Origin of the sequence: Pantoea vagans (assembly GCF_004792415.1) — a bacterium.
GTDB lineage: Bacteria > Pseudomonadota > Gammaproteobacteria > Enterobacterales > Enterobacteriaceae > Pantoea > Pantoea vagans.
Genome location: NZ_CP038853.1, coordinates 1549931 through 1664391 on the forward strand (window position 1 = coordinate 1549931; position 114461 = coordinate 1664391).

A 114461-nucleotide genomic window follows, 5' to 3' on the forward strand; every position below is an offset into this window, starting at 1 on the left:
CCGGGCCAGCTGCGCGCGTTTCGCGGTAACAAGGTCGCCTATATCGCCCAGAGCGCCGCGGCGTCATTTAATCCGGGCATGAAGATCCTCGACCAGGTGATTGAGCCGGTGGTTATTCACGGCACGATGACCCGCAAAGACGCGAAAGCCAAAGCGATCGGCCTGTTCCGTGAGCTGGCGCTGCCCAATCCTGAGACCATTGGCGACCGGTTCCCGCACCAGGTGTCGGGCGGTCAGTTACAGCGCCTGATGACGGCGATGGCGCTGATTGGCGATCCCGACGTCGTGATCCTGGATGAGCCCACGACCGCGCTGGATGTCACCACGCAGGTGGAAGTGCTGAAGGCGTTTCGCCGCGTGGTGGTGCAGCGCGGCGTCACCGCGATCTACGTCAGTCACGATCTGGCCGTGGTGGCACAGATGGCTGACCGGATTCTGGTGCTGCTGCGCGGTAAAATGGCGGAGTATGGCAGTACCGCGCACCTGATTGGCGCGCCGCAGGCGGAATACACGCGACTGCTGATGGAAGCGGCACGGCAGAAAGAGCGGCCCAGCAACTGGTGTCCGGCTGCCGCCGATATTCAGCCGCTACTGGAAGTGCGCGATCTTAACGCCGGTTACGGCCCGCGCAACAGCGACGGCCAGCCGAAAATACGCATTCTGGAGGAGATTAACCTTAAGCTGTGGAAAGGGCAGGCGACTGGCATCATCGGCGAGTCAGGCTCGGGCAAAACGACGCTGGCTCATGCGATTGCCGGTCTCAACGCGCCAAGCCACGGGCATATCCTGTTTAACGGCCACTATATTGCCGGCGATATGCAGAAACGTCCTGACAACGAGCTGCGGCGCATTCAGTATGTATTCCAGATGGCAGATACCGCGCTGAATCCGGCCCACAGCGTTGAGCGTATCCTGTCGCGGCCGCTGACGCTGTTTCATGGCCTGAGTGGTGCAGCCCGGCAGCAGCGACTTTATCAGCTGCTGGATCTGGTGCAGCTGCCGCGCAGCGTGCTGTGGCGGCGTCCCTGGGCGCTCTCCGGCGGTCAGAAGCAGCGCGTCAATCTGGCGCGTGCGCTGGCAGCGGAGCCGGATCTGATTTTGTGCGATGAAGTGACCTCGGCGCTGGATACCGTGGTCGCCGCCGCCGTCCTCGACTTAATCAGCGAACTGCGTCGCGAACTGGGGCTCTCGGTGATCTTCATCAGCCACGACATGCATGCGGTGCGCGCGGTGTGCGACGAAATTGTGGTGATGAAAAGCGGTCGCATCGTCACCCAGCTGGCACGCAATGACTACGACAAGCCGACCAGCGAGCTGTATTTCGAGCGGCTGAAACGCGCGGTGCCGGAGCTGCGTCAGGGCTGGCTGGATGAACATGAAGAGATTTTAAAAGCGGAGTGAGTGGCCGCTGAGCCTTACGGGCAACTGAATTTATCCGTCTGCGCAGTAGTGATGTGCAAGGCAGGCGGCGTGGGTCAGCGTACAGCGGCGATGTCGCCGTGCGCCAGACCCGATACTGACAACAGAGGTCATCTTGTTATGCCTGCACCGATTCGTTATGTACAGGACAGTGCTGACTTTCCCGATTCCGCCGATGTGGTGGTGATTGGCGCCGGTATCGCCGGTGCCGCCGCCACCTGGGAGCTGGCGAAGCAGGGAGTGAAGGTGGTGCTGATTGAAAAAGGGCTGGTCGGCGCTGAGCAGTCGAGCCGCAACTGGGGCTGGTGCCGCCAGCAAAATCGCGATGAGCGTGAGTTGCCGCTGATTATCTATGCGCTGCAACGCTGGGGTGAGCTAAATGAAGAAACCGGTGAAGAGCTGGGTTTCCGCCGCAGCGGGCTGGTTTACGCCACCCAGGAGGAGTCGGATATCGCAGCCTGGGATAAGTGGAACCAGATGGCGAAAGGCTATGGCATGCGCAGTTCGATTCTCACCGCAGAGCAGGCTAAAGCGATGACGCCCGGTAGCACCACAAACTGGCTGGGCGGTCTCTCGTCGCCGACCGATGGTCATGCTGAGCCGCGCCTGGCCGCACCGGGGCTGGTGGCGGGCGCGCAGAAAAAGGGTGCACTGCTGTTTCAGCAGTGCGCAGTCCGCGGGCTGGATATCGCCGCCGGACGGGTCAGCGGCGTCTGGACCGAGCGCGGTCTGATCAAAACCAGCCGGGTTATCTGTGCCGCCGGGGCCTGGACCTCCATGTTCTGCCGTCGTCACGGCATCGACCTGCCGCTGGGCAACGTGATTGGCACTGCCTTCCGCACGCAGCCTATTGAGCAGGCGATCGCTATGCCGCTCTACACGCCGGGCTTCGCCTGTCGCCCACAAATGGATGGCAGCTATACCGTCTCAGTCTCAGGCCGAGGACGTCTTGAGCCGGGCGCACAGGGGCTGCGCTATGCCCGTCAGTTCTATCCGACCTTTAAAAGCCGCCGCAAGAATCTGACCCTGAATCTCGGCCTGTCACCGTTCTTCAACGGCCCTGAGGCAATGGGCGGCTGGTCATTCGACCGCGAGTCGCCGTTTGAGCGGATGCGCATTCTCGATCCGGCTGCCGATGCAAAAATCGTAGAAGAGGGGCTGGCGGCAATGCGGCGTGAATATCCGGCGCTGGCGAATCTCCGGCTGGCGCAGTCATGGGGCGGCATGATTGACAGTACCCCGGACGCGATTCCGGTGATCTCCACCGTGGCGAAACTGCCGGGACTGGTGCTCTCGGCAGGTTACAGCGCCCACGGCTTCGGTATCGGACCGGGTGCAGGACGACTGGCGGCTGACCTGGCGACCGACGCCACACCCATCGTTGATCCTCAGCCGTACCGCTACAGCCGTCTGGTTGACGGCAGCGGACTTGACACGCCAGGCATGATGTAAGGAGAACGCGAATGAGCCTGACCATACGCGCAATGACGCCAGATGATATTGAAACCTGTTTCACCTTAACGCAGCTGCTGAAATGGCCCCATCGCCGTGAAGACTGGCAGCTGGCGCTGCAGCTGGGCGAGGGCACGGTAATAGAAGAGCAGGGCAAACTGATTGGCAGCGCAGTACTCTGGCGCTGGGGTGACCATGCCGCCACGGTGGGACTGGTGATTATCGATAACCAGCAGCAGGGACGCGGCCTCGGCAAGCAGCTGATGCTGGCGCAGCTGGAAAAAGTGCCCGACGTTAACGTGCGTCTGCATGCCACCGAAATGGGCAAAGGGCTGTATGAGAAGCTTGGGTTTGTCAGTTGTGGTGAGATCCGCCAGCACCAGACGCGTGCCGTGACCACGCTGCCAGAGGTGGTGATACCCGCGGGGCTGAAACTGCGCCCGGCGACAGCAGCCGATCATGACACGCTGGTGACGCTGGATCAGCAGGCGCACGGCATGCATCGCCCGGCGCTGATTGAGCATCTGCTGCGCGACTGCCAGACAGTGCTGTTGCAGGATGCGCAGCAGCGGATTCAGGGCTTTGCCAGCCTGCGCCGCTTTGGTCACGGCTGGGCGATAGGCCCGGTGATCGCAGCAGACTTTTCGATGGCTCAGGCACTGGTCGCCTCGCTAATGCAGTCGCTGCAGGGTGAATTTCTGCGCATCGACACCGACGCCGCGCTGCCGATGGCCGCCTGGCTTGACAGTCTTGGCATTCCGCAGGTCGATGCGCCCACCACCATGGTGCGCGGCACGCCCTGGACGCCGCAGGGTATGCAGGCATTTGGACTGATGACGCAGGCGATGGCCTGATGCATATCGTCTATAAATCGGAGCCGGAACGTGGGCGGATCTGGCAGCGCTGGCTGGCGGAACATGCGCCTGATATTCAGCTGCATCTCTGGCCGGAGACCGGTGATCAGGAGCAGGTTGAGGCGCTGGTCGCCTGGCAGCCACCCGAAGACATTCCGGCACTGTTTCCCCGGCTGAAACTGCTGTTCTCGGTGGGGGCGGGTGCCGACCAGTTTGATTTCAGCGCGCTGCCGCCTGACCTGCCGGTGATAAGAATGATCGAGCCGGGCCTGACGCAGGGCATGGTGGAATATGTCACCTTCGCGGTGCTCGGTCTGCATCGCGACATGCCGCGCTATTTCCATCAGCAGCGCCAGCAGCAGTGGCAGCCTCATGCAGCCATACCTGCCGGGCAGCGTCGGGTCGGCGTGATGGGGCTGGGCGAACTGGGGCAGGCTGCGTTAGCGCAGCTGGTGGCGCTGGGCTTTGACTGCGCAGGCTGGAGCCGCACACCGCGCGAGTGCCCCGGCGTGCGCTGCTGGTACGGCAACGATCAACTCGCTGACTTCCTGGCGCACAGCGAGATTCTGGTCTGCCTGCTGCCGCTGACCGACACCACTCAGGGTTTACTGAATCAGTCGCTGTTCAGCCAGCTACCGCACGGCGCGGCGCTGGTACAGGCCGGGCGCGGCCCGCAGCTGAATGATGATGATCTGCTGAAGGCACTGGAGAGCGGTCAGCTGCGTGCCGCCGTCGTTGACGTCACCGATCCGGAGCCGTTACCGCCGGGCCATCCCTTCTGGCACCATCCCGCCATCTGGCTGACGCCGCACATTGCCAGCCAGACGCAGAATGAGAGCGCCATTGCGGCGCTGCTGGAGAACCTGCGGCGCTACCAGCGTGGCGAGCCGCTGCACGGTGAGATTGACCGTTCGCGAGGATATTAAAATGGAACATTTAGTGGCACTGCGCCGCGACCTGCATACGCACCCGGAACTGGGTTTTCAGGAGCAGCGCACCAGCGACATCGTGGCGAACTTCCTGCACCAGCTGGGCATTGAGGTGCATCGCGGCATCGGTAAAACCGGCGTGGTCGGGATACTGAAGAAGGGCAGCAGTGAACGCATGATTGGCCTGCGCGCCGACATGGATGCGCTGCCGATGCAGGACCAGAGCGGCACGGAATGGCAAAGTCAGGCAGAGCAGGTGAGTCATGCCTGTGGCCACGATGGTCATACCGTGATGCTGCTGGGTGCCGCTGAAAAACTGGCGCGGGACGTCAGCTTTGACGGCAGCGTCTGCTTTATCTTCCAGCCAGCCGAAGAAGGACTGGCGGGTGCAAAAGCGATGATCGACGACGGTCTGTTCAGCCGCTTTCCCTGTGAGGCGGTCTACGCCATTCACAACTGGCCGGAACTGCCGCTCGGTCAGGTAGAGACCCGCCCTGGCCCGATTATGGCGGCGGCCGACCGCTTTGATATCCGGGTGCTGGGCGGTGGCGGTCACGCCGCGCAGCCTCACCTGACGCGTGACACTTTGCTGGCGACCAGTGAACTGGTGGTGCAGCTCAATACGCTGGTTTCACGCGCTTTGGATCCGTGCGAAACCGCGCTGCTTACCGTCACACGGATGCAGGGCGGCTTTTCACACAACATGATCCCGGCCGAGGCGAGTATCACCGGCACGGTGCGTACCTTCAGCCCGGCGGCCCAGGATACGATTGAAGCACGGCTGCGCCAGATGGCGGAGCACGTCACGGCGGCTCATGGGTTGCACGCAGAGGTGAGCTATCAGCGTTACTACCCGGCGACGGTGAACAGCGCGACGGAAGCGCAGTTTTGCCTGGAAGCGCTGACGCAGGCAGATATCCCGGCTGACACCGCGGCCAGACCCGCGCTCACCTCGGAAGATTTCGCATTTATGCTACAGGCGCGTCCCGGTGCCTATCTGTGGCTGGGATCGGCACCCTGTAAGCCATTGCACCATGCCGCATATGACTTCAACGATGCGCTGATCCCGCATGGCGTTAACGTTTTTGTCGCGCTGGTACGCCAGGCGCTGGCAGAGAAATTTCCCTGCTGAATGCAGCGGGATTTTGACAGGAAATGCCGCTGCCTGGGGAATTACGGCAGCGTGAGAAACCAGCGGGTTGCGATACTTGAGCCAACCGAACGTTACGTGGATGAGGGTTTAAAATGCAGAATGTCATGGCAGAGCAGCAAGCATACTCCGATAACAGCCTGTTACTGGATGCACGCGAGCAGAACGTGCCGCGCGGTGTAGTGACCGCCCATCCGCTGGTGATTGAACGCGCCAGAGGCAGTGAAGTGTGGGACGTTGAGGGCAATCGCTATCTCGACTTTGTTGGCGGCATCGGCGTGCTGAATGTCGGCCACAATCACCCGGCGGTAGTCAATGCGGTAACCCGCCAGCTTGGTCTGGTGTCACACGCCTGTTTTCAGGTGGTGGCCTATCCGGGCTACATCGAGCTGGCGCAGCGGCTGAACAAACTGGTGGGCGGCGATGAGGCGTACAAAAGTGTCTTCTTCACCAGCGGTGCCGAAGCGGTGGAAAATGCGGTGAAGATTGCCCGCTCATACACCCAGCGCCCCGGCATTATCGCGTTTGATGGCGCGTTTCATGGCCGCACCCTGCTGGGCGTTACCCTGACCGGCATGTCCGCGCCATACAAACAGAACTTTGGCCCGTTCCCCGGCGACATCTACCGTCTGCCCTTCCCGAATCCACTGCACGGGGTGACGGAAGCGGACTGCCTGAAGGCGCTGGACCAGCTGTTCGCGGTGCAAATCCTGCCGGAGCGTGTGGCGGCGATTATCATTGAACCGGTTCAGGGCGACGGCGGCTTCCTGCCAGCCGGACCAGCCTTTATGCAGGCGCTGCGTCGCATTACCAGCCAGCACGGCATTCTGCTGATTTGTGATGAAGTGCAGTCCGGCTTCGGACGCACCGGCACGATGTTCGCTTTCCAGCAACTGGGTATCAAACCGGATTTAATCACCCTGGCGAAAAGTCTGGGCGGCGGTCTGCCGATTTCCGGCGTGGTGGGACGGGCGGCGATCATGGATGCGCCCACGCCTGGCGGGTTAGGCGGCACCTACGGCGGCAATGCGCTGGGCTGTGCGGCAGCGCTGGCGGTGCTGGATCTGTTTGAACAGGAGAACCTGCTGCAGCGTTCCTGTCAGCTCGGCGAACAGCTCAATGCCCGTCTGCGACAGCTGGCGGATAAATATGCCTGCATCGGTGACGTGCGCGGCGTGGGCTTTATGCAGGCGGTGGAAATTCTCGATTTCGAAACCGGACGTCCCGATGCGGCGCTGACTCAGAAGATCCTCGACAGCGCCTGTCAGGAAGGCCTGCTGCTGATCAAGTGCGGCCTGCATCGCAACACCATCCGTTTCCTGGCACCGCTGGTCACCACCGACTCACAGCTGGAAGAGGCGCTGCATATTTTCGATATTGCGCTGGCCCGTGCCACTGGCCGGCTGGGTTAAACCGCATTCCTCATTGATTTTGTTAGAGTAATTTGAAAATCTCCCGCTGGTATAACCACTGCGAAGCGCTGGCGCGTTTACGGTAAAGCATGTTATATCTTCGGGAGGTTCTGAACATTTGATTGAGCGCCTGGCCCAACAGGCTCTGACAATGAGGGGGGTGCTATGAACGGCTTAATGAAACTCGACCGCATCGACATCAACATCCTGGTGCAACTCCAGAAAGATGGCCGTATCAGCAACGTTAACCTCGCCGACGCCGTAGGCCTCTCGCCCAGCCCCTGTCTGCAACGGGTCAAACGTCTGGAACAGGCCGGTTTTATCACCGGTTATGAAGCGCACATTAATCTCACCCGCATCACCGATTCAGTGACCGTCTTTACCGAAGTCACCCTGTCGGGCCATCGCCGCGAAGACTTTATGAAATTTGAAAGTGCGATGCGCGACGTCGATGAACTGATGGAGTGCCATCTGATCACCGGCGGCTATGACTATCTGCTGCGCTTTATTACCCGCAGCATTGAACATTACCAGGAAGTGATTGAGAAGATGCTCGACGCGCAGATCGGCATCGATAAGTACTTCAGCTATATCGTCATCAAATCCCCCATCATGAAAAGCAGCGTGCCGTTACGATCGCTCATCGGCAAACATAACTCAGTCGAATTCGGCGTATAACGGGCGGTCGCCCCTCGCCACCTCCCCGGTGGAGAGGGCGGCCACACGCATTATCTCTGTCTGCTGTTCACCACACCCGCCTTTGCTCACAGACCGGCTTCCTGTTCCTTTAACCTTTGCGATTTTTCCCTCAGCATAAAATTTTTTCCCTGCCCAAAATTCAGTCGCTCTGTCCGGTTTTGTCGCGTGCTACGGCCTCAATCGTTGAGCGAACCCTTTTACACTGAATTCAACCGATACAAGGAGTTGTCATGGACTCATTACAGATTGCTGACCAGCAGTGGCAGCGCGATGCGTTCACTGTCTCTACCGATCGCCAGCGGCTCGATCTGGCCTGGATCCACATCCAGCTGGCGGAGAAATCCTACTGGGCTAAAGGCCAGCCGGAAGCGAAAACCCGGCGGGCGATTGCCGGTTCGCTGCCGTTTGGCCTCTATCACCAGCAGGAACAGATTGGCTTTGCCCGACTGATCACCGACTACACCCGCTTTGGCTGGCTGTGCGACGTGATGATTGATGAAAGCTGGCGTGGTCACGGGCTGGGCAGCTGGCTGGCGACCTGCGTCCGGGAACACCCGGAGCTGCAAACGGTGCATCGCTGGATGCTCTCGACCCAGGATGCGCATGAGGTCTACCAGCGGCTCGGCTGGCGTGTGGTGCAACATCCCGAGACGCTGATGGAATTTCCCCCTTCCTGACACTGGAGTTAACCCGATATGCGATACCGCGTTGGCGTGGATATTGGTGGTTCCTTTACCGATTTCGCCGTGCTCGATCAGCAAACGAACCAGATCCACACCCTGAAGGTCCTGTCGCGACCGGACAAGCCTGGCAGCGAAATCTTAACCGGACTGGCGCAGTTTCAGCAGCAGGGCATTGACCCCGCTGAAATTGGCTACTTCACTCACGGCACCACGGTAGGCATCAACGCGGTGATCCAGCGGCGCGGTGTGCGGCTGGCGCTGTTTGCCACCGAGGGCTTCTGCGATGTGCTGGAGCTGGCCCGGCTGAAAATCCCGCATATCCATGACCTTTTCTCACGGCGTGCAGCACCGCTGATTACCCGCGACAGGGTATTTGCCATCCGCGAACGCAGCGACGCGCAGGGCAACATACTGCAACCCGTGGATCGCCAGAGCGTGCTCGACGCTATCGAACAGGCACGCGCCGCCGGCTGTCAGGGCATCGTGGTCTCGCTGCTGCACAGCTATCGCAACCGGCACAATGAAGCGGCGGTAAAAGCGATTATCGATGAGGTGGCGCCTGAACTGCTGACCTCTTGTTCCGCCGACATCTGGCCGATCATCCGCGAATATGAACGCACCATTACCGCCACCATCAACGCCTACGTGCAGCCGATGGTGATCCACTACCTGGAATCCTTTGAGCAGGCGCTGAAACGGCTTGGCGTGAAGCCGCCGCCGCGCATTACCAAATCCAACGGCGGGGTAATGGGCGTTGACCAGGCGAAGCGCGAATGCGTGCAGATGGTGCTCTCCGGCACCGCCTCCGGCGTGATTGGTGCCAGCTATCTCGCCAGCGCCTGCGGTTTTGACAAAATTCTCAGCCTGGATATCGGCGGCACCAGTGCCGACGTGGCGGTGATCATCGACGGCAAGGTGGCGCAGGGCAATGGCGAAATCATCGGGGATTTCCCAATCTTTATTCCTTCCGTCGCTGTGACCTCGGTGGGTCAGGGCGGCGGCTCGCTGGCGTGGATTGATGGGCAGGACGTATTGCAGATGGGGCCGGACAGCGCCGGTTCGCTGCCGGGTCCGGTCTGCTTCCAGCGCGGCGGCACGCAGCCGACCGCCACCGATGCCTTTGCCGCCTGCGGCATGATGGGCCACGGCGCACTGGGTTATGATGCGGTGACGGTTGATGTCGCCGCCGCCTGTGCCGCCTGGCAGCCGCTGGCGGATGCGCTCGCTATTTCGGTCGAAGAAACCGCCGAAACCGCAATCCAGCTGGCCATCTCCAGCATGTACAGCGATACCAGCGGCCTGCTGTCGCGCTTTGGTCTCGATCCCCGTGAATTCTGGTTCCTGGCCTTTGGCGGCGCGGGGCCGATGATGGGCTGTTTTCTCGCCCGCGAACTGAACATGAAAGGGGTGATCGTGCCGCCGACGCCGGGCGTGCTCTCCGCGCTGGGCGGGCTGGTAGCGGACATCCGCAACGACTTTATCCGCACGCTCTACGGCGATCTGACGCCTGGGCTGGCCGACACCTTAGCCAGTGAAGCCGAAGCCTTGCAGCAGCGCGCCTGCGGCTGGCTGGCGCAGGAGCACGGCAGCGACATGCCATACAGCCTGCAGTTCAGCGCGGATATGCGCTATCGCGGTCAGTCATTTGAGATCGACGTGCCGCTGGAGGCGAGCTGGCTGACGCAGGCGGACTTCGCTGCGCTGCATGACGCCTTTGATCGTCAGCATCAGCAGCTGTTTGGTCACTGTGACCCGCAGGCGCCGGTGCAGCTGATTAATCTGCGGCTGGTCATCACCTCGCCGACGCCGAAACCGGTGATCAATACACTTCCCCCCGCCACAGCACCCGTACCGGTGCTGAAACAGACCCGAGCCTGGATCGACGGCGGCTGGCATCAGGTGGACTTAGTGCTGCGTTCGGTGCTGCGCGCCGGACATCAGCTCAGTGGCCCGGTCATCATCGCCCAGGACGATTGCACCACCTGCGTGCCGCCCGGCATGGGCGTCACGGTCGATTCATTCGGTAACCTGCTGATCACGGCGAACGAGGCATAACATGGCGATTGATGGACGTAACTTACAGATTCTGGCGAACTACTGCGCCGCCGCTGCCGATGCGATGGCCTTTACGCTGATGCGCACCGCGCACTCCACCTTCGTCAAAGAGACGGAAGATTTCTCCTGTCAGATTGTCAGCCGCAGCGGCCTGGCGTTTGCCTCGCCGCGCAGCTTTGGCGCGCCCTGGTACAGCGGCATCGACTATGCGCCGGTGCTGGCGCTGATAGAGGAATACGCCGAGGGCGATATCTGCATCACCAACGACGCCTACGCCGGCAACGTGGCGACTCATTCGCCCGATATCCACATCTGGAAGCCGGTGTTCCATCAGGGCGAAATCGTCTGCTTCGTGGTGGGTCACATTCATAACACTGACGTCGGCGGCGCCGTGCCTGCCTCGCTGTCGCGCTCACTGACCGATATCGTGCAGGAGGGGATCCGCATCCCGCCGCTGAAGATCATGCAACAGGGGCAGCTCAATGAAGAGGTCGCCAGTATTATGCGACTCAACGTACGGGTGCCAGACCAGAACTGGGGAGATTTCAAGGCGCAGCTGGCGTCGGTGAACGTGGGCGAGCGCAAAATCCACGACATCATTGCCCGCTTTGGCATCGATGATTTCCTGCAGGGCATTGAGGGCATTCTCGATTATGCCGAAGCGCAGGCGCGCACGATTATCAGTACCATTCCCGACGGTGAATACTTTTATGCCGACTACGCCGATGAAGATGGCGAGGGCGGTTATCCCTGCCGCATCGCCATTACGCTGCGGGTGCAGGGTGATCGGCTGGAGCTGGACTACACTGGCAGCGACCCGCAGCTGGCGTCGTCGCTGAACATGCCGACCGGCGGGCGCGAGCGGCATCCGCTGGCGCTGGTGGGCGTTACCTATGTGCTCTCCACCCTTGATCGTTCACTGCTGCTCAACGCCGGTACGCTGCGGCCGACCCGGGCAATTCTGCCGCCAGGCACGGTGATGAACTGTGAAGCGCCCGCAGCGGTGGGGATGCGCTCGCTGACCTGTGCGCTGTCGCAGATTGCGACGATTGGCGTCTTCTCGCTGGCGATGCCGGACCGTCTGCCCGCGAATTCACCGGGCGGCAACTCGATCATGAACATCCGTACCCAGACGCACAACCGCAGTGTGGTCGCCTCACTGGGTCCGGTGGGCGGCGGCGCGGGCGGCACGCCGCGTCATGACGGACCCGACGGTTCCGGCGGCCTGTCTGCTTTCCTGAAAAATACCCCGATTGAGATCAACGAAGCGGAAGTGCCGATTCGTTTTCATCGCTACGGACTGGCGCAGGACAGTGCCGGAGCCGGACGCTATCGCGGCGGCTTAGCCACCGAAATGGCATTCGAGATTTTCTCGCCCAACACCACCATTACCGCGCGCAACCGTAACCGGTCGGTGTTTGCCTCGGCGGGTGTGGTGGGCGGGCAGAGCGGCGCGCTGTCGACCTTCCGTACCCGGCGCAACGGTGAAGTCATTAATCACGGTAACACCGATGTGATCCACTGCCAGCCAGGTGATGTGGTCGACGTGCGCGGCCCCGGCGCAGGCGGATACGGCCTGCCATCGCAGCGCGATAGTGAGGCAGTCATGCAGGATGTGCGCTGTGGCTATCTCAGCGTGGCGGCGGCCAGGGCGCAGTATGGCGTGGTGGTGGTTGATAATCGCGTGGATCGGGAAGCCACAGAGCGCCTGCGCGCTGACATGCCACAGCACCCATTGCACCATTTTGAGCACGGCGAAGCACGCCAGCGCTTCGAAACGCTCTGGACGCCACAGCGTTATCAGGCACTGACCACATTCCTGGCCAGCGCGCCGGTCAGCTGGCGTCATTTCCTGAAAACCCAGGTATTCCGGGCGGTGGAGGAGACAGGCGAAACGGCGGATATGAATCAAATATTCAGTGATTTGCGTCAGCGATACCCGGCAATGGCGAACAGTTAACGGCGATGGCTCATCGTCTACTACGCTTTAAGTCTGTAAGGACAACGAGGGGAAACGCGACGATGAGCATGAAAACCAGTGATTTTTTTGTCCAGCGCCTGAAAGAGTGGGGCGTCACACGCATTTACGGCTACCCGGGCGACGGGATTAACGGCGTGCTGGGAGCGATTCAGCGCGCGAACGCTAAAGGCGACGGCATCGAATTTATTCAGGTGCGCCATGAAGAGATGGCGGCCTTTATGGCGGCCGGACACGCGAAATTTACCGGCGAGCTGGGCGTCTGCCTGTCAACTGGCGGACCGGGTGCAACCCACCTGCTGACCGGACTCTATGACGCCAAAATGGACCATGCCCCGGTGCTGGCGATTGCCGGACAGGCAGAAGCGACCGCGCGCGGTGCCAGCTACCAGCAGGAGATGAATCTGGATCGCATCTTCTCGGACGTCGCCAACTTCGTTCAGGAAGCCTCGACCACGACCCAGGTGCGCCATCTGCTGGATCGTGGCGTGCGCATCGCCAAAGCGCAAAACGGCGTGGCGGTGATCATCATCCCTAAAGATATTCAGGATGAAGAGTGGCAGCCGCCACAGCATCTGCACGGCTTTACCCATTCCGGCAGCGGCTATCAGCGTCCTAAAGTCATTCCTTACGAAGCGGACCTGCAACGCGCCGCCGACGTGCTTAACGCCGGTAAAAAAGTGGCGATTCTGATTGGCGCAGGCGCACGCGACGCCGCCGTTGAGGTGGTGCAGGTCGCCAATGTGCTGGGTGCAGGCGTGGCAAAAGCGCTGCTTGGCAAAGATGTGCTGCCGGACGATGCGCCTTTTGTTACCGGCTCGATTGGCCTGCTCGGCACCAAACCTTCATCTGATTTAATGCAGAACTGCGACACCCTGCTGATGATCGGCAGTGGCTTCCCGTGGACGGAGTTCCTGCCGGAAGAGGGCAAGGCGCGTGCCGTGCAGATTGACATCGATCCGGCCATGCTTGGCCTGCGCTATCCCAGCGAAGTCAATCTGCATGGCGATGCGGCTGAAACGCTGCGCGCGCTGCTGCCGCTGCTGACCCACAAAGAGGATCGCAGCTGGCAGGAGGATATCGCGGTTCAGGTGCGTGACTGGTGGACGCTGATGGAAGAGCGCGCCATGGCACCTGCTAATCCGGTCAATCCGCAGCGGGTGGTGTGGGAGATGTCACCCCAGTTGCCGGACAACGCGATTGTCACGTCAGATTCCGGCTCCTGTGCCAACTGGTTTGCCCGCGACTATCGCGTGAAGCAGGGTCAGCGTGCCTCGCTCTCCGGCGGCCTGGCCTGTATGGGCGCGGCGGTGCCTTACGCGATTGCAGCAAAATTTGCCCACCCGGAAAAACCGGTGGTGGCGCTGGTGGGTGATGGCGCGATGCAGATGAACAACATGGCTGAGCTGATCACCATCCAGAAATACTGGCAGCAGTGGGCCGATCCGCGCCTGATCGTCTGCGTGTTCAACAACCAGGATCTTAATCAGGTCACCTGGGAGCAGCGCGTGATGGAGGGCAATCCACGCTTTGACGCCTCGCAGCAGCTGCCGGACGTGAAGTATGCCGAGTTTGCGCAGTCGCTGGGAATGATCGGAATTTTTGTCGATAATCCTGACGATCTGGCGGGGGCCTGGCAGCGTGCGCTCAGCGCCGATCGCCCGGTATTGCTGGAGGTGAAAACCGATCCGGAGGTCGCACCGTTACCGCCGCACATCACCTTTAAGCAGGCAAAAGCCTTTATGGCGTCGATGGTGAAGGGTGATCGCGGAGCGGCGCAGATCATCAGCGACACCGCCAGTCAGCTGTTTCATAAAAAGCATTAAGGGCTAAGTGAGGCGGTCGCGCCTCGCTAACCTTGATCCCCGGATGCACTCGCGTCCGGGTCTTAAACCACATCATCAAACTTATCGGGAGTCTTAACATGACTGCTCATTCCAGCCCTGTCTGGTTAATCTCGGGATGTTCGACCGGTTTTGGTCGTGAACTGGCGCAGCAGACCATCGCGCGTGGTTTTAAGGTCGTGGTGACGGCGCGTGATACGTCGTCGATTGCCGATCTGGTTGAAGGACACGACAACGCACTGGCGGTGGCGCTGGATGTGACCCGTCAGGCGAGCATCGACCAGGCCGTCAGCGCGGCACTGGACGCGTTCGGCACCATTGATGTGCTGGTAAACAACGCCGGTTACGGCTATCAGAGTTCGGTGGAAGAGGGTGTGGAAAGTGAAATCCGCGCCCAGTTTGATGCCAACGTTTTTGGCCTGTTCGCCCTGACGCGCGCCGTGCTGCCTGCGATGCGCAAGGCGCGCAGCGGTCATGTCATCAACATTACCTCTGTGGCAGGCCTGATTGGCTTTGCCAGCTCAGGCTACTACTCTGCCAGCAAACATGCGGTGGAAGGCTGGTCCGATTCGCTGGCGCTGGAAGCGGGGCCGCTGGGCATTCACGTCACCTGCGTCGAGCCCGGTCCGTTCCGCACCGACTGGGCCGGACGCTCACTGCACCAGACGCCGAGTAAATTGCCGGAATATGCAGAGACCGCGGCTGCGCGAATGAAAGCCACCGCCGAATACAGCGGTACTCAGAAAGGCGATCCGGCACGGGCCGCCGCGGCGATGATCGCCATCACCGAACATGACAACCCGCCACGCCATCTGGTGATGGGGGCCTGGGGCCATGACGCCGTGACCAGCAAGCTTAAAGAGCGCCTTGCTGAGATCGAAGCGTGGAAACAGACGTCAGTGGAGACGGATTTTCCGGAGTAGAAGTGAGTGCTCTGGGGGTGGCGGGAAGCCATTAAAATACGAAAGGCCCGTTTATCGGGCCTTTAAGCGCTAGTCGAGTGCCTTAGCTTCCTGCGTTTCACGCGCATTCAGCTCTTTCAGCTCTTTCAGCTTACGGCGCAACAGGGGAGATGAGGAACGTTTTCTCGCCTGAGCTAACTGGGCTTTAATGGCGGGCAGATCGGGCCGGGCCAGCCACTCAGCAATCAAAAGTGCCCTAAACTCTTTATATCGGGTTTCAACCGGAGCCAAAGGGGTTGTTTCATCGTGTGTATCATAAAACGACATAGCAAGCTCTCCCTGTAGTCACTACTTTATAAGCCTGGAAACAGTCCGGGATTAAAGGTTGCGGCGCTTTCTTTGGCAACCCTGTTCGGCGATTGTAGCGTAGTTCATTTTTTAACCCAAGCATGGCGTCATAAATCTCTTCAAGGGGAGTCGGACGATTGCGTTCAGCGATCTCTCCCGACGCAGGCTGGAAAATAAAACCGCCGATAGAGAAGCTTTCATGGTGTGCCATTAACGCAAGTACTACGCTTTTTAAAACGACTGCACTACCTAATCCGGGAATGCTGATGTGGCGAAAATCGCCCAGGCAATCCAGACCATCGAACACGTCAAAACAGACCTCAGCCAGGCCATTAACCGGAAAGGAGATACCTGTTGGCATCCGATATCCGATGCGGATAAAGGTCTTTTCATCTATCCGGTCGCCAACGATGACAGTGTAAGTTTCGCTACCGACAACAAAAACGTAGCTGTGATAAATCTGGCGATCATAAATGAATCTTTTTCGTCTGATTTCGTAGTTTTCGAGATAAATATCTTCTTCAATGTGCACTTCTCATCCCTGCCGTAGCATATGAATCCCTGAAACTCGATTTTTCAGTTGCTGTTGAGATCCGTCAAATATCCATATTAAAAGTGTGGCTATGCATTCCAGCATTTCATCTGCTCTTGCTGATTAACAACATCGTTTTGTAAGCCCTGTCGCAAACTAGCTGACAGGCCCACTTTGGACGAGCGAATCCTGCAAGCTCAAAGAGTGTCTGGCGGAGATAGAAGTGAGGAAACAGACGTCAGTGGAGACGGATTTTCAGCGTAACCGACAGGGCATGGATACCTTGCATGCGGTCAGAACGAAACGTGGATCAAGCAGCGGTAAGTGTTGAATTGCAGGATGCGTATGGCTGAGACGTTCATTAGAATTCCGGGCTTTACATTTCAGAGCTTCACGCTAAAACCCGGAAAGCAGAATCAGCGCCATCTCATTCGCCAGTGCGCTGAGTTCACGTTCCACATCTGCTGACTCTGAAGCGGACTGAGCATCAAGCGTAATGTCCAAATCTTCAGCACAGATACGATCGCCAAAAAGCATTAATGCCTTATCGCCATGCTGCTTCGAAGACCACTGAATTCCCTGTGCCTCTGGGTTAGAGTGATGTATCTGCTCAGCCCATTGTCGGGTTTCCGGGTAGTGATCGGCAGTTGAACCCAGTAGCTCACCTTGCGTAATGCCATGTTTTTTCATAAAGCGTGGATTGAGATCCACCAGCTTTATCTCTTCTTTAGGGGTGAGCTGACTGTGTGCCAGCTTATTCAGCACCGTCAGGTCTACGGGCGTATTCTCACAGGGCACAGGAAGATCGTGTAATACCGTCTCCATCAGGGCAACAGCCAGCGTTTTACCGCCATAAAGCGTCGGTATGATGCGACCCGCACGATCAGCAATTGGGCTGAAACGTCCAACGCCTTTTCCTGGATTAAACTCCGCAGCGCCATACTGCGACCAGTGAATGCGGTCAATCGTTTTACCTTTCGGCCAGGAGACCAGAGAGACCGATAAATCATCATCTTTGCCGGGTGTTTTGATCTTTTTAGCCATGAACCGGACCGTCCTTTGCCCGCTGTGCCGCCTCCAGTACTTTTGCCGGTTCCGACGTTATCAGATTCTTAGGTTTTTCATTACCGAGCCAGCTATTTGGCGTGCCAAACCAGACGGCCAGGGTCCATGGCGTTTTTGATTCTCCAAACAGCGCGATGATCTTTTTCATCAGCGGCAACGGTTGACCGCCAACGTCCAGCCCATAGGCCGGATAAAGATCCCTGCCTTCGGAGGAAAGTGCAAAAATCTTACCGGCTCGCTTCCACCGGTTAGGTAATCCGCTGGGATTTTTCACACTGGTACTGCTACCAGCGCGGCGTGAAACTTCCTGCGCAGGCAACCACTCGCTGTCGTCCAGAATATGCTTCCTGAGTTGTTCCAGCTTTGTAGTGTTACTCACTGTGACCGGCGGCCTGGTCTGTTCTGCTGTCGCCATCTCGCCAGCGCTGAAAGGTGACTTACCGTGACTGGCGAGCTGACTGATGCCCGATACCGCCCGGAACGCGGCATCCAGTGCGATTTTAAAGGCGGCTTCATCCACAGCGTCGGGACGCTTCACCACATAGTATTGCGCTGGCTCATCATGGCAGTGCGGGACTGACACTGTAATCTCTGCTTGTCCATCCTGGGAGCGGGAAGAGGAAATACTGCCTGCCGGCACGGGTATGACGTCGAAGCCAGTGGTTTTATCAGATCTGATCATGATTTTGCTCCTGCTGGCAAAATGCAAATATCGAATATCAACAATATATCGTATATAGCGAAAGCCCTCCACGTAAACTGATCAAAAACCATCCAGCGACTGACTGAGCTTTGGCATGACAAGCGCTGAGGAACTGCTCGCCCCCTTATCGCGCAGCCCTGCGCCATCTTCGTGCTGAAAAAATAAACAGCCTCCTGCCCGCGACATCATAAGAATTCGATCTTGTATTCCAGGCCGTATTCCATCTGGCATCCCTGTCTCAGACCGCTGGCATCACGGCTATCTGGCACGCTTCATGCACTCGCTGACAGGTACAATTCTGGCGAGGTTACTCATGTTTGATTCCTTATTAGACGAAGATGCCACCACGATGGCCGCACTGATTCGCAGCGGGGAAGTCTCGGCCTGCGAGCTGACCGGGGCAGCACTCGCGCGGATGGAGCGGCGGGAACCGGTGATACAGGCCTTTTGTACCCCGACACCGGAACTGGCGCTGGCACAGGCCAGAGAAGTGGATGCCCGACGGGCGCGTGGAGAAACGCTGGGCGCTTTAGCAGGCGTGCCGCTGGCAGTGAAAGATTTAATCTGCACCGCAAACGTCAGAACCACCTCCGGTTCGGCGGCGTATAAAGATTTCGTACCGGAAGATGACGACATCACGGTGGAGCGATTGCTGGCCGCCGACGCCATTCTGCTGGGCAAAACCACCGCGCCGGAGTTTGGCTATAGCGGTGTCGGACACAATCCGCTGTTCCCCTCGCCGCGCAATCTCTGGGATCTGGCGATGACGCCCGGCGGTTCCAGCGCCGGATCGGGTGCGGCGGTGGCGGCGCGGCTCTGTCCGATTGCACTGGGCAGCGACGGCGGCGGCTCGGTACGCATTCCGGCGGCGCACTGCGGCATTTTTGGCTTTAAGGCGTCAATGGGCCGGGTGCCGTTGTGGCCCGGCTGTCGTGATGAACGCTATCCCGGCGTGTCGAGCTGGGAGTCGCTGGAACACATCGGGCCGATGACGCGAAGCGTGCGTGATGCCGCCCTGATGATGTCGCTGATGGCGGGACCGGATATGCGTGACCGCCACTCGATCCCCTGTAGCGACGTTGACTGGCTGGGTGCACCAGAACAGCTGCCAGGCAAACTGCGCATCGCCTTCAGCGCAGATTTTGGCTATGTGGCGGTTGACCCGGAGGTGCGGGCGGTGGTCAGCGCAGCGGTGCAGCGCTTTGCCGCTGAAATCGGTGCGGAGCTGGAACTGGCCGATCCCGGCTTCCCGGACCCGGCTGCCGCCTTTGGCGCGCTGGTGGCGATGGAGAGCGATCTCACCGGCATGCGCCAGATGATGGCGGAGCAAGGCAGCGCGATGTCGCCACATCTGGTCGCCATGCTGCAGCGCGACTGGCGGGCGGAAAACTTCACCGATGCCATCGCCACCCGCAAAGCGGTCAGTAACAGCCTGTGGCGCTTTATGCAGCGCTTTGATTTGCTGATCACGCCGACGCTGGCAGTGCCGCCATTTCCGCTGGGGATGCAGGGACCGGAGATCATCGATGGCCGTATGGTCCGCAACGATCACTGGCTCTCGTTCTGTTACCCGTTCAACTTCACCGGACAGCCCGCCGCGTCCGTGCCCGCCGGTTTCACCGCCAGCGGCCTGCCCGTCGGGATGCAGATTGTCGGACGTCATCTTGATGATGCGTTAGTGCTGGCTGCCAGTGCCGCTTTCGAGCGCATACAGCCGTGGAATCACCTTCAACCCGGAATCGCCCAATGAAAACATCTGATACACCTGCGCTGGAGCAGGAGTTTGAACATGAGCCGGTGCCGCTGTCGCATCGCCATTCCACCCGCTCCGTCTCGGCGGTCTGGTTTGGATTCCCGATGATACTCACCAACGCGCTGTTTGGCGGCATCATCACCTGGCATCTGGGCTTCTGGCCCGCGCTGATTGCTATTCTGCTGGGCAACCTGGTGCTGTTCGCCTATGTCGGCGCGCTGAGCTGGTTCGCCGGTAACACCGGGATGAACTTTGCTTTACAGGCCAGACGCACCTTTGGCAGCAAAGGCTACATTCTGGTCTCCGGTTTTCTCTCGACGGTGGTGATCGGCTGGTATGCCTTCCAGACCGGCCTCACCGGCACGGTCATTAACCAGACCTTTGGCTGGAATGCGCTGGCGGTGACGGCTTTTGCCATGATCCTCTATACCGGCATTACGTTCCTGGGCGTGCGGGCACTGTCGGTACTCGGGATGATTGCCGCGCCGCTGTTTGTGGTGCTGGGGATAGTGGCGCTGTGGCTGATTGGCAAACAGCACGACTTCTCCATCGTGACGCAGTGGAAGGGCAGCGCCAGCGCCGCCGGAGCGATGAGTATGGGCACTGCCGTAACGATGGTGGTGGCTGGTTTTGCCGACTCCGGCACCATGACCGCTGACTTTACCCGCTGGTCGAAGAACGGCCGCTCGGCGGTGATCGCCGCGTTCTCCGCTTTCCCGGTCGCCAATGTGATCTCCTATCTGTTCGGCGTGGTGATTGTGGCAGTGGGTGCGGCGGTTGATCCGCTGACCAACGGCGGGAACTTCCTGCCGATGCTGATGGGACACAGCGCCTTCCTGTCGGTGGTGGCCTGTCTGTTTGTCTTTATCAATCTGGGGTCGGTCTGCACCCACTGTCTCTACAACGGCGCGGTGGGTTTCAGTCATCTGTTCAGCAGCAAAATGCGGCTCTGGACGCTGATCCTCGGTGCGATTGGCGGCGTGCTGGCGCTGGCGGGGGTCTGGTCTTACTTCCTGGAGTGGCTCAGCCTGCTGGGGATTGTGGTGCCACCGTTTGGTGCGGTAATGATTGTGGATTTGATTTTCATGGCGCGCATCAGCGAGCAGCGTCCGGCCCAGCGTTTCCGTGGCACCGCGTTTGCCGCCTGGGCGATTGGCAGCCTGTGTGCGGTCATCGCCCATGTGGCTTTCCCACAGTTCGGCGAAGCGGTGATTGGTCTGGTGACCGCCGCCATCAGCTACAGCGTGATCACTAAAATGCGTATGCCGCGCCCGGTAATGGAGAACAGCAATGCCCGATTACAGCGTTAATTCGACCCCCTACGCCTGGCCGTTTGACGGCAGCTTTACCCCGGCTGACACGGCGCTGATCGTGATTGATATGCAGACTGATTTCTGTGGCGTTGGCGGCTATGTCGACAGCATGGGCTATGACGTGAGCCTGACCCGCGCGCCCATCGCCCCGCTGCAACAGGTGCTGGCGGCGATGCGCGCCCGGCAGTTTCCGATTATTCATACCCGCGAAGGGCACCGGCCCGACCTCAGCGATCTGCCCGCTAACAAACGCTGGCGCTCGCGACGCATGAATGCCGGGATAGGCGATGTCGGACCATGCGGCCGTATTCTGGTGCGCGGTGAACCGGGCTGGGAGATTATCCCGGAGCTGGCACCGTTGCCGGAGGAAGTGGTGATTGATAAACCGGGGAAGGGATCGTTTTATGCCACCGATCTGGAGCTGATTCTGCGCAGTCGCGGTATCCGTAACCTGATCCTCACCGGCATTACCACCGACGTCTGCGTCCACACCACGCTGCGCGAAGCCAACGATCGCGGCTTTGAATGCCTGGTGCTCTCCGATTGTTGTGCTGCAACTGAGCGGCATCATCATGAGGCGGCGCTGAGCATGATCCATATGCAGGGCGGCATCTTTGGCGCGGTCGCTACGTCGGCCGCGCTGCTGGATAGCCTGGGCGTGTAGCGTTTTGCATCTCACATCAATAGGTGCTGCCCTGATTCTCAGGGCGATTCCGCATAGCCTGAGCGCCGTTATCCGCTCAGGCTATGCGCAGCACTATTCCCGCTGCGTCTCCTCTGGCGCAGGTAATCTCATCAGTGCCGCAAGCTGATCGGCGGGCACTGCCTGACTGAACAGATAGCCCTGTAACTGATTACAGCCTGCATCGGCCAGTGCAGACATCTGCCCGGCGGTCTCCACGCCCTCCGCCGTCACCATCAGGCCCATGGCGTGACCCAGTTTCACCACGGATTCGACTATCGCCACGGAATTTTCCGCCACGCCCAGCGACTGGGTGAATGAGCGGTCGATTTTGATTTTGTCCACCGGGAAGGTGCTGAGGTAGTTGAGGCTGGAGTAGCCGGTACCGAAGTCATCCAGCGCGATGCGGAAACCCGCCTCACGCAGCGACACAATAATCTCACGTGCTTCGCGCTCATCCTCGATTAACACGCCTTCGGTGATCTCCAGTTCCAGCCGCTTCGGGTCACCGCCGTGCTGGCTGACAATCGTCATCACACGGTCAACAAAGCCGGTAGAGCGGAACTGCACGGGCGAGACATTGACCGCTACCAGCAAATCGGGAAAGCGCTGCTGAGTGGCACAGGCTTCAGACAGCACCCATTCGCCCAGCGGGATAATCAGACCGGTCTCTTCGGCAATCGCGATAAATTCACCGGGTGCGATCAGGCCGCGTGTCGGGTGATGCCAGCGCAGCAGCGCCTCGATGCCGACCATCTGCTGACCGCCAACGTCCATCAGGGGCTGATACCACACCTCCAGTCCCTGACGGGTTTGCAGTGCCGTACGCAGATCGGCGGCAATGGTCTGCCGCGTCTGTACTGACTCATCCATTGCCCGTTCAAACTGACGAAACCGGCCACGTCCGCCGCTTTTGGCTTCATACAGCGCGATATCGGCTTTGCGCATCAGCTCCAGCCGATCGATGCCGTCTTTAGGTGCCAGCGCCAGTCCGATACTGGCCCCGCTCCAGACATCGCTGCCGAACAGGGTAAACGGCTGAGCCAGCTCGTCAATCATGCGCTGCGCCAGGCTGTTCACCTGACCGATGTTATCGACCTCCGGCATCACCACGATAAATTCATCGCCGCCGATGCGTCCCACGGTATCGCTGGCACGCACGATACGATTCAGGCGCTGTGCTACGGCGATAATCAGCTCATCGCCAGCATGATGACCATGGGTATCGTTGACGGCTTTAAAGCGGTCGAGGTCGATCAGCAGCAGCGCCACCCGCTGATCGTTGCGTGTCGCCAGGGCCAGCGCCTGGGTCAGCCGGTCTTCCACCAGCGCCCGGTTCGGCAGCCCGGTCAGCACATCATGAAACGCCAGATGCTGCGCCTGCGCTTCTGATGCGCCGAGCCTGAGCATCGATTGCGAGAGATTAACTGATGAGTTCCAGAGTCGCCGCACCATATAAAGACAAAGCAGCGATATTGCCAGCACCGCCAGCCCGGTAGACGGCCCGATGGTACGCAGCATCTGCGCGCCCGGACGGGAGGGGATCCAGTTGAGATAGCCGACCGGCTCGCCCGCCTGGGCGATCAGCAGATAGCGCGCGCTGGTGCCGGACTGAGACGAACCGTCGGAGAAGTGCAGTCCCTCCAGCTGATTGCGCTCCGCCAGGCTCGCCAGATAACCGTCATCGAGAAATTTCAGGCTCACCAGCCGGAATTGCGGCAGGCTGTCGCTATCCCGCTGGATGTTACCCACGGCAAGCGCCGCAGCACGCTGGGTAATACGGGCATAATCGGCGTTATCCTGGCGCCTGGGATCCTGGATCAGCGTGTTTTGCAGCACATCACCAATCAGCGGGTCACTCTCTGCTGCGGAGACCGTGTGGCCCTCACGCCAGACTCTGACGATCTGGTTTTGCGCATCCAGCACCATAATCAGCTGATGGCCGAACATCTCATAGAGCCACTGCCCGATGTTCTCATCCAGCCACCTGTCGCTGTTGCCCTCTGCCAGATGCTCCTCAAAGGGACGCCAGCGTGACAGGCTATGCAACTGGCGAAGATGCTCGTTCAGACTTTGCGAAAAAGAGGCCTCAATCATCCGCTGCTGCTGATGCCGGGCTTCAGTATTGGTCAGTGATGTGCCAATAAACAGTGCTGCACCCGCACCGGCAAATGTCAGCACCAGGATAGCCACCAGCGGCACCAGCACTTCGCGCAGGAAACTGCGGCGAAAATCAGAGGAAAGTTTAAGGGTGTTAATCATATTGTTGTTTTTCTCTGCAGCAGGGGAACAGCTTAAAAATTAGCAGATAGCAAAAGATCGTCCATGAAAAGCGTGATGGATAGTGAGCATGCAAGCGTTTTTCTGTTAACGGGTGGCCGGGGAAGGCTGACAGTGAGGGTAAGAAAGTCAGCGCGTTTTATCAGTTATTTTAATGAGGATGGCAGTCGTGCCGGGAGCATTCAGGTCAGGATGGTACACCCTGACCTGATGCGGTAAGGCTAAGTGCCTCAGCAATCCCATCACCGCGCATTTCCTGCCAACTTTGCTGCTATGGTTCATACTCATGAGCGCTGATTGTGTTACAGACGGATAACCGTGCAGACAACGGTTACTGAGTGGGTCACTTATCTGACAGCTTTAGCCTGTCAGCTAACAAAAAGGGAAAATAATGCCATTGTTATTCGGTGAGTTATCTGGTTTCCCGTCATGGGTGCCTGTTGTATTACTCGTCTCGCTTTCATTTGTACTGGGTTTTCTGGCTCGCCTTATCCTCCTCGCGTTTATCCGCTACTGGCAGGGCCGTGACAGAAAGCTGTTCAAATCCCTGGAAAAGCACCTTAGCGGTTCGATGTTCTTTTTCGTGCCGTTATTAATGATCAATGTCGGGATTAACTACATCGATTTTCATCCTGAATCACTCGATCTCATCACCAATATCATCAACGTCTTTATTATTATGTCATTCTGCTCAGTCTTAATCCGGCTGACCAACGTAGCGCAGGATATGCTTTATATCCGCTATGACATTAATATTTCCAATAACCTGCGTGCGCGTAAAATCCGTACGCAGATTATCTATGTCAAGAAAGTCGTCATTGTCATCCTGGTGCTGTTCTGCGTTTCGCTGATTCTGCTGAGTTTCCCCGGCGTGCGTAAATTCGGCACCACGATTCTGGCCGGCGCGGGTGTCGCCGGTATCATTATCGGTTTTGCTTTACAGAAGTCGCTGGTTAACCTGTTCGCCGGTATTCAGATTGCCTTTACCCAGCCGATTAAGATTGATGATGCGGTGGTGGTGGAAAAGGAGTGGGGCTGGATTGAAGAGATCAACCTGACCTACGTGGTGGTGCGCATCTGGGATCTGCGTCGTCTGGTGCTGCCGATTACCTACTTCACCGAGAATCCGTTTCAGAACTGGACGCGCAACAACGCCCAGATTTTAGGCTCGGTGTTTCTCTATGTGGATTACTCGATGCCGCTGGAGCCGCTGCGTAAGCATTTCGACAAAATCCTGAGTGAAACCAAGCTCTGGGACCAGGAAACCTCGGTGCTTCAGGTGACCGATACCACCGAAAAAACCATGACCATCAGGATGCTGATGACCGCCCAGAACTCGCCGATCGCCTTTGATTTACGCTGTTATGTGCGTGAGAAGATGATCGAGTTTATTCAGCAGAATTACCCGGAAAGCCTGCCACAGGTGAGGGCGTCGCTGACGGAGAGCGGGTCGGAGAAGGTTGGGAGAGCGGGGCTGGAGTAAAAGATCTTTAGTGAAACAGAAACGGCAGTTTACGTGAGCCTGTACGTTAACTCATGGCTGTCGTTTCTCTCTCGAAGTCAGAAAGTAATCCTGCGCGTTTGTGACTTTACCGGGCCGTGCAGACGTTAACGAGCCGTATAGAGGCAACAAATGCCCAAGGATTATATTGTAAAATTAGCTGGCAAAACATTCCGCACACCGATCAGGATTACCTTCTTCAAAACATTATTCTTTCTGTTAAAGAGAGCGGGTTCCGGGCTTCCTCTTTTAAAGGCGCTAGGGTATAAAACTCGCTAAATTATTATTTTTTATTTTCTTTTGATTATCCACAGACAGTCAGCATTTGATTTTTATTTGTGCCTTTTAAATGAATTGAACATCTCACCACGCCATTTTCATAGCGCCTGCCTTGAAATTTACCACTCAAAAATAAAAATTTTGCTCTTTTGTCAATTTATGCAAAGGCGGGGGTTGCTAAATCTCATGATGTATGTTGACTGCTAAATCAGTGGGTTAGGCGCTAATGGGTTTTTCATATGTTAAAAATCTGGTAGGAAAGCGAAACGCTGAGAAACATAACTTTACATTGCTTTTTTTATCTGACTCTTAGAAAGCTAATAAAAGACGTGGTTTTAAACAAAATATCTTAAATCAGGAAGTGTGCGTTTATTGCAATGAGCAGATGACGAATATCGTCATATACTTTCAGCATATTCATTGAATGAATATAAACCTGCTTTATTAACGATAATTTATCGCTGCATTGCTGGCGCGAGACCGGCGTCTTAGCACAGGAGAGAGTAAAATGGATCAAACCGCATTCATGATCGGGTTTTCGGTCATGGCCATCGCATCGCTGATTATCTACGCGACGGGCGACAAAAAATATCCTTTTGGTCACCATACACTGGTGCATGCATCCGTCCCGTTTATTGCGGCCACGGCCTATCTGGCCATGGCGTTTGGGTTTGGCAACCTCACGCTGGATAGTGGCACGGTAGTGTATCTGGCACGTTATGCAGACTGGTCTGTCACCACGCCTCTCTTACTGGCCGGGCTGGTCATGCTGGCTTTCCATGAACAGGGTAAGCCGGGCGAAATGGGCGGTTTTCTGACTGCCATCATTGTGCTGGATGTGATGATGATCGTCACCGGTCTGGTCTCTTCGCTGGCGGAAAATACTGTCGCTAAATGGGTCTGGTATCTCTGGTCATGCGCGGCATTTCTGGGCGTTGTTTATCTGCTTTGGGGACCGCTGCGTGCTATAGCCGCTACGCGGGATAGTGCGCTGGCAGGTGCATATAGCAAAAACGTGGCTTTGCTGACCATCGTATGGTTTATCTATCCGATCGTTTTTCTGGTCGGTCCGGAAGGGCTCAGAATCATTACTGATGCGTCATCGGTCTGGGCATTCCTGATTCTGGATATTATCGCAAAAGTTTTCTATGCCATCTACGCCGCGGCTAACATGAAGAAAGCCCTTTCTCATGCCGTGCCTGTTGGTGCAGTCAGGAGATGACAGGTCAGGTTCGGCTCGGCTGGGCAGGACTCTGGGGGGCAGCGCTGGCTGCCTCTTTCAGCCCTCTTGCCGGGCAGGTACTGTTTGCGATCGTCGCCATTGGCCTTATCGGCATGGCGCACGGTGCCAGCGATCTTGACGTGGTCCGACGCGAACGTCAGTTCCCGTTCCTTGCCGCCTATGGGCTGGTCATTGTGATTTGTCTGTTCTGGTGGCACGGTGCGCCGGCACTGGCGCTGCCAGGTTTTTTACTGGCCTCTGCCATACACTTTGCGCTGGAGGATGCCCCTCATGGATGCAGCATTGAACGTCTGGCGCGGGGGATAAGCATGATAGCGACGCCTGCTGCTCTGCATCTGCAGGCGTTCAGTACCATTCTGCACGAGGCGGGGCTGGGATTTCCGATGCCATACTCTTTTGCTGTAGGCATTGCCTTCACAGGGGGACTTTGTGCAGCAGGCCTTATTTTTGAGGGCCTGCTTCGCCGGGACAGGCGTATTCTGGCCGGTACACTGGCATTGTTAATTCTTCCCCCTTTCGTCGGGTTTTCAATGGGCTTTCTGATTCTGCATGCGCTGCCGCAAACCCGGCAGCGTCGCGATCAACTGGGGTGCAGCAGCTATGTTCGCTATCTGCAGGCGACATGGCCGGTTTTAGCGGCGGCTATTCTGTTAGGGGCGGGAACCGTTGTGATGATGCATCCCACAGATAAAGCGGGAATTCAGTCACTCTTTGCTGCTTTGGCGGCACTGGCAATCCCGCATATGCTCATTACGCCCTGGTTTGAAACACGGCAAGAAGCGTAAAGCCACTGTGCTGCACCCTGAAAGTGTCCCGGACAAACAGGGCAGAGGGTTTCAGGCCTGAGCGCTATTCTTATGACGCCTCTTTGTCCTTAACTGGCTTCTATCCCGACTACCACATTCACCCCACCTTCACCCCCGCGTCACCATTCTGTCATCTGCGTCCCTCAGGCTAACCCCATCCCGCAGCGTCTTATCACTGCGTTCCCACTCTGTAACCCGTGAGGATTTCATCGTGATGGAGTTATCCAGACATCCGACCACTGTCTATCAGGCTGTTGCCGCACAACTGGAGCAGGCGCTGAAAGAGCGCTACCGCTGCGGCGACTATCTTCCTTCCGAACAACAGCTGGCCGATCACTATGAGGTGAACCGCCACACGCTGCGCCGGGCCGTCGATGAGCTGGTGCATAAAGGTCTGCTGCAGCGCCGTCATGGCGTTGGCATTCTGGTGCTGATGCGCCCGTATGACTATCCGCTGCATGCCCAGGCACGCTTCAGCCAGAACCTGATGGAGCAGGGCAGTCACCCGACCAGCGAACGGCTGCTGGCGGTGCTGCGTCCGGCCAGCAACGACGTCGCCAGTGCGCTGGGCGTAAAAGAGGGTGACAACGTTATTCATCTGCGCACCCTGCGCCGCGCCAACGGCGTGCCGCTCTGCCTGATCAATCACTTCCTCGCCGACCTCAGCTGGTGGCCACAGCTGCAGCAATTTAACAGCGGGTCGCTGCACGACTTCTTAGTGGAGCACACTGGCAAGCAGCTGGTGCGCACCCAGACGCGTATCAGCACCCGCCGGGCGCAGGCCAAAGAGTGCCGTCAGCTGGATATCGCGCTGCATGCGCCACTGCTCTGCGTACGGACCCTGAACAAAACCAGTGATGGCGCACTGGCGGAATACTCCGTCAGTCTGACGCGCGGCGACATGATCGAACTGACTCTGGAGCACTAATGGAACAGCAAACGGATCGTCAGCGCTGGCTGTCGGTGCTGGCGCACAGCAGCGCCGCCCTGCTTGAACACCATTGGCAGGCGCTTAACCTCCAGCCGGAATTCACCCTGATTCGTCCGGCAGAGATCGGGCTGACGCGATTACAGGCGCGGATGGGGGCCACCGGCAAACGCTTTGTGATGGGCGATGCCACGGTGACGCGTGCGGTGGTGCAGCTGGGCGACGGCACCCTGGGCTACAGCTATCTGCTGGGGCGTGACAAAGCCCATGCCGAACGCTGCGCCCTGCTGGATGCATTGCTGCAGCAGCCGGAAACCCGGCCCCTGCTGGAAGAGAAGATTATTACCCCGCTGGCGGCGTGGCGCGATGAGCAGCGACAGCTGCGCGCCCGTGAAATCGCCAGCAGCAAAGTGGATTTTTTTACGCTGGTTCGCGGAGATAACTGATGACATTACTGGCAAGTTTTAACCATCCGGTCGCGGATGCACAGCGCGCGTTTCGCCGCATTCTGAAAGCGATGAGCGAGCCGGGCGTGATGGTCTCGCTGCCGCTGCAACAGGGCTGGGGCGCACTGTCACCGGCGGCCACAGCGCTGCTGCTGACGCTGGTCGATCAGGAAAGCCCGGTCTGGCTGGACGCGCAAATCGACAACGAACAGCTGCGCAACAATCTGCGCTTCCATACCGGTGCGCCCATTACCACGCAGCAGGATGCTCCGTTCGCCCTGAGCCATGCGGCGGCGCAGCCGGATCCCACGCAGTTCGCGGCGGGTGACAACATGTCGCCAGAAAAAAGCACCACGCTGATCATCGAAGTGCCGTCGCTGAATGGCGGATTAACGCTGCGTCTCTCCGGTCCCGGCCTGCGGGAAACCCGCGCCATTGCGCCACAGCTGCCGGAAAGCGTACTGCAATATCTGCGCACCCGTCCGCATCCCTTCCCGCAGGGCGTGGATCTGATCTTCACCTGTGGCGAAGCGATCATGGCCGTGCCGCGCACCACCGTTGTGGAGGTGTGCTGATGTATGTCGCGGTGAAAGGGGGCGAGAAAGCGATATCAAATGCCCACCAGCTGCAGGCCGATCTGCGACGCGGCGACAGAGCAGTCGCCGAACTCGGCTGCGACCAGGTGGCGCAGCAGCTGGGACTGGCGGTGGATCGGGTGATGACCGAAGGCGGAATATACGATCCGGAACTGGCGGCGCTGGCGATTAAACAGGCCAGCGGCGATCTGGTCGAGGCGATCTTTCTGCTGCGCGCCTATCGCACCACATTGCCACGGCTGGCGGAGAGCACGCCGCTGGCGACCGATGGCATGCGCATCGAACGCCGCATCTCGGCGGTGTACAAAGATCTGCCGGGCGGCCAGGTGCTGGGTCCAACCTATGACTACAGCCACCGTCTGCTCGACTTCACTCTGCTGGCTAACGGCGAAACGCCCGCTGCGCCGCGTGACGATCGATCGGTGCCTGACCAGTGCCCACACATGTTCAGCATGATGAGCGAGGAAGGGCTGGCCGCGGGAGAAGTAGATGACGGCAGCGAGCCGGTTGATATCACCCGTGAACCAGTGAGCTTTCCCGCCTCACGCGCCGCGCGGCTGCAACAGCTGGTACGCGGCGACGAAGGTTTTCTGCTGGCGCTGGGCTATTCAACCCAGCGCGGCTATGGCCGTACCCATCCGTTTGCTGGCGAGATCCGCACCGGCACTCTCAGCGTCAGCATCTGCCCCGAAGAGCTGGGTTTTGAGCTGGAGATCGGGGAACTACTGCTGACCGAATGTGAAATGGTCAACGGCGTCGCCCATAGTGACGACGCCGCGCCGCAGTTTACCCGTGGCTACGGGCTGGTGTTTGGCCGCGCCGAACGCAAAGCGATGGCGATGGCGCTGGTGGACCGGGCGCTGCAAAGCCGCGAGCAGAATGAGCGCGTGACCAGCCCGGCGCAGGACGAAGAGTTTGTGCTGTCACATGCCGACAACGTCGAAGCCGCGGGCTTTGTCTCGCACCTCAAGCTGCCGCACTACGTCGATTTCCAGGCCGAGCTTGAGTTGCTGAAACAGCTGCAGCACGATTATCAGGAGCGCAACCATGGCTGAACTCACCGGCTATAACAACGGCTATCTCGATGAGCAGACTAAACGCACCATCCGTCGCGCCATCCTTAAAGCGGTGGCGATCCCCGGCTATCAGGTGCCGTTCGCCGGACGCGAGATGCCGATGCCTTACGGCTGGGGCACCGGCGGCATTCAGATCACCGCCAGCGTGATTGGCGATCAGGATGTGCTTAAGGTGATCGATCAGGGCGCAGATGACACCACCAATGCGGTGTCGATCCGCCAGTTCTTTAAGCGGGTCAGCGGTGCGGCGACCACCGAGCGCACCGCCGATGCCACGCTGATCCAGACCCGGCACCGCATCCCGGAAACGCCGCTGGAAGAGGATCAGATCCTGATTTTCCAGGTACCGATCCCGGAGCCGCTGCGCTTTATCGAACCACGCGAAACCGAGACCCGCACCATGCATGCGCTGGAGGAGTACGGCATCATGCAGGTGAAGCTGTATGAAGATATCGCCCGCTACGGGCATATCGCTACCACCTACGCCTATCCGGTCCGGGTCAACGATCGCTACGTGATGGATCCGTCGCCCATCCCCAAATTCGACAACCCGAAGATGCACATGATGCCCGCACTGCAGCTGTTTGGTGCCGGGCGTGAAAAGCGCATCTACGCCTTGCCGCCATACACCCGCGTGGAGAGTCTCGACTTCGACGACCACCCGTTCACCGTGCAGCAGTGGGAAGAACCCTGCGCGCTGTGCGGCTCGCGCCACAGCTATCTCGATGAGGTGGTGATGGACGATCAGGGAACGCGGATGTTTGTCTGTTCCGACACCGACTTTTGCCATCAGCAGCAGGAACAGCAACATGCACAGTGAACAGCCGCTGCTTGCGGTGAACCAGCTCACCCATCTTTATGCGCCGGGCAAAGGGTTTGAGCAGGTCAGTTTTGATCTCTACCCCGGCGAGGTGCTGGGGATTGTCGGCGAGTCCGGCTCCGGTAAAACCACGCTGCTGCAGAGCCTGTCGGCGCGTCTGACGCCGCAGCAGGGCAGCATTCTCTATCAGAACCGCGACCTCTATCAGATGAGTGAAAGCGACCGCCGCCGCCTGCTGCGCACCGAGTGGGGCGTGGTGCATCAGCATCCGATGGACGGCCTGCGTTCGCAGGTCAGCGCGGGCGGCAACATCGGCGAACGGCTGATGGCAACCGGACAGCGCCACTATGGCGACATCCGCGCTGAGGCGAGCCGCTGGCTGCAGGCGGTAGAGATAGACGCCGGGCGCATCGACGATCTGCCGACCACCTTTTCCGGCGGGATGCAGCAGCGTCTGCAGATTGCCCGCAACCTGGTGACGCAGCCGCGGCTGATGTTTATGGATGAGCCGACCGGCGGGCTGGATGTGTCGGTGCAGGCGCGACTGCTGGATCTGCTGCGGACGCTGGTGCGCGAGCTGAATCTGGCGGTGGTGATTGTCACCCACGATCTCGGCGTGGCGCGACTGCTGGCGCATCGCCTGCTGGTGATGAAACAGGGGCGGGTGGTGGAGAGCGGTCTGACCGACCGCGTGCTGGACGATCCTCATCATCCTTACACTCAACTGCTGGTCTCTTCGGTGCTTAATTAAATGACGAATCACACTCCGCGCCTGCGGGTAGAGAATCTGTGTAAAACCTTTGTGCTGCACAACCAGAACGGCGCGGCGCTGCCAGTGCTGCACAACGCCAGTCTGACGGTAGGCGAGGGCGAATGCGTGGTGCTGCACGGTCACTCCGGCAGCGGCAAATCCACGCTGCTGCGTGCGCTTTATGGCAACTATCAGCCCGACAGCGGCCACATCCGGGTTGCCCATCAGGGCGAGTGGATCGATATGGCGCAGGCATCAGCGCGCCAGATTATCGCCCTGCGTCGCGACACGCTGGGCTGGGTGAGCCAGTTTCTGCGGGTGATCCCGCGCGTGCCGACGCTGGAAATTGTGATGCAGCCGCTGCTGGAGCGCGGCGTGGATCGCGAAATCTGTGAAGCGCGGGCCGCTGAGCTACTGACCCGGCTGAATGTGCCGCCGCGTCTCTGGTCGCTGGCCCCGTCCACCTTTTCCGGCGGTGAGCAGCAGCGGGTGAATATCGCACGCGGCTTTATCGCCGACTATCCGGTGCTGCTGCTGGATGAACCCACCGCCTCGCTCGACAGCGTCAACAGCGCGGCGGTCGTGGACTTAATTGAACAGGCGCGCGCCCGGGGTGCCGCCATCGTCGGTATTTTTCACGATCGGGCGGTGCGCGAGCGGGTAGCCGACCGGCTGCACCTGATGCATCCGATCGACACAGGAGTGCAGGCATGATTATCAATAACGTCAGACTGGTGCTGGAAAACGAGGTGGTGACCGGATCACTGGAGTTTCGCGACGAGCGCATCACCAGCTTCAGCGAAACCACCAGCCAGCAGCCCGGTGCGCTGGACGGCGAAGGGGCCTGGCTGCTGCCGGGGCTGGTGGAACTGCACACCGATAACCTCGACAAGTTTTTCACCCCACGCCCGAAAGTGGACTGGCCCGCGCACTCGGCGATGAGCAGCCACGATGCACTGATGGTCTCAAGTGGGATTACCACCGTGCTGGACGCGATTGGCGTGGGTGATGTGCGCGACGGCGGGCACCGGCTGGATAACCTCAGCAAGATGATCGACGCCATCCGCGACAGCAACCGCAAAGGGCTGAACCGCGCCGAGCACCTGCTGCATCTGCGCTGTGAACTGCCGCATCCCACCACCGCGCCGCTGTTTGAAGCGCTGATGGGCACGCCGGAACTGGCGCTGGTGTCGCTGATGGACCATTCGCCGGGCCAGCGTCAGTACGCCTCGCTGATCAAATATCGCGAATATTATCAGGGCAAATATCAGCTCAACGACGCCGAGATGGATCAGTTCGAGCATGACCAGCTCACCCTGGCGGCGGAGTGGTCGCAGCCCAATCGTCAGGCGATTGCCGGGCTGTGCCGGGAGCATGGCATCGCCATTGCCAGCCACGATGACGCCACGGCGGCGCACGTGGAGGAGTCTCACGCGGCAGGTAGCCGCATTGCGGAGTTTCCGACCACGCTGGAGGCGGCGCGTGCCTCGCGCTATCGCAACATGCAGGTACTGATGGGCGCGCCCAACATCGTGCGCGGCGGTTCGCACTCCGGCAACGTCGCCGCCTGGGAGCTGGCGTCACACGGCCTGCTGAATATTCTGTCGTCCGACTATTACCCGGCCAGCCTGCTGGATGCGGCGTTCCGGCTGGCGGCTGATGAGCGCAACAGCCTCGGCATGGCGCAGGCCATCGCGCTGGTGACCTGTAACCCGGCCCGCGCGTTAGGTCTATTCGATCGCGGCGTCATCGCCGAAGGCTGCCGCGCCGACCTGGTGCTGGCGCACACCGCCCACGGCTACCCGCACGTGCGGCACGTCTGGAGCAAAGGCCGGCAGGTGTACTGATGGCGCGGCTGATCTGGCTCACCGGTCCCTCCGGCTCCGGTAAGGATAGCCTGCTGGATGCGCTGCGGGAGGCACCGCCGCCCCGGCTGCTGATCGCCCATCGCTACATCACCCGTGCCGCCGATGCGGGCGGTGAAAACCATGTGGCGCTGACTGAGACGGAGTTTGACCGGCGCGCAGCACTCGGTCTGTTTGCGGTGAGCTGGGAGGCGCACGGCTTCCGCTACGGTATTGGCTGCGAGACGGAACAGTGGCTGCTGCGCGGGCAGAATGTGGTGGTGAACGGGTCGCGGCTGCATCTGGCCCAGGCGCAGGCGCGGTTTGGATCGCAGCTGCTGCCGGTCTGTCTGCAGGTGACGCCTGACGTGCTGGCGGCGCGACTGCGCCAGCGCGGGCGCGAAGATGAGGCGGAGATCGCCCGGCGGCTGGCGCGCGCTGCCCAGCCACAACCCGATGGCTGCCTGATTCTTAACAACGACGGTGCGCTGGCGGAAACCGTCTGCCAGCTGCGCCAGATACTGGAGGCGCATCAATGATACCTGGCACCAGTGGAATCCGTCCGGCAGCGACATCCATAACCGGAGGCGCATCAATGAAACTTACTTTTCTCGGCACCGGCGGGGTGACGGCCGCGCCACTGCCGGGCTGCGACTGTCCTGCCTGCCAGCGGGCGCAGCGCAATAGCGCCCATGCGCGTGCGCCCTGCAGCGCGCTGATTGAGTTTGGCCACGAGCGCATCCTGCTGGATGCCGGTCTGCCGCTGCTGGCGTCGCGCTTTCCGCCCGGCACGCTGACGCGCATTCTGCTGACCCATTACCACATGGATCATGTGCAGGGCCTGTTTGCGCTGCGCTGGGGAAAGGGCGCACCGATTCCGGTCTGGGGGCCGCCCGATCCGCGCGGCTGTGACGACCTCTACAAACATCCCGGTCTGCTCGATTTCCGTCCCGCCTTAACGCCGTTTGTGGCGCACGCCTTTGGTGAACTGCAGGTCACGCCGCTGCCGCTGCAGCACTCGAAGCTGACGCACGGCTATCTGTTCGACTGGCACGACACCCGGCTCGCCTGGCTGTGCGACACCTGCGGACTGCCGCCCGACACCGCCGACTTCCTGCGCGGCCAGCCGCTGGATCAGCTGGTGATTGACTGCAACGACCCGCCGCGTGCAGAGGCGGGCAACCACAATGATGTGACCCGGGCGCTGGCGATTGCGGCGCTGCTTCAGCCGCGTCAGACCTGGCTGACCCACCTCAGTCATGAGATGGATAACTGGTTAGCGGAAAATCCGTTGCCGGAGGGTGTGCAGCCTGCCCGTGATGGCCAGACGCTGCTGTGCGGTGCGCACTGGCCTGTCACGGTTTGATCATCTCGCTGTCATCCCGCGTTCATCGCGTCACGCCTTAATAACCGGCAGACGCAATCAGCGATGACGGAGAACAGCATGGCACAGGCACTTCTGAAAACGGTGGTCAATAACGATGCACCACCGGCCAGCCTCAGCGGACAAAAAGTCTTGTCGGTGCAGAAACTGAGCAAAGCCTATGGCGACACCCAGGTGCTGGAACAGGTCAGTTTCGACCTGCACGCCGGTGAGCTGGTGGCGGTGATTGGCCGCTCGGGCGCGGGTAAATCAACCCTGCTGCATATGCTCAACGGCACGATTAACGCCACGTCCGGTGCGATTATCAGCCTGCATGAAGGCGAAGCCGATCGTAACGTGGTCACGCTCAGCAGCCGCCAGATGCGCGAATGGCGCAGCCAGTGCGGCATGATCTTTCAGGACTTCTGTCTGGTGCCGCGCCTCGACGTGCTCACCAACGTGCTGCTGGGCCGTCTGAGCCAGACCGGGACGCTGAAGTCCTTCTTTAAAATCTTCTCTGACGAGGACCGGGCGCACGCCATCGAACTGCTGCAGTGGATGAACATGCTGCCGCAGGCGCTGCAGCGGGCGGAAAACCTCTCAGGCGGGCAGATGCAGCGCGTGGCGATCTGCCGCGCCCTGATGCAGAACCCGAAAATCCTGCTGGCCGATGAGCCGGTGGCGTCACTCGACCCTAAAAATACCAAACGCATCATGGATGTGCTGCGTCAGGTCAGCGAGCAGGGCATCAGCGTGATGGTCAACCTGCACTCGATTGAGCTGGTGAAAAGCTACTGCACCCGGGTGATTGGCATTCAGCGCGGCGTGGTGCTGTTTGATGGTCATCCTTCCCGACTCACCGACAGCCTGCTGCACCAGCTGTACGGCGATGAACTTAACCAAATCCATTAACGTCCACAGCAAGAGAATAATTCCGAATGAAACTGACTTCTTTAGCACTTCTGACCCCTGTCATGGCGTTTGGTGTCAGCGCAGCGGATGCGCCGAAACAGCTTAATCTGGGGATTCTGGGTGGGCAGAACGCCACCCAGCAGATCGGCGACAATCAGTGTGTGAAGACCTTCTTTGATAAAGAGCTGGGTGTGGATACCCAGATGCGCAACGCCTCAGATTATTCGGGCGTGATCCAGGGCCTGCTGGGCGGCAAGATCGATATGGTACTGAGCATGTCTCCGGCCTCGTTTGCCTCGGTCTACATTCAGGACCCGAAAGCGGTGGATGTGGTCGGCATCGTAGTCGATGACAAAGATCAGTCACGCGGCTACCACTCTGTCGTCATTGTTAAAGCCGACAGCCCGTATAAAAAGCTGGAAGACCTGAAAGGCAAATCATTCGGGATGGCCGATCCTGACTCGACGTCCGGCTTCCTGATGCCCAACCAGGCGTTTAAGAAGATGTTCGGCGGCTCGGTGGATGACAAATATAACAACACCTTCTCCAGCGTCACCTTCTCCGGCGGCCATGAGCAGGACATTCTGGGCGTGCTGAACAACCAGTTTGATGGCGCCGTTACCTGGACCTCGCTGGTCGGTGACTACAACAGCGGCTACACCTCTGGCGCATTTGGCCGCCTGATCCGCATGGATCACCCGGACCTGATGAAGCAGATTCGCATCATCTGGCAGTCGCCGCTGATCCCCAACGGCCCGCTGCTGGTCAGCAACAAGCTGCCCGCTGACTTCAAAGCGAAAGTGGTGTCGGCAATTAAAAAGCTGGATAAGGAAGATCACGCCTGCTTCGTGAAAGCGGTGGGCGGCCAGCAGCATATCGGTGAGGCGACCGTTGCTGACTATAAAAGCATTATCGATATGAAGCGTGACCTGATGAAAGGCAGCCGCGGCTAAGCCGACGACGCCCTGACTTTCCCCGCCCAGGCGGGGAAGGCGGGACGCGGCAAACCTGCCTGCGTCCCGCTGCTTTAGCGCCGGAGATCCTCCTTTGACCGACTTCGAACACTACTACCAACGTATCCGCCGCCAGCAGAAACGTGACACGCTGCTCTGGTCACTGCTGCTGGTGGCACTCTATCTGGCGGCGGGCAGGGTGGCAGAATTTAATCTGCTCACCGTCTGGCAGTCACTGCCGCACTTCTTCGACTATCTGCACGAAATCCTGCCGGTGCTGCATCTGCCGCTGCTGTTTGCCGACGGTAAGACCGAAGGCTCGCTGGCTTACTGGGGCTACCGTCTGCCGATTCAGCTGCCGCTGATCTGGGAAACGCTGCAGCTGGCGCTGGCTTCGACGCTGGTGGCCGTCGCCCTGGCAGCGGTACTGGCCTTTTTTGCCGCCGATAATACCCAGTCGCCGGTCAGCGTGCGGATGACGATTCGCGCCTTTGTTGCCTTTCTGCGCACCATGCCGGAACTGGCGTGGGCGGTGATGTTTGTCATGGCGTTTGGCATCGGCGCGATCCCCGGCTTTCTGGCGCTGGCCCTGCACACCGTGGGCAGCCTGACCAAGCTGTTTTACGAGGCGATTGAGTCGGCATCGGATAAGCCGGTGCGTGGCCTGGCCGCCTGCGGTGCCAGTAAGCTGCAGCGGATGCGCTTCGCCTTCTGGCCGCAGGTGAAACCGATCTTTCTCTCCTACAGCTTTATGCGGCTGGAGATTAACTTCCGCTCCTCAACCATCCTCGGGCTGGTCGGCGCGGGCGGCATCGGCCAGGAGCTGATGACCAACATCAAACTGGACCGCTACGATCAGGTCAGTATCACGCTGCTGCTGATCCTGATTGTGGTGTCACTGCTGGACACGCTATCCGGCCAGCTTCGTCGCCGTGTCACAGGAGATCGGACATGATAAGTCACGTACCGGATGTCGCACTGCTGAAGCAGCAGCATCGTGAACTGTTCGCCGCGCAGTCGCGCTATCTGCGCCGCATCGGGCTGATGGCGCTGGCCGTGCTGCTCTATTACCTCTTTTTCTTCTCGGTATTTGGCCTGGAGTGGTCGCGCCTGCTGATGGGCTGCCAGCAGCTGGGGCGCTATTTCCTGCGGATGTTTGTCTGGCACGACTTCCTGAACTGGCCGTTTGGCTACTATTTGTCTCAGGTCGGCATCACCTTAGGGATTGTGTTTGCCGGGACGCTGACGGCCTCGCTGCTGGCGTTGCCGCTGTCGTTTCTGGCGGCGCGCAATGTGATGCACGATCGCGCCGCGAAGCCGCTGGCGTTCCTTGTGCGGCGTCTGTTCGATGTGCTGCGCGGTATTGATATGGCGATCTGGGGACTGATATTCGTGCGTGCGGTGGGGATGGGGCCGCTGGCCGGCGTGCTGGCGATTATCCTGCAGGATGTGGGACTGCTCGGTAAGCTTTATGCCGAAGGGCACGAAGCGGTGGAGCGCTCACCCAGTCGCGGGCTGGGCGCGGTCGGCGCCAACAGCCTGCAGAAACACCGGTTCGGCATCTTCACCCAGTCATTCCCGCAGTTCCTGGCGCTGAGCCTTTACCAGATTGAGTCCAATACCCGCTCGGCGGCGGTGCTGGGCTTTGTCGGCGCGGGCGGCGTTGGCCTGGTCTACGCCGAGAACATGCGGCTGTGGAACTGGGATGTGGTGATGTTTCTGACGCTTATCCTGGTGGTGGTGGTTATGGTGATGGATTTGATCTCCAGCCGCCTGCGTAAGCGCTACATCAGTGGCAAGCCGGTGCCGCTGTGGCAGCCTGCTGCGCACGATTAAGTCGTTCACTGCGCTGCCAGGCGCGTTGTAGCGCCTGCACCAGCTGAGCCTGCTGCCAGGGTTTTGCCAGCCGTTCGCACAGCGGCAGCGTCACCGGCTGGTGGCGCAGATCCTGACCGCTGATCAGCAGCGTCGCCAGCTGCGGCCAGTTCTGCTGCGCCTGGCGGATCACCTCCGCGCCGTTAATTTCGCCGGGCAGCATCAGGTCGCTGATCAGCAGGTCGATATCGGGCGTCTGGCGCAGCAGCGCCAGCGCCGCTTCACCGTCACCACACTCCAGCGTCAGATACCCCAACTGGTGCAGATGCTCGCACAGCGTCTGGCGCACCGCCGGTTCATCATCCAGCACCAGTATCAGGCGGTTGTTCGCTGCCTCTGCCTCGGCGGGCTTTGGCGGTGGCGGGGCGATGACAGCAGCGGCTTCCGCTGCGCGCGGCAACAGCAGCCGCACTGTGGTGCCCTGGCCCGGCGCAGCGTCCAGTTCAATCTGCCCACCTGACTGCCGCACAAAGCCGTAAACCATCGACAGCCCCAGCCCGCTGCCGCTGCCGGTGGCTTTGGTGGTGAAGAAGGGCTCGAATACCTGCTCGCGAACGTCGGCGGACATGCCGCAGCCATGATCGATAACCTCAATTGTGACCCGGTCACGTTTTTCATTCCCTTGCGGCTGGCGCTGATTCCGGATGCGCAGCCGGATTTCGCCGCTTTGCTGATGCATCGCATCGCGCGCGTTGACCACCAGATTCATCAGCGCATTCTCCAGCTGGCTGGCATCAATCCAGGCCAGCCAGCCGGGACGCTGCGCATCAATGATCAGCTGCTGTCCCGGCAGCAGCGAGTGCTGCAGCAGCCCCTGCAGGTTATCCACCAGCGTGACCACCGACACCGCGCGCGGATAGAGCGCCTGCTTGCGTGAAAACGCCAGCAGGCGCTGCGTCAGCTGGGCGGCGCGATCGGCGGCCTGCCGCGCCCGTTCTATCCGGGTCGCCAGCGGGCCGGGCATCAGCTGGCCTTCGGTCAGCGCCAGACTGCCGATAATCACCGCCAGCAGATTGTTGAAGTCGTGCGCCAGGCCGCCGGTCAACTGGCCAACCGCCTTCATCTTTTGGCTGTGCTGTAGCGCCTCCTCCAGCGTTTTACGTGAGGTCCGGTCCAGCACGGTATTGACCATGCCGCGCCGCGGAATCGGACTGAAGCGCAGCTCCAGCGTACGGCCATCGGCCAGCCGGATCTCCTGCTGTTCACCGGGATCGTGCAGATCGACCGCCAGCGGGGCCAGCAGTTGCTGATAGTGGACGCCGCGATGCAGCTCACGCGGCGCGATTCCAAGCAGCTCCGCATACTGGGCGTTCCACACCACCAGCTGGCCGTTGTTATCGAACAGGGCAAAACCGTCGCGCATCGCCAGGAACGTGGACTCCAGCTGGTTGCTCTTCTCTTTCAGCAGTCGCGAAGTGTGGGCCAGCGAGGCGGTATTGCGGGCAAAGACGTTAAACGCCCGCGCCAGCTCGCCCAGCTCATCGCGCCGTTGCAGCCCCGGCACGCTGACGTTCTGCTCGCCCTGCGCCAGCCGCGTCATGGCCCCGGCAATCGCCGTCAGGCTCGACCCGAGGTTGCGATAGATATAGATCCCGGCATAGCCGGTGATCGCCAGCGCCAGCAGCACAAACAGGGCGATAAAGCCGATGATGGAGTCGAGTTCGTGGTGGGTGGCCTGGGTGCGCGCCTCGCTCTGCAACGCGACCTGCTGCACCGACGCATTGATATCGTCGTTCAGCATCGCCACCAGCGCTTTTATCCGGTAGGTGGCGTAGGCGATCGCCAGGTCACTCTGCTCCAGTGCCTCCGCCAGCGGCAGCAGGCGCTGCTGAGTCACCAGCAGCCGCTGTACCTGCTCGCCGGTGACACCCGTCAGCGGCACCGTGCGCCACTGCGTCATGATCTGCTGAAGCTGCTCAATCACGGCGATGGGCGAGGGCGTACGGATGGCGATAGTGATCAGCCGTTCGGTCTGCTCGCGCAGTGCGGCATCCGGCCGCGTCCGCTGTTCCCGCTGCACCCGCTGGTCGATATGACTGAGCAGGATCTGCGTCTGCCACAGATCGCTCAGCATGTTGTTGCGCTGCAGATGCCGCTGATGGCTGTTCAGCAGCAGGCTGTTAATCGTCTGTTCCAGCATCAGGCTGCGGGCGCGGATCCGGGCGATGCGCTCCGGCTGACGGGCCGCCAGCGGCGCACTTGCCAGCAGGCTCAGCGACTGCTGTAACGCCTGCTGATTCTGCTGCAGCCGCTGTGATTCGCTCTGATACTCCAGCGCCCCGACCACCTGCGACAGCCGCACGGCCGCCGTCGCGACGTTGGCGGTGTCGCGTGCCAGCGCCAGGCTGCCATTCATATCTGCCAGCGTCTGCGCCTGCGCCTGCTCCTGAATCGCCCCGGCATGACGAAAGCCGATGATCGCCACCACGCTCACCATCAGCGTGACCAGCACCACCAGCAGATTGAACATCAACAGGCGGCCACGCGCCCCGGCCTGCCACGGATAACTGCGCTGCATCTCACGACCTCTTCTTCACGGCAACCGTGGGCCGAGTATAGGAGCGTGACGCCGGGCGTTTATGACAAATATGAATGGCCGCTGACATTTTCCGTTTATCTGGCGTTGCTTAACTGGTGGCTATCCACAGTCCGCAGGAGCAGGGCGATGACAGCCACACCGATACTGGAAATGCGGGGCATTACCCGACGCTTCGGCAATTTTTATGCCCTGAAGGGCGTCGATCTCACGGTTTATCCCGGTGAGGTTCATGCGCTGATGGGAGAGAACGGCGCGGGTAAAAGCACACTGATGAAGATTCTGGCCGGTGCCTATACCGCCAGCAGCGGGGAAATTCTCATTGAAGGCAAGCCCTATACGATTAAGGGGCCGAAAGAGGCGCTGGCTGCCGGAATTACCCTGATTTATCAGGAGATCAACCTGGCACCCAACCTGACGGTGGCGGAGAACATTTTTCTGGGCAGTGAAATCGCCCCCGGCGGGCTGGTGAAGCGGCGGCAGATGGCCGAAGAGGCGCAGCGGGTAATTGACCGGCTCGGCGCGCAGTTCAGCGCCTGGGATCTTGTCAGTCGTCTGAGCATCGCCGAGCAGCAGCAGGTCGAGATCGCCCGCGCACTGCAGCGCAACAGCCGCATCCTGGTGATGGATGAGCCGACCGCCGCGCTCTCTAACCGCGAAACCGAACAGCTGTTTGCGCTGATTAAACGGCTGCGCAGCGAAGGCATGGCGATCATCTACATCAGTCACCGCATGGCGGAGGTCTATGAGCTGTCCGATCGCGTCAGCGTGCTGCGGGACGGGGAGTATGTCGGCAGCCTGACGCGTGACCAGCTCAACGCCAGCGAACTGGTGCGGATGATGGTCGGGCGGCCGCTCAGCGATCTGTTTAACAAAGACCGGGCTATCCCGCTGGGCGATATCAGGCTGGCGGTGAATCATCTGACCGACGGCGGCAAAGTACATCCCAGCAGTCTGGCCGTGCGGGCCGGGGAAATTGTCGGGCTGGCCGGGCTGGTGGGTGCGGGGCGCAGCGAACTGGCGCAGCTGATCTTCGGCGTGCACAAGCCGAAAGAGGGCGAGATCTGGATCGATGGCGAGAAGGTCACCATTCATTCCCCGCGTGATGCGATTGCGCGCGGCATCGGTTTCCTCACCGAGAACCGCAAAGAGCAGGGGCTGTTTCTGGAGATGGCGGCGCAGGAGAACATCGTGATGGCGACGCTGGAGCGCGACGCCAGTTACGGGATGCTCAACCGCCGCAAAGGACAGTCCATCGCTACGGAGGCGATCGCCTCCCTCAATATTCGTGTACCGCACGCTCAGGTCCGGGCGGGCGGCCTGTCAGGTGGCAACCAGCAGAAGCTGCTGATCTCGCGCTGGGTGGCGATTGGCCCGCGCATTCTGATCCTTGATGAGCCGACGCGCGGTGTTGATGTCGGCGCGAAAAGCGAGATCTACCGCATGATGCAGGAGATGGCGCGGCAGGGCGTGGCGATTTTAATGATCTCCAGCGAACTGCCGGAAGTGGTCGGCATGAGCGACCGCGTTTACGTGATGCACGAAGGCACCATCGTCGGTGAACTGGAGGGCAGCCACATCAGTCAGGAAAATATTATGACGCTGGCAACCGGTGCGCACAGCACGTCAGCAGGCGAAATCTAAGGAGACCACCATGTCACAACTGGCCCGCACTAACGCGCCGACGCTGAAACGCGCCCTGATGGGCGATCTGCTGCAAACGGTAGGTATCCTGCCGATTCTGATCCTGATCGTGGCGGTGTTTGGTTTCGTTACGCCGAACTTCTTTACCGAAGCGAACCTGCTCAATATCACCCGCCAGGCGTCGATCAATATCGTGCTGGCGGCGGGCATGACCTTTGTCATTCTGACCGGCGGTATCGACCTGTCGGTAGGGTCAATGCTGGGCACCACGGCGGTAGTGGCGCTGGTGGCGTCGCTGGATCCGATGCTTGCCTCCCTGACCATTCCGATGGCGCTGGGCGCGGGGCTGGTGATGGGGCTGTTCAACGGCATCTTGGTCGCCTGGGCCGGATTGCCGCCCTTTATCGTCACGCTCGGCACCTACACCGCGCTGCGCGGAGCGGCTTATCTGCTGGCGAACGGCACCACGGTGATTAACTCCGATATTAACTTTGAGTGGATTGGTAACGGCTATCTCGGACCGGTGCCGTGGCTGATTGTGATTGCCTTTGCGGTGATCGCCATCTGCTGGTTCATCCTGCGTCGCACTACGCTGGGCGTTCATATTTACGCGGTCGGCGGCAACATCCAGGCGGCACGTCTTACCGGCATCAAGGTTGGCGTCGTGCTGCTGTTTGTCTACGGCATGAGCGGCCTGCTGTCGGGACTGGGCGGCTTAATGAGCGCCTCGCGGCTTTACAGCGCCAACGGCAATCTTGGCGTCGGCTATGAGCTGGATGCGATTGCGGCGGTGATCCTCGGCGGCACCAGCTTTGTCGGCGGCATCGGCACCATCACCGGCACCCTGATTGGCGCACTGATTATCGCCACGCTGAACAACGGTATGACGCTGATGGGCGTCTCCTATTTCTGGCAGCTGGTGATCAAGGGCGCGGTAATCATCATCGCGGTCCTGATCGACAAATACCGCACCCGTCATCATGTGAGCTGAGGCTTAAAAGGGCGGATGCGCCGTGTCGCCGCCGCCACCCAAAAAACGCCATTAAGCGGTTGGCACCTTGAAAACAGCAGGAGAAGGTCTATGCGTTTTAATCCGATTGTAACCGGGCTGCTGGCGGCAACGCTGTTCAGCACCGGCCTGGCTCAGGCAAAAGAACTTAAATCTATCGGCGTCACGGTCGGCGACCTGGCTAACCCCTTCTTCGTGCAGATCACTAAAGGCGCAGAGATGAAGGCGCGTCAGCTGGCGGGCGATAAGGTCAACGTCACGCTGGTCTCCAGCGGCTACGACCTCGGTCAGCAGGTCGGCCAGATTGATAACTTTATTGCGGCCAAAGTCGACATGATTATCCTCAACGCCGCCGACTCCAAAGGCATCGCCCCGGCGGTGAAGCGAGCGCGTGACGCCGGTATCGTGGTGGTGGCGGTCGACGTGGCCGCCGATGGTGCCAATGCGACCATCACCTCCGATAACACCGAGGCGGGCGCGATGGCCTGTAAATATATTTCTGACCGCCTGAAGAACAAAGGCAACGTGGTTATCATCAACGGACCGCCGGTTTCAGCCGTACAGAACCGTGTTGAAGGCTGCATGAACGAGCTGAAAACCCATCCGGACATCAAGCTGCTCTCGTACAACCAGAACGCCAAAGGCAGTCGTGAAGGCGGACTGGAAGTGATGACCGGTCTGCTCTCGGCTAACCCGAAAATTGACGCCGTGTTTGCCATCAACGACCCGACTGCGATTGGCGCGGACTTAGCCGCGAAACAGGCGCAGCGCAGCGAATTCTTCATCGTGGGCGTCGATGGATCGCCGGACGGGGAAGAGGCGCTGAAGCGCAAAAACTCACTGTTTGTCGCCACGCCCGCCCAGGACCCGCAGGTGATGGCGGCAAAAGCGGTCGAGATTGGCTATGACATCCTGCAGGGCAAACCCGCGCCGGATAAACCGGTGCTGATCCCGGTGAAACTGATCGACCGCAATAATATCGGCAGCTATCAGGGCTGGACGGTGAAATAGGCTTTAATGCGGCACCTCCGGGTGCCGCTTCAGACTGAATCTGCCAGCTATGCATAAATTTATCGCGCAGGGAACACGGGCAGAGGAGGAAAGCGTCCCGCGGCATGGACAAAAACGCCGGGAGCGTTTTTGAACAACGCACCGCGTTGGCCCGGCAACGGGCGCACCTCAGGGATGAGGTGCGTAATCGTGCGGGACGAGCGGCCAGGGATTGGCTCAAGCGACTTTCCGATCTGACCGTGTTCCCTTCGCAGGCTCCGTCTTACCGCTAACCTGGCCACACTTTGTCAGCACTTCAGGAGGCCACCATGCAACGTTCAGAGGTTAATGACTACCTGCAGCATACGCGCGAGTTTTTCCGCCAGCAGGATGTGCATCTGCCGCGGTGGGCAGATTACAGCGTCAGCCAGTGGCGTGCGCAGGATCGAGAGGTAGTACAGGAGATTCTGGCGCTGCGGCTGGGCTGGGATCTCACCAGCTTTGGCGCGGCAGATTTTATGCAGACCGGCCTGACGCTGTTTACCCTGCGCAACGGATCGCCAGGCGGACAGCCTTGGCATAAACCCTACGCCGAGAAGATCATGCACGTGCGCGAAGGGCAGCTGACGCCGATGCACTATCATCCGCGCAAGATGGAGGACATCATCAATCGCGGCGGCGGCAACCTGATTGTCGAACTGCATAACCGCGACGGCGACGGGCTGGCAGATTCGCCGGTGGTGGTGTCGCTGGATGGCCTGCGCCAGATCCATGCCGCCGGAACACAGCTGCGACTCTCTCCGGGTGAAAGCGTGACGCTGGAGGCGGGCGTCTGGCACAGTTTCTGGGGCGAAAACGGCTTCGGCGACGTGCTGGTGGGTGAGGTGTCGATGCCCAACGATGACGAAAACGACAATGTATTTCTGACGCCGCTGGCCCGTTTCAACCCGCTGAATGAAGATGAAGCGCCGCGCTGGCTGCTGTGTAATGACTATGCGAACGGCTTTCTGTGAGCTGCCCTCCACTGAGCGCAGAACGGCAGGGCGCATCAGGTTCGCTTACCTGTCATGTTTCAGTGCCGGTCAGCCTGAGTTTTCTGATGCTGCGGGCGGGCGGCTCACCGAACAGGCGCGCATATTCCCGCGTAAACTGCGTCAGACTTTCATAGCCCACATCTGCTGCGACGGCGGCGACATTGCCGGGCCGCAGCACCAGCGCTTTGCGCGCCTCATAGAGCCGCAGATGTTTTTGATACTGCAGCGGCGAAAGTCCGGTGCTGGCCCGGAAGCCACGATGAAAGGCCGACAGACTCATGCCCGCCATTGCTGCCAGATCCTCAATGCGAAACGCGGTGGCATAGTGGGCGCGCAGCCAGACCAGCGCCTTTCTGATCTTCGCAAAATGCCCGTTTAACTCTGCTGCCTGACGCAGCAAGCCGCCCTGCGGACCCAGCAACAGCCGGTAAAGCATCTCGCGCTCCACCAGCGGTGCCATCACCGCGATCTCCTCCGGTTTTACCAGCAGGCGCACCATCCGCAGCCAGGCATCCGCCAGTGCATCATCCACCCTGTAAACCGAAATGCCTTTCTTCGTGGCAGGAAAATCGGTAACGGGCATCTGATGCAGCAGATCGCTGATGGCGGCGAAGTCGAGCGTCAGACGCACGGCGAGATAGGGCGAGGCTTCGCTAGCTTCAGTGATGTCGCCAGTGGCGGGCAGATCGAACGACGCGGTAAACATCTCACCTGCGGAATAGCGGATGGATTGTGCGCCCACCTGCAGCCTTTTTTCTCCCTGCAGAATCAGGCTGACGAACGGCAGATAGATTTCTGGCGGCAGAGCCATCGGCTGGCTGACGCGATAAAGGTCCACGCGCGGAATCGTCGTCGCAGTGAGGTCATCTGCCGCGCACGCCAGCACTTCATCTCTTAATACTTCAAGGACTTTCATATTGCGTGACTCCGGCGGATTCAGCGCCTGACAGGAGAAAAGCAGGAATGGGCAAATTTTAGGCAGGATTGCAGCCGCCGCGCAACCAGCTGAGGATTATTCTCGCTCTCTGGTCTTTGAGCAGGATGGTATGAAATGAAAATTGAAGAAGCCGTGATCATGATTACCGGCGCATCGTCGGGGATCGGTCAGGCCACGGCGCGTGCGGCGCTGCAGGCGGGTGCGCGGGTTATTTTACTGGCACGACGCAAAGACCGACTGGATGCTCTCGCGGAGGGATCAGGCAAAGCGCTGGCAGTAGCCTGCGATGTGACTCAGCCTGACCAGATTGCAAACGCCGTCAGACAGGGGCTGGCACGCTTTGGCCAGATTGATGTGCTCATCAACAATGCCGGGCAGGGGCTGTACGCGGCGGTTGAGGAAATAGAGACGGCGAAATTCAGGGCGCTGCTTGAGCTGAACCTGATTGCCCCGCTAATGATGATGCAGGCGGTGATCCCACCGATGCGGCGGCAGGGCGCAGGGCGCATTATCAACGTCAGCTCCGGGGCGACGCTGGCAACGTATCCAGGGGCAGCGGCCTACACCAGCTCCAAAGCGGGGCTGAATATGCTCTCCGGCGTGGCGCGGCTGGAACTGGCTGATGCCGGGATTACGGTTTCCACGGTGTATCCGTTTATGACCGCCTCGGAATTTTATCAATCGGTGAAGTCGGGACAGGATGTGGCGATTGCGCAGGCTGAGCAGAGCGCCGCATTCGCGCACGCGCCTGAGCGCGTGGCGGAAAAGATTCTGGCAATGGTCGAAAGCGGAGAGGCGCAGGGGGATCTGGTGCCTCGTGCCTGGGGCGGAACGTGTGACGACTGAGGTGAGCACGCCTGTTACTGGCAGGCCGCTCAGAATGACTCAGGCGATCTGGCTGGCGCGCGGTGCGATTTCCGGTTTCATCACGTCAGCGGAAAAGACGTAGCCCAGCCCGCGAATAGTGCGGATCAGGTCAGGCTGATGCGGGTTGGTTTCAATTTTGCGGCGCAGTCGCATAATCAGCACGTCGATGGTGCGGTCAAACACATCGAGACTTTCACTGTGGGTCAGCTCAAGCAGCTGATCGCGGGTCAGCACCTTACGGGCGTGACGCACCAGCGCGCGCAGCAGGCTGTATTCTCCCTGAGTCAGCGGCACCAGTTCGCGCTGCGGATTAAACAGCTGGCAGCGGCCATCGTCCAGTTGCCAGCCGCCAAACCGCCAGCCCGCCTGTTCTGAATCGGCCTGTGCAATACGCCCGCTGCGGCGCAAAGCGGCACGGGCGCGGGCCACCACCACGCGGGGATTAAAAGGCTTGGCGATGTAGTCGTCTGCGCCCATCTCCAGACCCACCACCATCTCCGCTTCGGACCCCATACCGGTCAGCATAATCACCAGCACCTCGGGTCGCTGACGCTGGAGCTGCTGCAACACCAGCAGCCCGTTGGTATCGGGCAGCATCATATCCAGCATCACCAGCGAAATCTCCGGGTGCTCGCTGAGCATAGATAGCGCCTCGCGTCCCTGATGACAGCGGTAGACCGTTAACAGATGTTCACTTAACGCATCCTGCAGGACGTCGCAGACAGCAGGATCATCATCCACCACCAAAATCGCTGGCTTCATGGCGCGGCCTCAATGTTACGAAAGAGTTAATTCTGGAGTCTACACAGGCCAGAGAAGGTTGCTGAGGCAGCGTGCTGAAACGTGACCAGCTTCGCCTGTGAGAGTACGGAAGCGTGCGCTGGCGCAGAGTTTTTGGCGGTTGCTGATTTGCCGCAGGAAAACGATTGCGCGGGATCGGTGCATTGCACCATAATCGCGCCTCGTTTTGGTTCGGAATCTTCTTAGGCGTGTCCGGCTCTGCCAGGTAATCGATTGCGTCGGCAGATGGCATGGCAATTGCTTTGGGCAGTGGGTAAGTCAGGGATTTCAGGCGGTTCTGGCATGCAAGTATGCAGCTGCCAGCATCCATGTCCCGGAAACAGAATAATCAGCATACAAACCCCTTTGGCAAGAGAGACGGCTGTCTCCTGTATCGAGAGATGATGATGTTAGAAAAACTATTCAAACTCAAAGCGCATAACACCACGGTTCGTACCGAGATTATCGCCGGGATCACTACCTTCCTGGCGATGGCCTATATTCTGTTTGTGAACCCGAGCATTCTGGGCGCAACCGGCATGGATAAAGGCGCGGTGTTTGTCGCGACCTGTCTGGCGGCGGCGATTGGCTGCGTGCTGATGGGGCTGATCGCTAACTACCCGATCGCGCTGGCACCCGGCATGGGACTGAACGCCTTCTTCACCTATACCGTGGTGCTGCACATGGGCTACACGTGGCAGGTTGCGCTGGGCGCGGTGTTTCTCTCGGCGGTAATTTTCTTCGCGATGTCGCTGTTTAAAATCCGCGAGTGGATTATTGCCAGTATCCCGCTGCCGCTGCGCGCCGGGATTGGTGCAGGTATCGGGCTGTTCCTGGCGATTATTGCGCTGGAAGGGGCGGGCATTGTGGTCGATAACCCGGCGACGCTGGTGGGCATTGGCGATCTGACCAAACCGGGACCGCTGCTGGCGATGCTTGGCTTTGTGGTGATCGTGGTACTGGAAGCGCGTCGCGTGACCGGTGCGGTGCTGATCGGCATCCTGCTGGTGACCTTTATCTCGATGGGCATCGGTCTGTCGCCGTTTGCCGGTGTCTTCTCTGCGCCGCCATCCATTGCACCGACCTTCCTGCAGCTGGATATCGCCGGGGCATTTAACGTCGGCCTGATCAGCGTGATCTTTGCCTTCCTGTTTGTCGATGTGTTTGATAACACCGGCACGCTGCTGGGCGTGACTAAACGTGCCGGTCTGGCGGATGAGCAGGGCAATGTGCCGAAGATGGGTCGTGCGCTGATTGCCGACAGTGCGGCTGCGCTGTTTGGTTCGCTGTTGGGTACCTCGACAACCACCAGTTATGTGGAATCGGCGGCAGGCGTGAGTGCCGGTGGCCGTACCGGACTGACCGCGATCGTGGTGGGTGTGCTGTTCCTGCTGGCACTGTTCTTCTCGCCGCTGGCCTCCAGCGTGCCGGTTTACGCCACTGCGCCTGCGCTGCTGTTTGTGGCGGTATTGATGGCATCGGGACTGGCGGATATCGACTGGAAAGATATCACCACGGCCGCGCCGGTTACCGTGACTGCGCTGACCATGCCGCTGACCTATTCTATTGCTAACGGCATCGCGTTTGGTTTCATTACCTGGACGCTGGTGAAGCTGCTGAGCGGTCGCGCGAAAGAGGTGAATGCGGCGCTGGTGATTCTGTCGATTCTGTTTGTGATTAAGCTTGGGTGGTTAAGTGCCTGATTGGTGCCTGACGGCGGGGTGAGTTTCGCCTCGCGGCGGGCAGGGATCGCTTTGCAGCATGCTTGCTCTGGGTGGGTTACGCGTTGCAGCGGGCGGGCTCTGAGCGGGTTACGCCCGCCAGGCGAGGGGGAGTTTCAGGTTGCCTGTGCAGGCGGACGCGTCAAGGGGCGGACGCCCGCCCCTTAACAATCCCGGCGTCCGGCAGCCTGCGCGCCCCGCTTTGCGGGGTGCCCTCGTCACGCCCTGCGGCCAGCGGACCGTCCGGACGCGCCATCCCTGGCGCGAACCGTCCTTTCGCCGACGTCCTGTCGGCTCATCCTGGCCTCCGGTTATTCCTCAGCGCTACGGATGCCTCTGGTGAAAACCTGCCGGTAGGTGCGTTTCGCTTTGCAGCGGGCTTGCTCTGAGAAGGTTTCGCCCGCCAGGCGATGGGGAGTTTCAGGTTGCCCGTGCAGGCGGACGCGTCAAGGGGCGGACGCCCGCCCCTTAACAATCCCGGCGTCCGGCTACCTGCGCGCCCCGCCGTGCGGGGTGCCCTCGTCACGCCCTGCGGCCGACGGACCGTCCGGACGCGCCATCCCTGGCGCGAACCGTCCTTTCACCGACGTCCTGTCGGCTCATCCTGGCCTCCGGTTGTTCCTCAGCGCTTCGGATGCCTCTACCAAACCTCCGTCTGTAATCCCTCCTTTGTTTTTCGGATGGTGTGTTGTCTGCTGGACTTAAAGCCAAAGCCAAAGCCAAAGCCAAAGCCAAAGCCAAAGCCAAAGCCAAAGCCAAAGCCAAAGCCAAAGCCAATCACGGAATCTTACCGCTACAATCTCAGTGCCCGAAGAAGACGTGATTACCGAGGATAGGGTGTAAGGCCTTTCTGACCGTTGAGCCTGAAGCCAGAGGCAATCCTGAAAACCACAGCGATAAAGTATCCAACACAATAAGAAGAGATAACAGCGAGGGGGCAGGGAGGCCATCTGAACCGCTGAGCGGATGAGGGATTTCAGGACGAGCGACAGGGATGTCGCGAAGAGGCGGGTTCGCGCCAGGGATGGCGCGTCCCGGCGGTCCGTGAGAAATCCTGAAGAAGCGAAGGGACCGCGAAGCGGCGGTGAAGCAGGCCGGAGCCGGGGGGCAAGGGGCGCGGCGACTGGCGCCCCTTGTCGGTCGCCTGCAGAGGCGTGTCTGAAACTGCCCAACTGCTCAGGCGAACGAAACCCCTCTCAGCGCCTGTTCGCGCAGCGGACAAACCCTAGCCTCAGCGCCACAGCAGCCCGTTCGCGCAGCGAACAAACCCAGCCTCTGCGCCTCAGGTAATCATCACATATCCTTTGTTCAGGAAAAAAGGCGGGATGTAGTTATCCCACCCCTCCTGCATACAATGCTGCTTCAACGCAGCGTTGCTGGTTGCACCAGATTTGTCGTAACAGCGTATAAGCCGGTTGCGAAGGGCCGGAGCACTGATGCCAAGAATTCCTGGCATAAGGTTCTGCTTTACCCCACAAAGCAATAGCAGAATCACTTCCCATTCTTTGTCGGTGAAGATATTCGCGGGCCGTGTAAAGACAAAGGATCTTCTGTCACGTGGCCGGAGGAACGTTGAAAAGTAAACATTGGTTATCTCAAGGTAGGTACAGATAATACCATCGGTTCCGTCACTGAGCGTCCACGGGCGTTTCTCCACCATAAAAGATCTCAGCCTGTTTTCTCTTCCGTATTCAAAAGTCTTAAGCACAATACTCATTTCTTTTGTATTCAGGATTTTTTTATCATCATGCAGAATATGATGGTAATAATCACTCATGTCTGGCGTCAGGTCGGTGTCAAATGTCCCCAAAATAGTGTCAGGCGTGACGTTGAAATAGCTGCATGCAAGCTTATTTGCATAAACATACCGTGAGGCACTGTTTTTTATAGCCCAGCCAAACAGCGAGTTATCAAAGTAATATTCAACAGGATTCAGCTTTCTGAGCATCAGTTCATCCTCTTATTATAATATGGCCTTTTTTCAGGAAGAACGGTGGAATATAGTGGTCTAACTTATTTTCACGGCAATAGCCGGTCAGTGCGGAAAGCGAATTCAGACCGATCTTTCTGTAACAACTTCTGAGTCTGCCATTAACTGCGTCAGCTGAAATCGCCAGGATGCTGCTTATTTCTTTTATGTTCATGCCACAGACCAGCAGATAAACGACTTCCCACTCTTTTTCTGTGAAGACGGATGAGGGCGCTTCAAAAGTCGCATGCTGAATTATTTTGCCGTCCAGCAAGGCACCCGGTGTGATGATTCTCACATGCCTGACGCTGACAACTGTTCCTATACAGTTATGCGCGTCGTCATACAGTGGCTCCTGAACGCTGTATGCGGGCTGCATGATTTTCTCTTTGCCCTGTATATGCGTAGTAATCGCTCTTACCGCCTGGCCAGTTCTTTCTATGTCTCTTTCCTGCTGGCTGAACAGGTCAGCAAATTCTGCGACCGGAACAGGCATATCTCTGATATGACGACCTTCATAGTCAAATCCTGTTGAAAGCGTCTGCCAGCTTTTGAACGTATTATTGACATAAACAAAGCGGGACTGATTGTCCTTCACTCCCCAGCCGACAATAGGATCGTTTTCAAACATCCTGATAAGTCTGGCAGGTAATGTAATTTCCTTCATGAGTGTGTCCTTACATTTTCATTACTCTACATTAAATTGACCTTGCAACTTAATAACCCTACAAAGAAATAACACTTTATATAAAACGCCGTACTTTAATTGTACCTTTATGCAAGCAGGAATGGGTGTGAAAGTAATATCACAAGCCAACGCGCAGGGAAAGTTGTCTGTATAATAAAAAAGAAGTATGCCCATAGCCGAAAGGTTATGGGCTTTTTGTTTTAAGCGGAAGATTAATTACGGGGTTTAATTGGGGTTAATGACAGGATTTAATGGTCCGCATAAATTTCGATTTGGAGCGGGCTGATGCTGGGAGGGGTTTCGTTCATCTGGCGAGCTGGGCATGCTTTACAGCGGACTGGCTTTGAGAAGGTTACGCCCGCCAGTCGATGGGGAGTTTCAGGTTGGCTGTGCAGGCGGACGCGTCAAGTTGCGTACGCCCGCTCCTTAACAATCCCGGCGGGTAGCGGCCCGCCAGGCCTTTAGTTCGCTGCGCGAAAGGGCGCTGAGAGAGTTTCGTTCGTCTGACGAGGTGAGCATGCTTTGCAGCGGACTGGCTCTGAGAAGGTTACGCCCGCCAGGCGGTCGGGAGTTTCAGGGTGCCGGTGCAGGCGGACGCGTTAAGGGGCGTACGCCCGCCCCTTAACAATCCCGGCGTCCGGCAGCCTGCGCGCCCCACTTCGCGGGGTGCCTTCGTCACGCCCTGCGGCCGACGGACCGTCCGGACGCGCCATCCCTGGCGCGAACCGTCCTTTCGCCGACGTCCTGTCGGCTCATCCTGGCCTCCGGGTGTTCCTCAGCGCTTCGGATGCCTCTCCCAAACCCCCCGGCTGTGAAATTTTTATGTTTTTTTAGTGCAGCGTTGTCTGCTGCCTAAAGACCCTTCCGGAAACGTAAAGCGATAACGTGCCTAACAAAAAAAGAAGAGATAACAGCGAGGGGATTGGGGAGGCCATCTGAACCGCTGAGCGGATGAGGGATTTCAGGACGAGCGACAGGGATGTCGCGAAGAGGCGGGTTCGCGCCAGGGATGGCGCGTCCCGGCGGTCCGTGAGAAATCCTGAAGAAGCGAAGGGACCGCGAAGCGGCGGTGAAGCAGGCCGGAGCCCGGGGTCAAGGGGCGCGGCGACTGGCGCCCCTTGTCGGTCGCCTGCAGAGGCGTGTCTGAAACTGCCCAACTGATCAGGCGAACGAAACCCCTCTCAGCGCCCGTTCGCGCAGCGAACACCCCCAGCTTTAGCGCATGCATTCGCCAGGCGAACGAAACCCCTCTCAGAGCCCATTCGCGCAGCGAACAATCCCAGCATCAGCTCTGCTGCCAGCCCGTTCGCGCAGCGGACAAACTCTAGCCTCAGCACCACAGCAGCCCGTTCGCGCAGCGGACAAACTTCCCCGAGCCAGCGGCGATACACCTACCGGAAAGGTGGCTCATTAAACGTCCGCAACTTGCGTGAATGTAACTTGTCACCCTCGGCGCGCAGCAGCTCAACCGCATGGATACCAATCTGCAGATGCTCTGAAATCGCCCCTTCATAGAAGCGGTTTGCCTGACCCGGCAGTTTGATCTCGCCGTGCAGCGGCTTGTCGGAGACGCACAGCAGCGTGCCGTATGGCACCCGGAAACGATAACCCTGCGCGGCAATGGTAGCGCTCTCCATATCGACCGCTACCGCGCGGCTCAGGTTAAAGCGCAGGGCTGACGCGGAGTAGCGCAGCTCCCAGTTGCGATCGTCGGTGGTCACCACGGTGCCGGTACGCAGGCGCTGCTTCACCTCTTCGCCGGGCATGCCGCTTATCGATTTGGTGGCGTCGTACAGCGCGCGCTGCACTTCGGCAATGCTTGGTACCGGGATGTCTGGCGGCAGCACGCTGTCGAGTACGTGATCGTCACGCAGATAGGCGTGGGCCAGCACATAGTCGCCGATCCGCTGGCTCTCGCGCAGACCACCGCAGTGACCAATCATCAGCCAGGCGTGGGGACGCATCACCGCCAGATGGTCGCAGATGGTTTTGGCATTTGACGGCCCGACGCCGATATTAATCAGCGTGATGCCGCGACGATTAGGTGAGGTGAGATGCCAGGCTGGCATCTGGTGTTTTTTCCATGCCAGATCCGAGAGCATCGACTCGCTGTCGGCGGTGTCGGCCGTCAGTACCACGTCACCCGCACAGGCCAGGCTGTCGTAAGGGGTGTTGGGATCGCGCACCTGCTCAATCGCCCAGCGCACGAACTCATCCACATAACGGGTGTAGTTGGTGAACAGCACAAACGGCTGGAAATGCTCTACGCTGGTGCCGGTGTAGTGACGCAGACGGGCCAGCGAAAAGTCGGTGCGCAGCGCGTCGAAGTGTGACAGCGGGAATTTGGCGTCGGCGTGGAACAGACCGTCGGTGGTCTCATCGCCAATCTGTGACAGCTCGGTAGTCGGGAAGTGGCGCGCGATACCGGCGCTCATGGTGCGATCCAGCGACAGATCGGAACCGTCGATCACGTAAGGATAGGGGATCTCCTGGCTGGACGGCACCACGTCGATCTCCAGCTGATACTCCTTTTCCAGCATCTGAAGCTGTTCTGAAATATAGTGGCGCAGTAACGCCGGACGGGTAACGGTGGTGCTGTAACTGCCGGTATGGGTAAAGCGGCCCCAGGCACGCGTGCGGTTCTGCTGCGGACCTTCACCGTGCCAGGTGATGCGCAGCTCCGGGTAAACAAAGAGTCCCTTTTCCCGTTCCGCGGCATCAGGCAGCGTTCCGTTTTCGGTAAACACTTTAATTGCCGCACGCAGCGCATCAACGGCACCATCGTAAAGGCGTTCGAGTTCATCCAGCGCCTGCTGGCTGGTCAGGTTTTTCCGTTGTGTCGGCATGGTTTCTCCTTCCATTTTTTTCCGCAATTTGCCCCAAGCTTAGCGGGTTTGTTGCAGAGATTGGTGAAGAATCTGTGATCGCCTTTTTTTTGCGCTAGCGACGCGCGTAATCTGACCAGTGCGGCGCTGAGCCGGAACGCACATCACGAAAATCCGTTAAGAAAATCTTTATGATTGAAACAGGCGATGTCGCTATGCCTGTTGCGCTGCAAACGATAAAAGAGCGGCAGCGCAGCCAGTGGCACCGTAATGACAGGCGATCGTAACGTCCCGGAAATAATCAGGTTTGCTACAGCGGTCAGTCTGGTGGGGCAGAATCTGCCGAATCTGAACTAAAAAGTTTGTAACCATGATTAATTTGTCCCGGAAAGACTTTGCATATTTCTCTGCCCACTATCATCATTAGATCTCGTCAGTCTCTTCTGATTTGGTAATCCTTTGCAAAATCCCGGCGTAGCAGTGATGCAGGCGATTAAGCGCACGGCGTGGTACCCGAAACGCCGTTCTTATCGCACGCTCTACTGGCGTGAAATATCGCCATTAGCAGTGCCTATCTTCTTCGAGAACGCCTGTGTGCTGTTGATGGGCGTACTGAGCACCTTCCTGGTCAGCTGGCTGGGCAAAGAGGCGATGGCGGGCGTTGGCCTGGCCGACAGCTTCAACATGGTGATCATCTCGTTCTTTGCGGCTATCGATCTCGGTACCACGGTGGTGGTGGCATTCAGTCTGGCAAAACGCAACGGCAAGCGCGCCCGCGCCGCCACGCGTCAGTCACTGGCGATGATGACAATACTCGCCTTTGTGCTGGTGATCGCCATTGAGTTCTGGGGGCATCTCATCGTCGATGCCATTGCCGGTGCCGCCGACCCCAAAGTTAAAGCGCTGGCGCTGAGCTATCTGCAGACTTCTGCCTGGAGCTACCCGGCGGCGGCCATCACGCTGATCGGTAGTGGTGCGCTGCGTGGTGCGGGTAATACCAAAATCCCGATGCTGATTAACGGCGGCATGAACATCCTCAACATCATCATCAGTAGCGTGCTGATCTATGGCTGCTTCTCGTGGGATGGTTTAGGGTTTATCGGTGCCGGACTCGGGCTGACCATCACCCGTTATATCGGGGCGATCGCGGTGATTTACGTGCTGATGATCGGCTTTAATGCCTCGCTGAAAATCACGCTGTCGAGCTATTTCCGGCGCTGGAACAGCAGCATTCTGATGGAAGTTTTAGGTATAGGCGTGCCTGCCAGTATCGAGTCGGTGCTGTTCAACGGCGGTAAATTGCTGACGCAGGTGTTTGTGGCAGGCATGGGCACCAGTGAGATTGCGGGTAACTTCATCGCGTTCTCGGTCGCCTCGCTGATCAACCTGCCGGGCAATGCGCTGGGTTCAGCCTCAACCATCATTACCGGCACCCGTCTGGGCAAAAATCAGGTCTTCCAGGCGGAGCGTCAGGTGCGGCATGTTTTCTGGCTGGCAACGGCGTGCCTGAGCGCGATAGCGCTGCTGACGGTGCCGCTGGCCGGGTTGCTGGCGCGGTTCTATACCAGCGACCCGGAAGTCATCAACGTAACGAAACATCTGCTCTGGCTGAATGCGCTGTTTATGCCGCTATGGGCCGCATCATGGGTGCTGCCGGCGGGCCTTAAAGGCGCACGCGATGCGCGCTACACCATGTATGTGTCGATGTTCAGCATGTGGTGCGCGCGCGTGGTGGTCGGTTATCTGCTTGGCATCCAGCTTGGCATGGGCGTCACCGGCGTCTGGCTGGGCATGTTCCTTGACTGGACGGTGCGTGGCATCTTCTTCTGGTGGCGACTTAACAGCGGCAAGTGGCTTAACCGCTACTATAAAATGATCGCGAAAACCGGGTAGCAGCATGCATATGCCTTCTCCTTTCGCCGGGGGAAGGCGTCACCTCTCAGACCTCACCTTTAAAAATAACATCTCCGTCACATCTCCAGGCTTTCAGGTATAATTTCAGTCAGTTGCACAAAGCCAGTCTCATCAGACAGGGTTAGCGTAATTCCTGCTGCGCATTGACGCAGACACTACTTATCAAGGTGACCCTATGATCCGTCTGAAAACGGCGCTGGCACTTCTGCCGCTGCTGTGTAGCACCCCGCTGTGGGCGACAACCTTTGTTTATGTGTCGAATGCCGAATCCGGCACGGTATCCCGCTATCAGCTCAGCGAGGCGAATGGCAGCCTGCAATGGCGGGGCGATACGCCCGCCGGGAAAAAGATTATGCCGCTCGCGGCCAGCCCGGATGGTAAACATCTCTATGGTGCGCTGCGCTCGCCGCCTTACGCAATCATCAGCTGGCGCGTCACCCGTCCACACGGTGATCTGCAGAAACTGGCGGTGACGCCGGTTACGGCCAGCTTTCCCTGGATCACCACCGATAAGCGCGGGCGCTACCTGCTGGCCGCCTCCTATGACAGCGATATCGTCACCAGTAACCGGATTGATGACAAAGGCATTGTGACGACCCAGGTTACGGGCGAAGTGAAAACCGGGCCGCATGCCCATTCGGTGATCACCGACGTCAGTAATCATTCGCTCTACGTTGGCAACCTTGGCGCGGATCGGGTGCTGCAATATGCCTTCGCCAGTGACGGGGCCATCACGCCGCTGGGTACGGGATTTGTGCAGGGCGAGAAGAACAGCGGCGCGCGGCATTCGGTGATTTCGCCGGATAATCGCTTTCTCTATAACCTTGCAGAGATGAGCGGCACCATTACGCAGTTCCGGCGTGCGGCCGATGGCACGCTGACGCCATTGAAAACCTGGCCCAACGCGGTGGCGAAGAAATATAACCTGCAGCATGGCGAGCAGCGTCCGGCGGGCTACAGCGATCCGACGCCGCGCATCTGGGCGGCAGACATTAAAATCACGCCGGATGGGCAATTTATCTATGTGACCGAGCGCACCTCCAGCACCGTCAGCGGTTACCGGGTGGATAAACAGTCGGGTGAGTTAACACTCGTCGGCAGCTGGCCGGTTGAGAAACAGCCGCGCAGTATCGCGATGGATGCACAGGGCAAATGGCTGATCGTCAGCGGAGAGAAGAGTGCGGTGATTGGCAGCTACGCCATCGATCCCGCCAGCGGCGAACTGAAACGCGTCGCTGAAGCGCCAGCTGGTAAAGGTGCGAACTGGGTGACGCTGATAACGCAGTAAATGTTTTGAGCAGCCAGTGTCTGGCGGCGACTGATGATGGGCCAGGCTAGGCGCATTATGCCATTTTCGGCATAAGCAGCGCAGAAATTTTTGGTTCTGATCGGGCGCATAAGCGGGTTTACTCAGGGCATCAACTGATGCGGAGATCCCGAGATGAAACAGAAACTGATAGCCTGGTTTGAACAGCTGCTGAGCGGCCCTGTGGCGAGTGAGCGTGTACATGATATTAATGTCGAACTGCTGCTGCCACTGAGCCAGCTGTATGGACTGGAATATTATCCGGCAGTGCATCGCTACCATGAAAAATAATGGTTGTTGTGTTTTATCCGGTTAAAGGCCCGCTACTTTGCGGGCCTTTTTGCGTTTGGGGCAGAGTGTCATTTGAACCCTCATGTCTGATCACGAAGATATCGCCATCACTGCTTTTAAACCTGTTAATACCTACGTACTGCTATAAGAAACAACAATCCCGCGCGTATAAATATTTATGCATGCAGAACAATACTTTCATTCCCTTAACAATCAAAAAGAGCGGCATCCTGCGAAAGTTGCAAGACAGCTGTGAATTTGATCTAAGGATTAATTATTTACCGAGAATTTCACTTTTTCTGAAATTACATCTTTTTTTCAAGTCAATAAGGAACTTCTGATTGTTAAGGTGGTAGTCTGCACGCCTGTCCTTACACAAAACTTACAATAAGTGCCGTTAATACTTCGATGAAAATGCCTCATACAGGGAAGTGGCTGGTTTTCGGAGCCAGTTTGTTTATCAGCAATCTCATGGCTGCGCCGGTTACGCCCGGTGATCTTGACCTTATTCAGAATCAGCAGCAGCAGCGTCTGCAACAGGATCAGCAGCAGCGCGACGCGTTAACGCAGGCGCATCAGGTTGAGTTGCAACAATCAGTGCCGGTTCCTGCTCATGGTCCCTGCTTCGATATCGGCCAGATTACCCTGCAACAGGCGACGTTAATTACGCCAGATAAGCAGGCGAAACTCGTCGCGCCTTATATCAATCAGTGTCTGAGTCTGGCGCGCATTAATCAGCTGGTACGCGTGATATCAGAATGGTACGTCCAGCGCGGCTATATCACCAGCCGGGCCTTCCTGACAGAACAGAATCTCTCTCATGGGATTTTAACGATTACGGTGCTGGAAGGCAGGCTGGAAGAAATTCGGTTGCAGGGTGCCCGTTCACGTCAGTTGAAAATGGCATTCCCGACCGGTGCCGGTCGCATTTTAAATTTACGCGACATTGAACAGGGTATGGAGCAGATAAACCGGCTGCGTACCACGCCGGTTCAGATTGAAATCATCCCGTCAGCTAAGCCCGGTTATTCCATTGTCAATCTGACCAGCACACCTGAATTCCCGCTGACGCTGGGGCTGAATATGGACAACAGCGGCCAGCGAACGACAGGCACGGGTCAGCTTTCCGCCTCGCTGGTGGGTAATGACCTGCTGGGTATTGCCGATCGCTGGTTTGTCAGCGGTGGTCGCAGCAGTGCGTTCAGCGACTGGCGTGACGCGCAAAATTTCCAGGCGGGCGTCAGCGTGCCTTATGGCTATGGGCTGCTGGATTACAGCTATAGCTGGAGCAATTATCACAGCCGCTTTAACGCCAATAATTTCGACTGGTATAGCTTCGGCGATAACATCTCTAACCGCCTGAGCGGCTCATGGGTGCTGTTCCGCAACGGGCAAATCAAAACCGGCGTTCAGCTCGGGCTAAACCATTATGTCAGCCATAACTGGCTGAACCAGACGCTGTTGCAAAGCAGCAGCCGCAAACTGACCAGTCTGCAGATCGGCTTTAACCATACACAAAAAGTCGCGGGCGGGGTGGCCACGCTTAACCCGATGCTGAGTCGCGGGATGCCCTGGTTTGATGCCGAAAGCGACAGCGGTAAAAATGACGATCTCCCCAAAGCTCAATTCCGCAAATGGAGTGTCAGCAGCAGCTATCAGCGTCCGGTGACGCAGAAAATGTGGTGGCTGAGCAGTCTGTATGCCCAGTGGTCACCCGATCGGCTTTATGGCAGCGAACGTTTGACGATTGGTGGTGAGAACTCGGTTCGCGGCTACAAAGAGCAATATCTTTCCGGCGATGTTGGCGGCTACCTGCGCAACGAACTCAACTACACGCTGTTTACCCTGCCGGCCATTGGCGAGGTCAGTACCACGCTGGCGCTGGATGGTGGATGGCTTCAGAGCGACAAACAGGATCGCTACGCCGCTGGCACCTTGTGGGGCAGTTCGCTCGGACTGGGTTCCCGAAACGCGCACGTCTCCACTCAGCTGTCGCTGGGCATTCCTGTCAGCTATCCGGATTACCTTGCGCCTGATCGCCTCAGTGTGTACGCGCGTATTGGACTCGTTTTTTAAATAAAGGCCCCGATTATGGATGATCAATTAACGCTTTCACTGCCGCGTCGTCTGCTGAGCTATCTCATCTGCTCACTGATCGCTTTTCAGCCCCTGCTGCCTGCCTTTTCAGCCGCGATTACGCCTGCTACACCGGGTACCCAGGTCGATGCTGCCGGTAATGGCGTGCCGGTTATCAACATCGCGACGCCAAATGCGTCAGGTCTGTCGCACAACCAGTATCAGAATTACAACGTCGGCCAGGAAGGGCTGATCCTGAATAACGCGACCGACCGGTTAACGCAGACGCAACTCGGTGGACTCATCCAGAACAACCCGAATCTGAAAGCGGGGCAGGAAGCCCGGGCAATCATCAACGAAGTGGTCGGGGCCAATCGTTCGCAGCTTCAGGGCTACACCGAAGTGGCGGGTAAAGCGGCCAACGTTATGGTCGCCAACCCCTACGGCATCACCTGCAACGGCTGCGGCTTTATTAATACGCCAAACGTGACGCTCACCACCGGTAAGCCGCAGCTGGATGCACAGGGCAATCTGCAATCGCTGGAAGTGACCAAAGGTGCCATCAGCATTGAAGGTAAAGGGCTGGATGGCAGCCAGGCTGATGCGGTCTCGATTATCGCGCGCGCAACAGAAATCAACGCGGGCATTCATGCCAGAGATCTCAATGTCACGCTGGGCGCAAACCGGGTTGGCGCAGATGGCAGCGTGACACCCATTGCGGGCGAGGGTGCTGCGCCCTCCGTCGCCGTCGATACCGGTGCGCTGGGCGGCATGTATGCCAACCGTATCCATCTGGTCTCCAGCGAAAACGGCGTCGGCGTCAATCTCGGCAATCTGAATGCCCGGCAGGGCGATATGGTGCTGGATGCGCAGGGTCGCTTAAGCATCAACAATAGCCTGACCAGCGGCACGCTGACGGCAAAAGGCAGCAGTATCGCCCTGCAGGGAGAACATAAAGCGGGTGGCAATGTCGCGCTGACTGCGCAGCAGGATATTGCTTTAACGGGCGCAAAACTGGGTAGCGACGCGGCGCTCGACCTGAACAGTCAGGGGCAGATAACGCTTAAAGGCAGCAGCCTGACGGCAGGCCAGACTGCCCGTCTTAGCAGCAATTCCCTGGATATTGATAACAGCAGCAGCGGCAGTGCGGCAGACGCGATGCAGCTCTCTGCCACCGCGCAGCTACAGAATAGCGGTCAGATGACAGCGGGAAAGAAACTTGATCTTCAGGCCGCGCAGATCGTCAACAGTGGCAGCCTGATCAGTCAGGGTGACCTGCAGGTTCGCACCAGCTCGCTGCAGCAGCAGGGTATGTTACTGGCTCAGGGTAATAACAGTGTCGTTGCCGGACAGCTCAGCAATGACGGTGAGATCAGTGGCAGCAGCCTGAACATTCAAAGTGGGGCAATCAATAACGGGGGCAAGCTGTTAAGCCGCGGCGATGCGCTGATCACTGCAGACAGCATGCAGCAGCGCGGCACCCTTTCAGCCAGCAAAACTAACCAGCTTAACGTTACCGGCACGCTGAACAACAGCGGTGAAGTGAGCGGGGGCAGTCTGAATATTTACAGTGGATCGCTGCTTAACAGCGGGAATCTGCTGGGCAGTCAGCAGACAGATATTACCTCTGGCATCCTGCAGCAGGATGGAACGCTCTCATCCCAGGGCAAACTGCAGCTGAAAGTTGCCGATCGGTTAAGTAATAGCGGTGAACTGAGCGGAAACAGCCTGGATATAACCAGCGGCACGCTCGACAACAGCGGAAAAATGATCAGCAGCGGCGATGCCCTGCTCACCGCTAATCGTCTGAATCAGGACGGCACGCTCTCCGCGCAGGGGAATGCAGCGTTTAATATCGCTGACACCTTCAGCAACAGCGGCAATATGGTCAGTCAGCGTCTGCAAATTGATGCCCCGACACTGATTAACAGCGGCGAGATGGTGAGTCATGGCGATGCTGTGATGAACGCCGATACGCTGCAGCAAAACGGCTCGCTCACGGCCCGGGGTGACGCGCAGCTGACCGCCCGTGGCTGGCTGGAAAATCAGGGCGCCATCAGCAGTCAGAACGCTCTCATCCTGAACAGCGCGCAGCTGCGCAATACAGGTTCATTAACTGCACCTAATCTGACTCTCAACGCCGGGCAAATCACTAATAGCGGCCTGCTGCAGGGCACTCAGCTGCTCTCCTTCCATACCGGTCAGATGGATAACCTGGCTGCGGGTACGATCAGCTCTGACAACGACTTTGCCCTTGCGCTGCCACAGCTCAATAACAGCGGATTGATCACCAGCGGCAAAACACTGACTGTCACAGGCGACCAGCTGAACAACAGCGGAGAGATCAACGCTGCCAGCCTGAGCACCACACTCAAAAACTTACATAATCAGCAGGGCGGTAAATTGCTGGCAGATGAGCAGCTCCGGTTGCAGGGCGATGCGCTGATCAATCAGGGAACGATGGCTGCCGGCACGCTGAACAGTGATGTTAGTCAGATCACTAATAGCGGGACGGTCCAGGGCGACAAGGCATTGTCGTTGCAGGGCAGCGCGTTAACCAACAACGGCACGCTGCTGAGCGCAGGCCAGCTGAATGTGCAACAGCAGACGCTGGATAACAGCGGACTGATGCAGGGTAAACAGCTGACAGTGAAGGCTGACCGCTGGCAGAACAGCGGCAATGCCCTGAGTGAGACTGACGCCGATCTGCAGAGCGATACCTTGGTCAATAGTGGCAAAATTCTGGGGCAGCAAGGCATCGCACTGAAATCTGACCACACCGATAACAGCGGCTGGCTGATTGCACAGGCGCTGACGCTGCGCGGCGATATGATCAACAGCGGCCTGATCCAGGGAAATCAGCAGATTACGCTGCAGGGCAACCAGCTGGACAATCAGCAGGGCGGCCAGTTGCTCAGTGACGGCACGCTGGACGGTGACTTTGTTGCTTTAAATAACCATGGTGCAATGCAGGCCGGGGAGATGACATTTAACGCGGGGACGTTGCAGAACGACGGTACCGTTCTTAGCGAAAAAGCATTCACCGCTGTGATTAACGGTGCGCTGACCAACAGCGGCAGTCTGCTCAGCCAGCAGCAGATGAATCTGCAGGCAGCGGAGATTGATAATCAGGGCACACTGGCGGCGGATAACTTCAGCCTGCATGCGCCAGTGCTCAGCAATGCCGGTCTGCTTCAGGGCAACAGCACCTTAACGCTGGATAATCAGCAGCTGCATAACCTCAATGGCGGGCAGTTGATCGCCGGAGGACCGCTGACGCTGACCTTAGATCAGCTGGATAACGACGGGCTGCTGCAGGTTAACGGTAAGCTTGCGGTCAACGGCAACCGTCTCAACAACAGCGGACGTTTGTCGAGTGACAACCTCACTCTTCAGATTGGCGATACGCTGACGAACAGCGGGACGGGTCAGATCGTAACCGGTCAGCAGGCCGATCTGCACGCACATACACTCAGTAACAGCGGTCAGATTGCGGCACAGCAGGTCAGCGCCAGCGGCAATACGCTGGAAAACGGCGGGCTGCTGCAGGGCAACGCGCTGCTGGATCTCGGATTTGCTCAGACCCTCAATCACAACAATGGGCAACTGCTGAGCGGCGATCGGCTGATCGTCAGCGGTGGCAGCGCGACCAATGATGGCAGCTGGCAGGGTCAGCAACTCGACGTCACGCTGGATTCGCTTACCAATCGCGACAGCATCAATGGCATCAGCGGCTTGCGCGCTGACATCACCAGCGATCTGATCAACAGTGGCTCGCTGGTCAGTCTGGGAGAAAGCGACCTGAATGCCAGCACGCTGAGCAACAGCGGCAAAGTGATGGCGAACCGGCTGGGGCTTCAGACCACCAGCCTGAACAACGACGGTCTGTTACAGGGCAATACGGCGCTGACTGCTCAGGCCGATAACATCACGCAATCTGCTGGTGGCAAAACGCTGAGCGGCGGAACACTGACGCTCAATGCAGGCCAGATCAACACTCAGGGGCTGCTGCAGGGCGAGCAGGCAACGGTTATTGCGGATAACTGGCTGCATCAGGGATCGCTGCTGGGCAGCAAAGATCTGAACGTCAGCATCAGCAATGAGCTGCATAACACCGGCTCTCTGCTGAGCCAGGACAAAGCCCAGGTTGCGGCTGGCACGCTGAACAATAGTGGCTCACTGCTCAGTGAAGGGGCGATGACGCTGAACGGTGCCGCGCTGAATAACAGCGGTTCGGTGCAGGGTAAAACCCTGACTATCACACCCGCCAGCGTGATGAATCAGGGCAGCCTGATTGGGTTGCAGGCATTAACGTTTGCGGCAATGCCACAGGTGAGCGGGCGAATGCTGCTCAGGGCGCTGGCCGCACCAGCACGTCAGCTGATCAATAATCAGGGCGGATCGCTGCTGACGCAGGGCACGCTGAACATCAACGGCGATGAAGTTGTGAATAACGGCAGCTGGCAGGGTCAGCAGATCCTGCTGAATGCACGGCAACTGACCAATAATGGCGCGATCCAGAGTGCTGATGCGCTGCAACTGATTCTGGCGGACCGCCTTGATGCGGGCGCGGGAAGCAAGATTTCGGCCAATGGTACGGCGGCGCTACAGGCACTGACGCTGACCAATCAGGGCGAATGGATTGCCAGAAACCTGACGCTGCGCGGTGACACGTTAAACAATAATGGCGCCGTGACCGGTGTCGAGGCGCTGACGGTGGGCCTTAACGGTGCTCTGACTCAGCAGCAGGATAAAACGCTGCTCAGCGCAGGCAGGCTGACGCTTCAGTCATCGTCGCTCAGTAATGCCGGACGCGTGCAGGGCGGCGACCTGCAGATCACCAGTGGTGCGGTGGATAACAATGGGCGCTTACAGGGCGACAACAGCCTGCTGATCAATGCCGGTGGGCGCATCACTAACGGCGGTAACGGTGCCGTGATCACCCAAAACGCCCTGACGCTGACCACGCCGGAACTGTTCAACTATGGCCTGATTCAGGGCAGTGGCAACGGTGTCGCGACGATAACCGGTTTAACGCAAAATGATGGCCGGTGGCTCTCAGGCGGCGCGCAGACACTCAATACATCGCAGTTGAATAACAACGGCTGGTTACAGGCGTCGCAGCTGATTCTCAATGCGACCAATGCCAGCAACAACGGCACACTGCTGGCCGACGGTCAGGGCACGCTGACCGGCAATGGCTTCAGCAATCAGGGCACAGCCCAGGGCGGCAACCTTGAGATTAATTATCAGCAGGTAAATAACAACGGTACGCTGCTGGGTAACAACCGGCTAAGTGTGATGGCCGCTCAGGTCGGTCAGCAAGGTAGTGGTCGTCTGTTTAGCGGCGGCGACCTGCTGGTTCACAGCAACGGCTTTGACCAGAACGGTCAGGTGGTGGCACTGGGCAACGCCACGCTGGACATCGCAAATGGCTTTACCGGCCGCGATGTACTGGCGGCGGGCGGGCGACTCACCGTCAGCAGTAATGGCGCGATAGATAACCAGGGCACGATGCAGGGCGGGGCGCTGACGCTGAGTGCAGGCGGCGATCTCACCAATAATGGTCAGCTCACTACCGGTTCGGGTGATAGTGCCTTAAGCGGCAACCGCATCGCCATGAACGGAAATGGCAGCCTGCAGGGTGGCGGTAACATCAGCCTGAATAGCCGCAGTGACATCACTGTTGATGGTTTTACGGGTACGTTGGGCAATCTGATGCTCAGTGCACCGGGCAGTATCGTTAACACCGCGCTGCTCTATGCGGGCAGCAATCTCTCGCTGTTTGCTAACAGTATTCGTAACCAGCGTGCCGATATGCTGGCAGGCGGCAGTATATGGCTTCAGGGCGATGCCGCAGGGAATGCCAACGGCGAGGTGATCAATAACTCCGGCACCATCGAAACGCAGAACGGCGATATCACGATTAATACGGGGCATTTACTGAATACGCGGGATGGGTTGCATGTAACTCAGACAAGCACGTCCTCACCAACCCGTGCAGGTGTTGGTGATGCAACGATGAAGATCACCATCTGGCAGTTAGCCGTGGGGGACTATGGTTACTACAACGTCACGACCACCACGCCAAGTACAGGTGGCGGTGGCAACCACTCTGGTTGTGGTTGTTCAGGCGGATCGACTGTTTCCAAAGATTATTATGCCCCTACTAAAGAGGCAGCTACCCAAAAGTTTGCACTTTCAAGTACTACGGTAGATGTTGTCAGTAATGGCGGTGCAGCGCGAATTGCGTCAGGTAGCAACCTCAATATCAACGCAGGGACACTGGATAACCAGGCCAGCAACTTACTCGCTAATGGTAATGTCTCGCTTTCTGGCGGCCAGCTTAATAATCAGAGCTGGCAGTCAGGAACTCAAAATGACAATGTTGTTTACGAATATAAAGGAGCGATAGCAACCGGAAAAATTGGTGCTGAAAGAACCAGGAATGGCACAAAAGGGAGTGAATTTACTTACACGCTGACCGGCCATGAAACTACCTTTACACTTGGCCAACTCTACCGCGCCGTTATTCAGGCCGGCGGCAACGTTTCTGCTAACTTCAGCGGCGATATCAGCAATACCAATACCACCGCGAATGCCGGCTGGAGTGGTAATACACTTTCTGCTCCAGCCCTGCGCGGGTTGACTGCCATAGGCACCGCTGTCGCGCAATCTCAACAGCCGCTGGCAACTGCCGATAAAGCCGCAATCAATACGCCGCAATGGCGCGATCAGCTCCAGAATGCGCTGCAGCAGGTCAATGGTGCAGGTGCGCTGGAGAGCACATCATCGGGCAGCGCAACGCTGACGCAATATGCTGCTGCAGGTAAAAACACTGCAGCACTGGGTAAAGCCATTAATCTGACGAATGCTCCTCAGGGTCCTGCATCGCTGCATAACTATAAGGCCGCTGAGGTCGATATCAGCGCCTATCCATTACCTTCAGGTGAGAACGGCTACTTTGTCGCGTCGAACAACAATAGCCGCTATCTGATTACCGTTAACCCCAAACTTAACGGCCTTGGCCAGTTGGATCAGAGCCTGTTCGGCGAGCTGAACGCAAAACTCAGCAAACAGCCTGCTACCACGCCATTACAGGAAACACGTCCTCAGTATACCGATGAGAAAGCTTTCCTCGGCTCCTCATACATGCTTGATCGTCTGAACCTGAAGCCAGATTATGATTATCGTTTTCTCGGCGATGCGGCATTTGATACCCGCTACGTCAGCAATGCGGTACTGAATCAGACCGGCAACCGCTACATCAATGGCCTGGGATCCGATCTCGCCCAGATGCGCTATCTGATGGACAACGCGGCGGCGGCGCAGCAGTCGCTGGGACTTGAGTTTGGTGTTTCACTCTCTGCTGATCAACTCGCCTCGTTAGACAAGAGCATGATCTGGTGGGAAGCCACCACGATCAACGGTGAAACCGTGATGGTGCCGAAGCTCTATCTGTCGACTAAAGATGTGGAAATGCGCGATGGCAGCGTGATTGCGGGGAACAACGTGACGCTGAAAGGCGGGAACGTCACCAACTCCGGCAGTAGCGTGATGGCCAAAAACGATCTGACCATCGACAGCCAGAATACGCTCAGTAACCTCAACGCTGGTCTGCTCCATGCGGGCGGCGATCTGCAACTTAGCGCGTTGAACGATATCAACAACGTCAGCGCGACTATCAGCGGTAAAAAGGTGGCGCTGGAGAGTCTTAATGGTGATATCAACAACCTGACCACGTCACAGCTCTGGCATCTGGATGCAGGCAACGGCAAAGGCGTACAAAAATCCTTTACCGAAACCCTGAGCGGACCAACGGCGAGCATCACGTCACTGGATTCGCTGAGCCTTAAGGCGGGCAACGATATTGCTGTCACCGGCGCGAACCTTAAAGCAGGTAGCGATCTGCTGCTGAACGCATGGAATGATATTGCCATTACCGGCAATCAGAATGTCACTGGCAGCGAGCAGTCCGGTTCCGGAAATCGCTGGCAAAAAGTTGATGCGACCAGCACTAAGACCGTTAATACGGTCGGCAGCCAGATCGCTGCAGGCGGCAACATGACGATGCAGGCGGGCCACGATCTGACGGTTACCGCCAGCGGCATCAACGCCGGTAAAAACGCGGCGCTGGCAGCCGGTAACGATCTTAATCTCAACAGCGCGACGACCAGCCAGAATGATGTGCAGGGTAAACGAGAAACTCATTCAACCGGTCTGGATCGCACGACGCTGACCAGCGGCGGCAATTTAGCCCTTCAGGCCGGACGCGATCTTAATAGCCAGGCGGCAGGCCTTGCCGCAGACAAAGACGTCACCTTACAGGCAGGGCGTGACGTCAATCTGCTGGCAGCTGAAACGGGTTCTGGTAATAGCTACAAATCCGGCAAAAAGGTTGAGATTAATGAGTCGGTACGCCAGCAGGGCACTGAAATTGCCAGCGGCGGCAGTACGACGGTGAAAGCGGGTAGGGATGTTAACAGTGAAGCGGCTCAGGTTACTGCCAGTGGTGATATCGCAGTGGGTGCCGAACGTGACATCAACCTGACGACTGCAACTGATAGCGATTATGCCTACAAAGAAGAGACCAAAACCAAAAAAGGATTCTTAAGTAAAAAGACCACTCATACCATCAGCGAAGACAGTGATACCCGTGAAAATGGCACCCTGCTGAGCGGCGACAATGTCACACTTAATGCGGGCAACAATTTACTGGTCCAGGGTTCACAGGTCGCAGGAGATGGCACCGTAGCGCTCAAAGCCGGTAACAACGTGGATATCGTTGCTGCGACCAATACGGATTCAACCTGGCGTTTTTCAGAAACTAAAAAAAGCGGCCTGATGGGAACCGGCGGCATCGGCATCACGGTGGGCAGCAGTAAATCGGTCCATGACTTACGTGACAAGGGCACCACTCAAAGCCAGAGCGCCAGCATTGTTGGCAGCACGGGCGGTAACGTCAGCATTGTTGCGGGTGGACAGGCTCACGTCAGCGGCTCAGATCTGGTGGCGGGGCGCGATCTCGCTATTACCGGCGACAGCGTAATCATCGATTCGGGCCATGATAAACGGACTCATGATGAACTGTTTGAGCAGAAGAAGAGCGGGCTGACACTCGCATTATCCGGTGCCGTCGGTGATGCCATCAACAATGCCGTTGCCGCCGCACAATCCTCGAAAAAAGAAAGTGATGGTCGTCTGGCAGCTCTGCAGGCAACAAAGGCTGCGCTCTCTGGCGTTCAGGCGGCCCAGGCCAGCCAGCTGGCGGAAGTGAGTGCCGATCCCAGCAATGGAATTGGCGTCAGTCTTTCACTGAATACGCAGAAATCCAAATCGCAGCAGCATCAAAGCACGGACAGCGTCTCGGGATCTACGATCAATGCCGGCAATAATCTCGCGATCACTGCCACAGAAAAAAATAACAGTGCGCACAGTGGTGATATTCAGATTGCCGGAAGTCAGCTGAAAGCAGCAGGCGACAGCAGTCTGAATGCGGCTAATGATATTTTACTGACCGGCGCAGCGAATACTCAGGAGAGCAGCGGTAAGAACAGCAGCAGCGGCGGCGGTGTGGGCGTCAGTATTGGTGTCGGCCAGGGCAGTGCAGGCATCAGTATTTTTGCCAGCATCAATGGTGCTAAAGGCAAAGAGAGCGGCAACGGCACGCGATGGACTGAGACCACGCTGGACAGTGGCGGCAGACTCAGCCTTATCAGCGGGCGGGACATCACACTGGAGGGCGCCCAGGTCAGCGCTGACCAGGTCATCGCAAACGCAGGCCGCGACTTAACCCTGACCAGCCAGCAGGACAGCGATCGTTACGATTCAAAACAGACCAGCTACGGCGCGGGCGGCAGCTTTACCTTTGGTTCGATGACGGCTTCCGGGTATGCCAGCATCAATCAGGATAAAATGCACAGCAACTACGACAGTGTGCAGGAGCAAAGCGGTATCTATGCCGGTAAAGGCGGCTTCGATATCACCGTCGGCAATCACACGCAGCTTAACGGTGCAGTGATCGCCAGCCAGGGTGATGCCGCAGACAACCGTCTGGATACCGGCACGCTGGGCTTCAGCGACATCGGTAACTCTGCTGATTATAAAGTCAGTCACAGCGGCGGCAGCATTGCGCTGTCGAATGGCGCTGGCATGGGTAAACAGATGCTTGCCAATGCCGCCTCCAACAGTGCCAGCACACTGTTATCGGGTCTGAATAATAAAGGGCACGCCGAAGGCACCACCCAGGCCGCCGTGGCAAATGGCACAATCATTGTCCGCGATCAGAACAGGCAGACCCAGGACGTATCGGCGCTCAGCCGTGATACCGAACATGCCAACGACAGCATCAGCGCGATCTTTGACAAAGAGAAAGAGCAGAAGCGACTTCAGACCGCTCAGTTAGCCGGTGAAATCAGCGGCCAGATGACAAATATCGTCACGACCATGGGCGATATCAAAGGCCTTGAGAAAGCGCAGAGTGCGAAGAACGCCGAGACGCTGCCCGCCGATGCATCGGAAAAAAGACGGGGAGAATGGCTGGAGAAAATGCGTGATTCGCCAGAGTATCAGGCGGAGATGAAGCAGTGGGGTATCGGCAGCACCTCGCAGAAGGTTGCACAGACGGTCGGCAGTATCCTGACGGGGCTGGTAACCGGTAATGCAGGTCAGGCGGTCGCAGGCGGCCTTAATCCGTGGGCAGCGCAGCTGATTAAGAAGGAAACGACCGACGCTTCCGGCAACGTTGACGTGGCAACCAATGCCATGGCGCATGCGGTGTGGGGTGCGGTATCATCACAGATGTCCGGGGGAAGTGCGGCGGCAGGTGCGGCGGGAGCGTTCAGCGGCGAGCTTGCCACCCGCTACATCGCAGAGAAATACTGGGGCGCGGACACACCTGAGAAGATAGCGGCACTGGGGCAGGAAGACCGAGAGCAGCTGAGCCTGCTGGGCACGCTGGCGGCAGGACTGGCGGGCGGCATGGCGGGCAACAGCAGTGCTGCGGCGACGAGCGGTGCGGTCGCCGGGAAGAATGCGGTTGAGAATAATGCGCTGAGCGTCCAGCAAAACCAGGATCGGGCCAACGAAATGACCCAGTGTCAGGGTGATGCCTGCAATGCCGTTATTGAAAAATATAAGAAAATAAATGCTGAGCAGCATGACAGCGTGGTGAACTGCTCCGGTGCTAAGGACTGTGTTGATAAAGCGAATGATGTTGGCAGGTTGCAGGCTGATTATGCTAACCGTACCAGTGAGTTGCTGGAAAAAGCCCGAGCTGATGGTGGTCTGAGTGCGGCAGCACAGAACGAGCTTTCCTTCCTTCAGGTAACGACGATCCAGCTTGAGGCGGACAGAAATGCAGCGATTCATAATGCGTTGATGTCTGGTGACTCGGAAGAGGCGAAGCAGCTTGCGATTAACTCGCTGGCACAAGTAGTAGGAACCAGTGCTGCGGGTATTGCTGCTGGAATCGGGAAAAGTAAAGGAAGCGCGATGCCTGTTCCTACCCCAACCCGGGCTGAAAATGGCTTGGTTTATCAATCGAATGGTAAACATACGCCCGGGCAAGCCGGTTATAATAGAAACGCTGGAACAGAACCTACAAACTCTATTCAGTTGTTTAGTAATTCAGTAGAGAATGGGAAGAAAAGGTATGCATTGGACGAGAATGGCAATGTACATCAGTTTACGAATACAAATGATGGTTCGTGGCATTGGTCAGGGAGCACGGGAGATGCATCAGTCCCAATCAAAAAAAGCGATATACCCAATGCTGTTAAAAAAGAATTCGGGTTGCCTGGGAAATGGAGATAAATATGATTTTCGGTGATCCATATCGGTTTGCTATCTGGATAGAGTGTATTCCTCAATGGAGTGAATCCTATAAAAATGGTTTTTTTTATTTTTTTATAAATGGACATATGTATCCAGAAGATATAAGAACATCAACATTATTTGTTGATATTAATGATCTTATTGATGAAAAAAATGCTCTGCTTTCTTTTCCATGCAATGATGATATTTTCAAGGCCACTACAATTGAAGCTTTTAATGCCTTATTTAAACTGACATACCCAGAATCGACACAAGATGATGAATATCCTGAGCAGGTGTTAGATTTTTGCGTATCCCCTACAATAATCAATGAATCAGGGGCGTATTTTTTTGCTGTTTCAAATGAAAGTTTAGTGAGGATTGTTGGGGGGAAAATAACTGAGTTAGTTGATGGAGAAAACGGAAGATCATGGGAGGACATAAAACAACCAAACCTTGAAGATATTACCATTCCAAAAAAAGAGATAAGTGAAATTATTGCGAGTTTGAAAAAATATTCGTCTGATTTACTTTAGTTATCGTTTTTAGTTTGGTATGAAGTGCCTGCCGGGATGCTTAGTTATAACGATGCACTCAGTTACCTTCTGTACGGTAAAGATGTATCGGAACTATCAGCCGATGACAAGATGCTGATTGCCAACATTGTAACGTTGTCAGGTGTGGCAGCGGGCTGTGCAGTTGATGGCAGCGCTGAGGTGAGCAGTGAGACTCTTCTGGTAGAACTGAGGTTGAGAATAACTATCTGAGCTGCACGGAAAAGAGCCGCCAGATAGAACTTAACTACAAAAAGAGCCTCACCCCGCAGGAGCAACAGAAACGCGACGCACTGAACCTCAAGGGTGCTTAAAACAATGTTTAGGCCAGATACTTCTGATCATGGATTTAAAACAAACTTAGATTACTTCAATGCGCAATAGTAATGGATTAAATGTATGCAGAGTATGTGGTGCTAAACAGTTGGAACCACCTTGGGGAGAGGATGGGCTGACACCTAGTTATGAGATATGCGACTGTTGTGGCGTTGAGTTCGGCTATGAAGATATGAATATTAACGCGTTAAAGCGATATCGCGAGAAGTGGCTTAAAAAAGGAGCTGTCTGGTTTAGAGAAAAGGAAAAGCCAGCTGTCTGGTCTTTAGATGAGCAATTAAAAAATATCCCTGAGCAATATCGCTAGATTTAATGTTACAAATCCCGGCCTTAATGCCGGGATTTTACTTTATGGAACAGTGAGTTATCCTTCACTCGCCAGCCGGATAATCAACTGGCCCGGCCCGGTGATCACCTCGATCTTCTGTCCGGTCGTAAATCCCAGCGCTTCCAGCCAGCGGCCTTTTATGGTCAGCTGTGGCAGCGGGTTCGGCTGGCCTTTGTTAGGCCGGTATCCTACTTTGTAATAATGTGCCTGCGATGCGCTGACGGTGGTTGTAGGCGTGCAGGTCTCTGGCTTATGATGCGTATCAGCCATAATCAACTCCTTCTTAGTTGCTTGTGGTCAGCGGCTGCTGCGGGTTGCACCCCGCTTCAGCCGCGCTAATAATCTCTCGTTATGCGCTTCCTGTGCTTTTTTTCCTGTTTAAATATACACCTTCTGCTACTCAAACTCGCTGAAAGCTGATTAATAAACTGCGAGATGACTCTGAAAACGGATTCTTTTTTCAGGTCTGCATTTCGCTTATCCCTTTTTCCTTTACACTTCTGAAATATCTGTTACGGATAAACTTTCTTACTATAGATAGCTGGAGAATGCGGCTACCTAAGTTTTATATTACTTTCGACAAGAAAATATATCGCCTCACTGATTGGGATAGAAGTCATGAAGCGTCTGTACCTTCTGACTGGAACGTCCAGGCAAGTAGTGATTTTGGCTTGTTAGTACCAGATTAAGAGTAATGTTGGCATATTAATGGCAGGAATTTTGGAAATCACAGATATAAATGGTGAGAACTCGTCCTCTAAGGTGGTTTTTTTGTTAAATATCTCAGTTAGTTATGCTTCTACTGCGAGCCGGGTGATCAGCTGCGCGGGCATGAGCACTGGCGGCTGCATCGGAGGAGGCTTCGCTAGTTGCATGGCGGATGGTATGCTGGCGGGGCTGAGCGTGAGCGGCTGCGCGAACAGCACCATGATGTCAGCGGTGAGCGAAAAATCATATTATCAGCGATAAGTTGAAACAGGTGCAGGACGTTCCAGACCTCAGCAGTGAATTGGCGAATCCGAATCTGATTCTTGAGGTTAACTCCGCCAGAGTGAAGTAGCATTACCTGATTAAGGCGGCGTAGCAGGACCCAATTGCCGCCGATAGTAAGTTCGTCGTTAGCCTGTATCTACTCTGCGCGTACTTCCTGAAAGCTTGCCTTTGCCTATAGGTAAATAGAATGAGGAAAAATATGATTATAGATGGTCGTGATATACATACAGAATCTGATGTTCATCGCATTCTGGCTGAGATAATGGAATTTGGCCCCTATTACGGCAAGAATCTGGATGCTCTCTGGGATTGCCTGAGTACAGATATTGAAAGGCCAATAAGAATTACCTGGTGTCACTCAGATTTATCAAAAAAGAGGCTTGGAGAGCGATTTGATAAAATCATCGAGGTTTTCGAAAGGGTAAGGCAGCAGGATATAATTTTTTCCTGGGAAGATAAATTTGATTACTATCTCAAATAACCTCTTCTTAGTATTTAGTCTTTGTGCTGAACAACTTTTCTCAATTCCCCTGAATCAGAAAGATAAAAGCCTTATATTTTCGCAGCAGGCTTTTATCTTCCCCTTGCATCATACTCAGTGCATTAACTGACTGACCAACCCGGTGAGATCGGCTTTTTTATCAATCATACCTGCAGATGACGCTTTATCCACCAGCTGTGGCAGATATTTTACCAGCAGATTCAGTGCATCGCTGGTGTTGATACCCATCCGCGCAGCCAGTTGCTCAATGGCCTCAGAGTTGATCATCTTCTGCACCAGATCGCTGCTCAGGGCAACGTTCTGCTGATCGCCCAGCCAGGAGTTAACCACCTCACTGTACTCGCCGCTCTGAAGATGGCTTACGATACTGTGTAAACCGCCTTGCTGTTCCACCCACTCCAGTACACCTTTCACTTCCTGACTGGTCTGAGTATTCAGGCCGCACATCGCCAGCACCGTTTCCAGTAAACTCATTTTATTTCCCCTGAATCGTAATCGCTTAAGACTGTTTACATGCTCTGATTTTATGAATAACAAACAGCACAATAATTGAACCCAGGGTTGCAATCGCAATGCTGTAAATATTGAAACCACTGACCTTGCCAAAGCCCAGGGCCGTACTGGCGACACCGCCAATCAGCGCGCCGATAATACCCAGAATCATGGTCATGAAAATGCCCATATGTTCTTTACCTGGCATAATACATCTGGCGATAATACCGGCGAGCAGACCAAATACAACCCATGACAATATACCCATTATTAACATCCTTCTTTTTATATAAATTACTGCACGTTTAGCAGTGGTTTAATCCACGAAATAAAAGCAGGTGTATCGTACGCCGCGCAGTATTTGTCTGGCAATCCTGTTTTTTTAATTAAACTAAACGTATCGGAAACGATAGGGGAGTAATTATGAGCATTCTGGATAATATTAAAAATATTGGCGATGAGTTGTTACATAGCGTTGATAAAAATGTTGAGAATAAGACCGATGCCTCAGCAGCAGGGGATCGCACTTATACGGTGAAGTCCGGGGACACGCTCAGCGCAATCGCTAAGCAGTTTTATAATGATGCTTCAAAATATATGAAAATCTTTGAGGCGAATAAAAACATCCTCAGCAACCCGGACAATATTGCGCCGGGTCAGGTACTGACTATTCCCGAGTAATCGTTAGCTGAGGGGACAAGCCAGCCAGAGCAGGGATTGCCCGGCTGGTTTTTTGCAGTTATGGCCGCCGGAATCATCAGGAATGTGCGGGTAACCGCAGGCGGGTCCGGATGGATAATCAGAAAGGAGGAGAAAATTGGCATTACTGAAAAGCAAAAAGCCCGCTCAGGTTTCCCTGAGCGGGCTTTTCTAATTCTGGCTCCTCTGACTGGACTCGAACCAGTGACATACGGATTAACAGTCCGCCGTTCTACCGACTGAACTACAGAGGAATCGTTTGAACGAGGCGAATATTAGCGGCGTCGCACTGAGGTGTCAACAGCAAAAAATACATTATCATTCAACTGGCTAGCTTTAGCGCAATGCGATCGGGATTTAAGCAGTCTGAGTCGTGTCAGAAGCTATCCGGCTCAGGGGATCCTGCTGGTAAAACTGGCGCAGATGCTGATACATGGCGGGAAAGCGTTCGGCCAGCAGAACCGGAGCCGTAAAGAAATATTCAGAGAGTACGGCGAAGCATTCCGCCGGATCGCTGGCCGCGTAGGGATCGATAGTCGCAGCCTGTTCGCCTGCCAGTTCCACTTCACTTTCAATCTCTGCCATCGCGGCTCGCAAATCCTTTTCCCACTGGGCTACGTCACGCAGCGGCATGACCGGAACGCCGCTGGTATAACCGCTGCCGCGCGCATCCAGTTTGTGTGCCACCTCATGGATCACCAGATTAAAGCCGGAGAGATCGAACGAGTCCTGAATATCGAGCCAGTTGAGGACGACTGGTCCCTGGGTCCAGCTCTGTCCGGCGTGAACGGCAGGCGCGCTGTGAACCAGCCCATCTTCATCCTGCCACTGATCATCGACCTCAAACGGCTCGGGATAGATCAGCACCTCATGAAAACCGTCCAGCCACTCCAGACCCAGCTTTAGCACCGGCAGAGAGAAGAGCAGGGCGATCCGCACGCTGCGCAGTTCATCCAGCTGAACGCCCCCGAGAGGCACCAGTTTTTTCTGTTGCAGAAAGCGCTTCGCCAGCTCCACCAGCGTCTGCTGTTCAGACTCATCCAGCGGGCTGAAGACAGGCTGTGACAGCGCCTGTTGCCACGGCAGTGCCGCCAGGATGGTATCGTTATGCGTTTTCCAGGGCCATTTAAACATCGCAACTCCTGCACAGAACCGGGCTATGTCATTATCCTGACGCGGCAGACATAAAAATGCCAGCATCGAATGCTGGCATCTTCTGTCTGACTTCAGGGCTGAAGGCTGTCTATTCAACCCGTTAGCGCGGCCGTTGTCTGTGATTTAACCCGCAAAGCGCAGGGTTGAGGCATTACCTGCGTTCAACGCGCTGAAATTCAATGACCCAGACCCAGGGATTCACTTCCCAGCTGGTCGCGCCATACTGTTTTTCCCAGGCTTTGCGATACGCCTCTTTAGGCGACTCAGAATTAACGTTCATGGTGAAGAAGTTATTAAGGAAGTGCGAGTCGGTCTGTACGCCCTCCGCCATAATGTCATCTTCACTGATATCCTGAATCTTTTCCGCACGTACGCCGGTAATTTCCAGATTGATACGACTGGCCCAGCGCGGCATGTGGATGGCGGTCTGCCAGCCAAACTCCTCGGCTTCCGGGGTGCTCATCGCATGCTGACCCAGCTCATTACTGTCGGCACGATACTGACAATATTCCGGCAGGCGAAACGGCGTCGGGTCACGTTCATATTCTGCCAGATCGCTTTCTGGCACCATCGGGCCGCGCCAGGTTTCACGTACCCAGAGGATGTCGCCCGGTTTGCCGTAGGGACACTGATAGCTGATGTCGGTCATCGACATCATCTTGTAGCCATGCAGATGGTTAGCACTCACGTCGAAAGCGTGAACGCCTTCGTGATGATCCTGTCCCGGCCCGAAAGCCTGAGTTTTCATAATGCGCCGGGTTTGTGTTTGCTGGCCAACCAACAGGGCACGAACACGCTGTTCGGAAAAAAGAATCGGCCGTTCTTTCATGGATTACCTCTTTTTATTAGTAGAACCCGGTTACTGCTGTAAACGTCCATTTGCTTCACATCTGAGAGTTATCATAAAAGCTTTAAATCATTTTGCTTAATAATTTGTCGCCTGACAGTCACTTTAAAATTGTCACGTTGGGTGTTAAAAACCAGCAAAATGCAAAAAGCGCACCAAAGCTTATCACGCAATCGGCAGAACGCGACGAACAGCCCGGATACAGTACGTTATAACACTAAAAATAGGAACCTTTTCAGACTTTTTCACCTGCTGTTGCCCACACTTTTACAATTAATTGCGTGACAAAAAAAGGCTAAGCACGGCCAGTTTAACGGGTTCAGAATGAATCAAACATTACTGCTGTTAAACTAATTTTCTTAGCAGCAATTCACTGAGGAAAGGCTGAAAACCGCCGAAATTGCGGTATTTATGTAACATAGGTGCTATACAGATGATCCAGATCTCATTTTTCTGCCCGAAATCGCTGGCAGCGCCGCTCTTTTCAACAGCACTGTAAAAAAAGTGTCATTAGCCAGTCGCTATGATGGCTTGCCGTTTGCGCACTGATCACGACAGAGAATCGGCTGTCGATCACTACAGGGAGATAGATTATGTCACTTACACTCTGGCAATCCCGCTATGAAAGCTGGTTTCAGGCGAACTGGATCCACGACGACGGCGCGCACGATATCGCCCATCTGCGACGCGTCTGGATGAGCGCGCAGCGAATCATGACCGGCACGAAGGCGGACCCGCTGGTGGTGCTCACCGCCTGCTATTTTCATGATGTAGTGAATCTTCCCAAGAATCATCCCGAACGACATCTCGCTTCTACTTATGCAGCGACCGAAACGCAGCGCATTCTGCAGCAGGATTTTCTCGATTTCCCGGCAGAAAAGATTGAAGCCGTAATGCATGCCGTTAAAACCCACAGTTTCAGCGCCGGTATCCCGCCAGAGACGCTCGAAGCCAGAATCGTGCAGGATGCAGACCGGCTGGAGTCACTGGGCGCAATCGGGCTGGCGCGGGTCTTTTACACGGCCGGTGCACTGAATCGCCCGTTATTCGACAGTCAGGATCCGCTGGGTAAAGATCGCGAGCTGAATGATGTTAAGTGGACGCTGGACCATTTCCAGAAGAAGCTGCTGCGTTTGCCGGAAACCATGCATACCGAAACCGGCCGCATGCTGGCTGAGCATAACGCCGATTTCCTGGTGCGCTACATGGCGAAGCTTTATGCCGAGCTTCAGGGCAATCTGGTGGGGATGGATGAGGGCGTACTGCGGGATTTCACCCCATTGAAAACTGAATATTAAATTTTTATGACAGTATGTTAATCGAAACGGTCATCCGGTAGCGTGTGAGCAATAACAAAAAGGAGCTGCCCGATGACCGAAACTGTTAATTTAACGATTAAAATTGATCCCGAGCTGAAAGAAACGATTAAACAGCTGGCGCTGGAAAACCAGATTTCAATGAGCCAGGAAATTGTGCAGCGTTTGCAGGCCAGTCTGGAAACGCATCCGCATCCGGCCATTGATAATCAGGACATCACTGAAGAGGGGACTGAGGAATCGGCTTCCACTGACGTGAAGGACGCTGGATTAAGCGCCAGCGAGTTGAAGCAGATCCGCCTGCTGCTGAAGAAGCAGAGCAAGAAGAAGAAATAAAACAGAAGCCCGTCGCAAGACGGGTTTTTTATTTGGAGAAAGGCTGGACCGTTTCGCTATGAGACTGTGCCTGCTCAGGGAACACGGTCAGATCGGAAAGACGCAAAAGCCGCCATCCATGGCATGCTCGGCCCGCACCGTCCTGGCGCGGGACGCTTTCCTCTTCTGACCGTGTTCCCTGCGAGTTGAGCTTACTTGTTGCTGTGAGAATCGTCAGATGTAAGTTCTTCATCAGCCTGAAACCCGTCGCAAGACGGGTTTTTCATTTCAGAACGATGACGACTTCAGCTGACGAATATGCGGCAGCAGCAGCTGGGCGACCGCTGCGAATACCGGCACGACCACCGAATTACCAAACTGCTTATAGGCCTGGGTATCTGAAACCGGAATGCGGAACGGCTCGCGGCCCGGCACATCAAAGCCCATCAGGCGCGCGCATTCGCGCGGAGAAAGTCGACGCGGACGCCGTGCCATGTTATCCGCATCCTGAAACTCCGCTTCACCCAGCGCGCTGTCCCAGCCGCGGTCAATCAGAATCTCTGAGCCATCTTTGTAGTAGCGTGCTGACAGCGTCCGCACGCAGCAGTCAGGATTGCGCGGATCGTTAAGGCCAAAACCAAAGCCGTTGCCTTTCGCTTTATGCTTTTTCGCATACTGGTAGAGGTAGCGCCAGAGTACCGGCGACAGAATATATTTATCGTCTGGCGCCTTCTCTAACAGGCTCTGCAGGCTGGGAACCTGCGCCGGATAGAAACGACGGATATTGCGTAGCGTAAAATCCTGCTTTTTCAGGTCACGGCGAATCCCCACCAGCACAATGCGTTCGCGATGCTGCGGCAGGAAGTGACGCGCATCGATCACTTTGGCATCCGGGCTGCCGGCTCCGGCATCGGCCACGTCATAGCCCAGCTCATCCAGCGTCTCCATGATAATGGCGAAGGTACGGCCCTTATCGTGGCTCTTGAGATTTTTCACATTCTCCAGCACAAAAAACGGCGGCTTCTTGGCGGCCAGAATGCGCGCAACATCGAAAAACAGCGTGCCCTGCACCTGACACTCAAACCCGTGGGCGCGGCCCAGCGCATTTTTCTTGCTGACGCCCGCCAGCGAAAAGGGCTGGCAGGGAAAACCGGCCAGCAGCACCTGATGATCGGGGATCGCCGCATCGATCGCGCGGTAAATCGCTTCATCGTCAGTCAGACCTTCCGGCTGGGTCACCTGCCGGATATCGGTATTGAAGTGATGCTCCTGCGGATCGCTATAGTGGTTTGCTTTATAGGTGCGAACCGCCTCTTTATTCCATTCACTGGTGAAGACGCACTTGCCGCCGATTGCCTCGAATCCTTTACGGATGCCACCAATGCCGGCAAAGAGATCGATAAAACGAAACTCAGGATTATCATAGTGGGCGGGCCGGGTCGGCAGCAGACTCTGCAACAGCGACAGCTCCGCCTCACACAGCGGCGGCAGGGCGCTTTTACCCTGACGGATCCGGTTCAGCAGGGCCGGTGTCCAGCAGGAAAATCCCGCCTGCTGCAGTCGGGCCGTGAGATCACGAACCGAATAGATGTCCAGCACCTGTCTAAAGAGTTCAGACGCATCAGCAGATGAAAGTGCAGCAGAGAGTGGTTCAGCGAGGGCGGCGGGATGCATGCGTTTTTCCTTAACAGTAAGGAGCCTATGCTAACACTCCAGAGGCTGCGAGGAAATTGCCGGGATGTGCCCTGTGCCAGACCGCCGGAAAGTTCTGTTTTTGCGGCGTAATCTCCGAAGCCGCCCTGTAGCGGCTTTCGCTTTTCGTGGCGCAGGCTAAAGTTACAGAACCAGCAAAAAAGGAGAAGTTATGGCTGATGTTCACTCCAGCGAAACACGCAGCAAAAATATGCGTGCCATTCGCGCTCAGGATACGGCCATTGAGCAACGTATTGCGCTGTTGCTGAAAGATCGGGGATTCAGCTTTCGCGTGCAGGATAAAAACCTGCCGGGACGGCCCGATTTTGTCCTGACCGAACAGCAGGCGATTATTTTTGTTCATGGCTGCTTCTGGCATCGTCATCACTGCTATCTGTTTAAGCTGCCGGCGACGCGCACGGAATTCTGGACCGGAAAAATCAACAGCAATGTTGAACGTGACCGGCGTTATGTGCGCCAGCTGCAGGAAAGCGGCTGGAAAGTGCTGATCATCTGGGAGTGTGCGCTACGTGGCAAACTGCGCCTGGCGGATCAGGATCTGCTGGAACGGCTGGAGGAGTGGTTGCTGGCGATGTCGGAGAGTGCCGAGATCGACCATCAGGGCATTCATCATTACAACGCGGATTGCTAATCAGCACCATAATTGGTTAGATCTGCGCTTTCTCCGTGGCCAGGAGCCTGACATGAGCAGCATAAAACTGACGGTTAAACGCCTTTACCAGATTCGTGACGAGCGGATGGTGAACACTAAAGCCACTGCGCGGGTCTATTGCGGCGACAGGCTTATCGCTACGGAGGAGATCACCGGCATGACCGAAAGCCCGGTCAGCAAATACCTGCATGCTGAAGGCGCAGAAGGTGATGCGGTGCGGGTGGAGTGGGATTGTGAGGGCATCGCTGAGATGACCGTAACGGAAATTGAGCGCTGCCCATGTTGTCAACATAACGAACCAGACTAAGGATAAGATTTTGGCGGGCACCAGTTTACTGACTTTACTTGATGATATTGCAACACTTCTGGACGATATTTCCGTCATGGGAAAAGTGGCGGCAAAAAAGACCGCTGGCGTACTGGGCGATGATTTGTCGCTGAATGCACAGCAGGTTACCGGCGTAAAAGCTAACCGTGAGTTGCCCGTGGTCTGGGGCGTGGCGAAAGGATCGTTTCTCAACAAACTCATTCTGGTGCCGCTGGCGCTGATTATTTCTGCGTTTGCGCCCTGGCTGATCACGCCATTGCTGATGCTGGGCGGTGCCTATCTCTGCTATGAAGGCGTGGAAAAGGTGATGCACAGTCTGCAGCACGACAAGCAGAGCAAATCACCGGAAGCACGCCAGCAGCGCCTTGATTCGCTGGCGAATCAGAATGCGGCAGAGTATGAGAAGAAAAAAATCAAAGGTGCGGTGCGCACTGATTTCATCCTTTCGGCAGAAATTGTTGCGATTACGCTGGGGATTGTCTCGGAAGCGCCGCTGCTCAACCAGGTGATCATCCTGGCGGGCATCGCCATTCTGGTCACCATTGGCGTTTATGGCATCGTAGCGGGCATCGTAAAAATTGATGATCTTGGCTTCTGGCTGCGTGAGAAACCCTCGCGCGTTGCGCAGGGGATTGGCAGCGTGCTGCTGGCCGCCGCGCCCTGGCTGATGAAGATTCTCTCAGTGGTCGGCACTCTGGCGATGTTCCTGGTTGGCGGCGGTATCGTGGTGCATGGCATTGCGCCGCTGCATCATCTGATTGAGGAAGTCAGCGGCGGGTTCAGCGGCTGGATCGCGATGCTGCTCAGCAACGGCGCAAATCTGGTGCTGGGCTTTATCATTGGGTCGATCGTGCTGTTAGTGGTCAACCTTATTGCCAGAGTGCGTGGGAAATCGGTATAAAGCGCACTGTGATTTACGGTCAGGAGAATGACGATGAACGACGACATGTTTGAATTTGATATCGACGCACAGCTTGAGCAGGCTGAAGCGAAAGCAGAGAAAAAAGCCAGCGAAGTGCCGGATGATCTCGGTGACGAAGCCGATTGCGAAGGCTGTAAAATCTGACGTCAGCGTCAACACTTCATCAAAGCGGATAAGTTTTATCCGCTTTTTTTATTTTCCGCATATCCAGCTGCTTAATTCTGAATTTGCCCGTTTTTTGCGTGCCTTAACAGGCAAGGGTTGGCTTTGCCTGCTATAAAGAAAATAGTCACTCAGGTTAATAACACGCATGAAAGGAGCGCCCCATGGTTTTCGCAATCAGTGAAGAAGTTCAGCACAAGGAAGAAGGTCACACGATGGTGGTGACCGGCTACGCCAGTGGCATGGTGGAATGCCGCTGGTATGACGGCTATGCCGTGCGCAGCGAGGCTTTTCGCAGTGATGAACTTTGCGCGCTGAATCCTGCGCAACAACTGGCAAGCTGAGAGCCTCAGGCCTGAGGGTCAGATGACCCGACAGGCCCGGTTTCTGACTGCCTGAGGCCCGGCACACTCCCTGTGCCGTCCTGTTTCAGACGTTACCGTCATTATCCTCTTCAACCGCCTGATAGATGCGCTGCAATACATCCGGGAACGCTGACTGAACCCGGCTCCAGCTGGGTATAAACGGCTTATCGTTAGGACGTTCAATAAACGCCTGTCCCGCTTCCAGAATCGACTGAGTAAACATCTCCACCGCGGCCTCTTCGACGTGCTGATCAAACTTCAGTCCGTTCATTGCCGCCTCGTGGTTATAGGTCTCCATCATATCCAGCGCATTACGGTAATAGGTTGCCTTCAGCACCCGGAATGAATCGCTGGTCAGCGGTACACCCATGGTCGCGAGCTTACGCAGCAGTGACTGGACGATGTCGCTGCTCATGCGCTTCAGGCCGCCGGTGCCATCATCTTCGGCCAGCGGCTGATGCTTGTGATCGTAGTTATCGGCGATCTCAACCTGGCACGACTGGCGGGTAGTGTAGTTACGGTAAATCTCCGATAGCACGCCAATTTCCAGACCCCAGTCACCGGGAATTTTGATGCCGTTCAGCACATGCGTTCGCATGGCGAACTCGCCGGAGAGCGGATAGCGGAAGCTTGTCAGGTAATCCAGGTATTCCGAATGACCATAGACTTTCTGCAATGAGCGCAGCAGCGGTCCGACCAGCAGACGTCCGACGCGGCCGTTAAGCTTGCCATCCGCGACGCGCGCATAGAAGCCCTTACAGAACTCATACTGAAACGCCGGGTTGGCCAGCGGATAGAGCAGGCGGGCCAGCATGCCGCGCTCATACGTGACGATATCGCAGTCATGCAGCGCCACACAGCTGGTGCGGTCCGACGCCAGCGTATAGCCGGTGCAGAACCAGACGTTGCGCCCTTTACCGGGATTGGTAGGCGACAGACCCTCTTTATCCAGTTCCGCATCAATCGCTTTCAGACGCGGGCCGTCGTTCCACAGAATGCGATGCCGTTGCGGCAGGCGGGAGAAGAACTCGCGGGCAAACAGGAACTGGTCGCGGTCGGCCCGATCCAGACCAATCACGATCTCATCCAGATAGGGTACTTTCGCCAGCTCATCGACGATTTTCGTCAGCGCCGGGCCTTCAAGTTCAGAAAACAGCGATGGCAGGATCAGCCCCATTTTGCGTTTGCGGGCAAAGCGCACCATCTCTTTTTCCAGCGACTCCACACTGCGGTGGGTAAGGTTGTGGAAGTTGGTGATTACGCCATTCTGATAAAAGTCACTCATCGCATCATCCTTTTAATGCCCGTGGGCAGCTTATTGAGGTTGAGTCAAAAAATAGTCCAGTCCTTCACGCCAGCCTTCGGGGCCATGGTGAGCGGTGTGATAGACCTGCTGCTGATCGGTCCGGCTGAGTGTTACCGGTGTTTTACTGTAGCCCTTAATCACTACGGCATAATCAACTGCATCCAGCATCGGTGCATCATTCGGCCCGTCACCGAGACCAATTGTGATGGGCGCTTCACCGGGAGAATGGTCCAGCAGCCAGCGCAGCGCTTCACCTTTGCCGCAGCCTGCTGGCATCACATGCCAGAAACGGCCGCCCTGCGTCAGTGCCAGCCCTTCAGCACCCAGTGCCGCCTGAAAGCTATCGAAAGCCTCGTCACTGTCGCGCCAGACAATCACTTCAGACGCGTCGCGCTGGCGTGCCAGCGCGGCATCTGCCTCACTCAGTCCGGTCATTGAGGCCACTTCCGGATCGGAGAAATCATGAAAGCCGGTAAAACGGTAGGTTGTTTTCAAGGCGGCCAGCCGCTGGCAGAGTGCGTCATAGGTCAGCGTATTATCAGGCAGACGGATACGCTGCTGATCCTGCGTCTGGACTACGGCACCGTTTTCGGCAATAAAGGGTGAACCACTGATCCCCAGTTTTTTTTGCAGCGGAAGGATTTCGGCGGCTGTCTTACTGGAACAGACCACCAGCGGAACCTCGTGCTGTTTCAGCGTGGTGAGCCACTCCGTGGCCGCATCCCAGCGGTAGGTATGGTGGTCGAGTAGCGAACCATCGAGATCGGTAATAATCATTAACGGCTGTTGAAGATCGGGCATTAACAGGCTCCTTTCATCACGTTCGCGGCTAAAGCAGCGATTTTTCAATATTATAGTTGAATATGGCTCACACTTTTTTTCCTGCCACGCTGACTGAAAATCCAGGATAAATCTTAAAAAAGAAATGGAGAAAAGCGAGGGATGCAGGAAGTGTGCGGGCGCTAAGTCACTGGCTGGCGCGGTTTTTTCGGCAACTATTGCCCCATAACGACCCGGTTCGTTGCAGAAACGTGCATATCTGATACTTGTTTTGGTGACGCGTTCGCGTAATCTGCTGAGGTGTTAAGAATTCCCTGGTGTAACGAATTGAATTTTTACCCGGCCTTCCCGCCGGGTATTTTTTTGAAATCGATTTCAGCGGTTAGCTTCATAGGCGCGATAGTCACAGATGTCGATTTCAAACGCTTCTGCCAGTTCGGTATACGAGTGGAAAATCTGGCCTTCAACTTCAAGCCGTGGCATCTGGCCCTGCTCCATATATTCCCGTATCTCTCCCGACGTTTTCGCCTGAATCGCCGCCAGTAAACCCTCAACATCTACCTTCAGATCGGACGCCGGCATATCGGTGTGCTGCTTTTCGTCTGTCATTTTCTGACTCCTGAGAGCAAACAGAATAATCAGTATAGAACGCGGTGCAGAAAGAGGGGATTGGGCAGATCGCAGGCAAAAAAAAGCCCGCGCTGCGCGGGCAAAATCCTTGTTACTTTAGGTTGTGGCTGCACCTATGGGGGTGGTGCAGTAGAGGGAGTGTAAAGGCCAGGCGCGTAAGAAGTCTTGCGGTGAAATGTTAAGAAATTGCAAAAATGGTCCTTACTCAGATTTACCTGACTTTGCCCCTGAACGGAGCAGATTCAGCTATAGTTGATGATAAAGCTGATTTTTTTCAATACCTAAAGGAATGGTTATGGACATCTTAAGAATTATTATCGCAATTCTGCTGCCACCGCTGGGCGTGTTTATGCAGGTCGGTTTTGGTGGTGCTTTCTGGCTGAATATTCTGCTGACGATCTGTGGTTATATCCCCGGTATCGTTCATGCCGTCTGGGTCATTGCCCGACGCTAACGCGCTGCATCGCGCCGGTTCTTCGTTTAGACTGTACGCAGTAAATAATCAGGAGAACCGAAATGAAGGTAAATGACCGCGTCAGCGTCAAAACCGATGGCGGCCCGCGTCGCGTTGGCACCATTCTGGCTATGGAGCCCTTTAACGAAGGCACCATGTTTCTGGTCGCGCTGGAGGATTATCCATTGGGCATCTGGTTTTTTAATGAAACGCAGCAGCCGGATGGCATTTTCGTCGAGCCTTACCACGACGCCTGAGCCTGACGTGCATAAAAAAGCCCCGTTACACATAGCGTAATGGGGCTTTTTGCATTCAGCGCCGCTGCCGTTGATGACAGTCGCTGATGCTTACCAGCATGGCGTCAGAAGGTTTCCCAGTTATCACTACCGGTGGCCAGCGCCGGACGCGGTGTCAGAGCGGGTGTTCTGGCTGGTGAAGTGACGCGCGCGGCCCCACTTTTCGTAGCAGGCGAATCCTGCAGACGGAATGCCGCCACTGCCTGTGTCAGTTTGCCCGCCTGATCTTCCAGCGAGGCCGCTGCCGCAGAGGCTTCTTCCACCAGTGAGGCGTTCTGCTGAGTAACGTTGTCCATCTCAGTGACCGCCTGGCTCACCTGCTGAATACCCCGGCTCTGTTCGTCCGATGCCGCTGCGATCTCAGACATGATATCGGTGACGCGACGTACCGCCTCGACAATTTCACCCATAGTGCTGCCCGCTGCGCCAACCTGATGCGAGCCGTCATTAATCAGCGTGACGGACTCAGCAATCAGGGATTCAATCTCTTTGGCCGCCTGCGCACTGCGCTGGGCCAGATTGCGCACTTCGCTTGCTACCACCGCAAAGCCGCGACCCTGTTCTCCGGCACGCGCGGCTTCAACCGCTGCGTTCAGCGCCAGGATGTTGGTCTGGAATGCGATGCTGTTAATGACGTTGGTGATCTCAGCGATTTTCTTCGAACTGCCGGAAATGTTGGTCATGGTTTTCACCACGCTATTGACCAAATCACCCCCGCTGCGCGCTTTGCCAGAGGCATCCGCGGCCAGCTGGCTGGCGTGATGGGCATTCTCAGCATTCTGTTTTACCGTGGCGGTAAGCTGTTCCATGCTGGCTGCGGTCTGTTCCAGTGCTGCCGCCTGCTGCTCGGTGCGTGAAGAGAGATCGGTATTACCGGCGGAGATTTCGCTGGAGCCCTGATAAATCGCGACGGCACCCTCACGAACTGTCCCGACGGTGGTCACCAGCGCCTGCTGCATCAGTTGCAGATTGTGGATCAATGTACCAATCTCACTGCGGCCAAAGGGCAGGGGAGCAGAGGTCAGATCGCCCTGTGCAATGCGTTCAATACGCAGCACAGACTGACGCAGCGGGTTAATCACTACACGGCGCAGGAAGACAAAGGTCATCAGCACCAGCACCAGCGCGGCACTAAACGCCACGGCCATCGAGATAAAACCGATGCGCGACTGACGATCGGCTTCTGCAGTAATGGCATTGGCGCGGTCAGTACGAATTTTTATCGCCTTCAGTAACACCGCGTTATAGTCATCATCCAGCTTGCGGGTAACGTCCGTCTCCTGGGCGATAATGCCCTCAAAGCTGCCCTGTTTACCGGCATTAATCATCGGTATCAGGCCTTTATTGATGTAATCGTTGAAGCGTGCCTGCAGCGTGGCATCCAGTTCAGTGTCAGCCGGAGACTTCACTTTGCGCGCTTCATAAACGGCAAAGCCATCTTTAGCCTGCTGAATACGTTTTTCGGCCGCCGCCACGTTGGCGCGAAACTCATCCATGTCACCAATACGCGCGGCGGCACCAGCCTGGATAATGGTCAGGCGTGCCGTACGCAGGTGGTTGGAGCTGTTAGCGAGGCCCATACGAACCTGGATTTCGTCCGTGGCATCATCGAGGGAGTGGTTGCCTGAAATAAGAAAGTAACTGGCGACACCAATACAGAGTGCGAACAGCAGCAAAATGCCGCCGAAGATCAGGCTAAACAGCGGTACCAGGCGGAGATTCTGCCAGATGCCAGCGCTTTTCTGTCCATCATTATCTAATGCAGTGTTCATATCCTTGCTCTCTTGAGGCTGTTGTTATAAGGCTTAACATCGGCAAAAGAGCGTAAAGGCTTAGCGGCAAGAGTGAGACCTGGCTCCCAATTCAGCGCAAAAAAAAACCGGCCATTAAGGCCGGTTCTTCAGGTCTGACGATCAGCGAATATTAACGTAAATACCCGAGGTCACATTATCGGTTAAACGCACCACATGATAAATAACCTGTTTATTATGGGTTTTGATTTTGCGTTTAATATTACCTTTGTGTGACGATACCGTTTTGGCCTTAATTTGCATTTTATCTGAGATCTGAATGGTGTCATGACCTGACATCCACATCTTCAGCATGTTTGACTCAGTCTGGCTCAGCGTCAGCGGGTGAACATCCATGCCCGAAGAGATGCGCGCAGACTGGTTAAGCTTCTTCTGCAAATAGGTGCTGAGTAAGGAATCCAGGGTCGATGTCTTCATCGATTTTGATGTAATAATCAGGTTCTTACGAACGTAGAGATATTCCTCAAAATGGATATTGCTAATCGCCATGAATATAAAGAACAGCGTATCAGGATGCTGCGTAATAATACTGCGGATACGTTCGCTGGAATCTGACTCATGAATGAAACAATCTTCATTAATAAAGACGACACCAGGGTTTAATTGCTCACATTTTTGCTGTAGTTGCTCAATATCGGAGACAGAAGAGATATTTTTCTTCTTAACTCCTTTTAAAGACATGTAGTCTGATAATCCCAGGCGTGTGTAGTTGCAGGAATCCATAATAATAGTTGGCATAATAGCGACCCTCACCAATTTGTTATCCGTTTAAATCAACGATGAATACGCGTTGCGGTACGAGAGAGATTTCTTAGGTACTTTTTTATTCTGCTCGTGCAGTGTGGCAACAGGCAAACGCCCGTAAAAGTCTTCATCCCTGACCCGTTCTGCAAAAAATTTGTGCTGCCATGACGTCACACATTCTCCGGCAATGGCGGGGAATGCCAGTGAAGTGCCGGAGATTCAGTAAAGCTCATTTTTTGAGACCTGTGTCACTATCCCTGAAAACAGGAAGTTTTCTGATAGGACAATTCTCAAAAGCATTTGTTTTACGAAAGTGTGATGTCTCAGCGTGCGATGACAATGCCGGAAAAAACATTTTTTAACAAGAAAAATCACTTAAAGTTTTTTTTCTTGTAAATTCAGTGCATTGCCGGTTTTGCCTGCACATTCACAGTCTGACAGCTTCTGTGAACCACCCAACTAAAATACGCGAAGCCCGGTTTAATAAGAATTATTTTCAGACTCTCAGCACATTTATCAGAATTTCCTTAGTTGCATTCTGGAAAACATGGTTCGGAAAATGCACGGATGGTTTTGCGATACTTAAGTGTGGCTGAGTGAAGGTAGTTAGAAACTTAATGTTCAGGGGCGGGATAGTTCTGTCAGAAACAGGGCGAGTAAATCAAATATTTCACTGAACAAATGCTCACAGAACGGGGCCAGCAGGGGCATCAACAGGCTGATGGTTAAAATTCCGACTGATAAGGTAATCGGGAAGCCAATTGCGAAGATTGATAACTGTGGTGAAACACGGTTTAACAAACCCAGTACCAGATTAACCATGAGTAACAAAACGATTAAGGGCAGCGCTAACATCATGCCATTAAGGAAAATTAATCCGCCGGATTTCACCAGCGCCATAAATGCGTTGGCATTTAGCGGGTGACCGCCAATCGGCAGCGTATGAAAACTGTCCGCCAGCAGTGAAATCAGCCAAAGATGTCCGTTAAAGGTCAGGAACAGCAGCATGGCCAGCATGTCGAGAAAACGGGCCAGCACCGGCATGTTAAGACGGCTGCCAGGGTCAAAAAAGGTGGCGAACGAAATGCCCATCTGCAAACCAATGACTTCCCCGGCAAGGCGCACAGCCGCAAACGCAAACTGCATGGTAAAGCCCAGCGCGATGCCAATCAGCATCTGCTGGATCAGCAGCCAGAATCCGGCAGGGGAAAACAGGGTCACATTGACAGCAGGTAACAGCGGCATCAGCAGCCAGGTGATCATCACCGCCAGTCCGATTTTGACACGTTTGCTGACGGATCGTTCACTGAGGATCGGTGCGGTGGCGAACAACGCCATGATACGCACCAGTGGCCAGAAGAACTGGCTGACCCACTGAACCAGCTGGCTGCTGTCGAGAGTAATCATCAGCCGATGATATAAGGCAGGTTAGTAAAGACGGTGCGGATATAGTCCAGCAGCAGATTTAGCATCCACGGGCCGGCAATGATACCGGTGGTGGCAACGGCCAGGATCTTAGGAATAAAGGATAAGGTCTGTTCGTTGACCTGGGTCGCGGCCTGGATCAGGCTGATCAGCAGACCGCTGACCAGGGCTGCCAGCAGCAGCGGGGCGGCCAGCATCAGGGCGACGCGCATCGCTTCCTGTCCCATTACCATTACTGATTCGGGTGTCATGTCGTGCTCCGGTAAAAAAGGGGGATCAGGAGTAGAAGCTTTGCGCCAGTGAACCGACCAGCAGTTGCCAGCCATCGACCAGAACAAACAGCATCAGTTTAAACGGCAGCGCAATGGACGCTGGCGGAACCATCATCATCCCCAGCGCCATCAGCACGCTGGCGACCACCAGGTCGATGATCAGGAACGGGATAAACACGGTAAAGCCAATCTGGAACGCGGTCTTCAGCTCGCTGGTCACATAGGCGGGCAGCAGAATACGCATGGGCACCGCTTCAGGACCGGCAATCGGCGCGGTATTTGCCAGACGGGCAAACAGGGCTAAATCCGCTTCGCGGGTCTGACGCAGCATAAACTCGCGCAGCGGCTGGGCACCTTTATCAATTGCCACATCCATGCTGATCTTGTCCTGGCTGAACGGCAGATAGGCATCCTGATAAATTTTGTCGAAGGTCGGCGCCATAATAAAGAAAGTCAGAAACAGCGACAGACCGAGCAGCACCTGGTTAGGCGGTGCCGACGGTGTGCCCAGGGCATTTCGCAGCAGGCCAAACACAATGATGATACGGGTGAAGCTGGTCATCATCAGCAGCACGGCCGGAATAAAGGTCAGCGCAGTGATAAAGACCAGTGTCTGAACCGGCAGTGACCAGCTCTGACCGCCGTTAGGCAGCGAGTGACTCACCAGGCCCGGCAGCTGGGCATGGGCAACCGGTGCCAGTAACAGCAGTGGCAGTAAAGGAAGCAGTCGACGCATCATTGTGGTTTTCCGGGACGTTTAACCAGATTCTGTAACAGCTGACGAAAATCCTGTGGCGCACGGTCAGCTGGCGTCACAGCGACCGGCTCACCCGGCGGCAGCGTATGCAGATGAGTAATCTGCTGGGCAGTGACGCCCAGCACCAGACGCGCGTCAGCAGTATCGATAATCACTACTCGCTCACGCTGGCCCACTGAGACGCTGGCCGTGAGTTTCAGCTCCTGACCACTGACCTTTTTCGGCGCGAAGCCGGCACGGCGTGCCAGCCAGGCGCAGGCCAGAATCAATAAAATAATCACTGCTAATACGCTACTGACCTGGGCCAGCATAGAACCGGTCGAAATCGCCTGTGCGTGCGGTGCAGCCGGTTGCAGCGTTTGATTCTGGCTATTCATAATGTGACTCTTAGCGACTCAGACGACGCATACGTTCAGACGGGGTGATGATGTCAGTGATACGAACGCCATATTTGTCGTTCACAACCACTACTTCACCCTGTGCAATCAGGTAACCGTTGATCAGGATATCCAGCGGCTCACCTGCCAGGCCGTCCAGTGCTACCACAGAACCCTGCGCCAGGCGCAGCAGCTCTTTGATGGTCATCTTGGTGCGGCCCAGTTCGACGGTGAGTTTCACCGGGATATCCATAATCAGATCGATATCCTGCAGCGATCCCGCAACGTTGCCGCTGTCGAATGACTTAAAGACGTCATCGGTCTGCGGCGCACTGCTGCTGCCGACCTGCTCGTTCATCGCTTCAGCCCACAGATCGTCCGCAGAGATATCGTCAGACGGTTTATTACTGTCAGTCATGGGGCTGTTCCTCGTTAAGCGAATTCAGAATCGGGTTAATCAGGTGTTCGACACGGAGCGCATATTGCCCATTCATCGTGCCATATTGGCTGGTTAAGACCGGCACGCTATCGACGTGGGCGATAATGCGTTCCGGCTTCTCAATCGGCAGCACATCACCGGGTTTCAGCTGCAGAATCCGTGACAGACGCAGTGAGGTTTCGGCAAAGTGAGCAATCAGTTCCAGCTCAGAGTGCTGCACCTGTTTAACCAGGTTATCGCGCCAGTGGTTATCTTCCTGACGGGAGTTTTCGAGCGGTGGGTTCACCAGCAGCTCGCGCAGCGGTTCAATCATTGAAAACGGGATGCAGATATTAAACTCACCCACCAGGTTACCAATCTCCACCTGGAACGGCGTGTTAACCACGATGTCGTTCGGTGAAGTGGTGATGTTGGTGAACTTCACCTGCATCTCTGAACGTACATACTCGACGTCCAGTGGATAAATAGCCTTCCATGCGTCGCTGTAACCATCCAGCGCCAGCTTCAGCATGCGGCGGATAACGCGCTGCTCGGTATGGGTAAACTCACGGCCTTCGACTTTCGTCGGAAAACGTCCGTCACCACCAAACAGGTTGTCGACGGCGATAAACACCAGGCTGGGTGAGAACACCACCAGCGCCGTGCCGCGCAGCGGTTTCAGGTGGATCAGATTCAGGTTGGTTGGCACCGGCAGATTGCGGGCAAACTCGTGATACGGCTGAATCTTAATCGCCCCGACGCTGATGTCCGGGCTACGGCGCAGCAGGTTAAACAGCGTCATACGGAAACTACGGGCAAAACGCTCGTTAATAATCTCCAGCGCCTGCAAACGCTCGCGCACCACGCGGCGCTGGGTATTCGGGTCGTAAGGACGAATATCGCCCTCCGGCCCGTTTTGTTTCTTTTCTTCTTCCGCGCTGCCACTGTCGCCGTTTAAAAGGGCGTCAATTTCAGCCTGGGAGAGAATGCTATCGCCCATTGATTCACCTCAAAATGAAGGCAGTAAACAGCACGTCGTTTACGGCCTGCGGAGGTTGACCTTTTACCAGCGGAGGTGTCAGCGCCTGTTTAATTTGTTCAACAAGCGCCTGTTTTCCTTGCTCTGTCGCCAGCGCCGCAGCACTCTGACGCGAGAGCAGCAGCAGCAGACGGCTGCGCACCTCAGGCAGATAGTCATTCATCCGACTCCGGGACTCCTCATCGGCCAGACGCAGGGTAAAGCCTACGTAAAGCACGCGGTCAGGATCGTTGTCGGGATTGACCAGGTTAACCGTAAATGTATCAAGTGCAAAAAAGACCGGAGCGGGAGGCGGTTCAACTTTCGCCACCTCAGGCTTATCGCCCTCGTGTTTATTCATCATTCGCCAGACTGCATAGCCTGCCACGCTGCAAGCGGCCAGCGTCAGAATGATCAACACTGGTATTAAGATTTTACGTTTGCTGCCTTTTGCTTTCGCGTTATCAGACATGGTGCAGTTACTTCCTGTGAATTATGGGCAAGCCTCTCGGCTCACGGGACAGATTATCCGCGTCTTAAGTCAAACCAATGGGTAGAAAAGACGCGGGTTTTACGCTTACCTTCAGCGTTTGCCGCTGTCAGGCGAAAGTGTCGACGGCGCTGTTGCCGCTAACGCGAGCCTGAAGGGCAGCGGGAACGGCGATCGGCGTAATGTCGGTGTCACTGTCCTGGGTGAGGGAGAAGCGGCCATGCTGTCCATCGCGGCGCGCCTCCTGTTGTTGCTGGAATTGCTGGCCCTGCGCGGAACTGTCACTGCTCACCTGACTCTCGCCCAGGTTGATTCCGCTCTCTGCCAGCGCGCTGCGCAGCTGCGGTATCGCGGCTTCCAGTGCCGATCTGACGTGGCTATGGCTGGAAACCAGACTGATTTGTGCCTGGTCGTTATCCAGTTTCAGGCTGATCTGAATAGCGCCAAGGTCTTCCGGATGTAAACGCAACTCCGCGTTCTGCTGGCCGTTGCGGCTGAACATCACAATCTGCTGACTCAGCGCCTGCTGCCACTCGTCGCTGCCCAGCTGTGAATTCAGCATCGGGGTGGACGGGGTGCTGCTGGTCGCGGAGGCGGTCACCGGCGCGGGCAGGCTGCTGGCGCTGGCGAACGGTGTGGCGCTGATCGCGTTGTCGCTGGTGCTGGCTTTGATCGCACTCTGATCATCCTGCTTCACCATATTGCTCAGCGCCTGCTGGAAACTGCTGTCGAGCGTCAGGCCGCTGCTGGTCGCACTTTGCGCGGCAGGCTGATTCTGACTGGCGGTGCTGTTCACGGCAGGTGAGTTCAGTGCGGCACCTTTAGCGTCGTGCTTCTCATCTTTACCCGGCGCAGGGCTATCTGGTGCGTGGCTCTGCTGTGCGCTGTTCAGCAGTTGCGTCAGCGAGGTCTGACTTTTCCGGCCGGTGTCGGTCTGGGCAATCAGCTCACCTGCTTCACTGCTGACCGGCGTCGAAGGCGTCGCTGTCGGCGTTACCGCACCCGGTAACATGGCGAACAGGGCCTGCACATTCTGCATGTCACTGGCGCTTAAGGGTGTGGCCTCCGGCTTGTCTTTATCATCGGCTGATTTTGTACCAGCTTTAATATTTTCCGGTTTAAACAGGGCGGTCAGTTCAGCAGGATTATCCAGCGCCGCCATTAGCGCATTCAGCGGCGCCTTTGGTCGGGCATCTTCGGCAGTTTCTGCTTTTACGTCAGCGGATTGCGCCGCTTTTCCCTGCTGTTTTGCCAGACCGATTAGCTGGTTTCCCAGCGTGGTCAGAAAGTCCTGCGGCAGGGCATCAGCGCCTGCTGCAAGGTCCGTCGCGCCTGATGGTTCCGCGCCGGTTTTAGCCGCCGCTTTTATGCCAATGTGTGGCAGCGTAATCATTCGCCTCTCCTCGATGCGGCCCGTTGGGCAAATTCGTCCATCCGTTTCTGATCGAGACGGTTTTCCTGTCGTAATGCATTTTCCGCTGCCCGCGTTATCAGGGTCTGATAGGCGTTCAGCCGCTGCTGTTTGTCGCGCCAGTTGATCAGCGCCTGCTCCAGTCGCTGATTCCAGTTATTCAGCTGGTTGCGATGCTGCTCAATCGCTTTTTCCAGCGTCTGAATAAACTGGTGATAGTTCGTCCAGCGGGTGCTGGCGATGCCGGACGACATGTCATCGTTAAGTTTGTTGCGATACTCGTCCTGATAATCAAGCAGCATCGTCAGCTGCTCGTTAGCGGCGTGCTGGCCGCGGCGCATATCGCCTAAATAGATGGCGGCACGTTCGAGATCCTGCTCCGCTAAGTCGCGCAGCGTATCAATGGCATTTGCAGTTTTCATTGCCGTTACCTCGCGTTAATTACTGTGACGAGCCAAACAGCGCATGCAAATGCAGGCTGGCGTCGTCATAATCGCTGCGCTCAAAGATGCCCTGTTGCAGGAAGGCTTCCATCTGCGGATAGAGCCTGATGGCTTTATCGAGCATCGGATCGCTGCCGGCGGCGTAGGCCCCGACGCTGACCAGATCGCGGTTACGCTGGAAGCTGGAGAGCAACTGCTTAAACTGGCGCACCTGCGCATAGTGGTTCTCATCGATCAGCGAGGTCATCGCACGGCTGATCGAGGCTTCGATATCAATAGCCGGATAGTGACCCGCTTCGCCAAGCCGGCGCGACAGTACGATGTGACCGTCAAGGATGGCGCGCGCGGAGTCCGCAATCGGGTCCTGCTGATCGTCGCCTTCGGTCAGGACGGTATAAAAGGCTGTGATCGAGCCGCCGCCATCGATGCCGTTACCGGCACGCTCAACCAGCGCAGGCAGTTTGGCGAATACGGAAGGCGGGTAGCCTTTGGTCGCCGGTGGCTCACCAATCGCCAGCGCGATCTCACGCTGCGCCATGGCGTAGCGGGTCAGGGAATCCATAATCAGCAGCACATGCTTGCCGCGATCGCGAAAATCTTCAGCGATACGGGTGGCGTAAGCGGCACCCTGCATACGCAGTAGCGGCGACACATCCGCCGGGGCAGCAATGACCACCGAACGGGCGCGGCCTTCAGCACCCAGAATGTTTTCGATAAAATCTTTAACTTCGCGGCCACGTTCGCCAATCAGACCGACCACGATAACGTCCGCTTTGGTGTAGCGCGCCATCATGCCGAGCAGCACGCTTTTCCCCACGCCTGAACCGGCAAACAGACCCATACGCTGCCCGCGACCGACCGTCAGCAGGGCATTAATGGCACGCACGCCGGTATCCAGCACGTCGGTAATCGGCGTACGCTGCAGCGGGTTAAACGGCGGGGTGATCAGCGGTGCGCGATAGCCGGTATCCGGCGACGGCAGGCCGTCCAGCGGTCGGCCGCTACCGTCGAGCACGCGGCCCAGCAGTTCCGGCCCCAGCATCAGCTGTTTGCCCGCCTGCGGGTTGTCGCCATTCTGACGCGCATAAACCCGCGCACCCGGTAAAATGCCGTCCACTTCTTCCAGTGGCATCATCAGCAGTTTCTGTCCGTTGAATCCCACCACTTCACTTTCGATTTCGCTGATGGTTTTGCCATCGTTGCGTTCGATGATGCAGGTCGCACCCAGCGGCAGCTGTAAACCGGTTGCTTCCAGCACCAGGCCGGTCGCGCGGGTCAGGCGGCCATAGCGGCGCACCGGCTGCACCTGGGTGATGCGTTTTTCAAAGGCGTCGAGCGAGCCCAGCCAGCGGTTCAGACGGGTAGTCATCAGATTTCTCCCGGCGCGGCAAGGCGGCAGAGTTCCTGCCAGCGCGTTGCGACGCTGGCATCCAGATCGCCATCTTCAGCGCTGAGTTTGCAGCCGCCAGGGTGCAGGGTGCTGTCTGCGATCAGCCGCCAGCCGTGCAGATCCAGCGTCGGACCTAAAGTCTGCTCAATACGCTGTAAGTCGTCCGGGTGAACACGCAGCTGCGGTTTGCCGCTGAACATCGGTTCCTGCTGCAGCAGACCCTGAATCTGGCGCAGCAGGGCGGTGCCATCCACCGTGGTGGCCTGACCAATCACCGAGCGAGCCGCTTCCAGCGCCAGCTGCATCAGACGGGCAGCAATCACGCTGTCCAGTGACTCCAGCGTGTTCTGGAACTCCGTTACCAGCTGCTGCATCCGCGCCTGAAGCGGCGCCTGCTGCTGCTGGGCATCGGCCAGCCCCTGCTGAAAACCGGCGTCGTAGCCCGCTTTCTGACCTTCGGTCATACCCTGCTGATAGCCTTCATTGTAACCCTGGCCCTGCGCCTCTTTGCGCATCTGCTGCTGCAGACGTTCGAGCTGCTGTTGCTGCTCATCCACGCCGTCTTCAGCTTCGTAAATTTCTGGCTGCAGCTCCGGTTCAGGCTCGTCAAAACGGCCTAAATCAGTGGGCTGCCACAGCTGCCAGGGACGGGCAGAAAATGCATCAGACATAAGTTTCCTCGCCACCACCAATCACCATCTCGCCCGATTCGGCCAGGCGACGTACCACCAGCAGGATCGCTTTCTGTTCGTTCTCCACTGCGGACATACGTACAGGACCCCGGTTGGCCAGATCGTCGCGCAGGATGTCGGCCGCACGGGCTGACATGTTCTTGAGGAACTTCTCGCGCAGAGGCTGTTCGGAACCTTTCAGTGCAACCAGCAGCTGCTCGGACTCCACTTCCTGCAACAGGCGCTGGATGCTGCGGTCGTCCACTTCCACCAGGTTTTCGAACAGGAACATCTCGTCGATAATTTTCTGCGCCAGTTCGCCATCGAAGTCGCGGACCGCTTCGATAACGGCCTCTTCCTGCTGCGTTTTCATCAGGTTGATGATCTCGGCTGCGGTTCTCACGCCGCCCATCTTCGCGCGCTTGAGGTTGGTGCCATCCAGCAGGCCATTCAGCACTTCGGTCAGCTCGGCCAGCGCGGCTGGCTGCACACCACCAAAGGTGGCGATACGCAGCATCACATCGTGACGCAGACGTTCGTCGAACAGCGCCACAATATCGGCGGCCTGGCCACGCTTGAGGTGGACCAGGATGGTGGCGATGATCTGTGGATGCTCGTCGCGGATAAGGTCGGCGGCCGCCTGCGGCTCCATAAAGTTGAGCGTTTCCATCCCGCTGGTGGTTTCGCGCGTTTCGAGAATGTCCTCCAGCAGGCTGGAGGCACGCTCTTCGCCCAGCGCCCGGGTCAGGACCGAACGCAGGTATTCGTTGGAGTTCAGGCTCAATGCAGCGAACTGCTCAGCATCGGTTTCGAACTCACGCAATATTTCAGTCAGCTGCTTGTGTGACACCTGACGCATGTTGGCCATCGCCGCGCTGAGGTGTTGTACTTCGCGCTGGTTCAGGTGTTTGAAAACTTCCGCAGCGCGCTCTTCGCCGATGGTCATCATCAGGATGGCGCTTTTTTCGGTTCCGGTCAGACTCATAGCTCTTTACTCATCCATTCGCGAATCACCAGCGCAACAACGCGCGGATCGTTTTCTGACATGTCGCGGATGCGTTGACTCATCACTTCTGCGCTCATGCGGTTGTTAGACTTACGTTCCTGATCCAGCTCATCTTTACTGAGCTGCACATTAAAGGCTTCTTCTTCTGGCTGTTGTGCAGCGGCGCGGGCAGCAACGGCTTCGGCAGCGGCTTTCTCGGCGGCCTGCTTACGAACCAGGTGCGGACGAACCAGTTTGCGGTAGAGGATAAAGGCTACCAGGGCAATCATCAGCCACTTACCGGCGTTCATCAGCTGATCAAAGAAGGACTGCTGTTGCCAGAAGGGCAGATCGGCGGTCACTGCTTCAGTGGTGTTGAACTGCGAGTTCACCACGTTGACGCTGTCGCCACGCGTCTGGGAGTAACCCATCGCTTCGCGGGTCAGGTCTTCAATCTGCTTCAGCTGCTGCTCGTTCAGCGCAACCGCTTTGCCTTTATCATCTGCACGGAAGTTCACGACGACCGCAACCGACAGACGCTGTACGTCGCCAACGTTAACTTTGGTATGACGAATGGTGCGATCCAGCTCGTAGTTCACCGTGTCATCGCGACGCGAGTTGGTTGGTGATGAGCTCGCTGCTGCTGTGCTGGTGGTCTGGCTGGCGTTGTTCGCCGCATTGTTCTGACCATTGGCATTCTGACCATTGGCCGCATTGTTGTTTGGCGTCGTGACCGGCGCGGTGTTGGCTGGCGCAGGCTGGTTAGAGAGCGCGCCTGGCACGCCACCCGGATAAGGGCTGCCCGACTGGTCACTAGTGCTGGTCTGACGTGAACGGATCGCCGTGTTCGACGGGTTAGCGTTAGGCTGATATTTCTCGTCGGTCTGCTCGGCGGTGTCGAAGTTAATCTGCGCGGTAACCTGCGCATGCACATTGCCCTGGCCGAGAATCGGATTCAGGATTGCTTCGATACGTTGCTGGTAGCGTGCTTCAACTTCAGAAGAGTACTTCAGCTGCGCGTCATTCAGATCGCGACCGGCGTTATCAGAACGGGTCAGCAGGCGACCGGTCTGATCGACCACGGTGACGTTGCCCGGCGGTAAACCGGCGACGCTGCTTGAAACCATGTGGGCGATGGCCTGAATCTGGCCTTCATCCAGCGCGCGGCCAGGCTGCAGGGTTAAGGTGACAGAGGCGGATGGCGCTTTCTGCTCACGCACAAATAAAGTTGGTTTTGGCATCGCCAGATGAACGCGGGCGCTTTTCACCGGACCCAGTGATTCGATGGTGCGGGCCAGTTCGCCTTCCAGCGCGCGCTGGTAGTTAACCTGCTCGCTGAACTGGCTGATACCGAACTTCTCTTTATCCAGCAGCTCAAAGCCCACCGAGCCGCCTTTTGGCAGACCCTGCTGAGCCAGACGCAGACGCAGCTCATGCACGTTCGCTTCCGGCACCATCAGTGCGCCGCCGTTTTCGGCAAAGCGGTAGGGGATGTTCATCTGCGTCAGCTGGGTGACGATGGCGCCGCCATCTTCATCAGTGAGGTTGTTATAAAGGACGCTATAGCTGGGCTGCTTCGCCCACAGCACCATCGCGATCACGATCGCCACCACGGCAGCCGCCGCGACGATTAAAGGAATACGCGGATTTGCGCGCAGGCGAGCGAGCAGGTCACCGAAGCCTTTCTTTTCTTGTTCTGTTGTGGCGGCTGTGCTCGCATTCATGACCGATTCCTGCCTGACGTAATTGACCGGGTAAGTTGAGATGGCAAAACAGACTCCCTGACCTGCGTAGATAAAATTTCCACTTCAATGCCAGGCATTATTAGGTGATAAGCAAAATTCGATGGCTGGATAAGGTAGGGTTTTTGCTGTCATTTAGCGGCTTTGTCTCATTGACAACGTGCTAACTTTTCCTCACATCAAAAATGTCATCCTCTTTAATAAGGTATCGTTCATGTCCATTCAGGCAATTGACGGCGTACTGCAGCAGCTTCAGGCGACCTCACTGCAGGCCAGTAACCGCAGCAGTGAAGCCACTAATCAGATCGATTTCGGCGCAACCATGAAAGCGGCGCTGGATAAGATCAGCGAAACGCAGACCACAGCACGCACCCAGGCGCAGGATTTCGAGATGGGGAAACCCGGCATCGCGCTGAATGACGTGATGGTCGATCTGCAGAAATCATCCATCTCCATGCAGATGGGGATTCAGGTCAGGAACAAGCTGGTGTCGGCGTATAGCGAAATTATGAATATGCAGGTTTAGTTGAACTGATTTCGCGGCTCAATGAGCACCTGTCTGGTGGCGGATGAGGGATGACAGCAATAATGCCGATTTCTTTGCTGAGTCTATGAGCCTGCAGTAGCAATCATGCAGGCCTCATTGTCTATACTGCCTCTTATCAGGAGCCGTGCAGCAGTGACCTCACTTTTTGGCACAGGCGATATCTCATCATCCATCAACAGGATAGACAGCCCGATGCTAAAAAAACTTATTCTGATAACGTCATTAATCGGTTTATCAGCCCCAGCTTTTGCCGCCACACAGTGCGGGCCGTTTAACCTTCAAACCGATAAGAGTGGCTGGTTCTCAGTCAACGGGGAACGCGCGAAGACCCAGAAGGTCACGTTTTCAAAAGAGAAGGGCGATTACGACAACGCCACGATAAAGTTGCTGGTTAAAAACAGCAAAGCGCCGGGAATGGTAGACATGGAGCTGACGAATCTTGAGGGCAAAGGAATGTTAAGGGCGCAAATCGTCCGCACCAGTCAGAGTCAGATCCGCATACGGGGACTCTATGATTGCGAACCGGCAAAATAGACTGACCAGCAACCAGCATGGTGATGCCGCTAACGCATGGTTTTGCAGTTAGTCATCATCGCTGAAACCAGAGCGCTGATATCCGGCGCTTTTGGATCGTAGTAAAACGTCGCACTGGTCTGATGATGGCTGAACTTCGCAATTTCAATCCAGGCGACGGTTTCATTATCCTTTTCGAGGTTATATCGCTTCGTGCCATCTGGCAGCGGATCATCCTGCTCCAGATAAGCCCGCTGATTCTGTGCCATTTCGTTAAGGCAGGATTCAACCTGATAAGGATGACCGTCGAACCAGGCGGTCTTCGTTTCCGGGTGCAATCCAACCCGACCCATATCCACGCATCCGCTCAGCAGGCTTACGCTCAGAGCAATTATTAATCTATTCATGGCATCCACTCTCGTTTAGCAATCACTATGATTTTCTGGGCTAATATAATACAAGCTGTTTAGCTTATTTCACTGAAATAGCTCTTATTTTATCTCTTAACTTTCTGATGTTATCATCAATCAATGAGATGCAGAGTAAAGACATTAAAATCGCAATAATATAACCAATAACGAAAATCTCCCAACTACGGGCAGGTTTATCAAATCCTATAATGTACCATGCTATATAACCCCCAAAATACTGGCATAAGAACACAGGGTAAGAGAGATCACCCAGCAGTCTGGCTATTTTTCCAGGTAAGTTACCAGGATTTAAATTAAATGTAAGCATAACTATAAACATCGATAATATGTTGTTTGTATAATAAAATAAGGGGTGCCAGCCATTGGTTTGATTAATATTGAAAAGGTGCCAGTTAACGAAGAAAATAGCTATTGATAAAATCACTACCTGCCATTGGTATTTTACTAATGAAAGCGATGATTGCTTCATTTTTTCACAAATAAAATATCCAGATGCACCAAGACTGAACGGCAAAACTGCTGCAATAAAGGGAAAATAGGCCATAGCAGAACTGCCGGTATGACGAAACACATAAAAATGATATGCAATCGAAGCAATCAGCGCGAGACAGGTGAGTATGTAATTTCTGGCAATGAACAACCATAAAAGGAAATAACACACCAACTCGACGGCGACAGACCAGCTTGATGTTATTATTCTGAACCTGTATAAATCAACATATAAAGGATAGTTATCAGTAAAGGCACCAAATGTACTGGGTACCGCATTATCAGATAGAAAAGCCCAAGGAAATATAAAAGCATTCCCTGACCAGTCTAACGGCAATAAGTGTTGAGACCAGGAAGGATGAAAGTTGCTGGTATTCGGCATGAAGTGAAAAATAAGCAACCCAACAGCGATGAAAAAATAATAAGTTGGATAAAGTCGCAGGAATCTATTAACTGAGAAGCTTAATGCATTGAATTTATAAGTTCTGTTCAGTATTAAGGTAATGAGAAATCCGCTAATAACGTAAAAGAAATTTACTGCGAATTGTCCAAGGAATGGCAGCTTGCCGGTAAGGTGAAATGCGACCACGCAGCTTGCCAGCAAAAACCTGATTATCCCTAACATTATGCTAAGGCTCCGTAATAATTTTATAAGTTGGCAGGATAGCATTATTTGCAAAAGCTATCCAACACTGGATAGCATCGGTTAAGAATACTGTTGATAACAGTGACATGTAATGCGGATTTTAGTAGGTGGATAAGATTAGAGGTCAGTTTATCAATTCAAAGTATCGGTAATGAATAGTTACAATTGGTAATAACTAGCCACTGCCGTAGAGGGGTTACAGGCTCTGGTAATGGTTATCGACAGGTATGAGGAAAGACAGCAACCGCTTTTAACACGATATTGGTAATCTGACTGTCGATATCAAAAGAGAGAACGCGGCTCTGGCAAGTTCCAGTTAAGCTGGTCATACCAGCGCGCCCGCCGGGCGCGCCATCTGCACATCAACCTGCTTTGTAGGGATCTTTCTTATCATCCTGGCTGTCATCATTTTTGCGCGGCACTTCACCATGATCTTTCGGCGCATCAGTGGCAGGGTGATCGTCTTCTTCATAGGCATTGCCCGCGTTTGGCGCAGCTTCAGGAAGGCTTTTGCTGACATCACCTTCTTTCTTACGTTCTTCATTCGTATTGTGCTTAAACATAACTCACTCCTTTTGTTCCAGTGCCTTAAGTCTAGACCAGCCCTGACATCGCGCATTACATCGAGCCCTGGAGAGCAAAAAAAGCCCGCCAGAGGCGGGCTAATCGGAGTTTCTCTCATACTGTACACGTCATTTTTCGATGTTCGGGTGTGTGCAGCACAATCATGCTAACGGGAAAGGTTTGATGCAGAAATGGACAAATCTGTCATATCACCTGCGGCAGGTCACATTCCCGACGATAAAAGTGTCGATAAATAAATTCGATTGAAGAGATTAATAAAAGGCATATAGTGACCTGCGTTACCAGGAGATAGAAATTATGTTACGAGACTATTTAAAGATTGAAGCAGAAGACCAGCTGATTGAACAGCGTACACTGAGCCTGAGAAATCGCGGTCAGGAAGAGGTGACGGAATGGATTATTGTCAGCGGTCAGGGTGTCAAAAAAGGCGGCGTGACCCTGTTCGACAAACTCAGCACCCGCCGCTCATGGCCAGTCAACTATCGCATTATGCAGACCGACCTGCAGGGCAAAGTAGTGGTGGATCAACTGGTCGACGCCCTCTAGTTGCACGGCTATGACTCTGGCGACTGTTGTTCGCTGAAAAGCTAACCCGCACCCGGCGGGTTTTTTTATGGCTGCCGATAGCGGCGTAATTCAACCAGTGTGCCTGTCAGTTGCAGGCTGTCGCGGCTTGAATGCAGCTCGGGGAAGTTGATATTGACCGGAGCCAGTTCAAACTGCGCAACACCCTCTTCACTGCCTCGCTGACGCCAGGTGCGCAGCAGGGCATTCTGTTGCTGCATTGCCAGCACGCAGTCGCCGGGCTGAGGTGCCAGACTGGGATCAATGATCACCACATCCCCCCGCAGAATTGCGGGCGTCATCGCCTGTTCTTCTACCCGGATGGCAAAACTCTGTTGCGACAGCGCCATATCGTTGTGCATCAGTAGCTCATGCCGGACAATACCCGCGTCATTAAGCCATTGTGCGACGTCGCGTTGTGCCAGCAGCGGGATCTGATGCAGACCAGCCCAGCTATTTTCGCTGAAAACAGGACCATCCCCATCTATCAGATAAGCCGGTGCGCAGCCCAGCGCTTCGGCAAGCCGCAGCAGGTTCTCACCGCGCGGCAGCGTCTCTTCTTTTTCCCATTGCGAAATGGCCACATGGGAAACTTTTACCTGTTGCGCCAGTTGCTTCTGCGTTAACTGCAGTGATTTACGTCGGAGTCGGATGCGGTCACCCAGCGTTTCGTTTTTCATCAGCTTGACTTTTTGGTTGAGAGTGACTTAAGTATACTTAACTCTGGTATTTAAGCAATCTTAAATTCAGGGCGGAGGACGTGGCTGTTCTGCACGCAATGTGTTCCAGAGACCTTACCGGAAAAAGGGGTGTGGCATGGAAAGTAGTCTGATTACCAGTATGGGTGCGTTAGTTCTGGGTGGGGGGGCAGCAGCACTGTTCTGGAAACCGTTATTGGCGGGTATTGCGTCAATCGTAACCAGTAATCGAGCCGGCGGCGAAATTATTACCAGCTACAAAGAGCAGGTGGTGTTGCTGAAAGAGAGCAACCTGATGATACGGGAGGAGAACGATGAGTTACGAGAACGTCATGACAGGAATCTGCGACGTATCGCGACACTCGAAACAGATCTGCGGTTAATCAAGAATGCCGTAGGCATTTTACTGGCAATGACCGAAACCGGTCAGAACGATAAATTTCGTAACGAGATTGATCGGCTGATCTCAACTCTGGAGGATCGCAGCGATGGCAACGATTAACAGCCTTAAGGCACCTATGTCATACCGGCGCAAAGTTATCCTCGGCTGCATTCTGCTGAGCTGTTCGATGATTTGCATCCTGATGACGATTATTTTTCTTTACGTCAGTAACACGGCAAATAAGCGGGTTGAGGAGATTCGGGCGGATTATCGGGTTATCGCGGCACGGCGTGATGACCGGGTGGATTTGCTGACGAGTCAGGTCGCCGCGTTACAGCACAAGCTCGATGTGATTCCGGATCGCGTGGCTGACAAAACGATCACAAAAGTAAAAGAAGTCGTGATTGAGAAGGAGGTGCCATCAGTCAAACCGACGGAGAAACCGTAACTTCCGATTATTCTTAGTGCGGCTTCGCTATTATCGACTAGTTTTAAATCTCCGGGCGACATTTTGTATCTGAACTGACGCCCGCTGATTGGCCGGTTGATGAACCGCTAAGCCTAATCACTTTTGATAACTGACCAGAAGGAAATTTAGCATGAGCGATTCAACAGAAACCAAAACCAAAAATGACTATCTGCGCGATGTGACTTCGCAGCTGAAAGAGATGCGCCACTACGCGCAGACCAACACCGAAACCCTGTCCAGCCATTGGTTAGCGTTTGATGCCGGTGAATATAAAGACAAGACCAACGCCGATCGTATTGATGCGTTGCTGAATAAGCAGGGGAAGCTGCTGGAAGATCTGGATGCCGCCATTCAGGACATCGAGATTGAAATCAATCACAGCGAGCAGGAGAGCTGATTCATCTCCCGCTAACTGATGCGGTGGCCGCTAAAGGATTAGTCGGCCACCAGCCACATTTCCGCTTCGTCGAACATCTCTTCAACAATACGCGCAACTGTCGCCTTATCGTTCTTACTTAAATCAGTATCAATCGCGTTACGTTCCATCGGCTTGACCTTAACTTCAATGTCAGGAAACACCCGATGCACCCGCTTTTCCAGCTCCTCACGAATCATCTCGCGAGCACCCGGTAAACCGGCAACGTTGCGCTTGTCATAAATCAACTCAACAAACATGATGGCAATCCATTCAGGGCAAAATCGCTGATATATAATACTGTAAATAAAAACAGTAGCAAGGCGGCGGGCCTGATTTCATGTAAATTTTTATCTCGCGTAAACCTCAATCTTCGACTAGCAAAATGCGCACGCATCGCGACATAATGCTGGCTTACTTTTCAGGAGGTCCGCGATGCGACAACTGGTAATTGATATTCTGCTAAAGCTGGCAAAGATGGACGTCGATGCAAAAGAGCTGACGGCGCAGCTTGAAGCGCAGTCCCTGCTGGTTGCAGCGCTGCTGGTGCAGGCGAAACAGGACAACTCGCTGACCATTACAGAAACGGTGCAGGATGCCATCATTACCGCTTCGCAATCGTCGACCGAGTTTCTGCAGTCGGATGTTGATCTGCTGCTGACGCACATCAATCGTCTGCTGGCGGTTGCAAGCTATGTAGAAGTGAAAGGCAAAGCCACGGAAGAGCGAGAGTAGGGCCATTTATCAATACAGCTCCGGAGAGGAAAGCCCGGCAACCTCTCCGGAGGCAGTGAAGATGCTGTGCCCGTAAGGGCAATCATCGCATGTGGCATGACGTGAAAGTATCGCGTTTTACTCTACTGTTTCATCCGATGCTGTGCGGCAGGCTGAAAGGTGTAATTTACACCTGTTCAGTGCATTGAAATTACAGCTCGTTTTTGATGCAAAACTCTTCCCAGCTCATTCCCAGTGACTCAGCATGAGATTTAAGATAGGTTTCGATAGCCTCAGCCGCTACCGCTTTATCCGGCTCAGCGAGCTGAATAGAAAAAATCATCCCATCCAGATTTTTCTGCCGCAAAAAGGCTGCATAGATGCGTTCGGCATGCCATTCACGCAGCTGTCGCAGCGACAGATTAGCGGCACGGGCATCGCTCTCCGTTAACTCATCCAGTGAAGACTGAAAGTCGGGGTGCGCGGTAAAAAACATTTCACGAGCCTGGGCATAGTAGGCTTCTGGCGTTTTCATATTTATATTCCTGAAAGTCTGATGCAGCGCGTCAGTGTATCGGGTTGTCTTCCGCTTGTCAGGCGTGCCAGAGCCCATTCAGACGGCCAGTTGCCGATCAAAAAGCTGACCGGTCTCCTGGCTCAGGGGTAAATTCTGCTGCAAACAGCCGCTCGCGGGTGTCTGAACAGCCAGATACCTTGCGCTAGTCGGTGGAAAAATTATAACGTAGCCGCCATCGACGCGATCTTAGGGATTAAACATGAAAAAGTGGATGCTGATTGCCGCGCTGGCACTGAGTGGCTGTGCGCAAATCAACGATTATGAAAATGCGGTACAGACGCCGGCACCGGCTGAATTGCAGGGGAACTGGCAAACCGTCGGCCCGCAGAGCAGCCTGATCAGCGGACAGGCCATGGCCAGTCTGATTATCAATGCGGATGGCAGCACGCTGGATTGCCGTCAGTGGATGCGTGTGATTGCGAAGCCAGGCAAACTGACCCGTCTGAACGGTGACTATGTCAACGTGACGCGCAGGATTCGCGTGATGCCGCTGGTCGTCGATAACAGCGAACTTAACTATGACGGGCTGACCCTACGCAAGGTGGCGCGTCCGACAATAGAGTGTCAGCAGGCCCTGGAAGAAGTGGCAAAACAGCCGAAAGCCGCGGTGATTCAGAATATTGAACCGCAGCTGCTGCGCACGCCGATTACTGAACATAACGCGCAGTCGTAACCGCAGCCCATAAAAAAAAACCGCCCCGGCAGCGCGTACACGTCTGCCGGGGCGGTTTTACGTCTACTCAGTCAGTTATTCTGCTACTACCCAGACGCTGACGCTGCCACCGTTACAGACAAAGACTGCTGTACCGTGCTCGTCGGCAGTAATGGTCTCTTCTCGGTTGCCCAGATGATCGCGCCAGACCTTACCGGCAAAGCCTTCGCCCATCGGCACACTTTTCTCGCCCGCATCGCCGTTCGACATGATCACCACACAGCCAGGCTGCGTTTCGGTACCGCTGCGGCTGAACGCCACGCAGTTGGGATGATCAAAATAGTCGGTCTGCACGCCCCAGCCATACTGCTGACGCGCCCGGATTAATCCTTCGAGTTCAGGAATGACCGGCATCTCAATTTTGTGCGTCTCGCCGTCGCCGCCCTCATCTTCGTAAGTCGCCCCGAACAGGTCAGGATAGAAAATGGTCGGCACGCCCTGCTCACGCAGCAGGATCAGCGCATAGGCCAGCGGTTTGAACCAGGCCTCTACCGGCGCTTCCAGCGACTGCAGCGGCTGGGTGTCATGGTTGGCCACGATCGTCACGGCATGCCACGGATCCGCCACCACCAGCGAGTTAGCAAAAATCTGGCTCATATCGTAGGCGCTGCCTGCGGTAGAGGCCTGATGGAAGTTCATGTGCAGTGGCGCATCAAACAGCATGGTTTTGCCTTCCACCTGATGCACATACTCCTGCAGCTTCTCGGTTTCAAACGACCAGTACTCCGCGACGATAAACATCGGATCTTCAGCGACTTCCTGAATATGATCGATCCACTCTTTATAGAACCAGGCCGGGATATGTTTTACCGCATCCAGACGGAAGCCGGTGCAGGGCACCTGTTCCATCACCCAGCGTGCCCAGTACTTCAGCTCTTCCCTGACTGCATTGTTGCGGAAATCGATGTTGGCACCCATCAGGTAGTCGAAGTTGCCCAGCTCGTTATCGACCTGATCGTTCCAGCCTTCGGCGGTGTAATCGTTGATGATTTTGAATACGCCGTTTTCGTCTGGGTTTTCGATGTGATCTACGCCGCTAAAGCATTTGTGGTCCCAGACAAATTTCGAATACTCACCGGCACGTGCCGGAAAGGTGAATTTCGTCCAGGCCTCGCAGGGCACGACCTCGTCGTAAATTTCATCACGGTTATCCGGATTGACGCGGTTAACGCTGATCGCCTCTTTCTCGTCAGCGCCCATTTTGTGGTTCAGCACCACATCCAGTAGTACCCCAACGTTGTGGCTGCGCAGAGCTTCTGTCGCCGCCAGTAATTGCGTTTTGTCGCCATATTTCGTGGCAACGCCGCCTTTCTGATCAAATTCCCCGAGATCGAACAGATCGTAGCTGTCGTAACCGACAGAATAGCCACCCGAATCCCCTTTGTAGCTCGGTGGCAGCCACGCCATGGTGATACCAATTTCGCTGAGCCAGGCCGCGCGATCGGCGACTTCCGGCCACAGTTTGCTGCCATCCGGGTAATACCAATGGAAAAACTGTAATAACGTTGGGTTTTGCATGTACCACACTCCAGGGGATGATGAAAATCAAGTATGGTGTAAGCGGCAGAAAAGAGACGCCGCGCAGAAAAATAAATCTGGCGGCGTAGCAGAGCAGGGGATCAGGAGAGGGTTTCGCGCGGCACCATTACAATGCCGCCCTGACTGGCATAGGCGGACATCACTGATTTTTGACGGCTGTTCTGACCGACCAGCGAGGCCAGCTCATCCATCCGGGCCTGCAGCAGGCGTTTCACTTCGCTTTCGTTGTCGAGGATACGGCGCAGTACCGGACGTAACTGCTCCTGCGTCTGCGACGAGGGCGATACCGCCTCTGTCGACTGGGCTAAGTTCTGCACCGCATTGACATACTCCATCTCCCGGCTGATCAATTCATCCCATTCGCCCTGTGCGGCATGACGCAGCATTCCCTGGCTGAGATCGAGTAATTGTTGGTAAACGGCAATCAGATGCGGTGCAGTCGTCATTAAATAGCGTCCTGAATCAGGTTAGGTTGAACCACTTCTTTCCACGCGTCTGCGATGTTGCGCAGCAGGCCTTCGACTTCCTCGACCGCTGCAACATCATTGTGCAGGTTGGCCTGCAACAGGCGACGCGTCATGTAGTTGTAAAGATCCAGCAGATTGTCTGCCAGCTCATCACCACGGTTTTCAGCCAGGCCCTCTTTCAGGCCCGCTTCGATAATATTGATGGCTTTGGAGATAGAGCTGCCTTTTCCTTCAATATTGCCATCCTGCATAAACAGACGGGCGCGGATTAACGCGCTCAGTGCGCCGTCGAACAGCATCACGACCAGCTGCTGCTGGCTGGCGCTCATCACGGCGCTTTCTACGCCAATTTTTGCATAGGCTTTGGTGCCTGTAGCGGTGTACATGGTCACTCCTATGATTTGTTAGAAGAATTTGACGTATCAAACTGCTGCGTCAGATAGGTACTGGTCGAGTTAAGTTTACTGATGGCCATATCCAGCTGAGTAAACTGTGTCTTATAACGCGCAATATCCGCATCGATGCGATCGCTGGTGGTGTTATAAAGGGCAGTTAAGTTATTCAGTGTCTTACTGACACCATCAGTTGCGGCCTGAACAATCCCTTTGGATGCCAGCCAGTCAGTCAGTTTGCTGTCTATTTTCGCGGTGATGCCGGTTTTACCGTCACCCACAATCATCTCTTTAACGCCTGCAGCATCTTTATCCAGGGCGGCGCTCAGTTTGGTCGAATCCAGTTTTAATGAACCGCTCGTGGGGTCGGTGGTAATACCAATCTGTCCCAGCGATTTATAGGTTGACGAGCTTTGTGCGTTGGTCAGCATACTTTTCAGCTGAGTTTCGATGGTACGTAACGTACTGTCGCCCAGAAGAGCACCGTTGCTGGAGTCCTGCGTATCGCTGTTGGTATCAACCTTGGTGTATTTCGTCAGGGTATTAAACTGATCCAGCAACGTATTGTAGGCATCCACCCAGGCGCTGACGGCGCTGGAGGCCTTGGAAGTGTCTTTGGTAATAGTCAGCGTCTGACTGCCAACCGTCTGCGCAGTCAGATTTAACGTAATCCCTTCCAGTGCATCGCTAATCTGGTTGCTGCTGTTCTCAATCGCAACGTTGTTTACCGTCAATTGGGCATTCTGCGCTGCGACGCTCTGCGTCATCGGATTGCTGCTGGCGCTGGCGTCAAAGCCCACAATTCCCTGCAGCGTGCTGTCACCGGTAACGGCAATGGTTGCCACCGCATTGTCACTGCCGGTTTTATTGGCGTTCATGGAAAGACGGAAGCTGCCGTCTGACACTTTGATAATAGTGGCAGTAATGCCAGCATTGGCGCCATTAATGGCGTCACGCATACCGGTCAGCGAGGTTTGATCAGCCGAGAGCGTCACGCTTTTGCTGGTGCCATCTTTTAAGGTAATGGCAATGCTGCGGCTGGCTACGGAGCTATCGCCCAGCGGGGCGGTGTTACTGCTCTGCACTGACGAGGTCAGGACCTGCGCCTGCGCCAGTTGAGTGACGCTAATCGCATATTTACCGGCCACGGTGCTGCCAGAGGTGGTGGCGCTGAACGCCGTAGAGCTGCTGGTTGCGGTGGTGGCAGTAAACAGGTCGGCACTGTTCAGCTTGGTGTTAGCAGTCTGAAACGTCGTCAGTGAACTTTTCAGGGTGGCATAGGCACTGAGCTTAGCCGTATAAGCCGTCTGCTGTTTTGAAATCGGTGTGAGTGCGGCTTTTTCAGCGGTGGTCAGACTGTCAAGCATAGTACTGA

The 114461-nt window shown here is 56.3% G+C and carries 110 protein-coding genes and 1 tRNA gene (2 of these 111 running past the window's edge); 65 read left to right on the forward strand and 46 right to left on the reverse strand.

Annotated elements, in window-relative coordinates; translation table 11 throughout:
- From EGO56_RS07170 to EGO56_RS07225, 12 genes are all read left to right on the forward strand, one after another.
- Positions 1-1401, forward strand: the 3' portion of a protein-coding gene (locus EGO56_RS07170; RefSeq protein WP_135908218.1) for an ABC transporter ATP-binding protein. Its footprint begins 264 nt before the window's first position; the window shows 1401 of its 1665 coding nt (coding positions 265-1665); its start codon lies off the left edge, out of view; the stop codon is at positions 1399-1401.
- A 138-nt stretch (positions 1402-1539) separates the two neighbouring features.
- Complete coding sequence (locus EGO56_RS07175; RefSeq protein WP_135908220.1) at positions 1540-2871, forward strand: NAD(P)/FAD-dependent oxidoreductase; 1332 nt, start codon at positions 1540-1542, stop codon at positions 2869-2871.
- An 11-nt stretch (positions 2872-2882) separates the two neighbouring features.
- Positions 2883-3725: a GNAT family N-acetyltransferase gene (locus EGO56_RS07180; protein WP_135908222.1), complete on the forward strand. Its 843-nt coding sequence runs from the start codon at positions 2883-2885 to the stop codon at positions 3723-3725.
- Positions 3725-4651 (forward strand): 2-hydroxyacid dehydrogenase, encoded by a 927-nt coding sequence (locus EGO56_RS07185; RefSeq protein WP_135908224.1) that lies wholly within the window; start codon positions 3725-3727, stop codon positions 4649-4651. Before EGO56_RS07180 ends, EGO56_RS07185 begins: the two co-directional genes overlap by 1 nt.
- Before the next feature lies 1 nt (position 4652).
- Positions 4653-5786 carry a M20 aminoacylase family protein gene (locus tag EGO56_RS07190; protein WP_135908225.1) on the forward strand — a complete coding sequence of 378 codons (1134 nt, stop codon included), beginning with the start codon at positions 4653-4655 and terminating at the stop codon, positions 5784-5786.
- A gap of 113 nt (positions 5787-5899) precedes the next feature.
- On the forward strand, positions 5900-7216 hold the full coding sequence (gene gabT / locus EGO56_RS07195) for a 4-aminobutyrate--2-oxoglutarate transaminase (RefSeq protein ID WP_135908227.1): 1317 nt from the start codon (positions 5900-5902) through the stop codon (positions 7214-7216).
- 165 nt (positions 7217-7381) lie between these two features.
- Positions 7382-7894 carry an Lrp/AsnC family transcriptional regulator gene (locus EGO56_RS07200; protein ID WP_010247853.1) on the forward strand — a complete coding sequence of 171 codons (513 nt, stop codon included), beginning with the start codon at positions 7382-7384 and terminating at the stop codon, positions 7892-7894.
- A gap of 251 nt (positions 7895-8145) precedes the next feature.
- Positions 8146-8592, forward strand: a complete 447-nt coding sequence (locus EGO56_RS07205; protein WP_135908229.1) for a GNAT family N-acetyltransferase — start codon at positions 8146-8148, stop codon at positions 8590-8592.
- A gap of 18 nt (positions 8593-8610) precedes the next feature.
- Positions 8611-10653, forward strand: a complete 2043-nt coding sequence (locus EGO56_RS07210) for a hydantoinase/oxoprolinase family protein (RefSeq protein WP_135908231.1) — start codon at positions 8611-8613, stop codon at positions 10651-10653.
- A gap of 1 nt (position 10654) precedes the next feature.
- A complete protein-coding gene (locus EGO56_RS07215; RefSeq protein WP_135908233.1) occupies positions 10655-12613 on the forward strand; it encodes a hydantoinase B/oxoprolinase family protein in 1959 nt (652 codons plus the stop codon).
- A 62-nt stretch (positions 12614-12675) separates the two neighbouring features.
- A complete protein-coding gene (locus tag EGO56_RS07220; RefSeq protein WP_135908235.1) occupies positions 12676-14457 on the forward strand; it encodes a thiamine pyrophosphate-requiring protein in 1782 nt (593 codons plus the stop codon).
- A gap of 98 nt (positions 14458-14555) precedes the next feature.
- Entirely contained in the window at positions 14556-15398 is an 843-nt protein-coding gene (locus EGO56_RS07225) for an oxidoreductase (protein ID WP_135908236.1), read from the forward strand.
- 69 nt (positions 15399-15467) lie between these two features.
- On the opposite strand, the gene EGO56_RS07230 is transcribed toward EGO56_RS07225, so the two are convergent.
- The 4 genes from EGO56_RS07230 to EGO56_RS07245 form a co-directional block, all read right to left on the reverse strand.
- Positions 15468-15704, reverse strand: coding sequence for a hypothetical protein (locus EGO56_RS07230; RefSeq protein WP_135908238.1), 237 nt, complete (start codon positions 15702-15704; stop codon positions 15468-15470).
- A complete protein-coding gene (locus EGO56_RS07235; RefSeq protein ID WP_135908240.1) occupies positions 15691-16257 on the reverse strand; it encodes a hypothetical protein in 567 nt (188 codons plus the stop codon). Before EGO56_RS07235 ends, EGO56_RS07230 begins: the two co-directional genes overlap by 14 nt.
- Before the next feature lie 396 nt (positions 16258-16653).
- Positions 16654-17301 (reverse strand): RES family NAD+ phosphorylase, encoded by a 648-nt coding sequence (locus EGO56_RS07240; protein WP_135908242.1) that lies wholly within the window; start codon positions 17299-17301, stop codon positions 16654-16656.
- On the reverse strand, positions 17294-18004 hold the full coding sequence (locus EGO56_RS07245; protein ID WP_135908244.1) for a hypothetical protein: 711 nt from the start codon (positions 18002-18004) through the stop codon (positions 17294-17296). The genes EGO56_RS07240 and EGO56_RS07245 overlap by 8 nt, the downstream gene beginning before the upstream one ends.
- 334 nt (positions 18005-18338) lie before the next feature.
- On the opposite strand from EGO56_RS07245, the gene EGO56_RS07250 reads away from it, so the two are divergent.
- Genes EGO56_RS07250 through biuH form a run of 3 tightly spaced genes read left to right on the forward strand, consistent with a single transcriptional unit; the run spans position 18339 to position 21755 of the window.
- Positions 18339-19775, forward strand: a complete 1437-nt coding sequence (locus EGO56_RS07250) for an amidase (RefSeq protein WP_135908246.1) — start codon at positions 18339-18341, stop codon at positions 19773-19775.
- Positions 19772-21088 carry a purine-cytosine permease family protein gene (locus EGO56_RS07255; RefSeq protein ID WP_135908248.1) on the forward strand — a complete coding sequence of 439 codons (1317 nt, stop codon included), beginning with the start codon at positions 19772-19774 and terminating at the stop codon, positions 21086-21088. Before EGO56_RS07250 ends, EGO56_RS07255 begins: the two co-directional genes overlap by 4 nt.
- Complete coding sequence (gene biuH, locus EGO56_RS07260) at positions 21069-21755, forward strand: biuret amidohydrolase (protein WP_135908250.1); 687 nt, start codon at positions 21069-21071, stop codon at positions 21753-21755. The genes EGO56_RS07255 and biuH overlap by 20 nt, the downstream gene beginning before the upstream one ends.
- Before the next feature lie 93 nt (positions 21756-21848).
- Here biuH and EGO56_RS07265 read toward each other — a convergent pair whose 3' ends face one another.
- Positions 21849-24035, reverse strand: coding sequence for a putative bifunctional diguanylate cyclase/phosphodiesterase (locus tag EGO56_RS07265; protein ID WP_135908252.1), 2187 nt, complete (start codon positions 24033-24035; stop codon positions 21849-21851).
- A 409-nt stretch (positions 24036-24444) separates the two neighbouring features.
- Between EGO56_RS07265 and EGO56_RS07270 the strand changes: the two genes are divergently transcribed.
- The 17 genes from EGO56_RS07270 (at position 24445) to phnE (EGO56_RS07350) (ending at position 39407) form a co-directional block, all read left to right on the forward strand.
- The gene (locus EGO56_RS07270; RefSeq protein ID WP_135908254.1) at positions 24445-25536 is read left to right on the forward strand and encodes a mechanosensitive ion channel family protein; all 1092 of its coding nucleotides are present in this window, start codon (positions 24445-24447) and stop codon (positions 25534-25536) included.
- A gap of 805 nt (positions 25537-26341) precedes the next feature.
- Positions 26342-27055, forward strand: coding sequence for a bacteriorhodopsin (locus tag EGO56_RS07275; protein ID WP_135908255.1), 714 nt, complete (start codon positions 26342-26344; stop codon positions 27053-27055).
- Complete coding sequence (locus EGO56_RS07280; RefSeq protein WP_135908257.1) at positions 27052-27861, forward strand: Brp/Blh family beta-carotene 15,15'-dioxygenase; 810 nt, start codon at positions 27052-27054, stop codon at positions 27859-27861. The genes EGO56_RS07275 and EGO56_RS07280 overlap by 4 nt, the downstream gene beginning before the upstream one ends.
- Before the next feature lie 235 nt (positions 27862-28096).
- Positions 28097-28810: a phosphonate metabolism transcriptional regulator PhnF gene (gene phnF, locus EGO56_RS07285; RefSeq protein ID WP_033733116.1), complete on the forward strand. Its 714-nt coding sequence runs from the start codon at positions 28097-28099 to the stop codon at positions 28808-28810.
- Positions 28810-29256: a phosphonate C-P lyase system protein PhnG gene (phnG, locus tag EGO56_RS07290; RefSeq protein ID WP_135908259.1), complete on the forward strand. Its 447-nt coding sequence runs from the start codon at positions 28810-28812 to the stop codon at positions 29254-29256. Before phnF ends, phnG begins: the two co-directional genes overlap by 1 nt.
- Positions 29256-29831, forward strand: coding sequence for a phosphonate C-P lyase system protein PhnH (gene phnH, locus EGO56_RS07295; RefSeq protein WP_033733112.1), 576 nt, complete (start codon positions 29256-29258; stop codon positions 29829-29831). The genes phnG and phnH overlap by 1 nt, the downstream gene beginning before the upstream one ends.
- Positions 29831-30907 carry a carbon-phosphorus lyase complex subunit gene (locus EGO56_RS07300; RefSeq protein WP_135908261.1) on the forward strand — a complete coding sequence of 359 codons (1077 nt, stop codon included), beginning with the start codon at positions 29831-29833 and terminating at the stop codon, positions 30905-30907. Before phnH ends, EGO56_RS07300 begins: the two co-directional genes overlap by 1 nt.
- Positions 30900-31748, forward strand: coding sequence for an alpha-D-ribose 1-methylphosphonate 5-phosphate C-P-lyase PhnJ (locus EGO56_RS07305; RefSeq protein ID WP_110330551.1), 849 nt, complete (start codon positions 30900-30902; stop codon positions 31746-31748). The genes EGO56_RS07300 and EGO56_RS07305 overlap by 8 nt, the downstream gene beginning before the upstream one ends.
- The gene (gene phnK, locus EGO56_RS07310) at positions 31738-32499 is read left to right on the forward strand and encodes a phosphonate C-P lyase system protein PhnK (RefSeq protein WP_111533984.1); all 762 of its coding nucleotides are present in this window, start codon (positions 31738-31740) and stop codon (positions 32497-32499) included. Before EGO56_RS07305 ends, phnK begins: the two co-directional genes overlap by 11 nt.
- Positions 32500-33213 (forward strand): phosphonate C-P lyase system protein PhnL, encoded by a 714-nt coding sequence (phnL, locus tag EGO56_RS07315; protein WP_135908263.1) that lies wholly within the window; start codon positions 32500-32502, stop codon positions 33211-33213.
- Positions 33210-34346 (forward strand): alpha-D-ribose 1-methylphosphonate 5-triphosphate diphosphatase, encoded by a 1137-nt coding sequence (gene phnM, locus EGO56_RS07320; RefSeq protein ID WP_013358334.1) that lies wholly within the window; start codon positions 33210-33212, stop codon positions 34344-34346. Before phnL ends, phnM begins: the two co-directional genes overlap by 4 nt.
- The gene (gene phnN, locus EGO56_RS07325) at positions 34346-34882 is read left to right on the forward strand and encodes a ribose 1,5-bisphosphokinase (RefSeq protein ID WP_135908265.1); all 537 of its coding nucleotides are present in this window, start codon (positions 34346-34348) and stop codon (positions 34880-34882) included. Before phnM ends, phnN begins: the two co-directional genes overlap by 1 nt.
- Before the next feature lie 56 nt (positions 34883-34938).
- On the forward strand, positions 34939-35709 hold the full coding sequence (gene phnP / locus EGO56_RS07330) for a phosphonate metabolism protein PhnP (protein ID WP_135908267.1): 771 nt from the start codon (positions 34939-34941) through the stop codon (positions 35707-35709).
- A gap of 78 nt (positions 35710-35787) precedes the next feature.
- Entirely contained in the window at positions 35788-36618 is an 831-nt protein-coding gene (gene phnC / locus EGO56_RS07335; RefSeq protein WP_135908269.1) for a phosphonate ABC transporter ATP-binding protein, read from the forward strand.
- A 26-nt stretch (positions 36619-36644) separates the two neighbouring features.
- Positions 36645-37571 carry a phosphonate ABC transporter substrate-binding protein gene (gene phnD / locus EGO56_RS07340; RefSeq protein WP_135908270.1) on the forward strand — a complete coding sequence of 309 codons (927 nt, stop codon included), beginning with the start codon at positions 36645-36647 and terminating at the stop codon, positions 37569-37571.
- 94 nt (positions 37572-37665) lie between these two features.
- Complete coding sequence (gene phnE, locus EGO56_RS07345; RefSeq protein ID WP_135908272.1) at positions 37666-38526, forward strand: phosphonate ABC transporter, permease protein PhnE; 861 nt, start codon at positions 37666-37668, stop codon at positions 38524-38526.
- Positions 38523-39407 carry a phosphonate ABC transporter, permease protein PhnE gene (gene phnE, locus EGO56_RS07350; protein ID WP_135908274.1) on the forward strand — a complete coding sequence of 295 codons (885 nt, stop codon included), beginning with the start codon at positions 38523-38525 and terminating at the stop codon, positions 39405-39407. Before phnE (EGO56_RS07345) ends, phnE (EGO56_RS07350) begins: the two co-directional genes overlap by 4 nt.
- Here phnE (EGO56_RS07350) and EGO56_RS07355 read toward each other — a convergent pair.
- Complete coding sequence (locus EGO56_RS07355) at positions 39361-41964, reverse strand: ATP-binding protein (protein ID WP_135908276.1); 2604 nt, start codon at positions 41962-41964, stop codon at positions 39361-39363. The two genes, phnE (EGO56_RS07350) and EGO56_RS07355, sit on opposite strands and share 47 nt — an antisense overlap.
- 147 nt (positions 41965-42111) lie before the next feature.
- Here EGO56_RS07355 and EGO56_RS07360 point away from each other — a divergent pair, with 147 nt between their 5' ends.
- From EGO56_RS07360 to EGO56_RS07375, 4 genes are all read left to right on the forward strand, one after another.
- Positions 42112-43626, forward strand: a complete 1515-nt coding sequence (locus tag EGO56_RS07360) for a sugar ABC transporter ATP-binding protein (RefSeq protein WP_135908278.1) — start codon at positions 42112-42114, stop codon at positions 43624-43626.
- A gap of 10 nt (positions 43627-43636) precedes the next feature.
- The gene (locus EGO56_RS07365) at positions 43637-44617 is read left to right on the forward strand and encodes an ABC transporter permease subunit (protein ID WP_013358325.1); all 981 of its coding nucleotides are present in this window, start codon (positions 43637-43639) and stop codon (positions 44615-44617) included.
- A 90-nt stretch (positions 44618-44707) separates the two neighbouring features.
- Positions 44708-45646 (forward strand): ABC transporter substrate-binding protein, encoded by a 939-nt coding sequence (locus tag EGO56_RS07370; RefSeq protein ID WP_013358324.1) that lies wholly within the window; start codon positions 44708-44710, stop codon positions 45644-45646.
- A 308-nt stretch (positions 45647-45954) separates the two neighbouring features.
- Positions 45955-46638: a D-lyxose/D-mannose isomerase gene (locus tag EGO56_RS07375; protein WP_135908280.1), complete on the forward strand. Its 684-nt coding sequence runs from the start codon at positions 45955-45957 to the stop codon at positions 46636-46638.
- A 52-nt stretch (positions 46639-46690) separates the two neighbouring features.
- On the opposite strand, the gene EGO56_RS07380 is transcribed toward EGO56_RS07375, so the two are convergent.
- Positions 46691-47575, reverse strand: a complete 885-nt coding sequence (locus tag EGO56_RS07380) for an AraC family transcriptional regulator (protein ID WP_185948874.1) — start codon at positions 47573-47575, stop codon at positions 46691-46693.
- 135 nt (positions 47576-47710) lie between these two features.
- On the opposite strand from EGO56_RS07380, the gene EGO56_RS07385 reads away from it, so the two are divergent.
- Entirely contained in the window at positions 47711-48442 is a 732-nt protein-coding gene (locus EGO56_RS07385; protein ID WP_135908282.1) for an SDR family oxidoreductase, read from the forward strand.
- Between the two features lie 39 nt (positions 48443-48481).
- Here EGO56_RS07385 and EGO56_RS07390 read toward each other — a convergent pair whose 3' ends face one another.
- Positions 48482-49225, reverse strand: coding sequence for a response regulator (locus EGO56_RS07390; protein ID WP_135908284.1), 744 nt, complete (start codon positions 49223-49225; stop codon positions 48482-48484).
- Positions 49226-49647: 422 nt separating this feature from the next.
- Here EGO56_RS07390 and EGO56_RS07395 point away from each other — a divergent pair, with 422 nt between their 5' ends.
- Together EGO56_RS07395 and EGO56_RS22595 are read left to right on the forward strand one after the other, a co-directional pair.
- Positions 49648-50946: an NCS2 family permease gene (locus EGO56_RS07395; protein WP_197042348.1), complete on the forward strand. Its 1299-nt coding sequence runs from the start codon at positions 49648-49650 to the stop codon at positions 50944-50946.
- A 706-nt stretch (positions 50947-51652) separates the two neighbouring features.
- On the forward strand, positions 51653-51787 hold the full coding sequence (locus EGO56_RS22595) for a hypothetical protein (RefSeq protein WP_272949256.1): 135 nt from the start codon (positions 51653-51655) through the stop codon (positions 51785-51787).
- 459 nt (positions 51788-52246) lie between these two features.
- Here EGO56_RS22595 and EGO56_RS07400 read toward each other — a convergent pair whose 3' ends face one another.
- The 3 genes from EGO56_RS07400 to EGO56_RS07410 form a co-directional block, all read right to left on the reverse strand.
- Positions 52247-52912, reverse strand: a complete 666-nt coding sequence (locus EGO56_RS07400) for a PAS domain-containing protein (protein ID WP_135908285.1) — start codon at positions 52910-52912, stop codon at positions 52247-52249.
- A 4-nt stretch (positions 52913-52916) separates the two neighbouring features.
- Positions 52917-53600, reverse strand: coding sequence for a helix-turn-helix transcriptional regulator (locus tag EGO56_RS07405; RefSeq protein WP_135908287.1), 684 nt, complete (start codon positions 53598-53600; stop codon positions 52917-52919).
- Between the two features lie 1412 nt (positions 53601-55012).
- Positions 55013-56467, reverse strand: coding sequence for an AMP nucleosidase (locus EGO56_RS07410; protein WP_135908288.1), 1455 nt, complete (start codon positions 56465-56467; stop codon positions 55013-55015).
- Between the two features lie 462 nt (positions 56468-56929).
- Here EGO56_RS07410 and EGO56_RS07415 point away from each other — a divergent pair, with 462 nt between their 5' ends.
- The 7 genes from EGO56_RS07415 (at position 56930) to EGO56_RS07440 (ending at position 75044) form a co-directional block, all read left to right on the forward strand.
- Complete coding sequence (locus tag EGO56_RS07415; RefSeq protein WP_013358314.1) at positions 56930-58339, forward strand: EmmdR/YeeO family multidrug/toxin efflux MATE transporter; 1410 nt, start codon at positions 56930-56932, stop codon at positions 58337-58339.
- Between the two features lie 196 nt (positions 58340-58535).
- A complete protein-coding gene (locus EGO56_RS07420) occupies positions 58536-59648 on the forward strand; it encodes a lactonase family protein (protein ID WP_135908290.1) in 1113 nt (370 codons plus the stop codon).
- A 153-nt stretch (positions 59649-59801) separates the two neighbouring features.
- Positions 59802-59957 (forward strand): hypothetical protein, encoded by a 156-nt coding sequence (locus tag EGO56_RS22275; RefSeq protein ID WP_010670871.1) that lies wholly within the window; start codon positions 59802-59804, stop codon positions 59955-59957.
- Between the two features lie 408 nt (positions 59958-60365).
- Complete coding sequence (locus tag EGO56_RS07425; RefSeq protein WP_135908292.1) at positions 60366-62033, forward strand: ShlB/FhaC/HecB family hemolysin secretion/activation protein; 1668 nt, start codon at positions 60366-60368, stop codon at positions 62031-62033.
- Positions 62034-62048: 15 nt separating this feature from the next.
- A complete protein-coding gene (locus tag EGO56_RS07430) occupies positions 62049-73847 on the forward strand; it encodes a hemagglutinin repeat-containing protein (RefSeq protein WP_238349008.1) in 11799 nt (3932 codons plus the stop codon).
- Positions 73848-73849: 2 nt separating this feature from the next.
- Positions 73850-74383, forward strand: coding sequence for an immunity 42 family protein (locus EGO56_RS07435; RefSeq protein WP_135908294.1), 534 nt, complete (start codon positions 73850-73852; stop codon positions 74381-74383).
- 391 nt (positions 74384-74774) lie between these two features.
- Positions 74775-75044, forward strand: a complete 270-nt coding sequence (locus EGO56_RS07440; protein ID WP_135908295.1) for a hypothetical protein — start codon at positions 74775-74777, stop codon at positions 75042-75044.
- Positions 75045-75101: 57 nt separating this feature from the next.
- On the opposite strand, the gene EGO56_RS07445 is transcribed toward EGO56_RS07440, so the two are convergent.
- On the reverse strand, positions 75102-75335 hold the full coding sequence (locus tag EGO56_RS07445) for a SymE family type I addiction module toxin (RefSeq protein WP_135908297.1): 234 nt from the start codon (positions 75333-75335) through the stop codon (positions 75102-75104).
- Between the two features lie 922 nt (positions 75336-76257).
- On the opposite strand from EGO56_RS07445, the gene EGO56_RS07450 reads away from it, so the two are divergent.
- Entirely contained in the window at positions 76258-76539 is a 282-nt protein-coding gene (locus EGO56_RS07450; RefSeq protein WP_135908299.1) for a barstar family protein, read from the forward strand.
- A gap of 114 nt (positions 76540-76653) precedes the next feature.
- On the opposite strand, the gene EGO56_RS07455 is transcribed toward EGO56_RS07450, so the two are convergent.
- Both EGO56_RS07455 and EGO56_RS07460 read right to left on the reverse strand, forming a co-directional pair.
- Positions 76654-77034, reverse strand: a complete 381-nt coding sequence (locus EGO56_RS07455; protein WP_135908301.1) for a YidB family protein — start codon at positions 77032-77034, stop codon at positions 76654-76656.
- Positions 77035-77059: 25 nt separating this feature from the next.
- The gene (locus EGO56_RS07460; RefSeq protein WP_041456944.1) at positions 77060-77320 is read right to left on the reverse strand and encodes a GlsB/YeaQ/YmgE family stress response membrane protein; all 261 of its coding nucleotides are present in this window, start codon (positions 77318-77320) and stop codon (positions 77060-77062) included.
- A gap of 155 nt (positions 77321-77475) precedes the next feature.
- On the opposite strand from EGO56_RS07460, the gene EGO56_RS07465 reads away from it, so the two are divergent.
- Positions 77476-77733 (forward strand): LysM peptidoglycan-binding domain-containing protein, encoded by a 258-nt coding sequence (locus EGO56_RS07465; RefSeq protein WP_135908303.1) that lies wholly within the window; start codon positions 77476-77478, stop codon positions 77731-77733.
- A 196-nt stretch (positions 77734-77929) separates the two neighbouring features.
- Here EGO56_RS07465 and EGO56_RS07470 read toward each other — a convergent pair.
- The 3 genes from EGO56_RS07470 to EGO56_RS07480 all read right to left on the reverse strand — a co-directional run bounded on the left by EGO56_RS07470 (position 77930) and on the right by EGO56_RS07480 (position 79735).
- A tRNA-Asn gene (locus EGO56_RS07470) sits at positions 77930-78005 on the reverse strand.
- Positions 78006-78108: 103 nt separating this feature from the next.
- Positions 78109-78885 (reverse strand): DgsA anti-repressor MtfA, encoded by a 777-nt coding sequence (gene mtfA, locus EGO56_RS07475; protein ID WP_185948875.1) that lies wholly within the window; start codon positions 78883-78885, stop codon positions 78109-78111.
- A 172-nt stretch (positions 78886-79057) separates the two neighbouring features.
- Complete coding sequence (locus EGO56_RS07480; protein ID WP_013358305.1) at positions 79058-79735, reverse strand: ASCH domain-containing protein; 678 nt, start codon at positions 79733-79735, stop codon at positions 79058-79060.
- Between the two features lie 611 nt (positions 79736-80346).
- On the opposite strand from EGO56_RS07480, the gene EGO56_RS07485 reads away from it, so the two are divergent.
- Both EGO56_RS07485 and EGO56_RS07490 read left to right on the forward strand, forming a co-directional pair.
- Positions 80347-81051 (forward strand): phosphohydrolase, encoded by a 705-nt coding sequence (locus EGO56_RS07485; protein WP_013358304.1) that lies wholly within the window; start codon positions 80347-80349, stop codon positions 81049-81051.
- A gap of 72 nt (positions 81052-81123) precedes the next feature.
- Positions 81124-81405 (forward strand): Arc family DNA-binding protein, encoded by a 282-nt coding sequence (locus tag EGO56_RS07490; protein WP_135908307.1) that lies wholly within the window; start codon positions 81124-81126, stop codon positions 81403-81405.
- 267 nt (positions 81406-81672) lie between these two features.
- On the opposite strand, the gene dcm is transcribed toward EGO56_RS07490, so the two are convergent.
- On the reverse strand, positions 81673-83058 hold the full coding sequence (dcm, locus tag EGO56_RS07495; protein ID WP_135908308.1) for a DNA (cytosine-5-)-methyltransferase: 1386 nt from the start codon (positions 83056-83058) through the stop codon (positions 81673-81675).
- 190 nt (positions 83059-83248) lie between these two features.
- On the opposite strand from dcm, the gene EGO56_RS07500 reads away from it, so the two are divergent.
- From EGO56_RS07500 to EGO56_RS07515, 5 genes are all read left to right on the forward strand, one after another.
- Positions 83249-83728 carry a very short patch repair endonuclease gene (locus EGO56_RS07500; RefSeq protein WP_013358301.1) on the forward strand — a complete coding sequence of 160 codons (480 nt, stop codon included), beginning with the start codon at positions 83249-83251 and terminating at the stop codon, positions 83726-83728.
- 52 nt (positions 83729-83780) lie between these two features.
- On the forward strand, positions 83781-84056 hold the full coding sequence (locus EGO56_RS07505; protein ID WP_033733066.1) for a hypothetical protein: 276 nt from the start codon (positions 83781-83783) through the stop codon (positions 84054-84056).
- Positions 84057-84066: 10 nt separating this feature from the next.
- Positions 84067-84978 (forward strand): DUF808 domain-containing protein, encoded by a 912-nt coding sequence (locus tag EGO56_RS07510; protein ID WP_013358299.1) that lies wholly within the window; start codon positions 84067-84069, stop codon positions 84976-84978.
- A gap of 33 nt (positions 84979-85011) precedes the next feature.
- Positions 85012-85143, forward strand: coding sequence for a hypothetical protein (locus EGO56_RS22600; protein WP_003854444.1), 132 nt, complete (start codon positions 85012-85014; stop codon positions 85141-85143).
- 182 nt (positions 85144-85325) lie between these two features.
- Positions 85326-85505 (forward strand): YodC family protein, encoded by a 180-nt coding sequence (locus EGO56_RS07515; protein ID WP_013358298.1) that lies wholly within the window; start codon positions 85326-85328, stop codon positions 85503-85505.
- A gap of 85 nt (positions 85506-85590) precedes the next feature.
- Here the strand turns inward: EGO56_RS07515 and EGO56_RS07520 are convergent, their stop codons facing one another.
- The 3 genes from EGO56_RS07520 to EGO56_RS07530 all read right to left on the reverse strand — a co-directional run bounded on the left by EGO56_RS07520 (position 85591) and on the right by EGO56_RS07530 (position 88221).
- Positions 85591-86811 carry a glycosyltransferase family protein gene (locus tag EGO56_RS07520; protein WP_013358297.1) on the reverse strand — a complete coding sequence of 407 codons (1221 nt, stop codon included), beginning with the start codon at positions 86809-86811 and terminating at the stop codon, positions 85591-85593.
- A 30-nt stretch (positions 86812-86841) separates the two neighbouring features.
- Positions 86842-87633: a mannosyl-3-phosphoglycerate phosphatase-related protein gene (locus EGO56_RS07525; protein ID WP_135908310.1), complete on the reverse strand. Its 792-nt coding sequence runs from the start codon at positions 87631-87633 to the stop codon at positions 86842-86844.
- 354 nt (positions 87634-87987) lie between these two features.
- Positions 87988-88221, reverse strand: a complete 234-nt coding sequence (locus EGO56_RS07530; protein WP_013358295.1) for a DUF2525 domain-containing protein — start codon at positions 88219-88221, stop codon at positions 87988-87990.
- Between the two features lie 316 nt (positions 88222-88537).
- Between EGO56_RS07530 and EGO56_RS07535 the strand changes: the two genes are divergently transcribed.
- Positions 88538-88696, forward strand: a complete 159-nt coding sequence (locus tag EGO56_RS07535) for a YqaE/Pmp3 family membrane protein (protein WP_013358294.1) — start codon at positions 88538-88540, stop codon at positions 88694-88696.
- 62 nt (positions 88697-88758) lie between these two features.
- Positions 88759-88953: a protein DsrB gene (dsrB, locus tag EGO56_RS07540; RefSeq protein WP_013358293.1), complete on the forward strand. Its 195-nt coding sequence runs from the start codon at positions 88759-88761 to the stop codon at positions 88951-88953.
- A gap of 104 nt (positions 88954-89057) precedes the next feature.
- On the opposite strand, the gene EGO56_RS07545 is transcribed toward dsrB, so the two are convergent.
- The 15 genes from EGO56_RS07545 to fliF form a co-directional block, all read right to left on the reverse strand.
- Positions 89058-90764 carry a methyl-accepting chemotaxis protein gene (locus EGO56_RS07545; RefSeq protein ID WP_135908312.1) on the reverse strand — a complete coding sequence of 569 codons (1707 nt, stop codon included), beginning with the start codon at positions 90762-90764 and terminating at the stop codon, positions 89058-89060.
- A gap of 141 nt (positions 90765-90905) precedes the next feature.
- A complete protein-coding gene (gene rcsA, locus EGO56_RS07550; protein ID WP_010247685.1) occupies positions 90906-91541 on the reverse strand; it encodes a transcriptional regulator RcsA in 636 nt (211 codons plus the stop codon).
- Positions 91542-92168: 627 nt separating this feature from the next.
- On the reverse strand, positions 92169-92954 hold the full coding sequence (fliR, locus tag EGO56_RS07555; RefSeq protein WP_061062740.1) for a flagellar biosynthetic protein FliR: 786 nt from the start codon (positions 92952-92954) through the stop codon (positions 92169-92171).
- Entirely contained in the window at positions 92954-93223 is a 270-nt protein-coding gene (gene fliQ / locus EGO56_RS07560) for a flagellar biosynthesis protein FliQ (protein ID WP_003854466.1), read from the reverse strand. The genes fliR and fliQ overlap by 1 nt, the downstream gene beginning before the upstream one ends.
- 25 nt (positions 93224-93248) lie before the next feature.
- Positions 93249-93980: a flagellar type III secretion system pore protein FliP gene (gene fliP, locus EGO56_RS07565; protein WP_031593200.1), complete on the reverse strand. Its 732-nt coding sequence runs from the start codon at positions 93978-93980 to the stop codon at positions 93249-93251.
- Positions 93980-94378: a flagellar biosynthetic protein FliO gene (gene fliO / locus EGO56_RS07570; protein ID WP_033733056.1), complete on the reverse strand. Its 399-nt coding sequence runs from the start codon at positions 94376-94378 to the stop codon at positions 93980-93982. The genes fliP and fliO overlap by 1 nt, the downstream gene beginning before the upstream one ends.
- Positions 94379-94388: 10 nt before the next feature.
- The gene (gene fliN, locus EGO56_RS07575) at positions 94389-94796 is read right to left on the reverse strand and encodes a flagellar motor switch protein FliN (protein WP_033733054.1); all 408 of its coding nucleotides are present in this window, start codon (positions 94794-94796) and stop codon (positions 94389-94391) included.
- Positions 94789-95796 (reverse strand): flagellar motor switch protein FliM, encoded by a 1008-nt coding sequence (gene fliM / locus EGO56_RS07580; protein ID WP_013358287.1) that lies wholly within the window; start codon positions 95794-95796, stop codon positions 94789-94791. The genes fliN and fliM overlap by 8 nt, the downstream gene beginning before the upstream one ends.
- A gap of 4 nt (positions 95797-95800) precedes the next feature.
- Positions 95801-96286 (reverse strand): flagellar basal body-associated protein FliL, encoded by a 486-nt coding sequence (gene fliL, locus EGO56_RS07585; RefSeq protein WP_013358286.1) that lies wholly within the window; start codon positions 96284-96286, stop codon positions 95801-95803.
- A 127-nt stretch (positions 96287-96413) separates the two neighbouring features.
- Entirely contained in the window at positions 96414-97697 is a 1284-nt protein-coding gene (locus EGO56_RS07590) for a flagellar hook-length control protein FliK (protein WP_135908314.1), read from the reverse strand.
- On the reverse strand, positions 97694-98137 hold the full coding sequence (gene fliJ, locus EGO56_RS07595; protein ID WP_003854478.1) for a flagellar export protein FliJ: 444 nt from the start codon (positions 98135-98137) through the stop codon (positions 97694-97696). The genes EGO56_RS07590 and fliJ overlap by 4 nt, the downstream gene beginning before the upstream one ends.
- A 19-nt stretch (positions 98138-98156) precedes the next feature.
- Positions 98157-99527: a flagellar protein export ATPase FliI gene (gene fliI / locus EGO56_RS07600; RefSeq protein ID WP_013358284.1), complete on the reverse strand. Its 1371-nt coding sequence runs from the start codon at positions 99525-99527 to the stop codon at positions 98157-98159.
- On the reverse strand, positions 99527-100219 hold the full coding sequence (gene fliH, locus EGO56_RS07605) for a flagellar assembly protein FliH (RefSeq protein WP_013358283.1): 693 nt from the start codon (positions 100217-100219) through the stop codon (positions 99527-99529). Before fliH ends, fliI begins: the two co-directional genes overlap by 1 nt.
- A complete protein-coding gene (fliG, locus tag EGO56_RS07610; RefSeq protein ID WP_013358282.1) occupies positions 100212-101204 on the reverse strand; it encodes a flagellar motor switch protein FliG in 993 nt (330 codons plus the stop codon). The genes fliH and fliG overlap by 8 nt, the downstream gene beginning before the upstream one ends.
- A complete protein-coding gene (fliF, locus tag EGO56_RS07615) occupies positions 101201-102928 on the reverse strand; it encodes a flagellar basal-body MS-ring/collar protein FliF (protein WP_135908316.1) in 1728 nt (575 codons plus the stop codon). Before fliF ends, fliG begins: the two co-directional genes overlap by 4 nt.
- A gap of 232 nt (positions 102929-103160) precedes the next feature.
- Here fliF and fliE point away from each other — a divergent pair, with 232 nt between their 5' ends.
- On the forward strand, positions 103161-103472 hold the full coding sequence (gene fliE / locus EGO56_RS07620) for a flagellar hook-basal body complex protein FliE (RefSeq protein ID WP_013358280.1): 312 nt from the start codon (positions 103161-103163) through the stop codon (positions 103470-103472).
- A 153-nt stretch (positions 103473-103625) separates the two neighbouring features.
- Positions 103626-104027 carry a hypothetical protein gene (locus tag EGO56_RS07625; protein WP_238349009.1) on the forward strand — a complete coding sequence of 134 codons (402 nt, stop codon included), beginning with the start codon at positions 103626-103628 and terminating at the stop codon, positions 104025-104027.
- A gap of 29 nt (positions 104028-104056) precedes the next feature.
- On the opposite strand, the gene EGO56_RS07630 is transcribed toward EGO56_RS07625, so the two are convergent.
- The 3 genes from EGO56_RS07630 to EGO56_RS07640 form a co-directional block, all read right to left on the reverse strand.
- Positions 104057-104413, reverse strand: coding sequence for a hypothetical protein (locus EGO56_RS07630; protein ID WP_135908318.1), 357 nt, complete (start codon positions 104411-104413; stop codon positions 104057-104059).
- Between the two features lie 64 nt (positions 104414-104477).
- The gene (locus EGO56_RS07635) at positions 104478-105551 is read right to left on the reverse strand and encodes an acyltransferase family protein (protein WP_135908320.1); all 1074 of its coding nucleotides are present in this window, start codon (positions 105549-105551) and stop codon (positions 104478-104480) included.
- Positions 105552-105934: 383 nt separating this feature from the next.
- Positions 105935-106135, reverse strand: coding sequence for a hypothetical protein (locus EGO56_RS07640; protein ID WP_095707010.1), 201 nt, complete (start codon positions 106133-106135; stop codon positions 105935-105937).
- A gap of 319 nt (positions 106136-106454) precedes the next feature.
- On the opposite strand from EGO56_RS07640, the gene EGO56_RS07645 reads away from it, so the two are divergent.
- A complete protein-coding gene (locus EGO56_RS07645; RefSeq protein WP_061062732.1) occupies positions 106455-106703 on the forward strand; it encodes a hypothetical protein in 249 nt (82 codons plus the stop codon).
- A 65-nt stretch (positions 106704-106768) separates the two neighbouring features.
- On the opposite strand, the gene EGO56_RS07650 is transcribed toward EGO56_RS07645, so the two are convergent.
- The gene (locus EGO56_RS07650; RefSeq protein WP_135908322.1) at positions 106769-107401 is read right to left on the reverse strand and encodes a helix-turn-helix domain-containing protein; all 633 of its coding nucleotides are present in this window, start codon (positions 107399-107401) and stop codon (positions 106769-106771) included.
- Positions 107402-107537: 136 nt separating this feature from the next.
- On the opposite strand from EGO56_RS07650, the gene EGO56_RS07655 reads away from it, so the two are divergent.
- From EGO56_RS07655 to EGO56_RS07665, 3 genes are all read left to right on the forward strand, one after another.
- Positions 107538-107921: a hypothetical protein gene (locus EGO56_RS07655; RefSeq protein ID WP_098052998.1), complete on the forward strand. Its 384-nt coding sequence runs from the start codon at positions 107538-107540 to the stop codon at positions 107919-107921.
- Positions 107908-108249, forward strand: coding sequence for a hypothetical protein (locus tag EGO56_RS07660; RefSeq protein WP_135908323.1), 342 nt, complete (start codon positions 107908-107910; stop codon positions 108247-108249). The genes EGO56_RS07655 and EGO56_RS07660 overlap by 14 nt, the downstream gene beginning before the upstream one ends.
- Positions 108250-108400: 151 nt before the next feature.
- Entirely contained in the window at positions 108401-108667 is a 267-nt protein-coding gene (locus EGO56_RS07665) for a hypothetical protein (protein WP_013358265.1), read from the forward strand.
- A 38-nt stretch (positions 108668-108705) separates the two neighbouring features.
- Here the strand turns inward: EGO56_RS07665 and EGO56_RS07670 are convergent, their stop codons facing one another.
- Positions 108706-108945, reverse strand: a complete 240-nt coding sequence (locus EGO56_RS07670; RefSeq protein WP_003854508.1) for a DinI-like family protein — start codon at positions 108943-108945, stop codon at positions 108706-108708.
- Between the two features lie 175 nt (positions 108946-109120).
- Between EGO56_RS07670 and iraP the strand changes: the two genes are divergently transcribed.
- Positions 109121-109420, forward strand: coding sequence for an anti-adapter protein IraP (gene iraP / locus EGO56_RS07675; RefSeq protein ID WP_013358264.1), 300 nt, complete (start codon positions 109121-109123; stop codon positions 109418-109420).
- Between the two features lie 190 nt (positions 109421-109610).
- Here iraP and EGO56_RS07680 read toward each other — a convergent pair whose 3' ends face one another.
- Positions 109611-109934: a DUF6388 family protein gene (locus EGO56_RS07680; protein WP_135908325.1), complete on the reverse strand. Its 324-nt coding sequence runs from the start codon at positions 109932-109934 to the stop codon at positions 109611-109613.
- A 241-nt stretch (positions 109935-110175) separates the two neighbouring features.
- Here EGO56_RS07680 and yedD point away from each other — a divergent pair, with 241 nt between their 5' ends.
- Complete coding sequence (gene yedD / locus EGO56_RS07685) at positions 110176-110649, forward strand: lipoprotein YedD (RefSeq protein WP_135908326.1); 474 nt, start codon at positions 110176-110178, stop codon at positions 110647-110649.
- 75 nt (positions 110650-110724) lie between these two features.
- Here yedD and amyA read toward each other — a convergent pair whose 3' ends face one another.
- The 4 genes from amyA to fliD all read right to left on the reverse strand — a co-directional run.
- The gene (amyA, locus tag EGO56_RS07690) at positions 110725-112206 is read right to left on the reverse strand and encodes an alpha-amylase (RefSeq protein ID WP_135908328.1); all 1482 of its coding nucleotides are present in this window, start codon (positions 112204-112206) and stop codon (positions 110725-110727) included.
- A 101-nt stretch (positions 112207-112307) separates the two neighbouring features.
- Positions 112308-112673, reverse strand: coding sequence for a flagella biosynthesis regulatory protein FliT (fliT, locus tag EGO56_RS07695; RefSeq protein ID WP_098053002.1), 366 nt, complete (start codon positions 112671-112673; stop codon positions 112308-112310).
- Positions 112673-113080, reverse strand: a complete 408-nt coding sequence (fliS, locus tag EGO56_RS07700; RefSeq protein WP_135908330.1) for a flagellar export chaperone FliS — start codon at positions 113078-113080, stop codon at positions 112673-112675. Before fliS ends, fliT begins: the two co-directional genes overlap by 1 nt.
- A gap of 8 nt (positions 113081-113088) precedes the next feature.
- Positions 113089-114461 carry the 3' portion of a flagellar filament capping protein FliD gene (fliD, locus tag EGO56_RS07705; protein ID WP_135908332.1) on the reverse strand. Its footprint extends 43 nt past the window's final position, so only the last 1373 of its 1416 coding nucleotides appear in the window; its start codon lies off the right edge, out of view — the gene reads right to left on this strand; it ends in the stop codon at positions 113089-113091.

Coding starts and splice junctions, on each gene's coding strand:
- EGO56_RS07175 (WP_135908220.1), top strand. CDS start 1,540: ATGCCTGCACCGATTCGTTATGTACAGGACAGTGCTGACTTTCCCGAT.
- EGO56_RS07180 (WP_135908222.1), top strand. CDS start 2,883: ATGAGCCTGACCATACGCGCAATGACGCCAGATGATATTGAAACCTGT.
- EGO56_RS07185 (WP_135908224.1), top strand. CDS start 3,725: ATGCATATCGTCTATAAATCGGAGCCGGAACGTGGGCGGATCTGGCAG.
- EGO56_RS07190 (WP_135908225.1), top strand. CDS start 4,653: ATGGAACATTTAGTGGCACTGCGCCGCGACCTGCATACGCACCCGGAA.
- gabT (WP_135908227.1), top strand. CDS start 5,900: ATGCAGAATGTCATGGCAGAGCAGCAAGCATACTCCGATAACAGCCTG.
- EGO56_RS07200 (WP_010247853.1), top strand. CDS start 7,382: ATGAACGGCTTAATGAAACTCGACCGCATCGACATCAACATCCTGGTG.
- EGO56_RS07205 (WP_135908229.1), top strand. CDS start 8,146: ATGGACTCATTACAGATTGCTGACCAGCAGTGGCAGCGCGATGCGTTC.
- EGO56_RS07210 (WP_135908231.1), top strand. CDS start 8,611: ATGCGATACCGCGTTGGCGTGGATATTGGTGGTTCCTTTACCGATTTC.
- EGO56_RS07215 (WP_135908233.1), top strand. CDS start 10,655: ATGGCGATTGATGGACGTAACTTACAGATTCTGGCGAACTACTGCGCC.
- EGO56_RS07220 (WP_135908235.1), top strand. CDS start 12,676: ATGAGCATGAAAACCAGTGATTTTTTTGTCCAGCGCCTGAAAGAGTGG.
- EGO56_RS07225 (WP_135908236.1), top strand. CDS start 14,556: ATGACTGCTCATTCCAGCCCTGTCTGGTTAATCTCGGGATGTTCGACC.
- EGO56_RS07230 (WP_135908238.1), bottom strand. CDS start 15,704: ATGTCGTTTTATGATACACACGATGAAACAACCCCTTTGGCTCCGGTT.
- EGO56_RS07240 (WP_135908242.1), bottom strand. CDS start 17,301: ATGGCTAAAAAGATCAAAACACCCGGCAAAGATGATGATTTATCGGTC.
- EGO56_RS07245 (WP_135908244.1), bottom strand. CDS start 18,004: ATGATCAGATCTGATAAAACCACTGGCTTCGACGTCATACCCGTGCCG.
- EGO56_RS07250 (WP_135908246.1), top strand. CDS start 18,339: ATGTTTGATTCCTTATTAGACGAAGATGCCACCACGATGGCCGCACTG.
- EGO56_RS07255 (WP_135908248.1), top strand. CDS start 19,772: ATGAAAACATCTGATACACCTGCGCTGGAGCAGGAGTTTGAACATGAG.
- biuH (WP_135908250.1), top strand. CDS start 21,069: ATGCCCGATTACAGCGTTAATTCGACCCCCTACGCCTGGCCGTTTGAC.
- EGO56_RS07265 (WP_135908252.1), bottom strand. CDS start 24,035: ATGATTAACACCCTTAAACTTTCCTCTGATTTTCGCCGCAGTTTCCTG.
- EGO56_RS07270 (WP_135908254.1), top strand. CDS start 24,445: ATGCCATTGTTATTCGGTGAGTTATCTGGTTTCCCGTCATGGGTGCCT.
- EGO56_RS07275 (WP_135908255.1), top strand. CDS start 26,342: ATGGATCAAACCGCATTCATGATCGGGTTTTCGGTCATGGCCATCGCA.
- EGO56_RS07280 (WP_135908257.1), top strand. CDS start 27,052: ATGACAGGTCAGGTTCGGCTCGGCTGGGCAGGACTCTGGGGGGCAGCG.
- phnF (WP_033733116.1), top strand. CDS start 28,097: ATGGAGTTATCCAGACATCCGACCACTGTCTATCAGGCTGTTGCCGCA.
- phnG (WP_135908259.1), top strand. CDS start 28,810: ATGGAACAGCAAACGGATCGTCAGCGCTGGCTGTCGGTGCTGGCGCAC.
- phnH (WP_033733112.1), top strand. CDS start 29,256: ATGACATTACTGGCAAGTTTTAACCATCCGGTCGCGGATGCACAGCGC.
- EGO56_RS07300 (WP_135908261.1), top strand. CDS start 29,831: ATGTATGTCGCGGTGAAAGGGGGCGAGAAAGCGATATCAAATGCCCAC.
- EGO56_RS07305 (WP_110330551.1), top strand. CDS start 30,900: ATGGCTGAACTCACCGGCTATAACAACGGCTATCTCGATGAGCAGACT.
- phnK (WP_111533984.1), top strand. CDS start 31,738: ATGCACAGTGAACAGCCGCTGCTTGCGGTGAACCAGCTCACCCATCTT.
- phnL (WP_135908263.1), top strand. CDS start 32,500: ATGACGAATCACACTCCGCGCCTGCGGGTAGAGAATCTGTGTAAAACC.
- phnM (WP_013358334.1), top strand. CDS start 33,210: ATGATTATCAATAACGTCAGACTGGTGCTGGAAAACGAGGTGGTGACC.
- phnN (WP_135908265.1), top strand. CDS start 34,346: ATGGCGCGGCTGATCTGGCTCACCGGTCCCTCCGGCTCCGGTAAGGAT.
- phnP (WP_135908267.1), top strand. CDS start 34,939: ATGAAACTTACTTTTCTCGGCACCGGCGGGGTGACGGCCGCGCCACTG.
- phnC (WP_135908269.1), top strand. CDS start 35,788: ATGGCACAGGCACTTCTGAAAACGGTGGTCAATAACGATGCACCACCG.
- phnD (WP_135908270.1), top strand. CDS start 36,645: ATGAAACTGACTTCTTTAGCACTTCTGACCCCTGTCATGGCGTTTGGT.
- phnE (WP_135908274.1), top strand. CDS start 38,523: ATGATAAGTCACGTACCGGATGTCGCACTGCTGAAGCAGCAGCATCGT.
- EGO56_RS07355 (WP_135908276.1), bottom strand. CDS start 41,964: ATGCAGCGCAGTTATCCGTGGCAGGCCGGGGCGCGTGGCCGCCTGTTG.
- EGO56_RS07360 (WP_135908278.1), top strand. CDS start 42,112: ATGACAGCCACACCGATACTGGAAATGCGGGGCATTACCCGACGCTTC.
- EGO56_RS07365 (WP_013358325.1), top strand. CDS start 43,637: ATGTCACAACTGGCCCGCACTAACGCGCCGACGCTGAAACGCGCCCTG.
- EGO56_RS07370 (WP_013358324.1), top strand. CDS start 44,708: ATGCGTTTTAATCCGATTGTAACCGGGCTGCTGGCGGCAACGCTGTTC.
- EGO56_RS07375 (WP_135908280.1), top strand. CDS start 45,955: ATGCAACGTTCAGAGGTTAATGACTACCTGCAGCATACGCGCGAGTTT.
- EGO56_RS07380 (WP_185948874.1), bottom strand. CDS start 47,575: ATGAAAGTCCTTGAAGTATTAAGAGATGAAGTGCTGGCGTGCGCGGCA.
- EGO56_RS07385 (WP_135908282.1), top strand. CDS start 47,711: ATGAAAATTGAAGAAGCCGTGATCATGATTACCGGCGCATCGTCGGGG.
- EGO56_RS07390 (WP_135908284.1), bottom strand. CDS start 49,225: ATGAAGCCAGCGATTTTGGTGGTGGATGATGATCCTGCTGTCTGCGAC.
- EGO56_RS07395 (WP_197042348.1), top strand. CDS start 49,648: ATGATGTTAGAAAAACTATTCAAACTCAAAGCGCATAACACCACGGTT.
- EGO56_RS07400 (WP_135908285.1), bottom strand. CDS start 52,912: ATGCTCAGAAAGCTGAATCCTGTTGAATATTACTTTGATAACTCGCTG.
- EGO56_RS07405 (WP_135908287.1), bottom strand. CDS start 53,600: ATGAAGGAAATTACATTACCTGCCAGACTTATCAGGATGTTTGAAAAC.
- EGO56_RS07410 (WP_135908288.1), bottom strand. CDS start 56,467: ATGCCGACACAACGGAAAAACCTGACCAGCCAGCAGGCGCTGGATGAA.
- EGO56_RS07415 (WP_013358314.1), top strand. CDS start 56,930: ATGCAGGCGATTAAGCGCACGGCGTGGTACCCGAAACGCCGTTCTTAT.
- EGO56_RS07420 (WP_135908290.1), top strand. CDS start 58,536: ATGATCCGTCTGAAAACGGCGCTGGCACTTCTGCCGCTGCTGTGTAGC.
- EGO56_RS22275 (WP_010670871.1), top strand. CDS start 59,802: ATGAAACAGAAACTGATAGCCTGGTTTGAACAGCTGCTGAGCGGCCCT.
- EGO56_RS07425 (WP_135908292.1), top strand. CDS start 60,366: ATGAAAATGCCTCATACAGGGAAGTGGCTGGTTTTCGGAGCCAGTTTG.
- EGO56_RS07430 (WP_238349008.1), top strand. CDS start 62,049: ATGGATGATCAATTAACGCTTTCACTGCCGCGTCGTCTGCTGAGCTAT.
- EGO56_RS07435 (WP_135908294.1), top strand. CDS start 73,850: ATGATTTTCGGTGATCCATATCGGTTTGCTATCTGGATAGAGTGTATT.
- EGO56_RS07440 (WP_135908295.1), top strand. CDS start 74,775: ATGCGCAATAGTAATGGATTAAATGTATGCAGAGTATGTGGTGCTAAA.
- EGO56_RS07445 (WP_135908297.1), bottom strand. CDS start 75,335: ATGGCTGATACGCATCATAAGCCAGAGACCTGCACGCCTACAACCACC.
- EGO56_RS07450 (WP_135908299.1), top strand. CDS start 76,258: ATGATTATAGATGGTCGTGATATACATACAGAATCTGATGTTCATCGC.
- EGO56_RS07455 (WP_135908301.1), bottom strand. CDS start 77,034: ATGAGTTTACTGGAAACGGTGCTGGCGATGTGCGGCCTGAATACTCAG.
- EGO56_RS07460 (WP_041456944.1), bottom strand. CDS start 77,320: ATGGGTATATTGTCATGGGTTGTATTTGGTCTGCTCGCCGGTATTATC.
- EGO56_RS07465 (WP_135908303.1), top strand. CDS start 77,476: ATGAGCATTCTGGATAATATTAAAAATATTGGCGATGAGTTGTTACAT.
- mtfA (WP_185948875.1), bottom strand. CDS start 78,885: ATGTTTAAATGGCCCTGGAAAACGCATAACGATACCATCCTGGCGGCA.
- EGO56_RS07480 (WP_013358305.1), bottom strand. CDS start 79,735: ATGAAAGAACGGCCGATTCTTTTTTCCGAACAGCGTGTTCGTGCCCTG.
- EGO56_RS07485 (WP_013358304.1), top strand. CDS start 80,347: ATGTCACTTACACTCTGGCAATCCCGCTATGAAAGCTGGTTTCAGGCG.
- EGO56_RS07490 (WP_135908307.1), top strand. CDS start 81,124: ATGACCGAAACTGTTAATTTAACGATTAAAATTGATCCCGAGCTGAAA.
- dcm (WP_135908308.1), bottom strand. CDS start 83,058: ATGCATCCCGCCGCCCTCGCTGAACCACTCTCTGCTGCACTTTCATCT.
- EGO56_RS07500 (WP_013358301.1), top strand. CDS start 83,249: ATGGCTGATGTTCACTCCAGCGAAACACGCAGCAAAAATATGCGTGCC.
- EGO56_RS07505 (WP_033733066.1), top strand. CDS start 83,781: ATGAGCAGCATAAAACTGACGGTTAAACGCCTTTACCAGATTCGTGAC.
- EGO56_RS22600 (WP_003854444.1), top strand. CDS start 85,012: ATGAACGACGACATGTTTGAATTTGATATCGACGCACAGCTTGAGCAG.
- EGO56_RS07515 (WP_013358298.1), top strand. CDS start 85,326: ATGGTTTTCGCAATCAGTGAAGAAGTTCAGCACAAGGAAGAAGGTCAC.
- EGO56_RS07520 (WP_013358297.1), bottom strand. CDS start 86,811: ATGAGTGACTTTTATCAGAATGGCGTAATCACCAACTTCCACAACCTT.
- EGO56_RS07525 (WP_135908310.1), bottom strand. CDS start 87,633: ATGCCCGATCTTCAACAGCCGTTAATGATTATTACCGATCTCGATGGT.
- EGO56_RS07530 (WP_013358295.1), bottom strand. CDS start 88,221: ATGACAGACGAAAAGCAGCACACCGATATGCCGGCGTCCGATCTGAAG.
- EGO56_RS07535 (WP_013358294.1), top strand. CDS start 88,538: ATGGACATCTTAAGAATTATTATCGCAATTCTGCTGCCACCGCTGGGC.
- dsrB (WP_013358293.1), top strand. CDS start 88,759: ATGAAGGTAAATGACCGCGTCAGCGTCAAAACCGATGGCGGCCCGCGT.
- EGO56_RS07545 (WP_135908312.1), bottom strand. CDS start 90,764: ATGAACACTGCATTAGATAATGATGGACAGAAAAGCGCTGGCATCTGG.
- rcsA (WP_010247685.1), bottom strand. CDS start 91,541: ATGCCAACTATTATTATGGATTCCTGCAACTACACACGCCTGGGATTA.
- fliR (WP_061062740.1), bottom strand. CDS start 92,954: ATGATTACTCTCGACAGCAGCCAGCTGGTTCAGTGGGTCAGCCAGTTC.
- fliQ (WP_003854466.1), bottom strand. CDS start 93,223: ATGACACCCGAATCAGTAATGGTAATGGGACAGGAAGCGATGCGCGTC.
- fliP (WP_031593200.1), bottom strand. CDS start 93,980: ATGCGTCGACTGCTTCCTTTACTGCCACTGCTGTTACTGGCACCGGTT.
- fliO (WP_033733056.1), bottom strand. CDS start 94,378: ATGAATAGCCAGAATCAAACGCTGCAACCGGCTGCACCGCACGCACAG.
- fliN (WP_033733054.1), bottom strand. CDS start 94,796: ATGACTGACAGTAATAAACCGTCTGACGATATCTCTGCGGACGATCTG.
- fliM (WP_013358287.1), bottom strand. CDS start 95,796: ATGGGCGATAGCATTCTCTCCCAGGCTGAAATTGACGCCCTTTTAAAC.
- fliL (WP_013358286.1), bottom strand. CDS start 96,286: ATGTCTGATAACGCGAAAGCAAAAGGCAGCAAACGTAAAATCTTAATA.
- EGO56_RS07590 (WP_135908314.1), bottom strand. CDS start 97,697: ATGATTACGCTGCCACACATTGGCATAAAAGCGGCGGCTAAAACCGGC.
- fliJ (WP_003854478.1), bottom strand. CDS start 98,137: ATGAAAACTGCAAATGCCATTGATACGCTGCGCGACTTAGCGGAGCAG.
- fliI (WP_013358284.1), bottom strand. CDS start 99,527: ATGACTACCCGTCTGAACCGCTGGCTGGGCTCGCTCGACGCCTTTGAA.
- fliH (WP_013358283.1), bottom strand. CDS start 100,219: ATGTCTGATGCATTTTCTGCCCGTCCCTGGCAGCTGTGGCAGCCCACT.
- fliG (WP_013358282.1), bottom strand. CDS start 101,204: ATGAGTCTGACCGGAACCGAAAAAAGCGCCATCCTGATGATGACCATC.
- fliF (WP_135908316.1), bottom strand. CDS start 102,928: ATGAATGCGAGCACAGCCGCCACAACAGAACAAGAAAAGAAAGGCTTC.
- fliE (WP_013358280.1), top strand. CDS start 103,161: ATGTCCATTCAGGCAATTGACGGCGTACTGCAGCAGCTTCAGGCGACC.
- EGO56_RS07630 (WP_135908318.1), bottom strand. CDS start 104,413: ATGAATAGATTAATAATTGCTCTGAGCGTAAGCCTGCTGAGCGGATGC.
- EGO56_RS07635 (WP_135908320.1), bottom strand. CDS start 105,551: ATGTTAGGGATAATCAGGTTTTTGCTGGCAAGCTGCGTGGTCGCATTT.
- EGO56_RS07640 (WP_095707010.1), bottom strand. CDS start 106,135: ATGTTTAAGCACAATACGAATGAAGAACGTAAGAAAGAAGGTGATGTC.
- EGO56_RS07645 (WP_061062732.1), top strand. CDS start 106,455: ATGTTACGAGACTATTTAAAGATTGAAGCAGAAGACCAGCTGATTGAA.
- EGO56_RS07650 (WP_135908322.1), bottom strand. CDS start 107,401: ATGAAAAACGAAACGCTGGGTGACCGCATCCGACTCCGACGTAAATCA.
- EGO56_RS07655 (WP_098052998.1), top strand. CDS start 107,538: ATGGAAAGTAGTCTGATTACCAGTATGGGTGCGTTAGTTCTGGGTGGG.
- EGO56_RS07660 (WP_135908323.1), top strand. CDS start 107,908: ATGGCAACGATTAACAGCCTTAAGGCACCTATGTCATACCGGCGCAAA.
- EGO56_RS07665 (WP_013358265.1), top strand. CDS start 108,401: ATGAGCGATTCAACAGAAACCAAAACCAAAAATGACTATCTGCGCGAT.
- EGO56_RS07670 (WP_003854508.1), bottom strand. CDS start 108,945: ATGTTTGTTGAGTTGATTTATGACAAGCGCAACGTTGCCGGTTTACCG.
- iraP (WP_013358264.1), top strand. CDS start 109,121: ATGCGACAACTGGTAATTGATATTCTGCTAAAGCTGGCAAAGATGGAC.
- EGO56_RS07680 (WP_135908325.1), bottom strand. CDS start 109,934: ATGAAAACGCCAGAAGCCTACTATGCCCAGGCTCGTGAAATGTTTTTT.
- yedD (WP_135908326.1), top strand. CDS start 110,176: ATGAAAAAGTGGATGCTGATTGCCGCGCTGGCACTGAGTGGCTGTGCG.
- amyA (WP_135908328.1), bottom strand. CDS start 112,206: ATGCAAAACCCAACGTTATTACAGTTTTTCCATTGGTATTACCCGGAT.
- fliT (WP_098053002.1), bottom strand. CDS start 112,673: ATGACGACTGCACCGCATCTGATTGCCGTTTACCAACAATTACTCGAT.
- fliS (WP_135908330.1), bottom strand. CDS start 113,080: ATGTACACCGCTACAGGCACCAAAGCCTATGCAAAAATTGGCGTAGAA.